The 87761-nt window shown below is 36.8% G+C and carries 86 protein-coding genes and 6 tRNA genes (1 of these 92 cut by a window edge); 23 read left to right on the top strand and 69 right to left on the bottom strand.

From position 1 onward, the window contains the following. Positions 1-906, bottom strand: the 5' portion of a protein-coding gene (galU, locus tag GWI59_RS14610) for a UTP--glucose-1-phosphate uridylyltransferase GalU (protein ID WP_006536427.1). Its footprint begins 3 nt before the window's first position; the window shows 906 of its 909 coding nt (coding positions 1-906); it begins with the start codon at positions 904-906; its stop codon lies beyond the left edge, outside the window. Between the two features lie 180 nt (positions 907-1086). Further along, positions 1087-2106 (bottom strand): two-component system response regulator RssB, encoded by a 1020-nt coding sequence (gene rssB / locus GWI59_RS14615; RefSeq protein ID WP_161724992.1) that lies wholly within the window; start codon positions 2104-2106, stop codon positions 1087-1089. Between the two features lie 149 nt (positions 2107-2255). Here rssB and GWI59_RS14620 point away from each other — a divergent pair, with 149 nt between their 5' ends. The 3 genes from GWI59_RS14620 (at position 2256) to GWI59_RS14630 (ending at position 3952) form a co-directional block, all read left to right on the top strand. After that, positions 2256-2729: a YchJ family protein gene (locus tag GWI59_RS14620; RefSeq protein WP_109400570.1), complete on the top strand. Its 474-nt coding sequence runs from the start codon at positions 2256-2258 to the stop codon at positions 2727-2729. Between the two features lie 38 nt (positions 2730-2767). Then, on the top strand, positions 2768-3616 hold the full coding sequence (gene purU / locus GWI59_RS14625) for a formyltetrahydrofolate deformylase (RefSeq protein ID WP_072064098.1): 849 nt from the start codon (positions 2768-2770) through the stop codon (positions 3614-3616). 251 nt (positions 3617-3867) lie between these two features. Then, positions 3868-3952, top strand: a tRNA-Tyr gene (locus GWI59_RS14630). Between the two features lie 31 nt (positions 3953-3983). Here the strand turns inward: GWI59_RS14630 and GWI59_RS14635 are convergent. Continuing rightward, positions 3984-4847, bottom strand: coding sequence for a helix-turn-helix domain-containing protein (locus GWI59_RS14635; RefSeq protein ID WP_072064099.1), 864 nt, complete (start codon positions 4845-4847; stop codon positions 3984-3986). Between the two features lie 436 nt (positions 4848-5283). Here GWI59_RS14635 and xthA point away from each other — a divergent pair, with 436 nt between their 5' ends. Next, on the top strand, positions 5284-6090 hold the full coding sequence (gene xthA, locus GWI59_RS14640; RefSeq protein ID WP_109400572.1) for an exodeoxyribonuclease III: 807 nt from the start codon (positions 5284-5286) through the stop codon (positions 6088-6090). A gap of 66 nt (positions 6091-6156) precedes the next feature. Here xthA and GWI59_RS14645 read toward each other — a convergent pair whose 3' ends face one another. From GWI59_RS14645 to GWI59_RS14655, 3 genes are read right to left on the bottom strand one after another with little or no spacing between them, the layout of a single operon-like run. Further along, positions 6157-8118: a DNA topoisomerase III gene (locus GWI59_RS14645; RefSeq protein ID WP_109847350.1), complete on the bottom strand. Its 1962-nt coding sequence runs from the start codon at positions 8116-8118 to the stop codon at positions 6157-6159. A gap of 4 nt (positions 8119-8122) precedes the next feature. Then, on the bottom strand, positions 8123-9166 hold the full coding sequence (gene selD, locus GWI59_RS14650) for a selenide, water dikinase SelD (protein WP_109847349.1): 1044 nt from the start codon (positions 9164-9166) through the stop codon (positions 8123-8125). A gap of 16 nt (positions 9167-9182) precedes the next feature. After that, on the bottom strand, positions 9183-9734 hold the full coding sequence (locus GWI59_RS14655) for an NAD(P)H nitroreductase (protein WP_006536414.1): 552 nt from the start codon (positions 9732-9734) through the stop codon (positions 9183-9185). 533 nt (positions 9735-10267) lie between these two features. On the opposite strand from GWI59_RS14655, the gene sppA reads away from it, so the two are divergent. The 3 genes from sppA to pncA all read left to right on the top strand — a co-directional run bounded on the left by sppA (position 10268) and on the right by pncA (position 14058). Further along, positions 10268-12124 (top strand): signal peptide peptidase SppA, encoded by a 1857-nt coding sequence (gene sppA, locus GWI59_RS14660; RefSeq protein ID WP_109847348.1) that lies wholly within the window; start codon positions 10268-10270, stop codon positions 12122-12124. A gap of 244 nt (positions 12125-12368) precedes the next feature. Then, positions 12369-13391 carry an asparaginase gene (gene ansA, locus GWI59_RS14665; RefSeq protein ID WP_072064105.1) on the top strand — a complete coding sequence of 341 codons (1023 nt, stop codon included), beginning with the start codon at positions 12369-12371 and terminating at the stop codon, positions 13389-13391. A 22-nt stretch (positions 13392-13413) separates the two neighbouring features. Continuing rightward, positions 13414-14058: a bifunctional nicotinamidase/pyrazinamidase gene (pncA, locus tag GWI59_RS14670; protein WP_006536409.1), complete on the top strand. Its 645-nt coding sequence runs from the start codon at positions 13414-13416 to the stop codon at positions 14056-14058. A 120-nt stretch (positions 14059-14178) separates the two neighbouring features. On the opposite strand, the gene GWI59_RS14675 is transcribed toward pncA, so the two are convergent. Together GWI59_RS14675 and msrB are read right to left on the bottom strand one after the other, a co-directional pair. After that, a complete protein-coding gene (locus GWI59_RS14675; protein WP_072064107.1) occupies positions 14179-14460 on the bottom strand; it encodes a YeaC family protein in 282 nt (93 codons plus the stop codon). 80 nt (positions 14461-14540) lie between these two features. Beyond that, on the bottom strand, positions 14541-14978 hold the full coding sequence (msrB, locus tag GWI59_RS14680; protein ID WP_109847346.1) for a peptide-methionine (R)-S-oxide reductase MsrB: 438 nt from the start codon (positions 14976-14978) through the stop codon (positions 14541-14543). Between the two features lie 343 nt (positions 14979-15321). On the opposite strand from msrB, the gene gapA reads away from it, so the two are divergent. Further along, complete coding sequence (gapA, locus tag GWI59_RS14685) at positions 15322-16317, top strand: glyceraldehyde-3-phosphate dehydrogenase (protein WP_109400579.1); 996 nt, start codon at positions 15322-15324, stop codon at positions 16315-16317. Between the two features lie 113 nt (positions 16318-16430). Beyond that, entirely contained in the window at positions 16431-17315 is an 885-nt protein-coding gene (locus tag GWI59_RS14690) for a D-hexose-6-phosphate mutarotase (protein ID WP_109847345.1), read from the top strand. 87 nt (positions 17316-17402) lie between these two features. Here GWI59_RS14690 and GWI59_RS14695 read toward each other — a convergent pair whose 3' ends face one another. From GWI59_RS14695 to fadR, 5 genes are all read right to left on the bottom strand, one after another. After that, positions 17403-18155, bottom strand: coding sequence for a MipA/OmpV family protein (locus GWI59_RS14695; protein ID WP_109400581.1), 753 nt, complete (start codon positions 18153-18155; stop codon positions 17403-17405). A gap of 94 nt (positions 18156-18249) precedes the next feature. Beyond that, positions 18250-20553: a carbamoyltransferase HypF gene (gene hypF / locus GWI59_RS14700; protein ID WP_161671615.1), complete on the bottom strand. Its 2304-nt coding sequence runs from the start codon at positions 20551-20553 to the stop codon at positions 18250-18252. 49 nt (positions 20554-20602) lie between these two features. After that, entirely contained in the window at positions 20603-21715 is a 1113-nt protein-coding gene (alr, locus tag GWI59_RS14705; RefSeq protein WP_161671616.1) for an alanine racemase, read from the bottom strand. A 13-nt stretch (positions 21716-21728) separates the two neighbouring features. Continuing rightward, positions 21729-23033 (bottom strand): D-amino acid dehydrogenase, encoded by a 1305-nt coding sequence (locus GWI59_RS14710; RefSeq protein ID WP_072064115.1) that lies wholly within the window; start codon positions 23031-23033, stop codon positions 21729-21731. A 475-nt stretch (positions 23034-23508) separates the two neighbouring features. Beyond that, positions 23509-24228: a fatty acid metabolism transcriptional regulator FadR gene (fadR, locus tag GWI59_RS14715; protein WP_072064116.1), complete on the bottom strand. Its 720-nt coding sequence runs from the start codon at positions 24226-24228 to the stop codon at positions 23509-23511. 233 nt (positions 24229-24461) lie between these two features. Here fadR and nhaB point away from each other — a divergent pair, with 233 nt between their 5' ends. Further along, positions 24462-26006: a sodium/proton antiporter NhaB gene (gene nhaB / locus GWI59_RS14720; protein WP_072064117.1), complete on the top strand. Its 1545-nt coding sequence runs from the start codon at positions 24462-24464 to the stop codon at positions 26004-26006. Positions 26007-26184: 178 nt separating this feature from the next. Continuing rightward, a complete protein-coding gene (gene dsbB, locus GWI59_RS14725) occupies positions 26185-26709 on the top strand; it encodes a disulfide bond formation protein DsbB (protein WP_072064118.1) in 525 nt (174 codons plus the stop codon). An 84-nt stretch (positions 26710-26793) separates the two neighbouring features. Here dsbB and GWI59_RS14730 read toward each other — a convergent pair whose 3' ends face one another. The 4 genes from GWI59_RS14730 to GWI59_RS14745 form a co-directional block, all read right to left on the bottom strand. Beyond that, positions 26794-27066 carry a putative hemolysin gene (locus GWI59_RS14730; protein ID WP_373273828.1) on the bottom strand — a complete coding sequence of 91 codons (273 nt, stop codon included), beginning with the start codon at positions 27064-27066 and terminating at the stop codon, positions 26794-26796. 69 nt (positions 27067-27135) lie between these two features. Further along, positions 27136-27468, bottom strand: a complete 333-nt coding sequence (locus GWI59_RS14735; RefSeq protein ID WP_006532970.1) for an SMR family transporter — start codon at positions 27466-27468, stop codon at positions 27136-27138. Positions 27469-27610: 142 nt separating this feature from the next. Further along, complete coding sequence (locus GWI59_RS14740; protein ID WP_109847339.1) at positions 27611-28840, bottom strand: sugar transporter; 1230 nt, start codon at positions 28838-28840, stop codon at positions 27611-27613. Between the two features lie 459 nt (positions 28841-29299). Next, positions 29300-29719: a hypothetical protein gene (locus tag GWI59_RS14745; RefSeq protein ID WP_006532973.1), complete on the bottom strand. Its 420-nt coding sequence runs from the start codon at positions 29717-29719 to the stop codon at positions 29300-29302. A gap of 890 nt (positions 29720-30609) precedes the next feature. Between GWI59_RS14745 and GWI59_RS14750 the strand changes: the two genes are divergently transcribed. Beyond that, the gene (locus GWI59_RS14750; RefSeq protein WP_115065409.1) at positions 30610-31641 is read left to right on the top strand and encodes a glycosyltransferase family 9 protein; all 1032 of its coding nucleotides are present in this window, start codon (positions 30610-30612) and stop codon (positions 31639-31641) included. A gap of 118 nt (positions 31642-31759) precedes the next feature. Here the strand turns inward: GWI59_RS14750 and GWI59_RS14755 are convergent. The 10 genes from GWI59_RS14755 to GWI59_RS14800 all read right to left on the bottom strand — a co-directional run bounded on the left by GWI59_RS14755 (position 31760) and on the right by GWI59_RS14800 (position 39411). Then, positions 31760-31846, bottom strand: a tRNA-Leu gene (locus GWI59_RS14755). Positions 31847-32015: 169 nt separating this feature from the next. Next, positions 32016-32102: transfer RNA gene (locus tag GWI59_RS14760), tRNA-Leu, on the bottom strand. Between the two features lie 125 nt (positions 32103-32227). Then, positions 32228-32314 (bottom strand) — tRNA-Leu (locus GWI59_RS14765). A 5-nt stretch (positions 32315-32319) separates the two neighbouring features. Then, positions 32320-32393, bottom strand: a tRNA-Cys gene (locus tag GWI59_RS14770). Positions 32394-32418: 25 nt separating this feature from the next. Beyond that, a tRNA-Gly gene (locus GWI59_RS14775) sits at positions 32419-32494 on the bottom strand. A 141-nt stretch (positions 32495-32635) separates the two neighbouring features. Beyond that, positions 32636-33184 carry a CDP-diacylglycerol--glycerol-3-phosphate 3-phosphatidyltransferase gene (gene pgsA / locus GWI59_RS14780; RefSeq protein WP_006532975.1) on the bottom strand — a complete coding sequence of 183 codons (549 nt, stop codon included), beginning with the start codon at positions 33182-33184 and terminating at the stop codon, positions 32636-32638. 55 nt (positions 33185-33239) lie between these two features. Further along, the gene (gene uvrC / locus GWI59_RS14785; protein ID WP_109400589.1) at positions 33240-35072 is read right to left on the bottom strand and encodes an excinuclease ABC subunit UvrC; all 1833 of its coding nucleotides are present in this window, start codon (positions 35070-35072) and stop codon (positions 33240-33242) included. Then, positions 35056-35619 carry a LuxR C-terminal-related transcriptional regulator gene (locus GWI59_RS14790; RefSeq protein WP_237584733.1) on the bottom strand — a complete coding sequence of 188 codons (564 nt, stop codon included), beginning with the start codon at positions 35617-35619 and terminating at the stop codon, positions 35056-35058. Before GWI59_RS14790 ends, uvrC begins: the two co-directional genes overlap by 17 nt. 243 nt (positions 35620-35862) lie before the next feature. Next, a complete protein-coding gene (locus GWI59_RS14795; RefSeq protein WP_072064125.1) occupies positions 35863-36264 on the bottom strand; it encodes a GFA family protein in 402 nt (133 codons plus the stop codon). A 96-nt stretch (positions 36265-36360) separates the two neighbouring features. Beyond that, a complete protein-coding gene (locus tag GWI59_RS14800) occupies positions 36361-39411 on the bottom strand; it encodes a DUF2339 domain-containing protein (protein WP_161671617.1) in 3051 nt (1016 codons plus the stop codon). A gap of 206 nt (positions 39412-39617) precedes the next feature. Between GWI59_RS14800 and glpX the strand changes: the two genes are divergently transcribed. After that, entirely contained in the window at positions 39618-40598 is a 981-nt protein-coding gene (gene glpX, locus GWI59_RS14805; RefSeq protein ID WP_006532981.1) for a class II fructose-bisphosphatase, read from the top strand. A 109-nt stretch (positions 40599-40707) separates the two neighbouring features. On the opposite strand, the gene GWI59_RS14810 is transcribed toward glpX, so the two are convergent. The 4 genes from GWI59_RS14810 to GWI59_RS14825 form a co-directional block, all read right to left on the bottom strand. Continuing rightward, positions 40708-41739 carry a methylphosphonate esterase gene (locus tag GWI59_RS14810; protein WP_006532982.1) on the bottom strand — a complete coding sequence of 344 codons (1032 nt, stop codon included), beginning with the start codon at positions 41737-41739 and terminating at the stop codon, positions 40708-40710. A gap of 10 nt (positions 41740-41749) precedes the next feature. Continuing rightward, entirely contained in the window at positions 41750-42706 is a 957-nt protein-coding gene (locus GWI59_RS14815) for a DMT family transporter (RefSeq protein ID WP_115065411.1), read from the bottom strand. 128 nt (positions 42707-42834) lie between these two features. Then, on the bottom strand, positions 42835-43572 hold the full coding sequence (locus GWI59_RS14820; protein ID WP_006532984.1) for a glutamine amidotransferase: 738 nt from the start codon (positions 43570-43572) through the stop codon (positions 42835-42837). Between the two features lie 27 nt (positions 43573-43599). Next, a complete protein-coding gene (locus tag GWI59_RS14825) occupies positions 43600-44820 on the bottom strand; it encodes a PfkB family carbohydrate kinase (RefSeq protein WP_109400596.1) in 1221 nt (406 codons plus the stop codon). 959 nt (positions 44821-45779) lie between these two features. On the opposite strand from GWI59_RS14825, the gene GWI59_RS14830 reads away from it, so the two are divergent. Continuing rightward, a complete protein-coding gene (locus tag GWI59_RS14830) occupies positions 45780-46271 on the top strand; it encodes a DUF4822 domain-containing protein (RefSeq protein ID WP_115065412.1) in 492 nt (163 codons plus the stop codon). Positions 46272-46397: 126 nt separating this feature from the next. Here GWI59_RS14830 and GWI59_RS14835 read toward each other — a convergent pair whose 3' ends face one another. Together GWI59_RS14835 and GWI59_RS14840 are read right to left on the bottom strand one after the other, a co-directional pair. Then, entirely contained in the window at positions 46398-47534 is a 1137-nt protein-coding gene (locus GWI59_RS14835) for an AAA family ATPase (protein WP_109400598.1), read from the bottom strand. Then, entirely contained in the window at positions 47531-48235 is a 705-nt protein-coding gene (locus GWI59_RS14840) for an RNA ligase family protein (RefSeq protein WP_161724996.1), read from the bottom strand. Before GWI59_RS14840 ends, GWI59_RS14835 begins: the two co-directional genes overlap by 4 nt. Positions 48236-48488: 253 nt before the next feature. On the opposite strand from GWI59_RS14840, the gene GWI59_RS14845 reads away from it, so the two are divergent. From GWI59_RS14845 to GWI59_RS14855, 3 genes are all read left to right on the top strand, one after another. Next, positions 48489-49277 carry a glucose 1-dehydrogenase gene (locus GWI59_RS14845; RefSeq protein ID WP_161724998.1) on the top strand — a complete coding sequence of 263 codons (789 nt, stop codon included), beginning with the start codon at positions 48489-48491 and terminating at the stop codon, positions 49275-49277. 599 nt (positions 49278-49876) lie between these two features. Beyond that, the gene (locus GWI59_RS14850; protein WP_006532995.1) at positions 49877-50134 is read left to right on the top strand and encodes a hypothetical protein; all 258 of its coding nucleotides are present in this window, start codon (positions 49877-49879) and stop codon (positions 50132-50134) included. A 110-nt stretch (positions 50135-50244) separates the two neighbouring features. After that, the gene (locus GWI59_RS14855) at positions 50245-50937 is read left to right on the top strand and encodes an XRE family transcriptional regulator (protein ID WP_072064132.1); all 693 of its coding nucleotides are present in this window, start codon (positions 50245-50247) and stop codon (positions 50935-50937) included. Positions 50938-50957: 20 nt separating this feature from the next. Here the strand turns inward: GWI59_RS14855 and GWI59_RS14860 are convergent, their stop codons facing one another. From GWI59_RS14860 to GWI59_RS14875, 4 genes are all read right to left on the bottom strand, one after another. Next, on the bottom strand, positions 50958-51584 hold the full coding sequence (locus GWI59_RS14860) for an ABC transporter ATP-binding protein (RefSeq protein WP_161671622.1): 627 nt from the start codon (positions 51582-51584) through the stop codon (positions 50958-50960). Continuing rightward, entirely contained in the window at positions 51578-52354 is a 777-nt protein-coding gene (locus GWI59_RS14865) for an ABC transporter permease (protein ID WP_072064134.1), read from the bottom strand. The genes GWI59_RS14860 and GWI59_RS14865 overlap by 7 nt, the downstream gene beginning before the upstream one ends. A gap of 100 nt (positions 52355-52454) precedes the next feature. Continuing rightward, positions 52455-53210, bottom strand: a complete 756-nt coding sequence (gene modA, locus GWI59_RS14870) for a molybdate ABC transporter substrate-binding protein (RefSeq protein WP_109400602.1) — start codon at positions 53208-53210, stop codon at positions 52455-52457. A gap of 240 nt (positions 53211-53450) precedes the next feature. After that, positions 53451-54434, bottom strand: a complete 984-nt coding sequence (locus tag GWI59_RS14875) for a sugar-binding transcriptional regulator (protein ID WP_072064136.1) — start codon at positions 54432-54434, stop codon at positions 53451-53453. A 368-nt stretch (positions 54435-54802) separates the two neighbouring features. On the opposite strand from GWI59_RS14875, the gene cutA reads away from it, so the two are divergent. Together cutA and sra are read left to right on the top strand one after the other, a co-directional pair. After that, positions 54803-55111 carry a divalent-cation tolerance protein CutA gene (gene cutA, locus GWI59_RS14880; RefSeq protein ID WP_006533005.1) on the top strand — a complete coding sequence of 103 codons (309 nt, stop codon included), beginning with the start codon at positions 54803-54805 and terminating at the stop codon, positions 55109-55111. A 394-nt stretch (positions 55112-55505) separates the two neighbouring features. Further along, positions 55506-55739, top strand: a complete 234-nt coding sequence (sra, locus tag GWI59_RS14885; protein WP_006533006.1) for a stationary-phase-induced ribosome-associated protein — start codon at positions 55506-55508, stop codon at positions 55737-55739. A 128-nt stretch (positions 55740-55867) separates the two neighbouring features. On the opposite strand, the gene GWI59_RS14890 is transcribed toward sra, so the two are convergent. The 6 genes from GWI59_RS14890 to GWI59_RS14915 form a co-directional block, all read right to left on the bottom strand. After that, complete coding sequence (locus tag GWI59_RS14890) at positions 55868-56920, bottom strand: DNA polymerase beta superfamily protein (protein ID WP_115065414.1); 1053 nt, start codon at positions 56918-56920, stop codon at positions 55868-55870. Next, a complete protein-coding gene (locus GWI59_RS14895; protein ID WP_161671623.1) occupies positions 56904-57683 on the bottom strand; it encodes a nucleotidyltransferase domain-containing protein in 780 nt (259 codons plus the stop codon). The genes GWI59_RS14890 and GWI59_RS14895 overlap by 17 nt, the downstream gene beginning before the upstream one ends. Before the next feature lie 372 nt (positions 57684-58055). After that, the gene (locus GWI59_RS14900) at positions 58056-58550 is read right to left on the bottom strand and encodes a hypothetical protein (RefSeq protein ID WP_161725000.1); all 495 of its coding nucleotides are present in this window, start codon (positions 58548-58550) and stop codon (positions 58056-58058) included. Beyond that, the gene (locus GWI59_RS14905) at positions 58550-58894 is read right to left on the bottom strand and encodes a M15 family metallopeptidase (RefSeq protein ID WP_161725002.1); all 345 of its coding nucleotides are present in this window, start codon (positions 58892-58894) and stop codon (positions 58550-58552) included. Before GWI59_RS14905 ends, GWI59_RS14900 begins: the two co-directional genes overlap by 1 nt. A gap of 2 nt (positions 58895-58896) precedes the next feature. Further along, positions 58897-59169 carry a phage holin family protein gene (locus GWI59_RS14910; protein ID WP_161725004.1) on the bottom strand — a complete coding sequence of 91 codons (273 nt, stop codon included), beginning with the start codon at positions 59167-59169 and terminating at the stop codon, positions 58897-58899. After that, positions 59166-59537: a putative holin gene (locus GWI59_RS14915; RefSeq protein ID WP_161725006.1), complete on the bottom strand. Its 372-nt coding sequence runs from the start codon at positions 59535-59537 to the stop codon at positions 59166-59168. Before GWI59_RS14915 ends, GWI59_RS14910 begins: the two co-directional genes overlap by 4 nt. Before the next feature lie 199 nt (positions 59538-59736). Between GWI59_RS14915 and GWI59_RS14920 the strand changes: the two genes are divergently transcribed. From GWI59_RS14920 to GWI59_RS14930, 3 genes are read left to right on the top strand one after another with little or no spacing between them, the layout of a single operon-like run. Beyond that, on the top strand, positions 59737-60099 hold the full coding sequence (locus tag GWI59_RS14920; protein WP_161725008.1) for a GtrA family protein: 363 nt from the start codon (positions 59737-59739) through the stop codon (positions 60097-60099). Further along, positions 60099-61022, top strand: a complete 924-nt coding sequence (locus GWI59_RS14925; RefSeq protein WP_161725010.1) for a glycosyltransferase family 2 protein — start codon at positions 60099-60101, stop codon at positions 61020-61022. The genes GWI59_RS14920 and GWI59_RS14925 overlap by 1 nt, the downstream gene beginning before the upstream one ends. Continuing rightward, positions 61022-62449, top strand: a complete 1428-nt coding sequence (locus GWI59_RS14930; protein WP_161725011.1) for a glucosyltransferase domain-containing protein — start codon at positions 61022-61024, stop codon at positions 62447-62449. The genes GWI59_RS14925 and GWI59_RS14930 overlap by 1 nt, the downstream gene beginning before the upstream one ends. Positions 62450-62516: 67 nt before the next feature. Here GWI59_RS14930 and GWI59_RS14935 read toward each other — a convergent pair whose 3' ends face one another. Continuing rightward, entirely contained in the window at positions 62517-65264 is a 2748-nt protein-coding gene (locus GWI59_RS14935) for a tail fiber domain-containing protein (RefSeq protein ID WP_161725013.1), read from the bottom strand. Positions 65265-65437: 173 nt separating this feature from the next. Between GWI59_RS14935 and GWI59_RS14940 the strand changes: the two genes are divergently transcribed. After that, positions 65438-65689 carry a hypothetical protein gene (locus tag GWI59_RS14940; protein WP_161725015.1) on the top strand — a complete coding sequence of 84 codons (252 nt, stop codon included), beginning with the start codon at positions 65438-65440 and terminating at the stop codon, positions 65687-65689. Between the two features lie 33 nt (positions 65690-65722). Here GWI59_RS14940 and GWI59_RS14945 read toward each other — a convergent pair whose 3' ends face one another. The 25 genes from GWI59_RS14945 to GWI59_RS15065 form a co-directional block, all read right to left on the bottom strand. Continuing rightward, positions 65723-69106 carry a hypothetical protein gene (locus GWI59_RS14945; RefSeq protein ID WP_161725017.1) on the bottom strand — a complete coding sequence of 1128 codons (3384 nt, stop codon included), beginning with the start codon at positions 69104-69106 and terminating at the stop codon, positions 65723-65725. Continuing rightward, a complete protein-coding gene (locus GWI59_RS14950) occupies positions 69106-71892 on the bottom strand; it encodes a hypothetical protein (protein WP_161725019.1) in 2787 nt (928 codons plus the stop codon). Before GWI59_RS14950 ends, GWI59_RS14945 begins: the two co-directional genes overlap by 1 nt. A 2-nt stretch (positions 71893-71894) precedes the next feature. Continuing rightward, on the bottom strand, positions 71895-72443 hold the full coding sequence (locus tag GWI59_RS14955) for a hypothetical protein (RefSeq protein WP_004250882.1): 549 nt from the start codon (positions 72441-72443) through the stop codon (positions 71895-71897). Then, the gene (locus GWI59_RS14960; RefSeq protein ID WP_237612114.1) at positions 72443-72913 is read right to left on the bottom strand and encodes a hypothetical protein; all 471 of its coding nucleotides are present in this window, start codon (positions 72911-72913) and stop codon (positions 72443-72445) included. The genes GWI59_RS14955 and GWI59_RS14960 overlap by 1 nt, the downstream gene beginning before the upstream one ends. A gap of 1 nt (position 72914) precedes the next feature. Beyond that, positions 72915-75377, bottom strand: coding sequence for a hypothetical protein (locus GWI59_RS14965; RefSeq protein ID WP_161725023.1), 2463 nt, complete (start codon positions 75375-75377; stop codon positions 72915-72917). Continuing rightward, positions 75377-75982: a hypothetical protein gene (locus tag GWI59_RS14970; RefSeq protein ID WP_004243342.1), complete on the bottom strand. Its 606-nt coding sequence runs from the start codon at positions 75980-75982 to the stop codon at positions 75377-75379. The genes GWI59_RS14965 and GWI59_RS14970 overlap by 1 nt, the downstream gene beginning before the upstream one ends. Then, positions 75982-76293 (bottom strand): capsid staple protein, encoded by a 312-nt coding sequence (gene gp10, locus GWI59_RS14975; protein WP_004243343.1) that lies wholly within the window; start codon positions 76291-76293, stop codon positions 75982-75984. The genes GWI59_RS14970 and gp10 overlap by 1 nt, the downstream gene beginning before the upstream one ends. Positions 76294-76356: 63 nt before the next feature. Further along, a complete protein-coding gene (locus GWI59_RS14980) occupies positions 76357-76698 on the bottom strand; it encodes a hypothetical protein (protein WP_020945807.1) in 342 nt (113 codons plus the stop codon). 8 nt (positions 76699-76706) lie between these two features. Further along, on the bottom strand, positions 76707-77138 hold the full coding sequence (locus GWI59_RS14985) for a Bbp16 family capsid cement protein (RefSeq protein ID WP_060555916.1): 432 nt from the start codon (positions 77136-77138) through the stop codon (positions 76707-76709). Between the two features lie 58 nt (positions 77139-77196). Next, positions 77197-78177, bottom strand: coding sequence for a major capsid protein (locus GWI59_RS14990; protein ID WP_004243350.1), 981 nt, complete (start codon positions 78175-78177; stop codon positions 77197-77199). A gap of 15 nt (positions 78178-78192) precedes the next feature. Then, positions 78193-78870, bottom strand: a complete 678-nt coding sequence (locus GWI59_RS14995; protein WP_115370896.1) for a peptidase — start codon at positions 78868-78870, stop codon at positions 78193-78195. Between the two features lie 17 nt (positions 78871-78887). After that, complete coding sequence (locus GWI59_RS15000; protein WP_004243354.1) at positions 78888-79202, bottom strand: Bbp19 family protein; 315 nt, start codon at positions 79200-79202, stop codon at positions 78888-78890. Then, complete coding sequence (locus GWI59_RS15005; RefSeq protein ID WP_161725025.1) at positions 79199-80863, bottom strand: portal protein; 1665 nt, start codon at positions 80861-80863, stop codon at positions 79199-79201. The genes GWI59_RS15000 and GWI59_RS15005 overlap by 4 nt, the downstream gene beginning before the upstream one ends. A 9-nt stretch (positions 80864-80872) precedes the next feature. Next, positions 80873-81082: a hypothetical protein gene (locus tag GWI59_RS15010; protein WP_020945812.1), complete on the bottom strand. Its 210-nt coding sequence runs from the start codon at positions 81080-81082 to the stop codon at positions 80873-80875. A 185-nt stretch (positions 81083-81267) separates the two neighbouring features. Further along, entirely contained in the window at positions 81268-82752 is a 1485-nt protein-coding gene (locus GWI59_RS15015) for a terminase (RefSeq protein ID WP_161725027.1), read from the bottom strand. Further along, positions 82752-83315, bottom strand: a complete 564-nt coding sequence (locus GWI59_RS15020) for a terminase small subunit (protein WP_341868137.1) — start codon at positions 83313-83315, stop codon at positions 82752-82754. Before GWI59_RS15020 ends, GWI59_RS15015 begins: the two co-directional genes overlap by 1 nt. 158 nt (positions 83316-83473) lie before the next feature. Further along, positions 83474-83833: a hypothetical protein gene (locus tag GWI59_RS15025; RefSeq protein WP_161725029.1), complete on the bottom strand. Its 360-nt coding sequence runs from the start codon at positions 83831-83833 to the stop codon at positions 83474-83476. Positions 83834-84010: 177 nt separating this feature from the next. Then, positions 84011-84268: a DUF551 domain-containing protein gene (locus GWI59_RS15030; protein WP_161681215.1), complete on the bottom strand. Its 258-nt coding sequence runs from the start codon at positions 84266-84268 to the stop codon at positions 84011-84013. Then, the gene (locus tag GWI59_RS15035; RefSeq protein ID WP_161725031.1) at positions 84268-84513 is read right to left on the bottom strand and encodes a hypothetical protein; all 246 of its coding nucleotides are present in this window, start codon (positions 84511-84513) and stop codon (positions 84268-84270) included. The genes GWI59_RS15030 and GWI59_RS15035 overlap by 1 nt, the downstream gene beginning before the upstream one ends. Then, positions 84514-84717, bottom strand: coding sequence for a hypothetical protein (locus GWI59_RS15040; RefSeq protein ID WP_161725033.1), 204 nt, complete (start codon positions 84715-84717; stop codon positions 84514-84516). Positions 84718-84741: 24 nt separating this feature from the next. Further along, on the bottom strand, positions 84742-85017 hold the full coding sequence (locus tag GWI59_RS15045) for a hypothetical protein (protein ID WP_161725035.1): 276 nt from the start codon (positions 85015-85017) through the stop codon (positions 84742-84744). Positions 85018-85064: 47 nt separating this feature from the next. Continuing rightward, positions 85065-85460: a RusA family crossover junction endodeoxyribonuclease gene (locus tag GWI59_RS15050; protein ID WP_161725037.1), complete on the bottom strand. Its 396-nt coding sequence runs from the start codon at positions 85458-85460 to the stop codon at positions 85065-85067. Further along, a complete protein-coding gene (locus GWI59_RS15055) occupies positions 85457-85870 on the bottom strand; it encodes a hypothetical protein (protein WP_161725039.1) in 414 nt (137 codons plus the stop codon). Before GWI59_RS15055 ends, GWI59_RS15050 begins: the two co-directional genes overlap by 4 nt. A 222-nt stretch (positions 85871-86092) precedes the next feature. Continuing rightward, positions 86093-86575 (bottom strand): replication protein P, encoded by a 483-nt coding sequence (locus GWI59_RS15060; protein WP_020945819.1) that lies wholly within the window; start codon positions 86573-86575, stop codon positions 86093-86095. Then, on the bottom strand, positions 86544-87497 hold the full coding sequence (locus tag GWI59_RS15065; protein ID WP_161725040.1) for a DnaT-like ssDNA-binding domain-containing protein: 954 nt from the start codon (positions 87495-87497) through the stop codon (positions 86544-86546). Before GWI59_RS15065 ends, GWI59_RS15060 begins: the two co-directional genes overlap by 32 nt. Between the last annotated feature and the right edge of the window lie 264 nt (positions 87498-87761).

An 87761-nucleotide genomic window follows, 5' to 3' on the forward strand; every position in this document is an offset into this window, starting at 1 on the left:
TTGTATTTTTAATGATTTTATCCATTGGGCAAAATCTTCGCCAAACTCTTCGTGCTGTATTCCATACTCTACAAAAGCTTTCATATACCCTAGTTTATTACCACAATCGTGGCTTTTCCCTTGTAGGTGATAAGCTTCAACAGCTTCTTTTTCAATCAGCATTGCAATTGCATCAGTTAACTGAATTTCATCTCCAGCACCTGGTGCAGTTTTCGCTAAGAGTGGCCAAATACTTTCAGATAACACATAACGCCCTACGATAGATAAATTCGAAGGTGCTTCTTCTTTTTTAGGTTTTTCAACAACACGAGTAATTGGTTTGCTATCACCTGGGCATAAGCTTTCGCCCATGCAATCAACAATACCATAATTAGAAACTTCATCTTCAGGAACAGGTTCAACAAGGATTTGGCTTGCGCCGGAATGTTCAAAGTGAGAAAGCATCTCTTTTAAGTTAACTTTGGTTAAATCAGCACTGTATCTATCTAAAATGACATCAGGCAGGATAACAGCGAAAGGTTCATCACCAATTAATGGCTTAGCACATAAAATAGCATGGCCTAATCCTTTTGCTATTCCCTGACGAGTTTGCATAATAGTGACATGGCTTGGACAAATGCTTTGTACTTCTTCTAATAACTGGCGTTTAACTCGTTTTTCTAAAATTGCTTCTAATTCAAAACTGGTATCAAAATGGTTTTCAATTGAATTTTTAGATGAATGTGTGACAAGTACAATTTCATTAATACCTGCTGCAATACACTCATTCACTACATATTGAATAAGAGGCTTATCAACCACTGGCAACATCTCTTTTGGAATTGCCTTGGTTGCAGGTAGCATTCTTGTTCCTAATCCAGCAACAGGGATCACCGCTTTTCTAACTTTACGCACTGCTGATGACATTACATTTCTCCTGCAATTCGTACCGTTCTACTTTCAGATTGTGAATGGGTACAATTAAAAATAATCGCCAGAGTATACCAGCTAATATCTAAGGATAAACAGACTCCTACCCGTTAATTGAGATAGTTCTTCATTTATGTTTAATATATGCACGATATTCTATTTTTATTTAATCTAAACTTAACTTTTATAGATAGGAGAAAACATTAATTTAATCTGATTTGTGTTATCCCAAATTTTACATTGCCAAATTGTTCCCTCACATTTTATTTGATTAATATATAAAAGTTGCAAGGTGCCCAAGGGAACACCACTATTTAATTTGAATTTTTTACTTTCTGTTTTTATTTCAGCTTTTAAGCCTGCTGAGGCTAAAAGGATATTTTTTTTCTGAGTATGATAATAACCAATTGTAATAGGAAATTGTCCTTGCACCCCAATTTCATTAATCATTTTATTTAATTTATTCAACATATTATACATACTTGGCAAAGATCGTACTTTTTCTGATGATTTTAATACATCATTAAAAACAACCCGTAAAAGTAAAGCGACTAAAAGTCCATTTTCATCATCTCTCGATATATCAACACAATAGAAAATAATTTGATCTTCTGATAAAGCTGCAATGTCAAATAATAACCCCATCTTAGCTATATCATTTAATTGACGATAATTAACACAATATCCCGCAACAACCTGCTTAACCTGAGGTTGCATCTGTTTTATGAACGACTGAATATAATGAGTATCTTTTTGTAAGCTATTCCAAAGTGGTTTTAAGTGTATGCCTTCTATTAATACTGATTCAAAAAAACCAGGACATAATACTTCAATGACTTTTTGTTTTAATTTATCAAGATGTATTATTGGTTTAAGGAAAATCTCCTGTGCTCCTAAACGCAACATATCATCTATTTCAGCCATATTATCTGTACATGAAATGGCAATAACAGGAATAGCCAATTTAAGTTGTTCAAGATGATACAAAAAAGTGGGCCCATTCATTATCGGCATACGGATATCACATAAAATAAGATCAGGAAGCAATCCCCCTTCTAATAAAGATAATGCTTGGCTACCGTTATCTGTTGTATAGACACACGCTTTTTCATGTGAGAAATATTCCGTCAACATTGTGCGAAAAACGACCTCATCATCAATTATTAAAATTTTTTTACCCACTAAGGCTTTGTTCATTGGTGACTCCGGTAACTATCGTTTCACATGCTGATAAATTAGCGCTACATTATTAGTTTAGTTCAACATTGACGTTAACTATTCCCAATCGTTACTTTTTTCGCGCTATGGGAAATCGTCATACTGATAACGTGAGTTAGGACATTATTTTGTCGAGTTTATGCCCCTGCAATAGCCAATTATTCTACTCTGATTGTTGCGAGCCTTACCATTTAGGTCAAAAAAACGCCCCAACAGCAGAGGCATTGATGCGTTCGCGTTATAGCGCGTTCGTTAAGCATAATGCTGATTACTTAATAAAAACGTGGCATCCCTCTTGTCGTGTTGCATCCTTACATGATGAATTAGTTTCAGGCTTTCCAAATACACAATGGCTTGGACTCAATGTTATTTCATCGCAAGCGAGCACAAATAAAAATGAGGCATATGTTGAATTCTCAGCTTGCTTTATTGAAAGAAATGCCGATGATAAACAGTACTTACATGAACGCTCTCGTTTTCTAAAAATAGATGACTGTTGGTTTTATATTGACGGTGTGAAACCGAAAGTGGGACGAAACGATCCCTGCCCCTGTGGTTCAGGACGTAAATACAAAAAATGTTGTGAAAATAACATCAAATAACTGCAAACACAGAAGTAAAAGAAAGGATTTATCCATACATGCAACACCAAAATATTCAAAAAAAAATACTACGTACTATTTGCCCTGATGCAAAAGGACTTATCGCTAAAATCACCAATATTTGTTATAAACATCAATTAAATATTGTTCAAAATAGTGAGTTTGTTGATCATCGTACAGGTCGTTTTTTTATGCGTACCGAGCTTGAAGGTATCTTTAATGATGAAACCTTTCTTGCCGATTTAGATGATGCCTTACCACAAGGTTCAAAACGTGAATTAAATACCGCAGGCCGTCGTCGCATCGTCATTATGGTGACAAAAGAAGCACACTGCTTGGGTGACTTATTAATGAAAAGTGCATTCGGTGATTTGGATGTTGAAATTGCCGCCGTTATTGGTAATCATGACACGTTAAAACATTTAGTAGAACAGTTTGGTATTCCTTTCCATCTTGTTAGCCATGAAGGCTTAACCCGTGATCAACATGATGAAAAGTTAATTACACAAATTAATCAATACAAACCTGATTATGTTGTACTCGCAAAATATATGCGTGTATTAACACCTGCATTTGTACAAAACTTCCCAAACCAAATTATTAATATTCACCACTCCTTCTTACCTGCCTTTATTGGTGCACGTCCTTACCATCAAGCTTATGAGCGTGGTGTTAAAATCATAGGGGCAACAGCACACTACGTAAATGATAATTTAGATGAAGGTCCAATCATCACTCAAAATGTGATCAACGTTGACCATACGTTTTCTGCTGAAGATATGATGCGAGCGGGTCGAGATGTTGAAAAGAATGTTCTTAGTCATGCATTATATTGGGTACTTTCACAACGTGTATTCGTTTACGGTAACAGAACAATCATTTTATAAGTTTTCTGCCACTAATAACGCGAGCATGACTATCTAAATGTAAACCGCGATATCAAGCATATCGCGGTTTATTTTTATCTCTTATTAATAGAGATGATATTAATTAAAATCAACACGATAGCGCATAAAGCTTGAACGATACGCACATTTTTACAGCAGTCAGACTCTTTTTAGTAAAATAGCGCTTTACAGATCTCAGGTATTTGGTATTATTGCGCCCGCTGTCACGGACAGCAAAACAATTTAATGTTGGTGGGATACCCAAGCGGCCAAAGGGAGCAGACTGTAAATCTGCCGTCACAGACTTCGAAGGTTCGAATCCTTCTCCCACCACCATCTCCTCTTCGTTTTAGTCTAGAAAAATCCTTTATTCCATTTTATTAATTAAATCTAAAAATCGATTCAATACACTTGAGTGATACTTAGATTTATAGATGTAACAGTTATATCGTATCTTAGGTTGAATTAATGGTATAAAGCATAAGTCTGCTTCATACTCATCTTTCAATGGGTTTTCATCTGTCAATAAAAGAGAATTATGCGTTTGAATAAAACGTAAACAGCAATTAAGATCATCCATTATTCTGACACACACAGTCTTTCCTCTATCCCCCATTTCACTCTCTAATTTTTTTATCTTAGTTGTTTTGTATAATGCCGGATCACATAACCAAATATTTTCACTTAAAAGTCTATCAAGATTATTATTTACACTATTTACAAGTGTTTTTTGACAACAAATACCTAAGTGTTTATTTTCTATTTTATGAAGAAGGCTAAATTTTTCACTAATAATTTTATCAGAACTTAATATTAATGTATTACCATCATAATCAGGTATTTCTTCAAAGCTTTCTCTTGAGAATCGCATTATATTTATATGGGAATAATTTTTATTTGCTGCTTGATAAAGCTGAGTTAAATATTGACTTTTTCCCCAATCATAATAAACATGAATGCTATTATTTATAATACCCGAGATATGTTTTTTAGTTATCTCTTTTTCCTGTAGATAGAGCGATTTCAAATCATTATAAAGCTCAAGCCCTTCTTGGGTTAAACTCATACCAAACTTCTCTCGTTTAAATAAACGCTTTCCTAATACGGCTTCAAAGTCTTTGATAGATTTAGCGACGGGAGGCGTTGTGCGATTCATCACCCGAGCAGCTTTACTTAATGAGCCATTTTCGACTACGGCCATAAAGGCTTCTAATTTACGAGAAAAAAACATAATTCACCATTCCTTAGCTGTGTAGAATAAAATAATTTCATTAATTCATTTGATGTAAATGAAATAGTGATTAATTAATTTAAAAATTAATTTTATATAAAAGCAGTTTTATATAAATATTCTTTTACCTCCTTTTAATGAATACAATTTATAACTACAATATTATTTTTATTATGTCATCATTCTTCACATATAAAGAATAATAATACTTATATTCTTCTATCAAAGATTAGTTTATGTTTCTAGTTTGTTTAATTAATATTTTTTGTTATGTAATTAATTATTTTTATTAAATTGGCGTACTCTATTTAATAATCTTTATTTTATCTCTCTCTTGATAAGCTGTACCATCATTTCAGTGATTTGCTTACATTCATTTTATGATCCTGTTAGTATAAGGCATCCTATTATTCAATATATAAATGGTTACAGTCACATGAAATTTGTCTCTTTCAATATTAATGGTTTACGCGCTCGTCCTCACCAACTTGAAGCTATCATAGAAAAACATCAGCCAGATGTTATTGGACTTCAAGAAACAAAAGTTCATGATGATATGTTTCCATTAGATACAGTGGGTGCCTTGGGTTATCATGTTTTCTATCATGGTCAAAAAGGGCATTATGGAGTTGCCTTACTCACAAAGGAAAAACCCGTCGCAGTACGTAAAGGTTTTCCTAGTGATGACGATGATGCTCAACGCCGCATGATCATGGCTGATATCGAAACACCCGCGGGTTTATTGACAGTGATGAACGGTTATTTCCCTCAAGGTGAAAGCCGTGATCATGAAACTAAATTTCCAGCAAAAGAAAAATTTTATGCTGACCTTCAAAACTACCTAACTGCCAGCTTAAAACCGACCTCTCCAGTACTTATTATGGGTGATTTAAATATTAGCCCAACAGATAAAGATATTGGTATTGGCGAAAATAATATGAAACGCTGGTTAAAAACAGGTAAATGTTCTTTCTTACCAGAAGAGCGGGAATGGCTGGCAACATTGATGGGCTGGGGATTAACAGATACTTTCCGCCAACAACATCCTGAAGCAGATGATAAATTCTCGTGGTTTGATTATCGTTCTAAAGGATTTGATGACAATCGTGGACTACGTATCGATTTACTCTTAGCCAGTCGTTGTTTAGCGGATAATTGTATTTCAACAGGAATTGATTACGATATTCGTGGAATGGAAAAACCATCTGATCATGCCCCTGTATGGGCTGAATTTAAAATCTAATCAAATAAAATTTTAATTCAATAAAAGCACTTCGCTAAATATAGAGAAAGTGCTTTTTATTTGTGCTTAACTCTCAGTCGTTGCGTCTTTACTCTGCGCTTTATTTTTTTTGGCGCTTGCTTTATGACTTCCTTTCGTTGCTGTCTTGCGCTTTTTGTTATGCGCCGGTGCAGGAAGATTTCTAAAAGCTTGAATATTCGGACGACGTTTTGCTTGAGTAATCAACTCTATCAAGGTGTTATTTAATGGCATCATAAAATCTTGATATTTAAATTGCTTTTCACTAATTTGCGTGAGTATCGATTCCCAGTGTGCGGTCATATCCGGTAAGGTTGCCATATCGGGCAATACATGAATTAATGCTCTACCGGCCGGCGTTGAATTAATGGCTCGCCCTTTTTTTTGCAAAAAACCGCGTTTAAATAATAGCTCAATAATCCCCGCCCTTGTCGCTTCAGTACCTAAGCCATCTGTTGCTCTTAGGATTTTCTTAAGTTCTTTATCTTGAACAAAGCGCGCAATTCCGGTCATAGCTGAAAGCAATGTTGCATCAGTAAAAGGCCTTGGGGGCTGCGTTTGCTTTTCAACAATTTCACCCTTTTCACACAGCAACTCATCACCTTTAGCCACTATTGGCAATGCAGAACCATCATTTTCAGCATCTTGCTCTTTCGCACCTAGTAATACTCGCCATCCTGATTGTGCTAAAAAACGTGCTTTAGCAATAAACTTGCCATTCTCAATATCAAGTTCAATAACGCATTTACGATAAACTGCATCAGGCATAAATTGCATTAGATATTGGCGAGCCACGAGATAATAAATATTTTTCTCATTTTCACTTAATGAGATATTACTCGTTTTTGCCGTTGGAATAATCGCATGGTGAGCATCAACTTTTTTATCATCCCAGCAACGATTCTTTTTATCAATATCTAGGGTCGCTTGCGGTAATAGGCTTGGATCATGTGTACTAATCGCATTAATAACAGCATGGCGACCAGCAAAATGTTCATCAGGTAAATAACGACTGTCAGAACGCGGATACGTGATCAGCTTATGTGTTTCATATAGGCGTTGGCATGTATCTAAAACTTGCTGTGCACTTAAACCAAAACGTTTTGCTGCTTCAATTTGTAATGCAGAAAGTGAAAAAGGAAGTGGTGCTATTTCAGATTCTTGCTTATCTTGATAATCCGTTACATACGCAGGTTTGTTTTTAATTCTCTCAACAACATGCTCTGCAAGTTTACGATTTAATAATCGCCCTTCTTCATCTTGCCAAGGTTCACAATGTTCACTTGGCTGCCAAATCGCAGTAAAGCGTTCATCAGCAGGTGTTACAACATGTGCTTTAACTTCAAAGAAATCCTTAGGAACGAAGTTTTCAATTTCTTCATCACGACGAACGACTAAGCCTAATACAGGCGTTTGTACACGCCCTACAGATAATACGCCTTGGTAACCATTGCGCTGGCCTAAGAGTGTATAGGCTCGCGTCATGTTGATACCATAAAGCCAGTCTGCTCTTGCTCGTGCCAAAGCAGATACACATAATGGTACAAATTCATGGTTATACCGTAGCTTATCAATAGCACGTGTCACAGCCGCGGGATTTAAGTCATTAATTAAGCAACGGCGTGCCTGTTTTCTTTGCTCTTCACTGATATTTAAATAGTTAAGCACTTCATCTACTAAAAGCTGACCTTCACGATCGGGGTCTCCCGCGTGGATCACTTCTTGTGCCTGCTTAAGCAGTGTTTTAATGGTTTCCAGCTGTTTCTTAACATCAGCTCGGGGTTTCAGTTGCCATTTTTCAGGAATAATGGGCAAATCATCTAACGACCAGCGGGCGTACCGCGGGTCGTATGCATCCGGCTCAGCTTGTTCAAGTAAGTGACCAACACACCACGTCACATACTGGTTATCACCACAAAGAATAAAGCCATCGCCCCGTTTATGAGGTTTTGGCAATACATCAGCAATAGCTCGAGCAAGGCTGGGTTTTTCTGCAATAAATAATCTCATTACGTTAGTTAATCACTTCAATCAACGCTTTTCCTGCCACTGGCTCAGTTAACTCACCGATAGAGGTTAGTTCAATATCAAAACGAGCCGCGACGTCTTTAACTTGTTCCACAGCTTCAGGTAATACTGCTAATAATAAGCCACCTGATGTTTGTGGATCACAGAGTAATTTGCGTTGCATTTCAGTGATCTCACCAATTAAATGACCATAACTTTCAAAGTTACGACTTGTACCGCCCGGAACACAGCCTTGTTCAATATAAGACTCGACTTCTGGCAATCTTGGTACTTGTGAGAAGTGAATAGTCGCTTGTACACCAGAGCCATCACAGATTTCACTTAAGTGCCCTAATAAACCAAACCCTGTAACATCAGTCATTGCAGTGACACCATCAATATCAGAAAAATCAGAACCGGCTTTATTCATACGACACATAATTTCTGTCGCTAAACCTTGGTGTTCTGGTTTTAATAAACCTTTCTTCTCAGCAGTTGTTAATACACCGATACCCAAAGGTTTAGTTAAAAAAAGCTGACATCCTGCTTTAGCTTCACTGTTTTTCTTCACTTTACTCACAGGCACTACACCCGTTACGGCAAGACCAAAAATAGGTTCTGGCGCATCAATTGAGTGACCACCAGCTAATGAAATTCCTGCTTCTTGACAAGCAGCTCGACCACCTTCAATCACTTCACGTGCAATTTCCGGTGCCAGTTTATTAATTGGCCAACCTAAAATAGCAATCGCCATAATAGGTTTTCCACCCATTGCAAAAATATCGCTGATTGCATTTGTTGCAGCGATACGCCCAAAGTCATAAGGGTTATCAACAATTGGCATAAAAAAATCAGTGGTGCTGATAATACCTGTACCATTTCCTAAATCATAAACAGCGGCATCATCTTTAGTTTCATTACCAACAAGTAAATGAGGATCATGAAATTTAGCTTGTTCGCTGTGTAAAATGGTTTCTAAAACTTTTGGCGAGATTTTACAACCACAACCTGCACCATGACTGTATTGTGTTAAACGAATTGCTTCAGACATAACATGCCATCCTTTTTTAAAAATAAGTCACAAAATCAGTTAAGTCAGCAGGAGAAACCGTCATTGGTGCTTTTAAAGCTGGTGTACCTAAATAAAGGAAACCAATAATCTGGTCGTGTTCACCACAGCCAAGCCCTTCTCTTACAACTGCGTCATGAGTCCAAGAGCCTGAGCGCCAAATTCCCCCAAATCCTTGTGCAACAGCGGCCATTTGCATTGCTTGTACGCAACAACCTGCTGCAACAACTTGCTCCCATTCAGGCACTTTAGGATGATCTTTCACTTTCGCAATAACTGTGATGATCAATGGGGCACGAAAAGGTGCATTTTTTGCTTTTTCTTCAACCTCAGGGCCTAAATTACTCACAACCGCGGCTTTATGCAGTAATTGGCTAAAACGCTCAATACCTTCCTTTTGCATTACAACAAAATGCCAAGGCTTAAGTGCACCATGATCAGGCGCGCGCATACCAGCTTGTAAAATAGTATTGAGGGCTTCACTATCAGGGGCTGGTGTAGTCAGGCGGGAAGCTGAACGGCGGTTCAAAAGCAGTGTTAATGCATCCATTTTTATTCTCCTGTCAGCATTTTATTTTAGCAAGATCCCATTCTTATGGGGATGGACAGTTCTTATCAATTCGCAGTATAACAAACTGTTATATTACCACCATCCACAGATTTAGGCGGAAATTTTTCTAAAAGTCAGCGATGTGGTTATTTAATCGTAAATTATTGTTCATAAAATGATTAACATCAGCCTACTCCGTTAATTTAAGTCTATTTTTATCTTTAATTCGACGATTCTCATATTAGTTTGATGCCTTTTTGTGTGAATTTATTTAGCTATTTTTACGTAAAATAACTTTTTACTTAATAACATCTTAAGCAAAGAGTTATCATTCGAGGTTTCCTAAAAATCAATGACAGACATTCAATAAGAGCTATATTAGAATATTCCTTCATTGTTATTGCTATTCTCTCTATTGCTAACAACATTCTTTGTTTTAATAGTATGAGATTATGTGGATGTAACCTGCTTACCAATAATTCTAGCATGACTGTTTAGGATTAAATTTTAGCTTTACATGATGTGGAGATAATATGAATAAAATTATGGAGTTAATCGGCGTAATATTAAAATTCAGTTGGCAAGCCATTAACTTTATCAGGAAATTAATCTTAAACGTTATTTTCTTTTTCCTTCTCTTTATGGTTATTGGTATTTTCTTAATTAGTAAGGAAGCACAAAAACCAATGGATTATGAAGGCGCCCTTCTTGTTGACCTTAAAGGTGTCATTGTTGACCAAACTGCAACCCAAAATCCCTTAGGAGAAGTTGGACGTGAGCTTTTAGGCGTTTCTAGTAGTCAGCTTCAAGAAAATTCATTATTTGAAGTTGTCGACACGTTACGTCGAGCAACTCAAGATCCCAAAATTAAAGGTATGGTGCTTAAACTTGATGAATTTGCAGGCGCAGACCAGCCTTCGCTAAATTATATTGGTAAAGCACTTAATGAATTTAAAAAGACAGGCAAACCGATTTTTGCAGTAAGTGGCTATTACAGTCAACCACAGTATTATCTCGCTTCTTATGCAGATAAGATTTACCTCACTTCTCAAGGTGCCGTAGGCATTTATGGTTTTGGCTTTCAAAACCTCTATTACAAAACACTGTTAGAAAATTTAAAAGTTAGTACTCATATTTTCCGCGTAGGAACGTATAAATCCGCGGTTGAGCCATTAATGCGTAATGACATGTCTGCAGAATCACGGGAAGCTTCATTACGTTTAGTTAATTCACTATGGTCTACTTATTTAACCCAAGTTGCAGAAAACCGTAGCATTACCAAAGAAGATGTTTTCCCTGGTGCAAAAGAGATGATTGCACAGCTACGCAATGCAGATGGCGATAACGCAACTTATGCGCTAAATCGTAAATTAGTGGATTCTGTAAGCTCATACGCTCAATTTGAAGCAGATATGACAGAGACCTTCCAGTGGGATAAAGAAAACCAACAATTTAACAATATCAGCATTTATGATTATGCCGATACATTAACTTCATCATTACCTGCAAATGATGAAGGGAATATTGCCGTCGTCGTTGTTCAAGGAGCCATTATTGATGGTGAAAGTATCCCGGGTTCTGCAGGAGGGACAACTATTGCTAATCAAATTCGCCAAGCACGTTTAGATCCGAATATTAAGGCACTTGTATTACGTGTAAATAGCCCTGGAGGTAGTGTTTCTGCATCAGAGCAAATACGTAGTGAAGTTGCCGCCTTTAAACAACAGAAAAAACATGTGGTTGTTTCAATGGGAGGTTTAGCCGCATCAGGTGGATATTGGATCTCAACCCCTGCAAATAAGATTATTGCTAGCCCATCGACATTAACAGGCTCAATTGGCATCTTTGGCGTTATTAATACCTTTGAAAACAGCTTAGAGTCTATTGGTGTTTATACTGATGGCGTCACAACTTCACCCTTAGCCGGATTATCTGTCACAAATAAACTACCTGAAGAGTTTGCAGAACTTTTACAGTTAAATATCGAAAGTGGTTATAAAACGTTTATTCATTTAGTCGCAGAATCTCGTAAAAAAACGCCAGCTCAAATTGACCGTATTGCTCAAGGTCGAGTGTGGGTAGGAATAGATGCAAAGAATGTGGGTTTAGTTGATGAGTTTGGTGATTTTGATGATGCTATTGATGCTGCGGCTAAAATGGCAAAAATTGACCAGCCTGTTGTTGATTGGATGAAACCTGAATTAAGCCTGTCAGAGCAGATCATAATGAGTTTATCGTCTAATGCAAAAGCGCTCCTTCCTGATCCATTACAAGCGTATATACCTGCACCTGTTTTAAAAGAAGTTAAAACCCAGACAGAGTTTTATCGCAATATGAACGACCCGTTAAATCGCTATGCGTATTGTTTATCTTGTGGGGATATTCAATAATCTTTTCAGTCTCAACACCCACCCTTTCAAGGTGGGTGTTTTCTCTTTTATTTCTGACTTTATTTGGCATAATATGCTGGCGATTATTTTTCACTCATTCTTATCAATGATATTTTTAACGCGATGATTTAAAGCGGATATTCATTAATCTCTATTTTATTTTTTTAGCATCCTTTCCTTTTTTTATTCTGTAAACTCCCTATAATCAGATATTTCTCACAGCTGAATAAGAGTGCTTTGTCTGATGCAAAAAAAATCAATCTACGTTGTTTATACTGGCGGTACTATTGGTATGCAACATTCTGAACATGGCTATATTCCTGTATCAGGGCATTTACAACGCCAATTAGCTAAAATGCCAGAATTCCATCGTGAAGAGATGCCCGATTTTACAATCAAAGAGCACCTTCCTTTAATTGATTCATCAAATATCACCCCAGAAGATTGGCAATCTATCGCTGATGATATAAATGAAAATTATCACAACTATGATGGGTTCGTTATTCTTCATGGTACTGATACCATGGCATTTACCGCATCAGCACTCTCTTTTATGTTTGAGAATCTTAGCAAGCCTATTATCGTTACTGGCTCTCAAATTCCTTTAGAAGCCTTACGGTCTGATGGACAAACAAACCTATTAAATGCACTTTATCTCGCTGCACATCATCCAATTAATGAAGTAGCACTTTTCTTCAATAACACGTTGTATCGAGGAAACCGCACAGTAAAAGCACATGCTGATGGCTTTAATGCCTTCGCGTCACCGAATAGCGCACCATTGTTAGAAGCGGGCATTAATATTAAACAATTTAAAATTAACTCTTTTCCCAAAGGGAAAGGGGAATTTATTGCACATAATATTACGCCCCAGCCTATCGGTGTTGTCACGATTTATCCAGGCCTTTCAGATGTAGTAGTGAAAAATATTCTGATGCAACCGGTGAAAGCCTTAATATTGCGCTCTTATGGTGTCGGTAATGCACCATCACACCCTGCTTTACTTTCTACACTGCGCGAAGCAACAGAGCGTGGCATTGTGGTTATTAATCTTACACAATGTATTTCTGGTCGAGTGAATATGGAAGGTTATGCAACAGGCCAAGCATTAGCGGAAGTCGGTGTTATTAGTGGTTATGATATGACATTTGAGGCGACATTAACTAAACTGCATTATCTCCTTAGCCAACAATATAATTACACTGAAATTTGTCGCTTAATGCAACAAAACCTTCGCGGTGAAATGACATTAAACGATAACGACTAAGCTTAATAAAAGGGCAACTTTAGTGAAAAACTCTGCGCTATTACTGGTTGATATACAAAACGATTTTTGTACAGGGGGGGCTTTAGCTGTTAACGAGAGTGAGAGGGTTATTCAAACAGCCAATCAGCTTATTAATGGTTTCAAGCAAACTAAAAGCCCGATTATTGCAAGTTTAGATTGGCATCCAGCCGATCATCTTAGCTTTGCTGAAAATTCAGGTACTGTTGTGGGAGAAATCGGTACACTTAATGGATTACCACAAGTTTGGTGGCCAGTTCATTGCGTACAACATTCTTATGGTGCTGCATTTCACCCTGAATTAAACCAAGCCTTAATTAATCATATTATTTATAAAGGGCAAAATCCCCTTATTGATAGTTATAGTGCTTTTTTTGATAACGACCATGAATATCAAACCGGCTTACACACACTTTTACAGACGCTCAATATAAAACATCTTTATATTTTAGGAATTGCTACGGATTACTGTGTCAAATTTACAGTGCTAGATGCGCTGTTATTAGGATATCAGGTCTCAGTCATTACAGACGGTTGTCGCGGTGTAAATATTCAAAATGACGATAGCGAAAAAGCACTGGAAGAGATGCGAGTGAAGGGTGCAATACTAATTGATTCAGCTCATTGGCTTAATCGTAATAATCAGTAGTTCAGTAGTTCAGTAGTTTCTTTATTTTTTATCTCATAAAATGAAAAAGGAGATACTATTTACCAACTTGGTTAATAAATATCCCCTTTTTATCTCTGTTCTATTCATTTAACACATTTTTTAGTCATCATCTATTGGCGTTAACGTTGCTAAACGTTCAGATTGAAACTGAGCTTTTAATTCTTGTTTGCTCTTCATGGTAATTTGTCCATTAGTGCCTACTGTCATATGCTCAGGTGTGTGGTTATTTTTCGCCTGCCATAATAAAACAATCTGCATACAATGCTCTTTTTGTTCAGCTGTCAATGCAACGCCATCAGGCCATTTACCTAGTTCAACTGCGGTTGAAATACGCTGATATATTTCGGGTGTTACCATCGAAATAAGTTCATTAACTTCCATTGATTGCTCCATAAGCTAAATAATCACTTGAAATAGCTGAATCGTTTTTTCAGTTGTTGTTATTTTGTTAACTCGCTAAATTAACCAGCTTGTTTTTCGCCTGTTTCACTATTCGTAAATGAAAGAGATGCTGAATTAACACAATAACGCTCCCCTGTTGGGGCAGGACCATCATTAAAAACATGACCTAAATGTGCATCACATTGTTGGCAACGGATCTCCGTTCTTTTCATATTATGAGAAAAATCATCAATATAGCGAATTGCACTATCACTAACAGGTTGATAAAAGCTAGGCCAACCACATCCTGCATCAAATTTGGTATCTGAATAAAACAAGGGAGCAGAACAACATAAACAGTGATAAATTCCTGTTTCGCGATTGTGTAATAATTTACCACTAAATGGGGGCTCTGTACCTTGTTGTTGCGTCACATAACGTTGCATTTCGTTGAGTGTTGATAAATCAAGGTGATTGTTATTACTTGAAATATTCACTTTCTTTTCATTATCTGCCATATAGACCTCTTGCCCAGAAAAATGCTTTTTAAAACAACAGTGAATAATAACAAAGATTTAACAACAAATCTGAAAAATATAGTCTAAAATCACTAAGAGTAATCTTTAGTTTTTGAAATGTGATGAGTTTCACATAACAGAGCAAAGGTAACTTCATTTATCGGCATTGATCCCGATAATACACAGCGTAACATTTGTCTAAAACGACCAATCTTTAAGCGAAAAGTGTTTTTTTAATTGATTTTTTGCAATTATTGACACGATTCCGCTTGACGATTGGCGCGGTTTTGGTAACTTTAGAATCAACTTTTTAATTCACTAAATTAAAGCTGGTGGAATACATATGACTATCAAAGTAGGTATTAATGGTTTTGGTCGTATCGGCCGCATCGTTTTCCGTGCTGCTCAAGAACGTTCAGATATCGAAATCGTAGGTATTAACGATCTGTTAGACGCAGACTACATGGCATACATGCTGAAATACGATTCAACTCATGGCCGTTTCAACGGTACTGTTGAAGTAAAAGATGGCCACCTCGTTGTTAATGGTAAAACCATCCGCGTAACTTCAGAAAAAGATCCAGCAAATCTGAAATGGAACGAAGTCGGTGCTGACGTTGTTGCAGAAGCAACAGGTCTGTTCTTAACTGATGAAACTGCTCGTAAACACATCCAAGCTGGTGCGAAAAAAGTTGTTCTGACTGGTCCATCAAAAGACAGCACTCCAATGTTCGTTATGGGCGTAAACCATAAATCATACGCAGGCCAAGACATCGTTTCTAACGCATCTTGTACTACTAACTGCTTAGCGCCTTTAGCTAAAGTTATCAACGACAACTTCGGTATCGTTGAAGGTCTGATGACTACTGTTCACGCAACAACTGCAACTCAACGTACTGTTGATGGTCCATCTTCAAAAGACTGGCGTGGTGGTCGTGGTGCTTCTCAAAACATCATCCCATCATCAACTGGTGCAGCTAAAGCTGTAGGTAAAGTTATTCCTGAGCTGAACGGCAAATTGACTGGTATGTCTTTCCGTGTTCCTACTCCTAACGTTTCTGTTGTTGACCTGACTGCACGTCTGGAAAAACCAGCAACTTACGCTCAAATCTGTGACGCTATCAAAGCAGCAGCTGAAGGCGAACTGAAAGGCGTTCTGGGTTACACTGAAGATGCAGTTGTTTCAACTGACTTCAATGGTGAAGTTCTGACTTCAGTATTTGATGCTAAAGCAGGTATCGCTCTGAACGATAACTTTGTTAAATTAGTTGCTTGGTACGATAACGAAGTTGGTTATTCAAACAAAGTTCTGGATCTGATTTCTCACATCTCTAAATAATTAGAGTTTAGAAAGTCACGATTTCTTTTAGAGCCACCTTTCGGTGGCTCTTTTATTTTCTAGCCAGTCAGTTTATTGTATTGAAATAGTCAGTGACATAAGGTCATAAGATAATGAATGAGAAAATTTTTTCTTTGCCGATTATTGAACAAATATCACCTTACTTAAGTCGTCGGCAATTAGGCGAGCTTTCTATCCTTGTTATTTCACACCCTAAAGTACGCGCAGCTATCAGTCTTCAAGGCGCGCATTTAATTGCTTGGCAACCCGCACAAGAACATCCTGTATTTTGGGTAAGCGAAGCTTCTCTCTTCACTCCTGGTGTTGCCATTCGTGGCGGTATTCCTATTTGCTGGCCTTGGTTTGCTTCAGCAGGTACACCAAGTCATGGATTTGCGCGAATTATTCCTTGGGAATTTAGTGCCCATACAGAACAAGATGATGGTGTTCTCATCACTATGACATTAAAAGAGAGCCAGCAGACACAAAAATATTGGCCTCATCCCTTTACTGTTATTGCTCGTTTTAAATTAGGAGCAACCTGTGAGGTTGAATTAGAATCTTATGGTGATTATGAAGCGACAGCTGCCCTTCACTCTTATTTTAATGTGAGTGACATTGATAATGTATCTGTAACCGGCCTAGGAAGCCACTACATTGACACAGTGGCAGATAAAGAGGTTTACACTGATGAAACCTCATTGCGCTTTAATGGGCGCACTGACAGGCTTTATACCGAGCCTGAGGATTTTAACCTTATACATGATGATGGTTGGGATCGCACAATTGAAGTTCATCATTATCATCATAGTGATGTGGTTTGTTGGAACCCCGGCGCAGAGCTTGCAAGTTCAATGAAAGATATGAGTGCAGGTGGCTATCGTAAAATGGCTTGTGTAGAAACTGCTCGTATTCACCAACCATTAAAACCAGATAACGTTCATCCTGGTCGTTTATCTCTAGTAGTTCGTGTTCGTAAAGATATAGCCGAAAAATAAATTATTACTGGTATATTACACAATAAAAAAGCTTCGAGTTTAATCGAAGCTTTTTTATCATTGCAAATCTTACTAAATTTTAGTGAGTTAGAATGTGTAAGTCACACCAGTCCACATAATTGCAGTCACAGATTTATTCACCATAGGACTGTCTTTCACTTCACTTGGTAAATGGTCAATACGTCCCATCGCAAAGAAATTCCATTTTTCTGCAAATTTATAGTTAGCAGAGATTTCAAAATAAGGTCTCCAACTATCATTTGGCGTATATTCTGCTAAACCACTGCGTTGTGATTCTGCGTGGCTAATTCCATAAGCATAACGGTTTTGCTTTTTGTTTTCCCAGACAACACCTGCACCTGGTTGTAAAGACCAGTTACCAAATTTGAAAGGATATAAATAAGCAGCGTCAGCAATAATACCGTTACTTTTACCTAGCATATCACCCGATACAATTGCTCTTAAGCTACCCCATGATTCATGATGTTTATAAGTAAAGCCACCCATCATTGTGTCACGACGACGATTCAATTTTTTCATTTGCTCGTCGTCACTATCGCTTGGTTTATAAGCTTGAGGGTAATAGTGTAAATCAACAGAAAGTTGATCTTTAGGGGTGTTCCACAAGTAATACCCTGCGGCTAATGTCGCAAAATAGAAATTTTCTGATTGGTAGTTAACTTGTGGCACGGGTAATAAATAATCTTTTGATTTAGCCCCTTTATAAGGCGTGACTTGCGCTAAGACCGAGCCACCAATTGACCATTCTCCAGCAAATGCTGCTGGTGCGCTAAGTCCTGCAATAACGGCTAAAGAAATGATAATCTTCTTATTACTCACGATGATTTTCCATATTGTCATTAATAAAGTAGCAACCAAAAACCAATTTCAGTCACAATTAACTAAAACCGATATTATTTTACCTATAATTATTTTAGTTTTGCACTAGATGTGTAGCAATCAGTGCTTGCCCTAATGCAATACCACCGTCTCCAACGGGTAACATCATAGGGGTTAGTACTTTTTTATTGTTTAATTTTTTCTTAAACATATGTTTGAGTAATGTGTTATTTAACACACCACCCGTAAGTACAACAGTATCAATCTGATGTTCATCGGCATATTGCAATGCGATATTGCCTAAACTTTCAGCTAATAAATAATGAAATAGCCATGCCTTTTCACTAACATTAAGCTTTATACTTTCCCATTGCGACCAAAAAACGCCCAAATCAAGCACACTATTTTTTACAGGCATCAAATGCCCATATCGCTCAATTATTTCTGACTGTTTTTCTTTATGACATGCTAATGCAGCAGTTTGTAGATAACAGGCTGCTTCACCTTCCCAGCTTATTTCTTTAGGAGCTAATCCTAATGATGCCGAAACTGCATCAAAAAAACGGCCACAAGAAGAAGCTTTAGGTGAGTTTAAGCCACGTTCTAATGCCTTATTTAATATATGTAAATCATGGTTAGGCATCATTTGGGTGATAACACTACCTTGCCAATTCTTAGAAAAAGTAGCTAAATGTGCGAACCAGTTTCGCCAAGGTTGAATAGAGGCAAGATTACCTCCGGGCATCGCAACAGCAGGAAGTCCACCAATCCGCTCTGATCTTTTATAGTCCACCAGCAGACATTCTCCTCCCCATAACGTACCATCTTGCCCAAAACCTAATCCATCAAGAGCAATACCAATGACCGCACCTTGTCGCTGGGTATGACCATGTTCAGCAAGGCAAGAAACAATATGTGCATGATGATGAGAGACTTCAATAACAGGAATATTTTGCTCTTGAGCAAACTGCTTACCCAACTGATGGCTGATGTAGTTAGGATGTGCATCTATTGCAATAGCTTTAGGTGTAAACCGATAAATCTGTTGGAAAAGAGTCAACGATTTTACCAACTGTTGTCTCACGCTTAAATCATCAAGATCTCCTAAATGAGGCCCCATAATCGCTTGATGTTGGCGTAATAAACAAAATACATTTTTGAGATCGCCCCCCATGGCAAGCACTGAGGGTTGTGGTTCAAAATCGTCAGGTAATGAAATAGCATCAGGAACATAACCACGAGAGCGTCTGATCATAACGCTCTGTTTACCCTCAATGCGAACTAATGAATCATCAGCCCTTTGTATGATTTCTCTGTTATGCATTAAGAATAAGTCTGCAATGTCTTTCAATTGCGTTAAGGCCTCTTCGTTACTTAATGCCGGTGTATGACCAGAAGCATTTCCTGATGTCATAACAAGAGGAATATTCGTACCACGCGCTAATAAATGTTGTAAAGGATTGGCTGGCAACATTACCCCTATTTCAGTTAATCCTGGCGCAATAAGATCTGCAAGTTTAGGGGTAACAGTTTTAGGAACTAATACAATTGGGGCAGCAGTGCTTTGTAATGTTTGAATAGCTGTTGGAAGAAAATCTGGATCTTGCTTATTTGCTTTGATTTGATCAATACCTGTGATCATCACAGCTAATGGCTTCGCAGGTCGGTATTTGCGTTCACGCAATAATGCAACACTCTCATTATTACGTGCATCACACACTAAATGAAAACCACCAATACCTTTAACTGCAATAATCTTTCCAGCAAGTAACGCTTCACAGGCTTGAGTTAATGCATGCTCTTTTGTCGCTAATTCTTTACCCTGATTATCTGCAAGCCAGATATGGGGGCCGCATACAGGACATGCATTAGGCTGAGCATGAAACCGTCTATCGGCAGGATCTTCATATTCGCGTTTACATTCAGGACAGAATGGAAATTCAGCCATTGAAGTAAAAGGCCTGTCATAAGGCATTTTTTTTATGATAGTAAAACGAGGACCGCAATGTGTGCAGTTAATAAATGGATAATGATAACGACGATTTTGTGGATCAAACAATTCATCAATACAAGCTTGGCAAGTCGTTGCATCTGGAACAACTTGTGTATCCATTTCGCCACCACCGCTTTTTACAATAATAAACTCAGTAGGTAGCTGCTCCCATTGATAGGGTGATTCTTCTATACGTTCAATGTGTGCTAATGGTGGGCACTCTGCTTTTAATGCTTCTATAAAGAGTGAATTTTTAGGGGAAAGCGTTAAATGTACTAATACACCCAAACTATCATTGCTTACTTGCCCTAATAAACCAAAACGATGGGCTAATTGCCAAACAAATGGGCGGAACCCAACGCCTTGAACCTTTCCTTTCACACGCAATGTAATGCCGTTACTCATAGGATCACCAAATCAAAATAAATTTAAGCTTATTCTAGTTTAGTGATTATCAACAACTTTCATTTAGATCAGAAAAAGTGGAATTAGGTAAATTTATCATCACTTCGACAGTTACTCTTGGTGCTATTGCACACAGTAATTCATAACCAATAGTGCCACATGCTGTTGCAACATCATCAACAGGAAGTTCTTCCCCCCATAATTCAACAGGGCTACCGCAATTGACATCAGGAAAATCCGTAACATCAATGGTTAGCATATCCATAGAAATACGCCCTACCAATTGTGTTTTATGTCCATTAACAATAACTGGTGTGCCATCTGGTGCATGTCTTGGATAACCATCAGCATAACCACAGGCAACAACACCAATCCGCATATCACGCTCAGCGGTATATCGGCTACCATAACCTATCTGCTCACCTTTTTTGACTTGTTGAATAGCTAATATTTCACTGTTAAATGTCATTACGGGTTGTAAATCGAAATCAGCAATATCTTGCCAAACACCGGAAGGCGAAACACCATATAAAATAATGCCCGGGCGCACCCAATCTTGATAAGTTTCAGGATCAAATAACGTTGCAGCTGAATTTGCCAAACATCGAGGTAATTCATTTACCATTGCCTGATTAATGGTGGTCTTTTGTGCATCCATGTTCAAGCCAGTATCTGCATTAGCAAAATGCGACATTTGGATGATAGAGCCAATATTTTTAATACTTTTTGCACGATCAATTGCTTGTTTATAGGTGTCTGGTCGGTAACCCAACCGATTCATTCCACTATTTAGTTTAAGATAGATGTTAATCGGTTTTTCTAATTGTGCATTTTCTATAGCATCAAATTGCCAATCAGAATGTACTGTTGTTGTCAGAGAATAACGTTCTAATAAATAAACATCTTCTGGCCTAAAAAAACCTTCCAGCAAAAGGATAGGTCCTACCCATCCTTGCTCTCTTAACATGACAGCTTTGTCTAACTCAATTAATGCAAAACCATCAGTATGACTTAATGCAGGCCAAACATAGGATAAGCCATGCCCATAAGCATCTGCTTTCACAACAGACCACACTTTGCTGCCTTTAGTTCTCTCTTTAATGACAGACAGATTATGGCTTAATGCATCGAGGTTAATGGTTACTTTTGTGGGTCTGGACATGGTTTTTCCTCAATTAATAAGCCGCATCAAGTTTTTGCCCTGGTAAGAGCAATTTAGTATTAAAGCCATCGATATACCGAAACACAGATAAATCATCAGCAGCAATAGCAGGTTTATTCCCTGAAATTAAATCAGCCAATAATTGCCCGGAGCCACATGCCATTGTCCAACCTAATGTGCCATGCCCTGTATTTAATGATAAATTGCGATAAGCCGTAGGTCCTACAATAGGTGTACCATCAGGTGTCATAGGCCTTAAACCTGTCCAAAATGTAGCTTTCTCAATATCACCACCACCTTGATAAAGATCTTGTACAACCATTTTTAATGTTTCACAGCGTGATTTTAAAATATTCAGATTAAAACCAACGACCTCGGCCATTCCGCCGACACGAATTCGCTCATCAAAACGTGTTACCGCAATTTTGTAAGTTTCATCTAAAATAGTGGATGTTGGCGCTCGTGAAGCATCAATAATCGGCATCGTAAGCGAATAACCTTTAAGGGGATAAACTGGAATGGCGACTTTGTTTTTCAAAAACTCTGTTGAATAAGAGCCCATAGCCACAACATAATGATCAGCAGTTAATAATCCATCATGACATTGAACGCCCGCTACTTTATCACCATCAAATAACAAATGTTTGATTTCTTTGTTAAACAAGAATGTAACACCAGCATTTTCTGCCATTTTAGCGAGTTTTTTCGTAAAAATTTGGCAATCACCCGTTTCATCATTGGGTAAACGTAAACCACCTGTCAATTTGTGACTAACATGCTCGAGTGCGGGTTCTGCTAATTTTAGTTGATCGGCTGTTAACAATTCATAAGCAACGCCCTCTTGCTTTAATACAGCAATATCATTTGCTGCATTATCAAATTGCTTTTGATCACGGAACAGTTGCAGAGTACCACCTTGACGACCTTCGTATTCAATGCCTGTATCTTGGCGTAATTGACGAATGCAATCACGACTATATTCGGCAATACGCACCATACGACTTTTATTCATGGTGTAATGTGACGCATCACAATTACGTAACATTTGCCACATCCAACGCAATTGGAAAAGTGAGCCATCAGGTTTAATCGCTAATGGTGCGTGTTTTTGGAACATCCATTTTACTGCTTTTAATGGGATACCTGGTGCTCCCCAAGGCGTTGCATATCCTGGGGATATTTGACCTGCATTACCAGCACTAGTCTCTTCTGCTGCACTATTTTGTCTATCAACAACAATGACTTCATGGCCTTGTTGCACAAGATACCACGCACTTGTTACACCAATAACGCCGCCACCTAAGATGATCACTTTCATGGCAAGACTCCAATAATTTACATTGATATAACATAAGAATAATATTCCATACACAAAAAGCCAATATAGAATAATCATCTAGACCAATAAAAAGACAGATTTTAGAGTTAAGTCACACTTGATTGTTATTCGATAAGTAATTTTCAAAAAAAAATATTGAATTAACACGTAAAATCAACAAGATATAATTTTTACTATAACTTATAAAAATATTGCTTAATAAATTATTTTGAATTGAAGAAAGTTTTATGTGTAGGGAAAGGAAATAAGGGTTTTATTAAAATCTAAGATTGAACAATATTTTAGATTTTAATTCTTAAATTGGCTCGATTTGGTTATTCTTTTTACTAAAAATAACCTATTTAAAGCATTGCCTAAAAAAATGACCTGTTGGACTTTTTTAAATGCATAAAAAAACCAGTATCTCAAATTATGTAAATACTGGTTTTTTATTGTGATAACACAACAAACTTAATTAGCGTTTTACTTCTTCTAGGTCACTCGGTAATGGTGACTGTAAACTTTGCCAGATAATACCACTGTCTTTACCATATTGGCGGACACATTCCATGACATGCTCGACATCTTTTTGCTCACATAATACAGCCAGTTTTTTATAAAATGCTAACGCGAGTTCTTTGGCTTGAATATTTGAGAAATAATAACGGCCTACACGTGTATAAAGCCCTTTTAAGCCGTTTAAGATAAGACCATAAATTGGGTTACCTGATGCAAACGCCAATCCACGAAAAATGTTGTAATCCAGTTCACTAAACTCATCAGCACTATTTTCAGTAGTAAGTTCATGATTTAAAACTTCAATACATTTTTCAGGGCTATTTCTAAATGCTGTACGTATAAAAATAGCAGAGATATTGGTTCTGACAGCCAATAAGTTATCTATTAATTGTGGTACTCGATCATGATCAAGGCGAGCGACTGTTTCAAGGATATTAAGGCCTGATGTTTCCCAGAAATTGTTTACCTTCGTTGGCTTTCCGTGCTGAATAGTTAACCAACCATCACGAGCAAGGCGTTGTAACACTTCTCTTAATGTAGTTCTTGTAACGCCAATTAATTCAGACAGCTCACGTTCCGCTGGAAGAATAGATCCAGGAGGAAAACGATTATTCCAAATGCTTTCAACAATATACTCTTCCGCAAAACCTGCGGGGCTTTGAGCCTTAATAACCATATTTTTATTTCTTCCGAAGCGACTTTTCTGCTAATAATGGAAAATATAATATCAGAATGCGTAATTTTGATATAGCTCAACCATCATTAAATAGTGAATGGCATCATAAAACTTGATGTCGTTTTACTAATTAATTATGACTAATGAGCTTAATTTCACAGCGATTAGCGCGTACTATGGTTAGATTGCATAATATTGCGCTAAAAATCTCTTTTTGGAGGATGAGAAACCTAATGGATATGAGTATAAGACAAGCACTACTAAAGAACTTTATGGGGAACTCCCCAGATTGGTATAAGCTTGCTATTCTTACTTTTTTAATTATCAACCCACTGATTTTTTTCTTTGTTGACCCTTTTGTTGCCGGCTGGCTATTAGTTGTAGAATTTATTTTTACACTGTCCATGGCACTAAAGTGTTATCCATTACAACCCGGAGGATTACTTGCTATTGAGGCCGTCATCATTGGTATGACTAGCCCAAAACAGATTGGTCATGAAATTGCCAACAACCTTGAAGTGATTTTGCTTCTTGTTTTTATGGTTGCTGGTATCTATTTTATGAAGCAATTATTACTGTTTGCTTTTACTAAACTACTGTTATCTATTCGTTCTAAACGACTGTTATCTATTGCTTTTTGCTTTGCAAGTGCATTTTTATCTGCCTTTTTAGATGCTTTAACCGTTATCGCGGTTGTAATCAGTGTCTCTCTCGGTTTCTACTCTATTTATCATAATTTTGCGTCTAATCAATCAGGTACAGAATTAAGTAATGATGGGTTTATTGATACCGCAGAAAAAAAACAAACTTTAGAACAATTCCGTGCCTTTTTACGCAGCTTAATGATGCATGCCGGTGTCGGTACTGCGTTAGGTGGCGTAATGACCATGGTGGGTGAACCACAAAACCTGATTATTGCAAAACATTTAGAATGGGATTTCGTGACTTTCTTTATCAGAATGTCACCTGTAACTATTCCAGTCTTCTTTGCTGGTCTTGCGGTGTGCTACTTTGTAGAACGCTTTAAGCTCTTTGGTTATGGCGCTGAATTACCTGATTTGGTTCGTAAAGTTCTAACTGAATACGACAAGAAAAACAGTGAAAAACGCACTTCTCAAGAAAAAGCACAACTAATAATCCAAGCATTAATTGGTATTTGGTTGGTTGTTGCTTTAGCGCTCCATTTAGCAGAAGTCGGTATTATCGGTTTATCTGTTATTATTCTCACCACTGCATTTTGTGGGATCACAGAAGAACATGCGCTTGGTAAAGCATTTGAAGAGGCCTTGCCTTTCACTGCATTATTAACCGTTTTTTTCTCTATTGTTGCTGTTATTATTGATCAACAATTATTTGGCCCTATTATTCAGTTTGTTCTTCAAGCTTCAGAATCCTCACAACTGTCTCTTTTTTACCTCTTCAATGGCCTATTATCTGCTATTTCAGATAACGTGTTTGTGGGTACTGTTTATATCAGTGAAGCTTTAACAGCATTGCAAGATGGGTTAATTAGCCAATCACAATATGAGCATATTGGTGTTGCTATTAATACAGGTACAAACTTACCTTCTGTTGCGACTCCAAATGGTCAAGCCGCATTCCTGTTCTTATTAACATCAGCACTATCACCACTCATCCGCTTATCATATGGCCGTATGGTGATAATGGCACTGCCATATACTATTGTGATGACATTATTTGGTTTACTGGCGGTTGAATTCTGGCTTGTTCCTGCAACACATTGGTTCTATGACATTGGTTTAGTTGCTATTCCATAACAATTGCTCCACAGTTACACCACATAAATAGGACTTTTATTCGATAAAAGTCCTATTTTCTTCATAAAAACAAGCTTCAATGTAAATATTTGTGAAATAACGGATTTTAACTTTTTTTGCGCTTGATTTTTGGGCAAAATAGACACTTATTTTATTTAATATTTAAATGGATATTATTATGCTGACATCTCTTCGTCACTGGTCCCAAAGCCGTTTTTCATGGCTGTTGCTTGCATTAACTGCAATAGGTCTTGAAGGTGCTGCATTGTATTTTCAGTACGGAATGGAATTAATGCCTTGTGTAATGTGCGTCTATCAACGCATCGCGGTATTAGGGATCTTAGTTGCGGCATTGATTGGGGCATCCGCACCTAAAATGACACTTATGCGTATGGCCGGTAGTTTTTTATGGATTTATTCCGCATACCGAGGAATTGAACTCTCTTGGGAGCATACACAACTTATTCTGAATCCCTCACCTTTTGCAACCTGTGACTTTTTTGTCACATTACCTTCTTGGTTTGCCTTGCAAGATTGGTTCCCTGCTGTATTCCAAGCAACCGGTGATTGTTCTGTCAGCCAATGGCAATTCTTAACTTTAGAAATGCCACAATGGATGCTTATTATTTTCTCTGCTTATTTTGTTGTAGGTTTATTAGTATTAGTGAGCCAAATAACAAGTTCTTTTAAAACAAAAGAATAAAAAAGAAAATAGCCTTTAGCGATAAACTAAGGGCTATTTTTATAATAGAAAAATAGCGATTAAATATTCAACCAAAGACAAACTTTAACCTGGAATACAAGCCCCTTCTATTAAAGCTTGTTCACTACAACGCTTACCATTAGCGAACTGACACACGGGTGTCTGACCGCCATGCAATTCATAGTTTAAAGACGGCACACCACCTGAAAAGACACAGGTAGCCTTGGCTGATTCTTCTAAGGGAATATCAGGACTAGTTATCAGTATTGTCCGACTCTTACTCACTATTTGTGTAGATGGGTGTTGTGTCTGCTCTGAATTACTGCATCCTGCAATAAAAGCAAAGCTAGTTAGCATAGATAGATAACAAGCTATTTTAAATTTCTTTTGCATTAAAGAGACCCTAATTTCTTCCAGTTATTCCTATTAATGTGAAGCACTTTTTGAAAGTAGATTTATAACTAAAACACCAGCAATAATTAAAGTCATACCAACAATGGCAGGTAAATCGAGCTTTTGTTGATAGAGAAACACCGCTGCAACAGAAACTAAAACTATTCCTAATCCACTCCATATTGCATAAGCAATGCCTAATGGCATAACTTTTACCACTTGAGAAAGTGCCCAAAAAGAAAAACAGTAACCAATGACGACTACAATAGACGGATATAATCGGCTAAAACCATCAGAAGCTTTCAGCATTGTTGTCGCAATGACTTCAGATATAATTGCCAACATTAGGTAAGTTAATCCATTCATTTTTTCGTCTTAATCCTATACAAAGTCAATTTTGTGAATTCTATCACAAGCAAGATTAAGGATATTCATCTACAACAAATAAAAAAGGCACTCTTTCTATTGAATAAGTGCCTTTATATTATGGAAGTTTGGGAGTACTTATTTAGTGTTGATGGAGTTGATTTTTTTGACGGGGTTCCCCGCCCATAGAAACACGATAGCGATTAAAGATAAAACCACACCAAACCACTGCAATAATACTTAATATTGTTCCTGCATAACCAATATTTGTCATACCGGCATGTAAAATAACCTGATTACCAATCAATGCCCCAGCACCAATACCAATATTAAAAATACCAGAATAGATAGACATAGCGATATCAGTTGCATCAGGGGCTAAATCAATCACTTTAACTTGCATTCCTAGCCCAATACACATAAATCCAATCCCCCAAAATATAATCAGTACAATAAATGCTGTTAGATTCTGGCTACTGATCATTAATAAGCCTAAACAAAAAGTAAGCAATATTAAGGCTGAAAATAAGAATGATGTTGGCATTTTGGCACTATAACGACTAAATAACACGCTACCAATGATACCGGCTCCACCAAAAATCAATAAAACTAACGTAGCAAAATTCTGATCCAGACCCGCAATATCAACGACAAAAGGCTCGATATAACTATACGCTGTAAAATGCGCTGTTACGGCAATAACCGTTAATAGAAAGATCCCCATAAGCGGGCCACGCTTTAATAACATTGGCACACTTTTTAGTGACCCTGAATGCTCACTTGGTAATAAAGGTAAATAGCGCATTAATGCAAACAGGGTAATTAAGGCTAATATCCCAATACCCATAAATGTTGCACGCCATCCTAACCACTGCCCAACAACACGACCAATAGGTAAACCTAATACTGTTGCAAGTGCTGTTCCTGTTGCTAATAAGCCTAATGCCTGGGCGCGTTTACCAGCAGGCGCCACTCTAATGGCCAGTGACGCGGTAATAGACCAAAATACAGCATGAGAAAAAGCGACACCAATACGCCCTACTATCAGTGATTTAAAATCCCACGCGACGCTAGATAAAATATGACTTAAAATAAAAAGTATAAATAAAATAATAAGTAACTTACGTCGCTCAACTTTACTTGTCATTATCATTAAAGGCAGAGACATTAAAGCAACAACCCAAGCATATATCGTGATCATTAAACCTGTTTGAGCAGGGAGCATACCGAAGCTTTCAGAAATATCACTTAACAGAGCAACAGGAACAAATTCTGTTGTATTAAAAACGAAAGCCGCGAATGATAATATTATTACTCTGATCCATGCTGTTTGACGACTAACTTCATTTACGTTTGATGTTGCGATATTCATAGTTAATAGATACTTTCTTAAATTATATTGATATATATACCATATTTTTTTGTAGAAGTTTTGTCTGATTTTCTTTTCTTACTTGAGATAAAATGGATTAATTACATTGAAAATAAAAAAAAGCATAAAGATAAAAATGCATTTTATTAGAAACAAAAAATAAACCAAATTATCACTAAACTTCATTGCTAAAGCGAATCAGCTATTAATTTTAGCATATTCACATCGCAACTTTAAATCCCTTTAGCAACTTCTTTTTAACGTTAACATAATCTACTAATAGTAAAACTGTAGATATAAATGACCGGTTATTACTTTATATTGGAAAGTAGAAATTTACTCTTTTTAAGAAAAATATATCGTGTATTCATTGAATTAAGTTAAGATATATTAATTTAATAACCGAAAATAATCTTATTTTTGGATAAAAGATAAATAAAAATAGAAAGGATATTGAGATTACTGACTTAATTCATTAATAACTTGAAGTGCTTGTTCGCAAGCAATGTTTTTCGTAGGTGATGTTGAACCATTAAAAGCATTTTTGATAGTCGAAATTTGTTCTTTTGCTGGTCGTGGTAGCACTAAATTTCCATTAGAAAGCGCTTTTTCAACATCGTTTAGTTTTTCAGCTAACTGCTGGCAACTTCCATTATTATCTTTAGATTGATAAAGAGCCATCAGCGTATCGTGTTTTGCTTCTACGGTAGAAAAAGTTTCACGTAATGTTGATGACGAATTCTCAATCACTTCGTGGCTTTCACTCCAAAACTCATCTGTATTTTCTTTAATCACAGACTCTATTAAAATAGCAACAAGAATAGCTAGCATAATAGTCAGCGATAACACTCCTCCTGTAATAATAAGTATCTGTTTCATATAAAACTCCACATATAAACCATATTTTTTTAATATTTCTTTTTAAGATATATAGTTTAAATAAACCAGGTTCAATCTGAATTACGATTCTTTTTATTTTTTACATTTTATTACGGAGATATACAGTTCTATTTATTTTCACTTCTGAGAAATCAACAAATAATAAATCGATAAGACTGTGATTTATTAAATACTACCTATCATATTTTTCATTTTTACTTTCTAAAATTCTTATTAAAAAATTAATTATCAAAAATTTATTTCATACATTATGATATTTTAACTACTACAATATTAATTAATTTATACCGTATGGAGCCTATCTGAAGAGATTAAAAAAATAATATTATTAACTCAAAACCAGTAATTCGATTTTTGTTACTACAATCCGACAACTATTTATTTTGGAAAGAATTCTCTTGCTAAATTAAATGATGAATTACCGCATTATGGCGAAACAGTTATGTTGAAGTATAGCCGTATCATATCATTAGAAACCTTAGGAGCAACAAGAGAGATGCTACCAAGTATTGCTCAATCCACAACAATTATTGATAAAGGCTATAGGAAATTAACAACAAAAAATGTCCTGAATATTTTAGACGCTTGTTTTTAACGATGATTTTAAAAAATTACTATTGTGTAAGTTGTTAAAAACAAGTTACATATCAAAATGTATCATAAGTAAGGTGATTATTTATAGATAATCACCTTACTTTCTACAAGTCAGCATAATGATTACTCATTTCCAATCCAAAAAAGTAATTAATTTTTTGATAGTAATGCCTAAACATATCGAATAGCTTATAATCATAAACATACATTATGATTAACGCTTAAGTTATTACTTACAGTGTTATTTTTTCATTCGAGTATGAATAAATCTAATTATGACCAAAATATTAATAATACAAAGAGATAACATTGGTGATTTAATACTTACAACACCATTAATTGATGCTCTTGCCCACGAATACAATACAAAAATTGATCTTCTCGTAAATTCTTACAATCAAGCAATCTTAGAAGGTAACCCTTCTGTCGGAAATGTACATATTTACAGTAAGTTACATCATAAAAAATCAGGACAATCGTCCTTAAAGCTCATTCTAAGTCGCTTAAAAATTATTTTTGATATGCGTCGTCAGCATTATGATATTGCAATTGTTGCTCGCGATCATTGGGCCAAAAGAGCATTACAATGGGCCAAATTATCAGGTGCTAAACGGATTATCGCTATTGGCGATGACGCGCCATCAGCAGTGACAGATCCCATTCCAACACCGTCTAACAAAGGTCATATCGCTGAGTTATTCTGTCAACTAGCTCGTCCTCTTGGAATAGAGAAAAAAGCCGGCCCTTTGAAGTTGTATGTTAAAGACGAAGAGATCTCTACAATTCGGCAACGCATTAAAATAACTGAAAATGTTCCTGTTTACGGCTTACAAATCAGCTCACGTAAACCACAACAACGTTGGCAAGCAGAAAAATTTATCGCGTTAGCACACCAATTAACGCAACGCGAAAAATGCCATGTTCTTCTCTTTTGGTCGCCAGGAAGCAATGATAATAAGCAGCATCCTGGTGATGATGAAAAAGCACAATTTATACTCGAACAATGTAAAGATATCCCTATTACGCCAGTGCCTACGCAAAATCTTCGAGAATTAATGGCGGGTATGTCTTTATGTGATCAGATGCTAACCAGCGATGGTGGTGCATTACATATTTCAGTCGGTGTTGGTGTGCCAACAGTAGCAATGTTTGGTAATAGTGATGCTGATTTTTGGGGACCATGGCATATTACCAGTGAAGTACTGAAAGCACCTGAAGATACTGTAGGGCTTCTTACGGTAGACGATGTATTGACTCGTTTTATTGCACTAAGAAATCGAGTTACTATTTTAGATACAAATAACTAATCGACTATTACTAAAAAAACAATAATTAACTGAAAATCACCTTATTACTACAACTGATAAGGTGATTTTTATTTTTTATGATCAAAAAAAAGACCTCAATGAGGTCCGTTTTTTTATATGGTGCCCAGGGCGGGACTTGAACCCGCACAGCCTTACAGCCGAGGGATTTTAAATCCCTTGTGTCTACCGATTTCACCACCTGGGCTAAATTGTATTTACTTGTTACGCATAATACTTACTTATCATACAATTTAAATAACAAATAAATTTAAAACGTTATGTCTAAAATAACTAACTTCAGTTTTTTGATTTTTCTCTCTAACTTATCGCTAGAGGAAGAAAAAACGGACCTAAGTTAAGGTCCGCTATTTATATGGTGCCCAGGGCGGGACTTGAACCCGCACAGCCTTACAGCCGAGGGATTTTAAATCCCTTGTGTCTACCGATTTCACCACCTGGGCTAAATTCTGTGGTGCGCCCGTAAATTCTTATTACTAAGAAAGATACTGGTATGGACGACTTATTTATTCTTCACTGCCATTTATAATGGACTTTCTTTTTGCACCTAACTCTTTATCTAAAGAGATGGTGCCCAGGGCGGGACTTGAACCCGCACAGCCTTACAGCCGAGGGATTTTAAATCCCTTGTGTCTACCGATTTCACCACCTGGGCATTAATGGAGGCGCGTCCCGGAATCGAACCGAGGTACACGGATTTGCAATCCGCTGCATGACCACTCTGCCAACGCGCCTCAACTACTCAATCTCATAAGAGATTGGAGCGGGAAACGAGACTCGAACTCGCGACCCCAACCTTGGCAAGGTTGTGCTCTACCAACTGAGCTATTCCCGCTTTACCGAACTTGCTGATTTACTTATTTATTTCCGTAAACCGTTGTGCCTTTCGATGCGTTGCATTCTACTGATTTCCTGAATCTAGTCAACACTATATTTGCATCTTTTTGACTGTTCGGTGAATTTTCAGTCATTTCGATCAACCTTCACGCAAATCTGACCACGCAGCGCTCAAATATTGAAACATTGACCAGAAAGTCAACACTGTTGCGATATATAATAAAGCGAATCCAAACCACTCTGCTTCAATAGTAGGACGCCATAATAACACAACCAACGATCCCATTTGTGCGGTCGTCTTCACTTTTCCTATCCAAGAAACAGCAACACTGTTACGTTTTCCTAATTCAGCCATCCATTCCCTTAATGAAGAGATAATAATTTCACGAGCAATCATTGTTGCTGCTGGTAAAGTTATCCACCACTCATGATAGTATTCAGTAATTAAAACAAGTGCTGTTGCAACCATTACTTTATCCGCTACTGGATCGAGAAAAGCGCCAAAGCGGGTAGTTTGTTTCCATCTACGTGCTAAAAAGCCATCAAACCAGTCTGTTGCAGCTGCTACCATAAAAATAATAGCGCAGACTAATGGAGCATCTTTGAATGGTAAATAAAACACCAAAACAAAGAATGGAATTAGAGCGACACGAAATAGAGTTAGCCAAGTTGGGATATTTAGTTGCATAGCGTTCTACACGACCTAGAAAAGTGAGAGTTATTAATATGGTGCATCAATACACTTAGTGTTTCAACGCATTAAAAATTTTTTCTGCTAATGCAGTCGAAATTGTCGGAACTTTCGCAATTTCTTCAACACTTGCATCTCGTAAAGCTTGTAGCCCCCCCATATATTTCAACAACATTTGACGACGCTTAGGTCCGACACCTTCAATAGACTCCAATGAACTGGTATTTTTTACTTTGGCTCTACGTTGACGATGTCCAGTTATCGCATGACGATGCGATTCATCACGAATATGTTGAATCAAATGTAACGCAGGTGAATCGGAAGGCAACGCCATTCCTTCCCCCTCCGGCACAAAAAACAAGGTTTCAAGCCCTGCCTTACGGTCACTCCCTTTTGCAACACCAATTAATTTCGGGTGTGATTTGTCCCAATCAACATTAAGAGAATCAAATACCTCTATTGCTTGTGCTAATTGCCCTTTACCACCATCAATAAAGATAATATCTGGAACCTTGCTGTCTTCTAATGGTTTACCATAACGTCGAGTGAGCACTTGATTCATTGCCGCATAATCATCACCAGGAGTAATACCACTGATATTATAGCGCCTATATTCCGATTTTAATGGGCCATTCATGTCAAATACTACACATGAAGCCACAGTTTGCTCTCCCATAGTGTGACTAATATCAAAACATTCCATTCGTTTTATCTCTTTCATATCAAGAAGAGACATCAAAGAGGTATAACGTTGTGAAATTGTCGATTGCTCGACTTGTTTTGAAGCCAATGCCGTAGCTGCGTTTGTTCTAGCTAATTTCAAATAGCGCGCCCTATCGCCACGCGGTTTGGTTTGAATTTGAATCTTTCGCCCTGCAATTGAAGATATAGATTCAGAAAGAATAACTTTATCTTCTAAATTAAAATCAAGCAAAATTTCAGTGGGTAAAGTACGAATTGCACTGCCTTGTAAATAAAATTGACCAATAAAAGTCTGAACAACCTCATCAATTGAGGTATTCGCAGGAACTTTAGGAAAATAACTCCGACTTCCTAACACTTTACCTTGACGGAAAAAGAGAACATAAACACAAGCAATCGCACCATTAAAAGCAACACTTATCACATCAAGATCATCACCAATATTGGCAACAAATTGTTTTTCAGTCACTTGCCTTACTGCTTGGATTTGATCTCGGATGCGAGCAGCCTCTTCAAAACGTAATTCTTGGCTTGCTTCTTCCATACGTTTAACCAATCCGTCAATAACTTGCGTATCATCACCTGAAAGGAAAAGTCGCACATAATTAACTTGTTGGGCATATTCTTCATCAGAAACATAGCCTTTTACACAAGGAGCAAGACAACGACCAATTTGATATTGCAAACAAGGTCTTGAACGATTGCGATAAACACTATCTTCGCATTGACGAATAGGAAACAATTTTTGCATTAATGCCAGTGTTTCTCTTACTGCAAAAGAGTTAGGGAAAGGTCCAAAATATTCCCCTTTGGCATGTTTGGCTCCTCGATAACTAGCAATTCTGGGATGTTTATCACCACTTAAATAGATATAAGGATAAGATTTATCATCTCGTAGCAACACATTATAGCGAGGTTGATAACGTTGGATGTAGCTGTGCTCAAGCAATAAAGCTTCCGTTTCTGTATGGGTGATCGTGACATCAATATTTGCGATACACTTCACTAAAGCTTCGGTCTTACGGCTATTTACCTGTGTGCGAAAATAGCTAGAAAGCCTTTTTTTCAGATCCTTAGCTTTACCTACATAGATTACTGTGTCTGTCGCATCATACATCCGATACACACCCGGTTTATCTGTGATTCGGCTTAAGAATGCTTTGGCGTCAAATTTGTCTTCCACTTTGTAAATGACTCTCTATCTCAATTAACCCATAACGTATTGCTATATGTGTTAATTCTACATCACCTGAGATTTTAAGTTTACTAAACATTCGGTAACGATAGCTATTTACTGTTTTTGTATTAATATTCAACTCACTTGCGATTTGTGTGATTTTTTTCCCTCTGATGATCATCGACATAATCTGCAATTCTCTTTCAGACAAATGATGTAAAGGATTTAATTCTTGCTGTAATTTTGTTAGCGCGATTTCCATTGCTAACTCTTGGCTTATATACCGCTGACCGATACAAACCTGTCGAATAGCTTGCAGAATATTTTCACAAGAAGTATCAACAATAATAAAGCCTTCAATACCCAATTGAAGAAGTGTTATTGATAATATAGAGTCTGTTTTTGGTGAAATAACAATTATTTTAATTGATAAAGATGAACGCTTTATTCTTTTTATAGAATCAATTAATGAAAGTGAAGGTGCTGAGTAAAAAATAATAAGATTAACCGAAAATTGTCGGCAATAGCGGAATGCATCACTTTCATCATTCATTACCTTTCGAACATTAATTTTTTTAATCTGACTAAGAAGTGTTTTTATTCCCAAGCTAAATATTTCAACTCGACTTATTATCAATGTATTTATCAATAACTCTTTCCTTTTAAATTAAAATATAACAAAGAATGTTAAATCAACTTTCCATAAATTTTAACATGATTATTATACTATAATAAAAAAGGCTCATATAGAAAAGAGCCTTTAAAAAATATAAAAAAATCAATAAATAAAATATTATTAATTGAACATATTCATAATATCTTGTTCTGTTAGCATTGGTGTTTTTTCTACAAAATTATAATAGTGGGGTTTGCTATCTATATAAATTTGCATTGTCAGTTTGCTTTCTTTCGCATCAGGAAATAATCCTGCTGACACATAGTAAGTATGAGTTTCTTTTAGAAGGTAAAAAAGATGAGAGCCACAATGCTTACAAAATGCTCGCTCACCCCATGAAGATGAATCATAGCGTGTTATATATTCTTCACCTTCAATCTTCAAATCTGATTTGCAATCAATTGAAAAACCAGGCCCCCCATTCCAACGTAAACACATACTGCAATGACAAACGCTGAGCGCAGAGATATCTTGTGTTGTTGATAATTTAACTTTACCGCATAAACATTGACCTTGATGCATTATAGTTCTCCTTTCCATTAAATCATGCATTAATCATTTAAGATTATATGCATGATTTAATTTATAAAATAAACACAATGCAAGCATAAATATTGCTTACACGCCTGTATTGTTACTTTGCCTTTTCGGTGGTAACGGTGAAAAATACCCGATTAATAAAATCAGTATTGCAACACCAATAAAGGCCAATGCTCTGAGTAATCCACTACTTAATGATGTGTCAATTAGGAAAAGTTTAGCGATAACCACCGCCAACAGTACACCACCAATAAACCATTGTGAACGTGACTTCTTACGTGTCGCCATCACCATAGTTACTAATGCAGTAATTGCCCAAATAATTGCTAATACTGTTTGGATCACTTTGGAATTAATTATTGCATAACTCGACCAATCAACATCTGTTGCAAAGACTAATCCTCTTAATAGAACACCATTTGCCCACCAGAAAATCATAGCCGGAATAATGTAATTAAATATAGGTAAGCTATTTTTCAATAATGCTTGATATTTAGGTGATTGTTTTATTACTGAAATAAATTGATAACCAATCCATATTCCAATAATACCCATTAGATCCATCAAATTAAATAATGGAATAAATTTAATTCCACTTTCAGTGCCATCATTAAAGTTTGCAAAGATTAAAGAGAGTGCTAGTAAACCTAAAATAGGTAAAGTGACTATCCAATAAGCATCTTGGTACTCTTTTGTCCAATTCACTTTCATTGCGAATATATAGCTTATTGCAATAAATAAACTGATAACAAAAATTACACTTGCAAAATGTAAGCTCACATAAAGATACGTAACATCCATTAACCAAATAATTTCAGTAAATAAGAATAGGCCAATAAAGATAAGATGCATACTGTGGATCAATGCTTTATTTATCCTTTGTTTCGGCAATAATGTATTTACTTTAAGTAAATAGAAACCACTAGCAAAAATTGCGAACCAGATAATCGCACTTAACCAATTATCAATTAACGAACCTGCAAGATAGATATATACCAACATAATAAGTGCTGACATCGGCCATAATAAAATAGAGCAACTTGCCAACTCAAAAAATTGGGATTTCTTCCCAGCAAAGAACATGCCCCAACAGCTGATAAGAATAAAAGCAAAAGTAATGGATTTTACTTCTGGAGAGAACCAATGTTCACCATATTCTTGTAAAAGTAAAACACTATATCCCCAGCTTACAGCAGAAATAAACAGTGTGACATATCCAATAGCTCGATTATCAATATTAGTAAATTGCGCTCGATACCACAGTACTGCGACAGCAAATACAACGATTACTTGTGTTACCAGCATTAGCCAATCACCCAACGAGATAACGGGCATGTTAAATAATAAAACAAAAGAAACTGCAACTAAAATAGTCCCTGCAATAGCGGGTTTCTTTTGCTGCTGTAAAACAGAAAAAGCAAGGATCATCATCCCTTCAATTGCCCATACAATCGATGTCCATTCAGCAGAGAATGCAAATGGTACGGCTAAAGTGGCAAAGGTGGCAGAGAGCATAAAGAAGGCAATTGCCAGCAATTTACCCTCTTTACGATAACGCTTAAGTGCAAACCAACTTAGTATAAAATAAGCTAATCCATAAAGAGATGAAGCAATAGCAACTCCATATGGCCATTCTGAGGCTAATCGATATTGGAAAATAAAACCAATTAATGGTGTGCCAAACAGTAATGTGGCATCAAAAGGAATATTAAGTTTCAGTTTATTTTTTAGTGTTGAAAGTTCCGTTGCAACACCAAAAATCAACCAATTCGCAATTAGAAATAACTGACAAGGTAAATAATCGGCATGAGTATAATTTGGTATCGCCCATATAAAACCAATACCAAAAGTAAAAGCAAAACCAATAAGATTTAATAAACGCCAAACTTGCCAATGGCTGATAATAAGAATGCCAATTGAAAGAATAAGATAATAACTAAACAAAGCAATATAATTGCCACTTCCTGTGGACAATAATACAGGCGCTAAATATCCTCCTAATGAAGCTAATACAGCTAAACTAATTGCTCGATGAAGAACTGCTAAAATAACACTGACAATACAAATAAAGACCATAATGGCTAAAGCAATGCCAATAGGAACAAAATCATAAATTTTAGTCGCAGCAAAAATAGTGATGTAGACCCCACCAATGCCGCCACCTTGTAAAATTAATGCATATATCAGGTTTTTCTTTCTAAGCCACCAGCCAATACCTAATAAGGCCAAACATCCTGTTCCCGCCATCATTAAACGTGTTGATGCTGAGACAAGTTCATTCTCAATACTGTATTTAAGTAAATAAGACAGACCAAAGAAGAGCAATAGCATCCCTATTTTAGCCAGCGGATTTCCTGTTACTACCCAATTCCAAATAAGTCCCAAAATCGATTTCTGTTGACGTTTTGGGTGAGGATTTAAATTAGGTCTATATTGCGATGCTGGTCGATTTACTTGAGGTGTAACATTTCCTAAATGACCCGTTTCAGATACCGCAAGACTTGTACTTGTTACACCAGCACTATTCTCCACAAGCAGATCTGCTGCTGATCCAACATAGGTTTGTTTTACCTCTTTTTGGTAATGATGAGCAAAACGGCTTGTTGCTACCTTCGGCCGATATGGTTCAGGCTCTTTAGGTATAGGGGCCGTTGATATTTCTGGCTTATTAGGTTGTTTGTTTTCAAGGTTAATATCATTAACCATAGAAGCTTGGACTGATGGATTTTCTTCATTAGGAAAAGCTTTATTAAATACCTTTTCTTGTGATGCTTGTGCATGTTGATATACAGGCGTACTTTTATTCTCCGCCTTATTTTGCACCTGTTCTATTGTGTCAGTAGATTCAACTGTTTTAGGTTGATAAGTTGAACCCGTTGGTTGAGGCTCTTTTTTTATATCGCGAGATAAATCCTTAACTTCACTTTTCTGAGTATCAAGCTCTGTGCGAATATCCACAGCGTTATCTTTATTTAATAACTTAAATAATTTCTCTTGTTGCTCAGTAAACTTTTCTTCAAGCTGTTTAATTCGATGTAACAATGAGTTGCTATTTATATAAGCGTGATATTGCCAATACAAAGATACCACGACAAATATTGTAACAATGAGCGTCAAAAAGTCGTCCATAAACCTAATCCTTTTGCGTTAAGCATCACATAGTTTTAATCTCTTCCCCTTAGTTATACTTTAATTTTCACAGATTTATCTTAGTTTATTCCTAAATAATCTATTTCGAGAACTCTTGATTTAAACCTAGCACACAATTTCGAAAAAAAGGTATGATCGGCAACCTAACTTAATCTTCCATTTATATCGCAAAACACACTCATAATATGAAATTAAATGACGAATTAACTAATGCTATCGCTTCTGTAACAGAAGCCGCAGCTATTGCAGCAATGCCTTGGATTGGAAAACAAAATAAAAATGCAGCAGATGATGCTGCTGTCAGTGCCATGCGTGAACGTTTAAATAATCTAAATATCAATGGTGAAATTGTCATTGGTGAAGGTGAAATAGATGAAGCGCCTATGCTCTATATTGGCGAAAAAGTAGGAAATGGGAAAGGCGATAAAATAGAAATTGCAGTTGACCCCATTGACGGTACACGCATGGTCGCTATGGGTGAAAATAATTCCCTAGCTATTTTAGCCGCTGGCTTTGAAGGCAGTTTTTTACAAGCTCCTGACATGTATATGGAGAAATTAATTGTTGGTAAACAAGCTGCTGGTGTGATTGATCTTAACCATTGCCTTGAATATAACCTTGATGCTATTGCACAAACATTAAATAAACCTATTGAACAGCTAACGCTTGCTATTTTAGATAAACCACGTCACCACGATATTATTAAAGATCTGCGCGCGAAAGGTATTAATATTATTACACTACCTGATGGTGATGTTTTAGCTTCTTTATATGCCACAATGCCTAATAACAGTATTGATGTTATGTATGGTATTGGCGGAGCACCTGAGGGCGTAATTAGTGCGGCTATCGCTAAGGCATTAGGCGGTGATATGCAAGCACGTTTGATTACTCGAGATATTGCAAAAGGAAATAGTGCGGAAAATAGAGAATATGCCGTTTCTGAAATTGCTCGTTGCCACAAAATGGGTACCGATGTAAATATTAAATTGTCATTAGACACATTAGTACGTAACCAAGATGTTATGTTTGCAGCAACAGCAATTACCAAAGGTGATTTTTTATCTGGTGTTAATCAACAAGCTCAATACTTACAAACACACTCTTTAGTCATTAATGGTTCAACGCATTCATTGCGTTATATTGAAAATTTCCATTTACGTTAATGCTTCATTTTGTCTTCTTTTCCTTGAAACATAAAAAAGCGGCACTTTATTAAGATGCCGCTAAATTTACTTCAAGGGGTATATTTATTGTTATTTACTCACTTCAGATTTAAGCCAATAAATTAGCTGGATTATCTACACATAATTTTTTAATAATAGATTTATCAATGCCACGTTGAGCCAATAATGAAAGGAATACATTAGGAACAAATCCCCAACCATTTCCTCCATTTTTCGCCCACATCTGTTTTAAGAACACATCATGGCTTAATACAATTTGGCTGCCATAACCTCTTTCAATTAAGGTTGCGACGGCTTCTACGGTATCCATAACACTTGGTGCTGCCCCTTCTTTAGGGAAAGAGATATCCAGACCAATCATATCAAACTCAAGCCAAACACCGCGATCTAACATTTTGCATTGATAATCAATATCTTTACCTGATGGGTCCGAATGTGCCAATGAAATCTTAGCGGGGTTACATCCCATTTCTGTTAATAGAATATCTAAAACTTCATCGCCACGACGTTGCCAACCCGGCATATGAATATTCATTGAAACATGAGGATTACCATTTTGCGCAATGGCAGCAGCACGTAAGCTATTTTTTTCACCATCAGTAAAGAATGGAGAAACGCCAATTTCGCCAATCATGCCAGCACAAATATCAGTACCATCAATACCTACATTCAATTCATCATCAATGATTTTTGCCATTGCATCAATATCATCAGCCAAACGCTTCCCTTCAAACTTTTCAATATAAAGTCCTGAAGAAGCAACAACGTTAATACCAGTGATTTCTGCAACTTGTCTTAATTTTCTAATATCACGTCCAATTGATGAAGATCCTGTTGCATCAACAATTGTTCTGCCTCCTAACTCTTTGAAGTTATTTAATTCAAAAATAACATCTTCGATAGGCTTTTTATCCATATTATCGCAACAGCAATATGGATCGTATTTAAGTCCCCACTGAATATCTGCACTCACCTTCTTATCAACTAACACATGCGAGAATTCATAAAAAGGTTCATCAACAACACCTGAGAGATCATTAAAAAGGTGTTCATGAGGCAATGTTAGCCCCATATCTTCTTTTTTCACGGGGCCAGTTACGGTTTGAATATAACCTTTCATTACGATACTCCTACGCTTTTGCTGACTTAGTCGCTCTGAATTCAGGAATTGTAGTTACAATCGCACCCACTAACGCAAATAATGTTCCAATGATTGTCACTAAATAAACGGTATTGCCTAATGACGGTAATAATAAGTCAATTAATACAGAACCTAACAACTGACCCGCTGTTGAAGCAACACCTAACATGAGTAAGCCTAAACCACGTACTAAAATAGCCATTAATGCGATAGACATAAGTCCTAAAGGACCACCTAAATACATCCACCAAGTACCTGGTAATTCAAGAGTGATATGACCAAATGCCATGCGAACAATGAGAGCAATCGTTAAAACAGTGAAGCCGACAATAAAGTTCCAAGTGATAGACACCATCATAGAACCTGTTGCTTCAGCAACTTTAGCGTTACCTGCTGGCTGCCAACCGGCTAATAAACCAGCCAGAAAAGGTAAAATTGCTAAATAAATAAATGAGGTTGAGTGCCATTGTGGAGAAACTACAAATAAAGTTGCAACAACAGCTAATATTGCACCTAATACACGATATGGTGTGAAATATTTTTTCTCATCAACACCGACACCAAAGCGGTCACATAATAAACCTGATAATAAGAGTGCTGAAATTAATGCTGTTTGGAATGTTGCAATTCCTAACGCGCTCGCAGAAGCTCCTTCAGAGAAAACAACCATTGCACCACAAAGACCCGCAAACCAGTTCCATAATGGGATTTTACGCGTTTTAATTAAACTTGGAATTGAAGCAAATTGTTGGCGATACTGTTTTTTCGACATAATGATAAAAAACATCACCACTAAACCACTGGCAAAAGAGATAACTGCACTGGCGTTACCATCTTTTAAAACATGCCCTAACTGCCCATTCACCGCAGACTGCATTGGTGATAGCATACCTGCTAACACAGTTGCTAACATCAGCAATGGTGTTGATAAATTTTTTGTACTCATAAGATGTTCCTTTTGGATTATTGGCTATGAGTGATTTCTTTTTTTATTTTTCAAGTAATCGGTTTTATTAGCGCAGAGCGGCAACTCTGCGCTTTTTTACTTTTTATTACAGTTATTCTTAATTCAAATTAACGGGCAATTTGTTTAAGAATGTTAACCCACATATCTGCATAATGAGGCCATGCTAAAAACTCTTTGCTACCCCAATGAGGAGAACAATCACTCATAAAGCAGCCTGTTTTTCCTTTTTCGAACTGACCAAATACCAGCAATGGATCTTCGCCAATATTTAAAACGGTTTCTGTATTCTCTTTAGCTGAAACTTTGTTATAGCCAAGGAACATAGGCCATTCACCAAAGCCTTTTACTGATGCATGCTCAGCGTTTACAGCACTTGCAAATACACCTTCAGGCGCTTCTACACGATCGTCGCCATCCAGCATTTCAACAGGCAGAACTTCTGCAAGTAATGTATTTTTGTAGTTTGCTTTAGCCTCAATACCCATAAATGACAGGTAACCACCAATCATTAATAAGCCACCGCCATTAACTACAAACTCTTTAATTAACCCTAATGCGTTAGGAATGACTTTCATGTTATAGAACGTATCGTTTTGCAGAAGGAACGTATTTGCACCAATATCACTAATAACAATGACATCGTATTTAGCCAATGCTTCAGCCGTTTGTGGAAATGCAACCTGAACGGTATGGGCAGGCATATAATCAACTTCAACACCTTTTTCTCTTAAGCAACTTAATAAGAACGTAGAACCTTCTTCATATTTGCTGGAAGTGAAACTGTCGTAGCCTTTAGAGTGGATCATATGAATGTGCCATGACTCACCAATAAATAAGATTTTCATTTTTATTCCTCTTTCAAAAAAGATTATTTATTCAGGGGATTGGGTGACAATCTGTGAATATGTTGTTTGATTGATGCGATGCATGACATTAATATCTTCAGGCATTTCTGAAGCATTACTCGTCTCAACAGCTAATGATGAAAAAGCTGATGCATAGCGTAACGCATAAGAAAACTGCTTTCCTTTTGCCAACGAGGCAGCGAGCGCTCCATTAAAAGCATCACCTGCCCCTGCTGTATTTTTTACAACTGCCGGATATGCCGGCGAATAAATATACTTATATCCGTCATAAGCTAACGAACCTTTACTACCCAGCGTAATAACCACTTTATTTACGCCTTGTTGATAAATAGAAACTGCAGCATTTTTTGCAGATTCTAAATCGAGTACTTCTATTCCAGATAATAAACTGGCTTCCGTTTCATTAGGTGTTAATACATCTATCATTGGAAGTAATTCATTAACTATTTTATTATAAGGTGCTGGATTAAGAATAATAGGTATATTATTTTCGTTTCCAATAGCAATAATTTCTTTTAATGCCTCAATATTTGTTTCTAATTGAAGTAAAATTATATCCGCATCAATAATTTTATCTTTTTGTATTTTTACTTCATCAGCAGTAATATCCATATTAGAGCCAGAATAAATAGAAATAATATTTTCCCCACTCTCTTCAGAAACAAAAATAGATGCAGTTCCTGTTTGATAATTTTCAGTTTGATATATCGTTGATGTTTTTATTCTTGATGATGATATAAAATTAACTGCATAATCACTAAATTGATCAGTACCTATCTTCGTTATAAAATGCACCTGTGCATCAGCATAACTCGCCGCCAATGCTTGATTACAACCTTTACCTCCTGGTGAGAAGATAAACTTATTCGATAATAAGGATTCCCCGGCTTCTGGCAATCTAGGAAGATAACTAATCATATCAACATTAAATGAACCTAGTACGCACACCTTATTTATTGCTGTTTTGTTTGCTAAATCGTTTTTATCAATTTGATCATTACATTCTAGAAATTGTATAATTTCTTTTTTTGCAACTTTATCTAAAGTTTCAAATTCTATAAAAGCACCACCATGGCACCTTTTTATAATTCCTTTTTCTGCGAGTGTATTTAAATCTGATCGTATTGTTTCTTTGGTAACATCAAGTTCTTTAGCCAAAACAGAAACTTTTACTGCACCATTACCTTTAATCAGATTAATTATTTTTTTATGACGTTCTGCTTTCATTTAATGTTACCTCTATGGCAACAACTTTAGTTTATTAGTTGTTATGGGATTGTGATTACAATCATATGTTATTTATTAAAAGCAAAAAAAAGCAGAAATACAAAAATAAAAAACAAAAAGAAACAGAAATAAACAATGACAATAGTAAGATAATTTAATAAATGAATTTTTAACTTATACTTTTTTTAGAAAAAAATGAGTAAATTTACAATGTCGTCTTACCTTATTAATATAAATAAATTTAATATTGCTTTTTTATTTTTATACGGAAAATAATATTATTGATTTACATATAAAAATAAAATTTATTTTTATATGTAAGATCTTACAAAAGAAATCATTTTATATCACTATAAACTATCCGTAATAATGCTTAAATAAAATACAATCTAATTGAATCGTGCAATGCATTAATTATTTTTATCATCTCTGATTTTTAAAACACATTTACCATAAAGACATTTTAATCATTAAACACCAAAGAAAATGTTATCTTTTCACCAGAGAACGTAAATTACTTAAGTAATGCAAAAGCAATGCTTAAAACACACTCAGTTTTCATCTTTCATTTTTGTGACCTAAGTAACATTTAGTTAGATAAAAACGTCATCATCTTTGTCTATTTAATTCACCAATGAGTCAATCTTTGAATTCATATTGTAAATCAAGAAAGATTTTTATCTATTTTTTGTGCTATCTATAAATATGATTTGTTTTTTTTAATTACGCCACCTATAGCAATTAAATCTATAATAAGAATAAATGGAGATAATAATGCTAATAAATATAGTGTATTGAATATTTCTAACCAGTAAGATTTGTCAAAAATTCTTTTTTTAGAAACATTTAGACATAATTATTTCCTCGCACTTCACTCATTTTATACTAAAATTTATCCATACCGTCAGACATAACATAAATTACTGACAAAAAGCACAACGTAAAATAAGGATATATCAATGAAAATAAAATCACTTATCGCAATCTCATTATTAAGCGCTAGTTTTTCTCTTTTTGCTGCAGAAAGTTCATCAACTGCTACTAACATTCAAACTCAAGATGTTATTCAGGCTCAAAAAGAACTTAACGATTATGAGAAAATCATGATAGAAAAAGTTTGGATAACAACTGACGCTATCGATGAAAAAGGAAATAAAACAACTCCAGATAATGCTCAAGTTAGCAACTATTTTGGGCTTGCAGAATACTACCCTAATGGCACATTTATTATGTTTACGCCAGAAGGTAAACAAAAAATGCAAGGTGACTGGTCAATGTCAGACGATGGCAAAATACGCACCTTAGTTGCCAAAGATACTGAAGGTAAAACACTATTCACCCGTGATGTAGAAAATATCACAGTTAAAGATGATGAGTACACCTATCGTATTTATCCAAATGCTGATGATCGTAATGTCTATTTCGATATTATCCATCACGTTAAAAAGTAAATTGAGTACGTTGTTTTACTTGTGAATTAATCCTACTCAATAAGTAAAAAAGGGTTACTTATTTTTATAAGTAACCCTCATTTATTTTATAACCGACTTAACATTTCACCGAGATTAATCAATTAATTAAAATATGGTCTGAGATTGACCTTCAATCCAATAAATCACTTTGTGTGCCTCTTCTGGTGTTGGTACTTCCAATTTATTCAACATACGTTCCATTACTTTAGCTGGCACTGCTTCGTTTCTTGCATTATTTTGCCTCTGCCATTGCGCATAAGGGACTTCAATATATACCAACGTAATCTTTGCATTGTAACGATAAAACAAAGAGATAAGTTGATCTCGCATTTTTCTTGTAATATTGGTGGCATTCCAAACAAAAGGTTTATGCTCTCGTAAATATATACGAGCTTGTTCTTTTGCTTGCTGTGCTATCCAGCCATTAGCATCTCTGTTATCAGGTTTAATATTATGTTGGCGACGGAGATCATCTAAACTCACAATCGGAAGATCTGCACAATGTTGGCGAATAAAGGTATCTTTTCCCATACCAGGTAATCCACATAACACTGTCACTTCACTTCCTTTTTCAGGATAAGGCTCGTAATTACAATCCGTACTACTGTCTGTATAAAAATAGTGAAAACGAGCATCATTTGAAGGAAATGGAGCAGCTCTACGCCAACAATTTAACTCTTCACAATAAAGTGTAAATAACGCAATTTTATCAAAAAGAGCTGGTTTATCTTCACAGTCTCGCCCTAAAACATCAGCTTTAGCTAATAATGCTAATAAATAGCAATCTACTCTCTGTGATGCAGCAAGCAGAGCTTTTTTAGGATCAGGTTTATCCATCACCCACAACGGTAAACCGTGAAAGCGAACTAAAGCAGCGATCTGCTCTCTATCAGCAAAGCTCAAAGGTACTTTTTTATATAGAAAAAGACGTGTTGTTAGCTCACCTTTACGTGCATGACCCGGTGAAACAATACGTCCCTCTTCTTCCCGGGTTGTAGAGCGTTTTTCTACATCATGAAATAGTGCTGAGATCCATAAAATTTGCTGTTCTCTTTCAGTTAGCCTCGTATATTCTGGCAATGATTTCACTGAATTGATTACTCTTTGTGTATGTATCGCCACATCGCCTTCTGCATGATGAATAGGATCTTGTATAACACCAGCCATATCATTTATTTCATCATACAGTTCACAAAGGTGTTCCCATGACATTTCAGTGTGTAGTTTTTTATGAAGCATCATTGAGACTCCTGTGTTTTTTCCCAGATTAAAGGGGCTCGCCGCCAATTTTTTTTCCAATGAACATCTGTTTTAACATGGTCTTTTCTAACATATTTAAAAACACGATGAGAAAAATCATTTAAAGAAAATGACTGTGCATCTCGTGTAACAATACCTTCCATTGGACTTGGTTTTTGAGTTAAAACATCTTGAGATTGAAAAAAACTTGCCTGTTTGGCTTGTGAAACAATCATATTTTCAAACTCTGTTTTATCCTGACATTCAGGCAATTTAATTTCTGGCACAGTAGGAAGATCAAACAAAGAAGCATAAAACTGCACTTCTTCCCAACCTAGCCATTTATCTTTATAACGAACCGCAAACACATAAAAATATTCTTCTAAGTGTGCATATTCAATAGAATGAATGGCATATAAATTTTCACCGAAAATATCTAATTCACCTAAATCATTTTTCATCATTTGCCAACGTTGACACAATTGAGATGTCCACGCTGATTGCGTTGGAGTTGCATGCGAACGCGCAAAAACCCCCATTTTATTTAGGCAATTATTTTCTCCATCTAGTTTTTCTGTATGGATAAGTTGTTTTATTTGACAAATATCCTGCCACCATTGCGCATTTATACGATCGTCGTTTGTTGTGCCTGGTGAAAAAGGATAGTGATAGGTTCTATCATATTTTTGTGATTGATTATTCATTATTTAATACTCATTAAGTAACAGAAGCTCTACCAAATTTTTAAAATAAATTTGGTAAGTTAATTTTTCTGTATTTGCACGATTCTTTCAGTGCCTTAATGCGTATTACATAATAACAACCTACAATAAAGAGAAGTGAAAAATAAATAAGTGGCTATATTAACCATAAGCTTAGTAGAGTGCTAGATAAATAATCTTATTTATCTCTTATATTACTTTTTGCTTAATTTTCAAATCGAATATCGGAGGAAGTATGTACAACGATCTTAAAGGAAAAGTCGCTGTCGTTACGGGGTCATCAAGAGGAATTGGTGCTGCTATTGTGTCACGATTAGTCGCTGAAGGAATGAATGTCGTGATTAACTATCATTCTGACGAAAAAGAGGCTCAATGCCTTGCCGATGATTTAAATAAATTAAATTTAGGTAAAGCCATTATTTTTGGGGGTGATATTAGCAACGAAGATGTTGCCCATAATTTTATTTATTGTGCCATCAATCATTTTGGCAAGCTTGATCTTCTTATTAATAATGCTGGTATTGAAACACAAACACCTTCCCATGCTGTTGATTTAGCTGATTGGCGTAAAATTATAGATGTGAATTTAACGAGTTACTTTCTTACCGCCCGCTCTGCGCTAAGATATTTTGTAGAAAATAAAATTCAAGGCAATATCATTAATATATCTTCAGTTCATGAAATTATCCCTTGGCCCACTTTTGCAAGTTATGCAGCAAGTAAAGGTGGGGTAAGAATGCTAACTCAATCTCTCGCTCTTGAATATGCAAGTCAGGGTATTAAAATTAATTCAATTGGCCCTGGAGCAATAAATACCCCCATCAACCAAGAAAAAATGCAAGATGATACGCTTCGTGAAGAATTAGAAGAGATGATCCCCATGAGATATGCTGCTGAGCCAGAAGTCGTTGCTAATGTAGCCGCTTGGTTAGCATCTGAACAATCAACCTATATCACAGGACAGACTATTTTTATTGACGGAGGGATGACACTTTATTCCTCTTTTCAATCTGGTAAAGGTTAATCGACAATAAAGTTCCCACTTTCTATATTACTAGAAAGTGGGATGTATTATTAATTACTCTCGTTCTAAATAAAGCACAATATTTTCAGAGTTAATCAAGTTATTTGAAAATAATAAGCTCTCTATCTGAAACAAATGGTATATCTAATTTTCGAGTTCTCTTGGAATAGGCCCCTTCTCTGTTAGCCATGCCATAACGGCGTGTTCTGTCCAATAAACACTTAGTCTTGAGTAAATACTAGATATCTGTTTTTTAACTGAATTTATATAATTAATAAACATTATTTAAATTAGTATTTTATGGGGGATATTAATTTAGATAATGCAAATAACAATATTACAACAAGTAAGTAGACTGAAAAACAATTCTATTTGTTTTCACAATATATCAATAGCGTATTATTCTCTGATGATTAGGTTATTCGCCTATAATACATTACAAAAAAATACAAACAAACACTAGAAAAATTGTGATCAAATACACTTTTTTGCATCATTAATGCTATTTAAGACAAATAGAAACTGCTTTTTTATCAACAAATAGGTAATCTAGCGGTCTGATTTTGATGACCAAACATGAATAGTTAAAAGGATATTTTATGTTTACTTCACAGCTCATGCTGGTCGGTTATGTATTGTTGGTAAGTCCTTGTGGAAATGATTCTTGTGATGCTGTTCCTGTTACAGAAACAATTTATACTAAAGATGAATGCACAACGCGACTTAACTACTTAAAACAAAAAAGACCTGACCTTATTATTTTCTGTGGAGAAGTCTTGAGAGATCCTGAAGTCACTGATGAAAATCCTTATCTCACCCCACCAGATAGTGCAGATGACGTTTTCAAAATTAAGTAATTAATCTATTCTTAATTTTATTCTTAAGGTAAAATACAATTTAATTTGTTTTCTTTTTACGATATACTCTTTGTACTTGAATATGTAAGGACACGTATTAGGAGTCACTAATGTCTATTGCGAAACGTACCAAAGATAAACGCATTGCGTTAGGTTTAACACAATCAGAACTTGCCACTTTAGCAAGTACGACACAGCAATCCATAGAACAACTAGAAAGCGGTAAAACTAAACGTCCCCGTTTTTTACCTGAATTAGCAAAAGCGTTAAATTGTGATTTGGCTTGGCTACTTGGAGGTGAAGAACAAACCAATGCAACTTCTGAAATTCCACCAGAGAATGAATGGCAACCTGTAAGTGAATGGGACAGTAATACTCCTTTAGGTGATGATGAAGTAGAAATACCCTATTTTAAAAGTATCGAGCTCGCAGCAGGTGACGGTTGTTGTACTAACGAAGATCATAATGGATATAAATTGAGATTTTCAAAAAGCACATTACGCCGTTATGGCGCATCATCTCAGAACGTGATCTGCTTTTCTGTTTATGGCGACAGTATGTCACCCGTTATTCCAAATGGCTCAACAGTTACTGTCGATACAGGCAATACTCGTATTGTTGATGGTGGTATTTATGCTATCGAACAAGATGCTTTGTTTAGAATAAAACTACTCTATCGTCAACCTGGCGGTAAATTAATTATACGTAGTTATAATAAAGACGAATTTCCTGATGAATCAGCGGAAACAAGTTCTGTAAAAATTATGGGGCGTATTATCCATTGGTCAGTAATGGCTTGGTGATCAATAAGCAATCAATAACTTCATAGTATAGAATTTTCAGTAACAACTTGTCCTTTAGACAATAAAACCGTTTTATCTGCTAGCGCTTTTATTTCACGAGGCTCATGAGTAACCATGATCATCGTTATCTCCTTAGATTTTAAGGAACTCATTAAATCCCAAAGTTGATAACGTGTTTCCCAATCCAAACTCGAAAAAGGTTCATCCAGTAGTAAAAGTTTGGGTTGGCTAATAAGAGCTCTTGCCAATGCAACACGTTGTTGCTCACCTCCTGATATTTGATAAGGATAACGTTCAGCAAGATGTGCAATTCCCATTTGCTCTAATATCGCCTTTTCTCTCACCTTACTTCTTTTCTGTTTTGCACCATATTGTGCTAGCCATAAATTTTGTGTCACCGTCATAAACGGAAATAAATAAAGCCGTTGATTTAAATATCGGCAAGAACGCAACCACACTGGCTGTTCATTTATATTTTTATTTGCAAGATAGATATCTCCAGAGTACGAAGTATATCCAGCAATCGCATTTAAAAGTGTAGTTTTACCGCTTCCTGATGTACCACTTATTCCTAAGCAAGTTCCTTTCTCTACCTTTAACGAGACATCTTTTAATATGCCCGATGTTAATGAACGAATTTCTAACATGATGCCTTCCTTTCTCGCTGTAAACGATGCAACGCAAATAATAAAGTAATCGCGATAGCGATAAGAACGAGCGCACAACCTATTGCCAAGGTGAAATCTCCACTGGCGATATTTAGATAAATTGCCATAGGCAACGTTTCGGTTTTTAACCTTGTTGCACCAGCTAACATTAACGTAGCGCCAAATTCACCTAAGGCTCTAGAAAATGCGATAATACTTCCACTCATTAGAGCTGACCAGCAAAGTGGTATTTCAATTAAGAAAAATGTTTTTGTTGGTGTTAATCCTAAATTTTGTGCTGTTTGAATATAAGCAGGATCAACCGACTTAAAAGCAGAAAGGCTGTTTCTCATAATAATCGCGCTAGCAACATAAGTTTGAGCAATAATAATACCCAATGGTGAAAAAAGAGAGCGAGATAACTCAGGGAAAATACCTGTTAAAGGCCCCTGATTTCCTAATAACAATAATAATCCGATACCGATAACTAATGGAGGAGTCACCAAAGGTAAATCTAATAACGCATCAATGAAACGATGCCCTTTAAAAGGAATTCTTGCCATTGCCCATGCGGCGGGTACACCTAAGATAATTGCTAAACATAAAGAAGTTAGCGCTGTACTGAGTGACATACCAATAGCAAAATGAAATTCAGGATCAATAATAACTTGCCTCAATTCAACATAAGAAAGTTGACATATCAGCGCAATTAGCGATCCTAAGATCAGAAATAACAATAAAAAGAGTGGAATTAATGCCCATCGAAACACGTTATTTCCTTTTTTAAGATAAATATTTATTTTATTGTGATAATGAAAAAAGCCACCAGTGAGTTGGTGGCAAAAAAACACAATTTATGTGAGAAAAAATTTATGGTTTCGAAATTACAGGAAGAAAACCATAATCAGTAAAAGCCTTGATCCCTTCAGAGCGAGTAAAATAATCAGCAAGTAATTGTGCTTCTTCTGGATTTGCTGATGTTTTTAAAACAGCAAGTGTTGCCACTTCTTCTGGACTACCTTCAGGAACTGGAAGTAAAACAAGTTTATCTTGATTTTTCATTGCATCTGCATATCCAATAATGGCAGCATCCACTTCCCCATTTAATAAATACATAAGCAATTGTTTAATTGTTGCAGTGCGAACCACAACTTTATCGCGTAATTTATCGCCTTGTCCTGATGCATCAATAAGTTGTTCGCCACTTTTTCCTAATGCGATAGCTTTAGCATCACCCATACCTAGTTTTAATGAACTATTCGCAAGATCTTCTAGGGTTTTAATATCCCCCACTTTATCTTTACGCACAGCAATAACTGGAATATGGCGAATAATAGAATACTGATTAACCACTTGCCCTTCTTTATCTAACTTTTCAACATAGTCTTGTGACCCAGGAAAGAATAAATCTCCCTGCTTAGTTAGATTAAAGCGTGTTAATATTTGGCCTGAACCACCATATTCAATAGTGACTTTATTTCCTGTCTCTTTTTCAAACACACTCACAACCTGCTCTACGGGTTGTTTTAATCCAGCCCCTGCATAAAGATGAAGCTCAGCTGCAAATGTATTATGACAAATTAATCCTAATGCTAATCCTAAACTAGCAAGCAATTGGCGTTTCATAAATATGGTAATCCCAATCATCGTTATATAATTTTTTATATAATGAATGATATAAGCATTTAAGGCAAGAGACTCATATTAAAAAAAGATAAAAATGTTAACAACTTATCATTTTTATCTTTTTCTTTATGTATAAGATTTACAGAAAAGGCCTTTCAAAATAAATGCTTATTATCAGAGATAAGTAGATCTTAAATAGTCATTTGCCAAAAAATCCTCGCTTTCACGAGGATTTTATTACTAATTATCTAACTCTAATAATGCCAACGCTGTGACTTCATCAATCACAATATCAGTGGCATAACCTCCTTTTATCGCCCCTATTGTTGCTTGAATATTTTCCACACCACCAGCAATAAAAAGTCGTTGTGTTATTTGTCTTAACTGAGCAAGACTTATTCCCATTATCCTAAGGTCAATATCAGAAACTAAAGGATTACCTTGCGCATCATAAAAACGTCCACAAATTACACCGACAGCGCCTAAATCACGATATTGAGCCATCTCACTACTCGTTAAAACCCCCGTTGTTACCAAAGGATTGTCATCAAATGTATTACCCACAACAAAAAGGGCTTTATTACACTGATTTAGCGCCGAAAAACTGCGCCTAATAATAGGCTCAGCTTGAAGTTCCATTGCTAGGCGCGCACTAGAAACTACCGCAGGTACATGCAAATTAATACTGCACCCTGACAACTTGTTTGCAATTAACGCGGCTGCTTCTGTTGTTTTAAAATCAGGCTGTGGCGCTACGGCGCCTATCATTTGTAGTACTGTGATATTTTTTAATGACTTGGGTGAAAGATAATTACCCAATTTATAAATTGTTCGTCCCCAAGCAACACCTAAAATATCATCGTCATTAATTATCTGAGAAAGATACATTGCTCCTGCTTTCGCTAACCTTTCTCTGTTCATATTTAAAGTATGTTGTGATTTATTCTTTTCTTCATCAGGTAAAATAAGCACATTATTAAGATCGAATTTTGCTTTTATTCTGAGGGCATAATCAATCGTAGAAAATACTGATGAATCCAAGTTAATATTTACGAATCCTTTTTCTCTAGCTAAATGCAAATATTTCACGACAGTAACACGAGAAACACCCATAATATTTGCAACTTCACTTTGGCTGAGTCCGTCCTGATAGTAAAGCCACGCTGCATAGAGAACGGGATCATTATCAAATAAACTCGCGTTTTTTAGCGAATTATTATCCATTTTAAACCCCACAAATTTTTATAAATCTTATGACTAATTAGTTTATTTTATATTAGAGATATTATTGAAAATAAAATGCCTTTAGCCAAATTAAGCCTATAACACAAATAGATACATTTCATTAATCTACCAATAATATCGGCACTCTTATATTTTTCTTTACTACAAGAACCTTATAATACGTAAAATGCCCTTAATAATGCCGTAAACAGCTCATATCGAGAAAGTTTTTTTTGAAAATACTGTTTTATTTCGCTAAAAATAAAAATATTAGATTTAAGTTTTAAAAAGTTTTATTTTGATAAAATTAAAATCATCAAGCCTGATTACTGCTATGAAAAATCAAATTAATTTTAAAAGGACAAACAATGATAATTGCATACTCTACAGCACCAAATGAAAAAATCGCTAATGAAATTGCGCATTACCTCATCAATACAAAACTTGCTGCTTGTGTAAACTTAATACCTCAAGTTAAATCTATTTATCATTGGGATAATAAAATTATTGAAGATAATGAAATACTTATGATGATAAAATCTGAAAAAAGTAAACAGCAAAACTTAATTGATGCTCTTGTCGAAATACATCCCTATGATACTCCCGAAGTGATTATAATACCGATTGAAAATGGTTTTAAAGGTTATCTTAATTGGATCCATACTTCCTTGGGCTAAAATAACGTTAAATTTTTATTGAGATCTCTTTTCTAATATCTTTTTTCAAAAAGATGATAATTATTTGTAATTTAAAACATCTTATATCATTATCATCTAAATTATAAGACAAGTAACCAATTGTTAATATTAAACTAAATTTATTGTTTTTTAATAATAACAGTATTTAAATACTCTTTATAAGAATAAATATTCTAATTTAAAGTAACGACAATCTAGTTAGTTAATTAAATTTCGATTAGAAAAACATTTTTTATTAACCTAAATATGTTTTAAAAATTATAGAAAAATAGCCTTTAATGCTAAATTAATAAGGTTATCAACACCTTATTCTTTTTATTTTCTGTTATAATAAAAGGGCTTTCTCTAAATTACATGTAAAAAGGAGTGAGTTGTGAAAACAAACAGAGTCGCAAGACGAATTTTAGGTTTACCTTATAATTTAAGTCGGTCTAAAAAGAAAGTGCGTTTTTCCATTATTGCCTCTACAAACGCTGAAAATGTACCTGCTGAGTTAAAAAATGCAGCTAAAATCTGTTTAAAACAGGATTTCAGAAAGAAAGCAACGCACAAGCGTATCTATATGAAGTTAACAGATGCTTATCCTGAGTATCTTGCAACTAATTAATATTTTCATACGCAAACGCTATTTAATAAATATTTTCGTATTTAGTTTGTATACTTAAAATATTAAAAATAGCATATCCCTTACATTATGTAAGGGATATTAGTTTTCTAGGCTAGTTCATTTTTCTACTATTTATAGAGCGCTTTTCTTATATTTATAAGAGCAACTTCTGCAATTGAAGGCTCAATTTCATCAGGCAATAGACTTAGTTGAAATGCATTATTAATGGTCTTAATAAGAATTTCACTACGCTCTAATAATTCATCATAACTAAATTGTCCTGCTTTAATTGCTAATAATTCATCTCTATTATCACACCAAACCTTCACTTTCCCTTCTTGTGCTATCCCTAGTGCGATATAAAGTAATCTAAAAGTATGCATCATATTCTTACTATCGTAATTTCTTCCATGATCGATGTTTTGTTGGTAACGAACATCATTACGTTGCTCAACCCATTGCCAATATTCATGATATTGCTTGCGATATGCACTATAACCTTCTTTATTAAAGCTAAGATAACCTTCTGGTTTTGCTGTTTTAGAAATACTACTTAGCAATACATCATTAGCATTTTCTTTTTTTATTATTCCTTGATAAGACACTTTATCATCATAATAAATTGCATAAATATCTTGTGTGTGGGTAAGTTTTGTTAACCCAATATGTTCTTGTTTCCAATGCCGATTTTTTAGCCACGTATTGATTAATATTGTTTTTCCATCTTCAATGACATAACAAAAATCGAGAATGGTTTTTAATTTTTTTTCAACTGGATTTACTATTTTTTTGTTTAGCCCTTGAGCCTTCTTAACCTGCCTTTGTGCATAATGTACAAATGTTTGAACACAAGTTTTAGACAAAAACCATTCTGGCTTTATTAATGACATTAAAGGGTGTCGATAAATAACCATATGTTCAGGTGAATTAAGTAGCTCTAAAATATTAGGATTAGATGCACATAATAGTTCTATAAATCTCCCAAGCTCATAATAGACTATATCATTGCTTTCATTACTTACTTGTGGTGTGTATTCCAACCCATAAAAAAGATCTTTAGGGAGGTAAAAGACTCCTTTAATATCTGTATCTGATTTTTCTGTCGCAAGATTATGTGAACGACTTCCAGCGATACTTTCAAATAAAAGGTAAGGTTTTATATCTTCAATAGTCAGTTTCATCTAATTTTTTCCTAAACCAATTATTTAAAATATCATTATCAGGTACTATTCTTTTGGTTAATTGGACATTTGTCTCTTTCCATAAAAAAGTCACTAGATATTGCATCGTATGTGTTGGAACCCAAGTAAAATATTCATTTTTATCTGATTTAAATTCTACTAATTCTTTGATGATTTTTTGTTCTTCAACAGTTAAAATTTTTATCAGTTTATCCAATTCCATAGGTGGAATTTCACCCGTTTTCACCGTCCAATAGGCAGATAAAAGAGAACGTAACATATAGAACCATTTTTTTAATTTTATTGGCTCTGCACTAATCTCATTTTTAGAGTTATTTTCAGGAGAATATCTACTCACAACTTTAGCAATTCCTCTGTAATGATGAACAATTACTTTTGGTTGATAATAGAGTTTTGCCAGTTCAAATAACTCTTTTTGAACATTAGAATATTGTTGATAAATTATTGGCGATTGGAGCCATTCTAATAATATGCAATTCGATTTACGTAATAAGTGCAGCGCTTTTGTAATATCCCAAGCACCAACATCAAACCAACTATTTTCTATCCACTCGAAGGTTTCTTTAGGTTTATCAATAGAAAGATAAGCATTGCGTGGACGTATAAAAATACCTCTCACATCATAATCACTATCTGTTGAAGCAAACCCCCAAGCTCGGCTACCACTTTCTGCAACATAAAGTAATTTAACTTGATACTCTTGCTCTATTTGCGGCAACTTTTTTAATATCTCATTATGCATGATTTCCTTATCTCCTATTTTCTTAATTTGCAAGATCTCTTGGCACGAATAATAAAGGCGCTATTAATTACGATAGAAAAACTTATTCTAAATTACCGTTAAGTGAGTAAATATCAATCCAAAACTTTATTGAGTTTATTATTTATAAAAATAAGCCTATCACTAATAAATAGAAACATACAAAAAAGCCACCAGTAACTTACTGATGGCTCTTAGTTTTTTAACCTTTATCAACTATTGCTGATAAACGGTATTTTATTCCCACTCAATTATATTCTAATATCTTAACTAATTGATAAATATAAATTATAGTTAAATTAGATATCACTAACACCGTCACCGATACCGTCATTATGAAATCTGTCTACTTTTTCATCGGTAAGAATTGAGGAGTTTTTCCTTTGCTTCCAGCTCTGAAATACAAAGGTTGAGTGTTCTGGTATTTTCATCTGCGCGCTGAGCTTCACGCCCATATCGTTCAAGTGTTTCTCGTAGTTGTCTAGAAAGTTCACTGGCTTTGGCTTTCTCAACTCGGCAGGTATTGGTGTTATCGGTACTTGCAACTTCTGTTTTCGTGGTACTGGTTGAGAACTGCACCCTGTCAAAGTGATTAAGAACACGATCAAGCAAAGCATCTGTGCGTATCGTATCATGCTGTTGTGCGTCATGATATATCTCCAACCTATTCTGCTGTTCATTGTCTGCTTGTTTACGCAGATCAATATTTGTGGCCACATCCTTTTCATCTAGTTGATTACCTGCAATCTGTTTATTCATTGCTTGGTTATCAAAATAAATACCGCCAGCAACAAAGCCAGCGGTAAAGGAAACAGCCAAAGCAATTAACGCGATGACGGTTTTATTCATTAGCGAACCCCGTTGTGCTCTAATGAAAAATGATTGCCGTCAGGACGAGTTTTAAAACGCCCGCCCCAGCTTCCACCCAATGACTCCCAATACTCACCCAGTTCTTTATAGTCGCTGGTGGCTGTAAGGTATTTACCGTTAGCATCAAATAGATTGAAATCGACTGCTAAACGTTGAGTGTGAAGACTGTTACTAATACCCGATCCTTTCTTTGCATTAAGTTGTGCTTGTTCTGGTGTTCGATAAGCTTCACCAAATGTCAGCTTATATTCCTTCTGCTGAGCAAAGGTGATTAGCTTTGCAACCATACCTGTAAATATATTCTGTTTATCAACTAATGACATATTCAACCCTTTATAAACTTGATGACATTGCCTTTATTGACCAGCAACGTTGTGCAGATCAGGAAATTGGCAAAGATGTTGTCGATATCAGCGTGATAATTAGGATCGAAGTAAGCGCGAATAGGTACGCTTGAAGAGTAAGAAAGAATAAGGAAAGCTAGCCATCCACCTTTTTTACAGTGTTGTCTGCCGTCACGTTTAAAATAGAACACACGTAGAAATGTGACGGTACAGATGATGGCATTAACAATAGTAAGCAATGTTTCGCATTTCATTGTTGCCCCCCTTGTTTCGGTATATCAGCCCTTCTGTATGCTTTTACGCTTAACTTAACCACAAGCAAAGCGGAAACAAAAGCACCGACGGCATCGATATGTTCGATTTCGTATTGCTCCGGTTTCACACCGAAAAGACCAGTAACAGAAATAAAGATAGTTGCTGCGGGGCTAAAGAATATAAGGCCACAAACGAAGCTGAGAAAAGCCAATAGCGATCTACGTTTAAAGCTATATTCAGTAGCGGCAGTAGTAAAGAAGATGGCTCCCAACAGTGAACCCATAATAACTTCTGCTGGAAGCCCTGCGAAGTAACCAAGAAAAGCAGTAGCGCCGATCCCTGCTTTTGTATAGACATCTTCTTGCATAAGTGTAGTACCAGTGATTAATGAATAACCATGATACTACACAACCGACAAAATAAACAAAAATGCAAATAAGAATAAATAAGCATTATTATGCTATTAGTAATAAAAACTATTTTATAAAACAAACATATAGAATGCTGACCTAAATTTACATTAGTGATAAACTCTCACATCAATTTTTATTATAGATAATGTAATTATGCTCCAGCTATTTGCACGGTACTTCTCTGTCGGTGTTATTAACACACTCTTGCATTGGGTGGTGTTCGGTATTTTGGTTTATTTAGTTTCCACAACTCAGGCCACTGCGAACCTAATCGCATTCATCATTGCTGTCACCTTCTCCTTCTTTGCTAATGCTAAGTTTACATTTAAAAAGAAAGCAACCGGTGGCCGATATATTGCATTCACAGTATTTATGTGTGTACTAAGTTACTTGACTGGATTTATAGCCGATAAACTCGATGCGATGCCAATAATTACTCTAGTTGCGTTTTCAGCAATTAGCCTTGTTCTTGGTTTTTTCTACTCAAAATTATTTGTCTTTAAAGGAATAGAGTAATGAAAATTTCTTTAGTTGTTCCTGTTTTAAACGAAGAAGAAGCGATACCTATTTTTTATAAAATGGTTCGTGAAAATGAAGAACTAAAAAAATATGATGTTGAAATTATTTTTATTAATGATGGTAGTAAAGATTCAACTGAAAATATCATCAATGCGTTGTCATTAGCTGATAAGCAAGTAGTCGCACTGAGCTTTACTAGAAACTTTGGTAAAGAACCTGCACTTTTTGCTGGATTAGACCATGCAACGGGTGAAGCTATAATCCCTATTGATGTTGACCTGCAAGATCCAATAGAAGTTATCCCACAATTAATAGAGAAATGGAAACAAGGTGCCGATGTTGTTTTAGCAAAAAGAACTGACCGATCTACTGATGGCTGGTTAAAGCGCAAAACAGCAGAATGGTTCTATAAACTGCATAATAAAATCAGCACACCAAAGATTGAGGAAAACGTGGGTGACTTCCGTTTAATGTCTCGTGAGACTGTTGAGAATATTAAGTTGCTTCCTGAGCGCAATCTATTTATGAAAGGCGTTCTATCTTGGGTTGGTGGGAAAGTAGATATTGTCGAATATTCTCGTGCTGAGCGTTCCGCTGGTGAGTCCAAATTTAACGGATGGAAGCTTTGGAATCTTGCATTAGAAGGGATCACCAGTTTTTCAACCTTCCCACTCCGTATGTGGACTTATATTGGTTTATTTGTTGGTGCCATTTCATTTGTTTATGGTTGCTGGATGATTATAGATAAGCTTATTTGGGGAAACCCGGTACCTGGCTATCCATCACTATTAGTTTCTATTTTATTCCTTGGCGGAATCCAACTTATTGGTATCGGTGTTCTTGGTGAGTATATCGGAAGAATATATGTTGAAAGCAAGAAAAGACCTAAGTATCTACTTAAAAACAAAGGAAAAAAATAATGGAATCTAAAAACTATTATAAACTAATAAGCATTATTATTTCAATTCTTTATATTTCTCCATTATTATTTAGTGGTTACCTTTATAGTGATGATATAATAAGAATGCCATATCCTTATGGATGGGATCATAATGGTAGATACTTTGCAACAATAATTTCATTATTATTTGGAAATGGTTCTATATTAAACATCTTCCCTTCATCTACTATTTTATCTGTAGTGATATTATGTTACTCCGCATTTTTATTTGTTGATAGATATATACAAGACTCAACCTTGTATTTAAAAGTTTTGTGCTCTATTTCAATAGTAATATCTCCTTTTTATTTAGATAACCTATCTTATCAATTTGACAATCTGCAAATGTCAATAGCTCTATCTCTTTCAATTATATCAGCTTTATTTTGTGTTGAATCATCAATTAAAAATAAAATACTATCATTAATAATGATGGTTATTTCTATTTCCATCTATCAAGCATCAATTAATTCATTTATTTCAATGGTGTTACTTTGTTTTGTTGCAGAAATAATAAACAAAAATAAAAGTTTACTTTATTTGTTCAAATCAGGACTATCCTGTATTTTTGTTCTAATTTCATCTTTTGCTATCTATAAAATCTTTATATATAATCATGATAATATATCTGAATATACAAAAATGAGGTCGGAAATATTACCATTGTCAGTTGAATCAATTAGTTTGATATCATTAAATACAGAAAAATATATTAAATACATTTCATTGCTATTTAGTGGTATGATTGGTTTTTTGTTGGCTTTTTTTTATGCAATGCCTATTATTGTATCATGCTATTTAAGCATAATTAAAAAAATTAGCTATAATAGATTATTTTCATTATTAATAATATATTTTTTAATATTTTTATTATCATTCGGTAGCTTATTGATACTTAAAAATCCACCAGTATCAGGAAGGGCTTTACTTTCTTTCCCATTGTTAACTATGTGTAGTGTTTTATTTATTAATAAATTTAAGTTTATTATCTTTCAAAAATTATTATGTGTTGTTACTGTAGTTATTTCATTTATATACATGTCATCATTTTATGAAATGACAAAAATTTCAAATGAAACATATACATCTAAATTGAATGTTGTTTCATCAATTATTAATAATAATAACACTTCTAACTTTAAAAAAGTTTATCTCTATTCTGTAGATAATTTAAAAGGAATATCTGGATATAAGAAATCATTTCCATTAATAAATACCTATATATACAATTACTTGTTATCAGATTGGTATCTTAATTATTATTCAATAAATAAGATAAATTATAAAATATACTACTGCGATAATAATTGTAAAAACAAAGTATTAAAAAATGGGCAGTTATTAATCTCAGGTATAAATTATAATACTTATCATTTTGATAAAAATCTATTTGTGATAGAAAAATAAAAATAATATAGACACATGTATTTTTATATACATGTGTCTAATAAAAATTATTTTATAACGAAATTAATTATAATGATGAAATAATAAAACACATTAATTCATCATATCTAACAGCATAAGAATTTTTTAACTTCCCTTCTTCTTCCCATTCATCATAACATATAATGCCATAATCAAGCGCATCAAGTCCGTTTTTGCTAAAAACTTCAATAATGTCCTGAGCTATTACCCCAAAGTGCCAACGAGCGTTTTCTTTTTTTTCTGAAACAGCATCTTTCATTTTATATTTCTTAATTAAGGATTTAAGCATTCTTGCAGTATTTTCTTCGATTGATTCAATGGGTTGAATTTTTGTTTTTCTCCTTGAATCTGATGTTATAATTGCACTGTTAGTTGCGTATATGTCTTTCCATTTATTACTAGCAGATCCAAGTGAAATATCACTATCAACACCTGGTGTAATACTAGAGTATTGTATACTGAATGACATCCTGCTGTTTACATCCGAATATGATTTAGAAACTTCAAAGAATATACGATTTGGCGAGTGATAATCAGAGTCACCTGCCCCTTCATACTTATGAGAGTCACCTATTGTAACAGTTCTATTAGAACTGGTGATGTTACTAGATAGAACGCCCATATCACCTAGGTTATCGCTAGTAGATGTTATTGTTCCTGCTTGAGTTAATTTCAAACCATGGGAAATGGTTGGTATTCTTTGTAGAGACCAATTTTTAACAGTACCATAAATATAAAAACTCGTTAAAGTAGTCAGTGATGATTTAACACTTAAAAGAAATCTTGATCCTGCATTTAAAGATTCAATTTCCACTTTAGCAGTCGTATTTAATAAATTCTTAAGTAGTCTTATGTTTTCAAATAATTCCATTTCATTTTTCAATTGAAAGGAGATCTTTGGTATATCTAAAAACACCATAGAATCTAAAACATCATTGATATTTGCAAAAGGGAGATGTGTGATAGGATTTAATGTTCTCCCACTTGCACCGACCAATCCGTCATAATTCAAGCCTCTAAATATACCATGCTTAGACGCATGTTTGACCAGTGATAATTGGTCTTTCGAATTTTTATCAAACTCTTTAATAATTAAGTATTCAGCGTTTTTAATGTCAGTAGTTGTATTGTATACAGCACAAGACATTACACCATCATTTGTCACTGCAACACCTTCCATTTCTAGCTTTCCGCCAGATAATAGTGGTGTGCCTATTTCTTTTATCAAACCATCTACTTTTACAACTGAACTACGACATAACTCACCGTGGGTATTTACTTCAAAAACTCCAATATCATGATAAGTATCATCAGGGTTTCCATTGGAAGGATGATCTTTTTGATAGACACCGCCAACACTGAATACAAATGTATTTTTTAAATGATTGTACGCAAAATCTTGTATTTTCCATGTATTCTTATAAATTTCAGAAACACTATATTGCACATTATCCACCCATGCTGTCTGAGTATCATACGCAATCATCGTTTTCGGAATGAAAAACTCAGCGATGATTCTTTGCTTATCAATATCAAATACTGATACTCTGCAAAATGTAGCCGCTGCCAAAGCCTTGCGGGTAATAACTGATATTACATAGTTATCTTTTATGTCGAATAATTGACCAACTGGAAAATTAGTAATTGTAGCATTTGATATATCTAACACTTCATCTTTTATTGGTAAACTGCTTATTTCCCAGTAAATCAAAGAGCTTACACCATAATTAGTATCCAAAGAATTTAAAGATCTTCCAAATATTTTCCAACCTTTAGATAGCGAACCATCAACTCTAAAACTCAATGTTGACGTTAAAGGAGGCATCCAGAAATACGTCAGTGTTTCTCCTTTTTTCGAATAAACTATTACTAACGAGCTGGCTGATTTCATATTACTAATAGATGTCGGGCAAGATATGAAATAGTTTCCATCTTCATCTATACTCATTCCGTCAGGATTAATAGATCCTTTCCCGTCTGTTTCACTTTTTATCTTATTTAGAGCATCATCGTACCCATTAAAATACATTGGTAATCTACATTTTACGGATTTTATATAATTAGATTCTGGTTCAGAAAAAACCTCTTGTACAGTTTTACCGGATTCAGTACCTACTAAACTAGCACCTATAGGCTTACCCAATTCAATCAACACATCAGAAGCTGAACCACTCTCAGGCAAAACAGTAATTGGCTGACCATTATCATCAAACGCTAAAATTTTATTGGCGCGTTGTTCAGTATTTGGTAACGCATTAATCGGCTTATCTTTCACTCGCAACGTCTTGCTATCAATGTCCTTGATACTGTTATCAACGTAGTCTTTATTAGCACTATCACTACCGAACTTAGGTGGTGCCAAATTAGCAATACGATTGCCCTTGGCATCATAGTAATTTGATAGATAGGTAGGCTTGCGTAAGCTTAAAGAGAAAGTACCCAATGCTTTTTGAATTAACATTGTTAGGTAATCAAAAGCATCTTCATGTACTTCAGCAAAGAATTTCCCCTGATTACGTAAGTCAGTTTCTTGTACAACAGGTAAATCGCGTTCTAATAATATCTTCCAGCCTTGAGCTAATGGTTTATTTAAAACCACCTTACCGCCATGATAAGAACCAGCTCCCACAATAGTGTAATCAGTACCATTCTTTAATGTTGTTTCATTGCCTTCGCTGTCAGCAACCACAACAATCAAATGTTTGCTTTCAAAGATACGGAAGCGGAAATCAAAATCCGTTGTTACGCCATTACCTACATACTCTTCATGGCTTAGTTCAGTAGATACCGTCATTGCTCATCTCCTCTGGTGTTAATGAGGATATGATACGTTTAACTATAAAATATATCCATATTCGGAATAATGGTTATCATATAGAAAACTAAATTAACCGTTTAGATGAACATTTTTATGCATTTACATTATTATAGTTTGCGTAATTATTTTCATTAGTGAGGACTTTAGCCATGGAAAAGAAGTATAAATACCCTGCACCAGCTAACTATCCAGATGTAGTGAATACCGATGAAGGGATTGAAAAGTTAATTACCAAATCAAGTCTTGAAGCGCTTTTAACAAAAATGGAAGATGATGGCCATGATGTATCTGCTCCACTTGTAGAGCTTATCGCAATGAGAAATTTTATAGTCCAGAAGATGAGAGGCAATAAAAATATAATACCGTTAGTGGAATGTATTTTAGCTGAATTGAGAAAGTGAAAAATTAAAGCACCGCTCAAGCGGTGCTATTTGTTACTTCATCTGTTCTTCAACCTGATTCAATAATGGTGACAAATAAAACAAGTTTTGGAAAGGTAATAGTTTGCGTACAGATCGCACTTCTCTATCATCAAACTCACCGTTTAATACACCTGATGTGATGTTTTTAATATCACCACCGAGATCAAATGTAGGACCCAATAATGCACCAATCCCATTACGACTTTGATAACGTGATGCTGGTGGCCCACCAAACATGGCACTCATACCATAAGTACCACCGCTAAGGTTTTCTAATACATTGTTAGGTTCACCCAGCCAGCCCATCATTCCTGACCAGTCTAAACCCTCTTTTACTAAGTTAGCCGGTTCGGTATTAATATCACGCCCCGCCATTTTAGCCTTGAGAACATAGACTAGGGATCCAAGTGCAACCTGAAGCAATGCACCATAATAGAATGATGCATCACCCGATTGTATGCCTGAGACCAACGCTCTATTGTGAGTAGCAAAGAAGAAGGTTTTAAACTGCATAACTATCTTACCTAGTTCGCTACTCATCATTAATGGTGTATCACCAATACCTGGTGTTATAACTGTAGTTCTTACATCTTTTAATACTGCCGCTTGGAAAGTTTCACGCACAACACGATCATCCCACAAATGGCTATGCCCTGTTAACATACCGTCTAAGTCTTCACCATGTCGCTTAAACTGATCTGCTATACGCTTTAGCATTGATTCATCGATACCAATATGAGCCAGTTTCTTTATTTCTTGTTTACTTAGCGTACCACCAGCATCTAAAGTATTTGCCGCTCTCAGTACCTTAGATTGAGTAATAACACCAGACCACATTTTCATAGTATCGGTGTACTGATTCATCAACGTAAGGTTGCCAAATTTCTGTGATGACCACTGTAAACCACGTTCTAAATAGCTGCGTCTGCTGTATGGATCGTTAAGGTCAGCAATCACCTTAGAACGACTTGATAATACATATTCAAGACCAATACCCATTTCGCGTAAATCAGCTTTAGCAATGCGCATAGCGCCGATATCAGTTAGCATCTTACCCAATGGTTTTAACGCACTACGTAAACCGTGTTGCATAATCGGGCGAGCCATATCAGGCAACGATGATATTGTCATGCCACCTAATAACCGTAAGAAGTTAACGTGACGAGCCACACGACCAGCACGAACAAAAAAACTAGAGGGATCTTTAGGTGCTCCATAAGTACCTAATAAACGGTCACGCATCGCGCGAATATCACGTAAATCCGCCTCTCTTCGTGCTTCTAATCGACTGCGTTCTTTAGGCGTGGTTGCATCAGCAATAAGTTGGTTGTATTCCTCTGTAATCGCTTTGATTTGATTATCCATATCAACACGGCCAAATTTAGCCGTGAGTTCAATTTCAGGCGCAACTTGGCGAATATAGTTTTCCATCACATAGTTAACATCTGATTCGAGATAGTCTTTAATGCGTTCATCAGGAATGTTTAGGGTTCTATCTTTTGTAAAACCAGCGCGTTTAACTAACCCATCAGGGATTAGCTCACTGGGTACAATGCCAGACGGGGCACCAATAATTTTATTAACAATATCATCTGCTGCCGCATCTAACTCTTCGCGCTCTAAAGGTGTCATGCGATTTAATGCTGATTGCCTAATTCTGTCATGGCGAGTTAATGAATTCGCTGTTCGTGTTAAACGACGATGTTCATTTCTAAACTTGCGAGGGTTATCAAGAATATCAACACTACGTTGTAACGCAGGTAATTTATTCTCAGCATCATTAATACGCTGTAATTTCCTTTGTAATGTTGCCTGTCTTCTTGTTTGTGTTTTATTTAACTTAGCAAGGTTAGATAGTGAATTTAGCTCAACTTCTACCGCACTCTTTTCATTAATGATTTTTTGATATTTATTAATATCGTCCATCAACAGAGATTTTTTACCTGACCAACTCTCAGCTTCTTTAATTTCAAGCCCCAAACGTTCAGCTTGTGGTGATGCATTGCGCGCTTTATTAATTCCGATTTCAGCACGATCAAGGCTACCTTTGGCTTTATTTATTGAGGTTTGATTAATCTCTTCTAACCAGTCAGCAATGATTTTCCTAAACTCAGTACGATCATTTAAAATTTTGTCGAATTTATAAATACGAGGAAAGTAGCTTTGTGCAGTTGTTACCTTTACACCTTCACGCAAGATCCCTAATTCAACCATTCTATCTTTGGTTGCTTCAACAATGGGTCTAATAGAACGTGCCGCCTCTGCAATTTGTGGTATCGCATGAGTATCACCATTACGCATAGCATCACCAACAGCTTCACTAAATTGGTAATAGCTCATATCACGGCCACCAGATTGACGATATTGTTTAAAGTGGTCTTTGGTTGATTCTACTTGCTTATAAACAAGTGTTTCATAACCTCTCACTTTTGTTTCAACAGCGGTAAATGTCGCAATGCCTTCTTCATTTTTAGCAAAGGTAAAGTTATTTTCTGTGAGTTGTTGGTTAATTTGGCGCGCTGTTTTAGAGGGTGATTGAGCAACACGGCCAACAGGGCTAACATTCATCGTACGATTAATAAATGATGGCCCTTTTAAGGTTTCTTGTTCTAATGTGGTGTTAGGTACTTCCATTGCACCAACACTAGAATTATCAGGAATATTATTTGGAATATTTTGTTGCCCTGATTGTTGTTCTCCAATTAAATCGTTTCTTACTTTTGTTACCAATTCACCACGGTTTTTTACTAACTGTGCGGCTGAACCTAAGGTTCCACCAATCATGGCATCAAGCGTAACGTTAATCGCACTCTCAGTTAATGTTCGTGTTTCTTGGGTGCTATGTAATGCCATTTCAGAAGCTACGCCACCAGCGGTATTTGCTAGCGCAAACTTACCTGCTGTTGCACCAACACTACCGCCTTTTACTATTGCACCACCTGGTATCATCATTGCAGCAACATTAATTGGATCAATAACCCCCATTGCTATACTACTCACAATACCGGCACCGCCTGAATCCATTAATTGTTGTCTGTCGTTCTTCTCACGATCAATGCGTTGTTTTATTGCGGCGGTTTCTTGAGGAGAGTTTGAATGAATAAAGGCATCGGCATAATCTTCATAACCTGAAAGCGTTAATTCATCTTCAAATGGGTTATAGCCTTCTACATCTTCAAATTGATTAAAAGGTGCAGTAGCAATCAAACTACCCACTGAGTTATCGATACGAAACGCCGCATCACGTAATTCTTTAGTTTGCCTTCTATCATCAAGCGGATTAATAGGGTCATACCAAGACGGTGAAACATTATCACCGTAAGTAGGTTCAGTTTGCTGAACAGCATTAATATCCGCAGATAAAATATCATCAGGTTGTTGTTCGTAAATAGGCATCAGTTTTTATCCCAAGAAAAATAATTATTGAATTTATTTACTCGCTCATTGTGAGCTTCTTTATATTGCTCACGGATACTTTGACGACGTTCATCAAATTCTGAGCGCGATTTATCCAATGCTTCTTCTCGTTCCCTTTTATCCTGTGCTTCCTTAACGCTTTGCTGACGTTTTTCCATTACCTCTTTGTACATTGGTGATGATGACTGTTCTGGTTTAAAGCGAATAGGCAAGCCGTTATCTCCCGTGTATGGACGATAGATAGGGATATCATCACTACCGGTTTGTTTTATCATTATGCCGTAGCTGTAATCTCTTGGTGTCACTGCATCAGAGACAATAACGATTTCAGTGCCAGAAGAAGCACCACCAAATGACTTAGACATTAATTGCTTTTTCTCTTCCTCCCATTGGCCAGCGATCCAGTTTCCAGCACCTGATTCATTAATACCGTATACGGCTTCTGGTGCATAACGCATAACTTCTTCACTGCCATTGATATTAGATACCGCCCACGTTCTTTTAATTTGAGCGTTAGTCATTTTCTTGGCGAGTTCTGCGTCACCGCCTGTTTCAGCAAAGTTAGCGTCATACAGCGTTTGATAGTCACGTAAGTAAGCACCATTTTGAGTACCAGGCTTACTAACGCTTGGTGAAGAAAATGGTTTATACCAAGGGTAAAAATCATTGATATTAGATTGCGCCGCTTTATCTCTATCCTTGATATATCCTTTATCCCTGATTTGAGAAGCGATCATTTGCTTAGTACGTTCATCTTGTTCAAATGTCGTCTTAAATGCAGTTTCTACCGCTTTCTCATCATGCATACCAGCTCGACTTAAACTATATACTTTTGAGTAATACGCCATTGTGCTTGATGGAATATCAGTTGCTGATGCCGGATTATTATCAAATATCTGCCCATACATTTTCGCGATAGGAAGAACAACTTCAGGATCTTTAGATGTTGCCCCCATATTCAATACAGACTTAACTTGTGATGGGATAATCCCTGTTCTTGCAGTAAGTTCAGCAACGGCATTTAAGCTATTATCATCACGTAAATTAAAGCTCTGCTGAATATGTTGTTCAAAGTAATCATCTGCTGCCTGCTGATTATTCTTATCATTAGGATCAAGCGGAAAGTTATTTTGAATGGAAAGCTGTAATCGGTTAGCAGCAAACTGTTTATCTTGTTCCTTGATATTGCCTTCAACGAACTTACCAAATTTCTCCCAACGTTGAATTTTGCTTTCGTAGTTTGCTTCACCCGTTTGAGGTCTAATTTGTGATAACAAAGCTTGCTGTGCTTGTGGAGACATCTCTTTAGCTGCTGACATAAAACCAGCATAACGCTTAGCTTCTTGCATATCGGCAGACATAGCAGAACCTTTGTCATAGCCAAACACAGAGATTAATTCATCATGAGTAGGCGCATTAGGTGCTTCAAGTCCTCTTTCCCATGCTGCGTAAGAGTCAGCGACACGAGTACCGAATTGTTGCTGTAACTCACCTTGCTTTTGCTTACGTAGCTGTTCTGCTTGTCGTAAATATTTTGCTTGGTCAGCTTCATCTAAAGCATCGAAAGCGGCAGATCCAGTTAATAGTTTTGGTGCTTCAGATGTCGCTTGCAATTCAACAAAACCAAGTGCTGACTGTATGCCTGTTGCTATCTGCTCATCAGTGTAATTAACACGGTTACGCCCATTCTCTTTATACATTATCGCTGTCGATAAATGCGTTAAGGTATCGAGATTCGTTAAATCTAATGGTTGATTAGGTGCAACACCAAGGTAATCAGATACATACTCAATGTATGCCTGAGTATCATTATTATCTTCTGGTGGCGCCCAACGATTAATGATCTGCTCTGGTGTAACAAACCCTTGTCGAGCATAAGAAAGTAGATTTTTACCTAATGCTCTAATACCGTGCTCAGGTGTGGCAAACTTAGCAAATGCACCATCATCACCGGTTTGCCCTACCCATTTATTACTAGATATACGAATATTACCAGGATTGTTGTTTCTAACCCCTCTTACTCCATCATTTGGTACATTATTAGTTGGCGCTCTGCTTACCGTACCGAGGCTTGAAGGTTCTCCATTTTGTTCTAAGAACCCCATATAATCAGCACCGAGTTGGTTTTCAATCGCTTTACGTGCAGTCGCTACTTTGAATTCTTGTTTCTTGGCGAGGATCTGCTCTTCACCCCAACCGTGTGATAATCCAAACTCTTCTATTTGCTGAAACACTTGTTTATGTGCAGAAATATAAGCCTGATTATCACCGTACATTGATGCGGCAGACTCTGCATTTAATGTTAACGTTGATTGAAACTGATCTTGTTCATAAGCTTTGATTTGCCCCATCTCATGACGATTCGCTTGTGATGCAAACTGAACACTCATTTCTTGCGCTTGTTGCATAAAGCTTTGTCGCACAATATCGTCAGGTAATGTTGATGATATTTCACCAGCATAATCACGAAATGACTGCTCATACTCAGACGCTTTGCCAATCGCATTTTTACCTTGCTGAGAAAGTAATCCATTTTGTGGATCGGTCATCAGTTCGTTGGCTTTTTGTCGTAGCTGTAATGCGGCATCTTGCGCTAGTGCAACATTAGCTCTTTGTTTTGCTTCTGCAAATAAACCGACATATTGCTCACCAACACGACCAAAGCCAGCGCCAAAAGCATCAGGTGATGATTGAACAGAAAACCCATTATTCGGTAACTGCTCAGGCATAACCGTTCTATTATCGTATGTAGGTACCTTTGGCATAATTAAAATCCTTTTGGTGCTTTAGCAAATGTCTTACCCGCTTTCGCAGCACCTGAGCCACCACCACCGAATGGACTCCATGTACCACCAGCCAGCTGATACGCGCCATAAGCTTGAATAGGTGCTGTTAATAACGTTGTCATTGCCCCCATATTGCCTGAGCGTCTTGCCATCTTTGCATTAAGGCGATCATTCTCAGCTTGCATACGATAGCCATACGCTTCACGAGAAGCGTTATTAACCATAGTTAACGCATCAAGCTCACCCATCGCGGCAGTATCCCCCAAAACATCTAAAGCCCCTGCCGTGCTTAAATCAATGCCACTGGCTGACATTGTTGCCGCCTGTGTGCCGGCTAATTGGCGAGTACGTCTACGCTGTTCTTGTGCCTGAGCGTTGCCTTTATTGATCGCATCAAGTGCAGCATCTTCATTAATTTTGGCATTTTGATTAGCCACTGATGCTTGAAATTTACCATCGGTATATTGTCCGTATGCTTGCAATGCAGAAGTACCAATTACTGCAGCCGCTAATGTTGTTGGTTCACACATTATTTAGCCCTCAAAGTAAAACGATGGAAAGGTAACTGAAGTAAACCTGCTGGCTTTGCTTCCTCAATATGAAACCCCAACCAATGGAGCCAAGCCTTAGCAATATGATTACGTTCATCGACATAATTCATCAGTGTTGGATATTGCCCTAACATCTGTTTTAAGATGGGTTTACAGCGCCGTAGAAAGGTTTTCTGGTGTTGCTCTAATAAATCAGTCCCCACTAGCCAAGGGATACCTAAACCAGTAAGTAATGAGCCAGAAGCAACACCAAAAATAGTCACGACTTCATCATTAATAATGCCGGCATAGGCTTTAGTAGAAACAGATAAGCCATGCCGTAATACCTGCTCAGGTGTTTGCATTGACATAGCGTAGAACTCATCAACATCAGCTTGTCTTACATGTGGTAATAAACGAACAATATGTTCATGAGTAGCAGGAATAATTTGTACATGATGTTTTTTCATATTAGAAACCACCAGCATCAATACGCGGAATAACAGAGAGCACCGCTAACGGTAACGGGTCAACCTGTCTAATAAAGACACGTCCATTTTTACTCCAATCTGCATCTAAATTAATTTCAACAATGCCTGTGGCATCATCAACAGGATTGTCGTAAAACTCGAATTGACGTTGAGGATACTCATATAACCGTTCTTTTTCAGTACCAGCCCAAATACCCCGACTACTATTTACAATTAAGCTGGCAACCTTAATAAGTTTCTTCTTATCAAGTAATGTTTCTTGCCCATTAATATGGATATCAAGTGTTTCTAATTCACTGGTAATAGGTAATCCGATATGCACTACGGCTGATGGCGTATCAATTTCCACTGCACCATTGGTGACAATAGCCTGAGGTGAAACATTAGCATCAGAGAGAATATTAACTGTCTTACCTTCAAGATGATTTAAGCCAGCAAAGCGATAGCGGGCAATGCTCCATTCAGTAGTGGGTGTATTTTGTAATGCTGGTGGAATATTGCGATTAGCAGAAATAACCACTTGATTTGCAGATATATATTGAACAATCTTACAGCGAAGCTCTTTATGTTCATTATCTTCAAAATAAGGAATATTGACGGCACTACCAATATCAGAAGCACTAAAAACTGGATCGCCTGAAATCACTAATGGATAGTTTTCTTGATAGTTCCACTCACCCGCTCCACCAGTGATAGTTGCTGTTTGTGATATATCAGTATTTCTACCGTCATAACTTAAGCCAGAATCCACAAAGAAAGCATCTTCTGTGCGAGTAAATAAACGGCTAGCCAAGCGCTCTACATACCGAACCTGTTTACCGTTTACTGTGCGTTGAACAATAAAATAGGCTGAATCTTCATTGCCTTCACTGATCGAACACGTTGACTCAAATTTCCCTTCTGTCGATTGTGGCGCCCATGCAAAAACTTGCTGTTCTCTTAAATAGGTTAAAGCCAGCATTAACCCATCGTCACGAATGCACCATGCAATAGAATATGGAACCGTAGTAAATGACCAATCAACAATGCGGTGACGTTGAAATAGGTGATTTGCCAACATAGTTAAGTCAGTGCCTTGATACCCATCGACATCAAAGGAATACGATAAATCACGCACAGCACTACCTTTCTCTTGTATATAAAGCGCAATGTTCGCAACAGAGATTGGCGGTAAATCACTTGAACCGTTAGCACCTTGTGATGACATTGAAAAACTGGAAGGTGTAAGCACTTTGTTCTGATCGCCTGTGATTTGATATTCACCACCAGAGGTCAATGCCACCAGCGAACCGACATCAATCAAATGGCGAATTTCATTAACTTGACGACCTGCATACGTGTAGATAATGCGATCATCATCTTGAATAGGATTGTTGCGCCCAAAGTCTTTATAGTCACCGCTACGACTGGCCCATATCGTTTGCGGGTAGGCACGAGAGCTAGCAAAGAATAAACGTTGTTGATAATAAACAACGGTGCTTGGATAACCATCGACATCATTCCACACTGCACGCGCCCATTTATGGCTTGCATTATCTTCACCAACGGCATTGGATGGAATATAAGAGATCACCTTTCCTGTGGCTGTTTTACCATCTTCACTTACAGTTTCAATTTTTACGATACCAAAACCACTATGCAGATATTCCCACTGGATCCCTGTATCACCACCCCAACCATCCCAGCTCATTCCTTCCGTGTGAGACGGCCTTAGTGTTCCTGTTTTACCGCCACTATTGGCACGATAGTAGTTACTGTCAGCACGACGTTGATCATTGAGGTTGGTTGTTTTATCTGTTTCCCAGACAGGAACCGCATCAATATCACGTTGCTCTAAATAGAACTGTTTACCTATTTGCTCGGTACCAAAAATATCATGCGTAGAGGTTAACGTAATTTGCCCCGTGCTTGCACTGGCATAAACTTTCATTGCCTTATCGGTATTGATATCTTCAAAGGGGCCGTTCTTGGTTTCAACGGAGACTAATTTCCAATCATCATGATCGTAACGCTGTAACTCCATTGGTGGATAATCAGTATGAACAATCGTCATAACATCGGCTGATTGCGTATACTTCAAATCAAACAAATCAGCTTCTTTATAAGGTGTAGATAATTCAAACACTTCGCCTTTATGTTCACCATCAGCATAGAGAACCTGCCCACCATCTTTAAATACGCGAATATAACGATCACCAAACTCTAACGCGTAGGTTTGTACGGTGCTGAATTGGAAAGGAATAAGGCGAGACTTCTTATTTTGATACTTTGTTTCAGCAATAAATCGTGTGCCTGGTCTATTCTCAACGCCACCATATTGACGAACAATAAAGTTATGGCACTTGCGCAGTGCAGTTGAATACTTCGCAAGGTCAACACGACCATATAGGCTTGGTGCAATTTCACCGCCTGAAAAACTAGGTTGAATAAGACTAAATGGCATTATGACAACCTCGCTTGTGTGAATTCATCCATATAATCAGTTGGCTCTGCTGACTCACTTAATGAATGTGCGGCCGCACTTTTAATAACACCTTGGTAAATTTGTAATGCCTCACCACCAATACCCGCATTTGATGCCAATGGACGAGCTAATTCAGCCGCTAAACGCCATGCAAGCGCATCTTTAAATAACGCATCAAACATATTGACGTCAGTAATACGTGCAACATACTCAAGCCATGCGCTAGGGTGATCAGTAAAAATTAATCGACCAGTACCGTTTTCATCTGAACCAACATGAAAATGGATTGCTGTATCTGGTCTACGGTACTTTTGATGAGGTTCGACAATACCAATGGCTTTTAGGCAATCATTAGGATAGCGATAGGCATACGCCCAATTAGGTGGGGGATTATTTGTATTGGCTAATGCCACCTTTTTAGTCGCAAAGTTCCAAGGAAAATCGGCAAGCACACTATCACGGCATTGCGCATAATGAAGGTTACATTGAACGGCTTCTTTGCTGGCTTCAGTCATGCTATTAATTGAACGACTATTACCAATGCGACTTAATGCAATATTGCAAATTTCAATTTCTGAGGCCATTACTCACCCCCATCAAAAAGAACATCTGCCGTTGATTTTGTGTCGCCTGCACCTAGAGCCAGATCGGTTATTTGTAACTCTACATATACTGACTTCTTACCTTCACGTTCATTAATGGATTTAGACAGTATTTTGGCAACAGCAGACAGCTCAATACTTTCACCAACATCAGGAATAGAAACACCTAATTTTTCTATTGTGTCGTTTTCAAGTGAAATACGTAGCCCGTATGGATATTCTTCACGAGTTTCTTTTTCACCTTTGGCATTTTCATACGTTTCTGTGCTGGTTTTTAGATTGATTAGTTTCATTGGATATCTCTCGGCTCAGGTAGAAAATAAAAAAGGGGCTTTCGCCCCCTTTATCATCGGGGGTTAAACCCCAAGTTCTTTCCGCTTTTCATCTATTGCGGTGCGCATTTTATCTGCGCCCATATTGTGATGAGGTGCTTTACCAAATAGCTGGGTATATTGCTCACGAAGCGCATCAAGGCTTGAATCAATTGCCACACCTGAACCGCTAACAGCAATATTACTTATTCCTTCACCAGTATTATCACCAGCTCCATCAGCCACACTATGAGTATTAAGTCGAGCATCAGCGCCACCAATTAACGCTAAGTTATCACCAGCTATACCGTCGTACTCAACCTCTTCACCGATTTCAAGTAGACGCCCAGCGATAAATGATTTTTTTAAAACCTTATATCGTGACATGTCACACCTTATTGAGTTACAGCATCGTAAATAGGATGAGCATCAACAGTTAGGTTAATGCCCGCGGTGAACTTACCCGCCGTTAATGGCCCTTCTGCAACAACATATTGCAGGCGCAGGTACTTCAGAACGCCTTGAGGTACTTTCGCCACAATACGTTTACCTGCATTTAAATCAGCAATTGGTATTGCCACAGATTCAAAGATAGATTTAGCATCAGAGAATTTATCGTCTGTCGCGGTTTCTAACTTAATTTGAACAGTCGCTTCACCTGCTGCTTTAGCCTGTTCAGTCACTTGTGCAAACAGCTCTAATGGCTCACCAATACCGATATCACGAAATGCACCATGCACTGGCGTTAAGTCGATAATTTGCTTACTTACAGCAGATGCAGTAACAGCCTGATCCAGTGAAAAAAGCGTTTCTTTATCTAAAATCATTTTGACTATCTCCAAATAAATGAAAGTTAGCGGAGCCGTTAAACGACACCGCAATAACTTATTTCACCTGATCTTCAGTCGTTAAGATGGCATCAACACGGCGAACAGGAATTTCATCGAATGAAACAACTTTCTTACCGGCAACTTCTGCCATAGAAATATTGACGTTTTTACTGTTTTTAATTTGGCGACGCATCCAGCTACGGATTTGCTGGTTACAATAAAAAACAGGACGCCCCATAGAGAGGTTGGGGATCTTCTCAATTGCTTGAATAAACAAGTCTGGTAAATCGAGTGTGTCCGCTTTTTCTGGATCTTTACCAATTTTGGATAAATCAATATTGGCGATACGGACAACATAACGCCAGTCACGAACTGAGATACCATTTTTCCATTGGAAATGAGTACGAAAGCCTTGGTATTTACCTTTGTTCTCATCTTCTAAAGTAACTTCACCTAAATGGTTTTGCTCTAAACCTGCTTTAGAACCTTTAGGGAAAATACCGTGGACAGTGTTTTCACCCCATACCACTAACCACACAGAAGTTAAGTTACTTCCAGTACCACCAGCATCAATGATATTGACTGCATTCTTTGCTTTCATATCGTTAAAGCGTGCAGCTAATCCCGTAAAGCGCTGAGGATGAACCGTAGCATCACCATAAATAACTGTTTCAGCCATTTGCTGGTTCATTGACTCTAAGAATGCAATTGATTCAGACAATAGAAATTCATTCTTTTGCCCGTTCAAGTTAGCAAGATCTTTATCAACTTCAGAATAGGTTTCAAGCATACCAATCGCATCAGTAACCTGTGCTGTGGTTGATTTGCTTGGCGGTACACCATAATTAAGCAAACGCCATGTTGCAGATGGTAAACCAGTACGAACGGTTGTACGGTGACCCGTTGGTAAATTACCTTCAACGAAAACCATATCATCAAGAATTTCATTAGACTGATTCAGCAATTCGACGATCTTCGCTTGCTTGCTGTCAGGGCCTTGTCGTTTAGCCCAATCAACGAGAGTTAAAGCAGGCATGTTATTTCCTCTTTGTTATCCAAATAAAACATCAGCAGCACTTTTACTGCCGTTACTGTTGCCAGTGACAAGACCGTCCTCTGACATTGCTTTGCCTATCTTGGCAAAAGCCCGAATAATCTCTGGGTGATTACCTAACCCTGTTTCTGTTAAATACAATTTCAAATCATCAGAACCATAGGTATCTAATGCCTTTTGTGCTGCACCAATAGACTCATTTGATCCTAATTCTTCATCTGCTTTAACAGTTTTAGCCCATTGCTCAGTCTGCTTTTGCCAACCATCATTGATTTGTTTCTGAATAGCAGGCATGATTTTAGAGCCATAAACATCAACCAGTTTTTGCGCTTGTTCGTTGTTTAAATTCAGCTCACGAGCAATCGGCTCAAAGACTTCTAATGCACCTTTATCAAGCTCTTGCCCTTCTTCTGGTGCTTTAAATTCATACTTTTCAGGCGCACCTACATCTGATTTATTGGCATCATTTTTCTTATCAGCCGGCTTGCCCTGCTCTCCACCATTCTCTTTTTCAGTGCTTTTAGTAGGATCATCACTATTTGCTGGTGGCTCATTTTTATCTGTTGCTGATGTTTCTTGAGTAGGTTCCGTTGCTGTACCGCCACCGCCTTCACCTCCCTCGCTGTGTTGCTCGTTATACAAACGACGCATAATTAATTTCTGCCATAAGTTCATGACTGTTTCTCCCCTTGTTAAACGCTTGGTGTAGTTGCTTCATTTGCCATTTGCGCATAAAGCTCAGGGCAAACTTGGTGTAATTGATTGAAAACTTTTAATCCATAGTTACGCTCGCCCTCTCTAAATGCCATTGCATAGGGATCATTAGAAAAAGAGCTACGAAATACGCCAGAGTCAGAAATCAAACGCCAAATAACAGCACGCCCCGCTTCTGTGGACATAACCTCTTTTAGCTGTTGTTCTTCTTTCTCTTGCCTATTTTTTTGTTGAATATCGTATTCAGTGCGAGCAATTCTCTCGTCTTCATACGCATCGAATGGATGTGTCATTGAGCACCTCCACCAGCCATAGCGGACAAGGCACTATCATTATCAAGATTGGTATCACTGAGCGTTTTAGCACCATCAATAGCAGACTGCGCCATTTGCATCTGAGCCATTTGTTGTTGCTGTGCTTGTCTTTGTTGACGTATGGCTTGTACTTGCTCATTGGTTGCAACGATAGTTGGAGAGACACCAATAGCAGACGCATAATTATCAATGGCATCATCAGCATTAAGCTTATCAAGGGCTTCAGGCTTAACTTTTGCCAGATTGCCAACAAAGCCAGCAAAGCGTTCGATACTGCCAACGCCAATCGATTTCTGTGCCTGAGCCATTACAGAAATGTACTCAACCTTTAGATCCATTCCCTGCATTTCATCAGGCGCAATGGGAAGTAAATTTTTGTTTACCAAGATTGAGAAAGTGCGATTAATCAGTTTGTCGAGTAACTCAGAATCAAGGCGTTGCAGAACAGGCCCTAATTGCAATAGCTTCTCTTCACGCATTTCAACAACGGCTTCAATCGGCATAGAGCGCGTATTCACCATTTGCATCATGCGGAATAAATCAACAAAGTAAGCGGTATCAATCAGTTGACGAGTATCTTGAACATCTTCAAGTAATGCTTTCAATGCTACAGGTTGAACATCAAAAATCGTTTGAATTTTATTAGTAGGATTTGCCTCATCAAGATAGTTAATGCCACCGGGTATAGTATTTACCCGTTGGTTTTTTAATGAGGCTGGCACTTGTAAAGGTGGATTGGTCAGCTTATCAATCATCTGCGCTTTACGCTTTTGCATTAACTGAAGTGCTTTAGTACCACCTAACGCCAACATGCCAGGGCAAGATGAACCGTAAACATCTTCACCATTCACTTCCCAGCGTGGCGCCATAATAGGAAATTCATCATAACCAGATTCACGTAACACTTTCTCGTTATCGCCAGCCACTTCAAGATAAACGGATTTAAAAGGCTTATGCTTCGCCTCTAACTTTCCTGTTTGTCGTTCAAGGTTTGGATATACAGCATGAACCACTTCAACCCATTGGCTGTACTGGCTTGAATTCCACATTGATTTAACAGTATCGCTGACGCTATCAATCCCGAATTCCATCACCAACTGGCGAACGGTCATCGTAAATTTGCGATAACAAACATCAACACTCAGGCTTGGGCTATTCGCAATGTAATAACTGCCAAGGGGGAAATGAACGGTACGAATAATACGCTGACTATCTTCAACAACCGCCATTGCAGCAGTGCCGAAAGTACCTAAATCACCATACATCAACGGTAATGACTGATAGAGATTAGAACGATTGAACACTTCGTTCATGCGTTGTTCTGTGGTTTCTAGCCAAAGTTTTACAGGGCCATAATCCATTAAATCAGGATCAGGTGTCGCTAAACGAAACCAAGGACGAGCAGGACTTGTAATGCCTGACATCATGCCACTTGAAAGCACCGATGAAGCTAAAGACGCCGTAGGGTCAATGATCTTACTATTACGGCGATCACCTCGATTAACCTCAGATGCAGTAAAGCGCGTACTACGAGGACGAGTGAAATCTGACAATTCACGCCAATGCGGTTCAAATGAGCTACGCTCTGTTTCCAACTGATTAAGTTGTTGCAGTAGCTGTTGTTTCAATGGCGTTGACATAGTCACCCCTTATTGACCAAGTAAGGTTTTACCGCTAGTGGATGCTGAACTTGTCGCACCTTGCGCACCTGTTAGTAACGTAGACTTACGACCTGCGGCTGCACGGCGACGACGCATTTCATCATCACGACTACCCGTTACTGCCGCATCTTGTTCTTGAGGTGCTGCCTGAACTGGTGGAGGAGTAGTAATTTTTGGAGTTGAGCCTAATCCGCACATAATTCACCCATAGATTAAATTAACCAATATTGCATATTAAATTAATAATACATGCTATTTGACAATATTGAAAATTATAACTACCATTTTGGTTATGCGATGCCACTGCATTTTTCTCGGTATTGTTACCACGACAGCGTGCTTTACCTTAGGACTGTTTGCCCTCTACTCCAGAGGGCTTTTTTTTATGCAAATGGATCGTAATCTGAATTGCTGACATTAACGCCAGAATGAGGTGAAGAGTAATTTCTATCTATTTTGGTGACTGGATAGGCGAATGTCAGTGCAAGCGCATCACCTTTACCGGGTGAACGACCAAGACGCTTTTTAATTTCTGTTTTATCTTCTAGTACAATCTTGCTATCGATAACACGAACTTTGTATTCACCACATGACAAATCATCTGCGGTTTCCTGATCATCAATAGCCCCACCAATTTTTAGCCATGTCTTAACGCTGTTATACATTTCACCGCGTTTGTTTAGCATTTGTGGATCTGTTGATGCACCACCAAACTTAACTAAACGCCATACGCGCCCCCAACTTGTTCCAATAGAGTGAATACCAGTACCATATCCAAAGTCGATATGCACAGCGTCAGCCTTGTATTGATCTTCAAAGTCAGCAATACGCTTTGCCATAACAACATCATCAGTTGTTTTAAAGCCCGTCCACAAGCACTTACTGAATAAACCTTGGCGTAAATAAATGACTGCATCATCAATACCTGAATAGGCGGGGTCAACACCAATAATTACTGGAGCATGAGCAACTTCTGCCTGTGTGATAATGCGCTTCATGGCTTCATCCGTTAATCCTGTTGGAATAAACTGCAACTCTGATGCTGACGGGAATACACCACGAACACGGACTTTAAAGAAGTCGCTATCTTCGCCGTAGTCCTCTTCCCAGTTTTTAATCTGCTCTTTGTTGCTACCTTCAACGGTACGGCTATCAATCTGCTTGGTGTTCCAACGATGTTTAAACTTACGAAAGCACTCACGAAAACGCCCTGTGTTACGGGTTGGGTTACCAAATGCTATCCAAATAATTTCTGTTCCTTCATCCGTTAACGCCCCTTCTGCGACTTCCCATACCAGATCGGCAATGTTAGACGCTTCATCAAACACTAAAATAATACGCTTGCCTTTGTTGTGAAGCCCTGCGAATGCCTCTGTATTGTTCTCTGACCAAGGTACCGCATCAGCACGCCAAGCATTAGCATGATTAGGATCGTTTGAGTAGATAGCTGTCTTAGTGCAAGTAAACCAATTATTAGTCAGTGATAGGCGTTGCCACTTCGCTATTTCTGGCCACGTTTTAGTACGTAGCTGATTTTCGGTATTAGCCGTGACGACAACCTTACAATCTTCGCAGGTATCCATACCCCACTTGATGATCATTGAAATAAAGGCAGATTTGCCGATACCATGCCCAGAAGCACGAGCAAGTAACAATGGCTGGTGGCGTGTCTTTGGATTGCGTAGATGTTCACCGATTTCATTTAATGCTTCGGCTTGCCACTGACGAGGACCATTATATTCTTCAAGCTCTCCACCAGCTTCCCCCCACGGAAACGCGTAATACGCATAACCTAATGGATCATGCGTAAATGATGCGATATCTTCAATGAGTTGCTCTTCTGGTGACTTCTGCAAAGCTTCTGACATTACTCAACGCCCCCTTGCTGAGCTCGTTTACGAGCAGATGCCAACTTATCAGCCAATGATACGTTTACATCAACCTGTACTCTGTCTCTAAAGGCATTGATATCAACGTGCTTACCAATCAACTCAAGCACCTTGATTTTATCCAGCAACTTCACTTTTTTAATGCGTGTATCACCGTCAATATCAATGATATCGAATGCAGCAACACTTTTACGCCAAATAGGTGACCATTCAGATATTGGTTTAATATCGCCTTTCTCATTGAGAATATCAGCAATATCTGCATCAAGCATATCAACCAAACGCTTAAGTACATTGTCTGCACTCATCTTGGTGCGTTTATTACGCTGTTGCATAAGTTGTGCGATACGCTCTTGAATACGGGGATCAGCCATTAGCTGTGATGCGCGTTTGCAAGCACTGCCAGATGCATATCCAGCAGAGATTGCAGCATCAGTTTGATTATCGGGTGATTTGATATATTCCTGACAGAAACGTTCCATCTTGTCGTTGATAGGCGTTGGCTGTCGTGCAGGTTTCTTTCTTGGTCTTTTGATAGTCATAATCATCACCTCTTTGGTTATTATGGCCATTCAAAATATAACATTCAAATCTAATTAGGTATTAATGCACCAATTTAAAACCCCAGTATTCGAGGGAATTAAAATAGAAAGGAACACCCGACGGCTATCTGGTTGACAAAATCGCGTCAACCAAATTTCTATTTTGCTATCGTTTTGTCAACCAAGTTAAGCTGTAATTCGCGATATCCACAAGTTACCCAACACTTAGCATCACCAGATAAACAGCATTGCTGAACGGGTAACTGTTCGCCACAACGCTCACACTTGCGCTTAGATAGTTCCTCTGCTTGTCGCTTATACTCCGCATCATCTTTGCGAATAAGCATCTGCAAGTATTCAACAATATCATACGGTTCACGACCAGGCATACGCAGAACACAATTACGCTGTAACATCTCCAACTCTTGATTATCCGCCAGCAATTCAATCTTTGTTACGCCAAGTTCCTTTTGGCGCTTACGTTGAGATGCTTTACGTTCAGCGGGTGATTTAGCCATTTAATAGCTCCTTCATCTCTGAAACTTTACGGCAACGACGACACTTTAACTTATCACTCACTGTTAGCTCTCCTGTTCCATGCTGCTACAACTCCCACCATTGGTATTTTCGCTTAGCTTGTAAAATTAGCTCTTGCCAAATTTTCACAGCCTCAAGTCTTAATTTGCGCTCGTTCATCATTCACCCTCTGGCATTGGTGGGCTAAGCATTGGTTGCCAATGAGTTATCATTGAATAGTCATCATCCTCTATGAAATCCTCACCGCAACTTATGTAATTATCGAATGATATTGACCATGTCCAACCTTCTCCGCATGTATCAGAACGCATAAAAACGTGGTATACAAACTCTTCACCTCTGAACCACCCAGCAATTACTGGCGTGTCCATTTCAGGTAATCTCTCACTCACCTTAACCCAATTAGTTCCCTGCATTAGATGCCTCCTTTGATATCAATATTTTTCATACAAAATTTAAACGCCCACCTGATTAGATAGGTCATCACTAATGCCTGAATAATCACTATTGGTAATGCACCTAGATAAACATGAAGATTAAACTCGCCTAATTTATCTATCGCGATTAAAAGCGATACTGAACACCAAGCAATGAGTTGAAATAGAAATGTAAGAATGTTGCTACTAAATACCCTGACGAGTGCCTTCTGATGCCATTTCATCTAATAACCTCGCTTACTAAAATATTCGATTCGCTCTAAATTGTCGTATGCTTTCCCTCTTGGATAACAACTGCGAATTTTACGAGCAAGGCGTTTTTCCCCTGACATTGAAATGGATCTGCGCTTGCTATCCATTAGCAATCCATGAGCTGTAATCTGTGGAGTTTGTAGCCAGTTTCTATTTTTGTGAAAAATTATGCTCATCTAAAAATCCTCTTGCGTGACATGTCACGATTGTTTGTTTATTTGAATTAACGGAATATCGAAACCTATGTGATTACCTGCAGTTAACTGTTCAAACTCTTTCTTGACTGCACTAATTACTTCACCTTCGCTATCCATAAATGCCACAGGGTTTTGTTGAGTAAATGTGAGATTTTCACGTACTACCTCATCGAGATATGTACAAATGGCATATACCTCTTCTGATGAGATATTTTCTGGCGATACAGAACCATCAAGAATGTCGTAACAAAGCCTAATAGCATCAATTTCTTGGCTCATAATTTCTTCCCAAACTCATTCAACGATTAATTAACTCAGTCACGAACTTAACGAATGGTAATAAGTTCATGATTTTCTGTATTTTCAGGTAACGTTACCCCTATCTTTCCCTGTTCACCCCAAAGCTTTGACGCGCTGATATTCCACACCCTGCAATCTTCATCAAAGATAGCGTCCATAACGGCTTTAATCAGGTTATCGGCATCAGGACGTTGCTGGTGGGGTTTACCATTCATCTCAATGCGTTTCTTCTTGCTCCATGATTTAGGCATAGGGATAACAAACGTTAGGTGAGCACCGCTTTCCGGTAACGTAAAACGGTTAGCCCTCATCTCGTCACAAAAAGCGTGGTACTTAACGACAACGGGTCTTTTCTTCCATGCGTCACGCTGTGTCATACGTGGCTTTGGTACAGGATTGATATAATAAATTTGCTGTTTCATGCGCGTACCGCCATCAGCATTGCGTTCATACGGTTATGAATATCAGCAATCTTTCCATGCTGTAACGGTGGTAAGCTCTTTCTGACGTAGGTTAGTGAGCCTTTCTGACAGATAACATGCTTATCCGTAGGTTTTGCTGGCTTCTTGGTCATCAGTGATGCTTCTTTTTTGATATCTAAATCACGTAGACGCTCCATGTAATCAGGTGCTAGCGTGTATATATAACCAATGCCGACTACCGCTTTGCGCTCAACAACCGCGCATTCAACCAACTTGATCAACGCATAATTGGTCGTTGAGCGATTTTTCTTACCATCAAGCTCTGAGGCAATCTCGGTTATTTCGTTAACTGATAACGGTTTTTTCTTGTCATGTAATATTTCAACAACAAAATCCTGCATAAATTTCATATACGATAACCCTTAAGAGATTAATCATTATGGTTAATATATCCAATTTGGTTATGTTTTCAAGTATAAAAAAACAGAGTTTTTAATTAAACTCATACCCACTTAAAACACTCTCAAATCGTCTATACGCTGTTTTCACTACTCAGACACCCAATCGCATACCTACAACAAATAAAACTCACCAGTGTTTATTACGCTAAGGATTTTGATATCCAATAAACCTTATGCCGATTTATGTTTACGTTTATCAGCATTTTCTAATAAATCCATCCATGCAGGTCTTGGTCTGGTTTTATCTTCAAGTCTTAACGTGGGTTTAGGTATGACCTCTCCTCGTTGTACTCGCTCAGACCACATACGGATCATTTTATTTAAACGCTTCTCAACCTCCGCTTCTGTCAGCCTAAGGTCATATACCTTTTGCCTAAGGTCAGTGAAGATCCAATACTGCACAGGATGCCTAAAGGGGTACATCTCAGCACTATGATAATTACACCGTCTGGCTAGGTATTTATTGAAATCTCTCAGCATTTCATCAAATGGAATTCCAAAAGCATTAGCATCAACCAACTTGTCAGAAAGCATTGAAATGACATCAGATAACTCTGGTGGCCACGGATTACCATTGCTACAACGCTCAATGCAGAATTTAAATATCAAATCGAATTGATCGCTATTCAATCCGCTGAGTGCTCGTTTCCACATCAATGATGGTTCCGTCCCGTTCTTCTTGCTCCACTTGTCCCCATACAGCTCGATCATTTTCCACCAAAGCGGTAACAGCATCGGGTCCGTATTTATCGTTGACGTGCTGTAAGAATTCTTGCATTGGTTTTGATTTTCCAGCGAATTGGTTACTGGTTTTATTGCTCTGACTTGTCCCATTTCTCACCTCGTTATTTTTTGAGCGTTGAAATTTAATACTTTTTGCTAATGCCATTTCCCATTGTTCATGTGTTTTTGCTTTTCCCTCTGAACTCCAGTACGTAACGAATTCTGCTAACTCATGCGGTTTCATTGGTGTAATCAGCCTTACCCCCCAGTACGCTGCTTTTTTCGTAAAGCCCCCATCTGGCTCCCATCCATGAAACATGACAAATTTTTCAGCTACGCCAAATCCTCCCGATGGAACTCGGTTATTCAAAATAGCGTTATTCGCATTATGGTTTGGCTGATAATTTTCATCGTTCCCCTTAGAGAGAGGATCTTTATAAACTTCTTCCTCTTCCTCTTCCTCTGGTAACGGTTTTTGTAACGGTGACTGCGTTACTTTCTTTTTCTTTTTTTCTCGATGTTCTGCCACTCTCCTATTAGTAAGTGCCCGTTTTTTCGATGATTCTCCGTTATGCCTATCAAAATTAGGTAAGACTAACTTACCATTATCATTTTTCATCCAACCTACGGTTATCAGTGCATCAGCAAAGCCGGAAATGAAAGTGATCCTATCTATTACGCTTTTTGTAACGCTTCCTGCGTTACCATCTAAGGTTTGTAAATCAGCCCAAGACCAAACTCTAATTAGCTTTCCTAACACAGCATCAGGGTCTATGTTTAATATCTCTGCTATTTGATAAATCTCTGGTTTATCTGGTGTTATAACTTCAACTTTGATCCAGCTACTAGCCATTTGACACCCCCTAGCAACGGGCGCTTTCAATCAATTGTTTTAATGCTGTTCTATACCCAATTGAGTTTTCATAATTACATGTAACGCAAACACCGTTACAAACGTAACGTTCAGCAACATGACCGTTCTTGCATTTTTTACCTGTGAAAAATTTCCCAAGCCCTTTTGACGCAGCTTCTTTTCGACTAATAATCTCCATTTCAACCTCATTTAATTATGTGTATGTGCAAATACTATCCATTATTTTAAAATAGATCAACCTAA

The organism is Proteus sp. G2673, from assembly GCF_009915125.1.
Lineage (GTDB): Bacteria > Pseudomonadota > Gammaproteobacteria > Enterobacterales > Enterobacteriaceae > Proteus > Proteus penneri.

What these genes read in the sequence shown, in the direction of transcription:
- GWI59_RS14995 (WP_115370896.1), bottom strand. Translation starts at nt 78,870, where the DNA reads ATGAACTTATGGCAGAAATTAATTATGCGTCGTTTGTATAACGAGCAA.
- hypF (WP_161671615.1), bottom strand. Translation starts at nt 20,553, where the DNA reads ATGAGTAACGGCATTACATTGCGTGTGAAAGGAAAGGTTCAAGGCGTT.
- GWI59_RS14820 (WP_006532984.1), bottom strand. Translation starts at nt 43,572, where the DNA reads ATGAAAATCTTATTTATTGGTGAGTCATGGCACATTCATATGATCCAC.
- GWI59_RS14810 (WP_006532982.1), bottom strand. Translation starts at nt 41,739, where the DNA reads ATGAAAGGTTATATTCAAACCGTAACTGGCCCCGTGAAAAAAGAAGAT.
- modA (WP_109400602.1), bottom strand. Translation starts at nt 53,210, where the DNA reads ATGAAACGCCAATTGCTTGCTAGTTTAGGATTAGCATTAGGATTAATT.
- GWI59_RS15000 (WP_004243354.1), bottom strand. Translation starts at nt 79,202, where the DNA reads ATGACACATCCATTCGATGCGTATGAAGACGAGAGAATTGCTCGCACT.
- GWI59_RS14945 (WP_161725017.1), bottom strand. Translation starts at nt 69,106, where the DNA reads ATGCCTATTTACGAACAACAACCTGATGATATTTTATCTGCGGATATT.
- GWI59_RS15020 (WP_341868137.1), bottom strand. Translation starts at nt 83,315, where the DNA reads ATGACTATCAAAAGACCAAGAAAGAAACCTGCACGACAGCCAACGCCT.
- GWI59_RS14840 (WP_161724996.1), bottom strand. Translation starts at nt 48,235, where the DNA reads ATGAATAATCAATCACAAAAATATGATAGAACCTATCACTATCCTTTT.
- GWI59_RS14960 (WP_237612114.1), bottom strand. Translation starts at nt 72,913, where the DNA reads ATGAAAAAACATCATGTACAAATTATTCCTGCTACTCATGAACATATT.
- GWI59_RS14795 (WP_072064125.1), bottom strand. Translation starts at nt 36,264, where the DNA reads ATGCATCAAGGTCAATGTTTATGCGGTAAAGTTAAATTATCAACAACA.
- GWI59_RS15030 (WP_161681215.1), bottom strand. Translation starts at nt 84,268, where the DNA reads ATGCAGGGAACTAATTGGGTTAAGGTGAGTGAGAGATTACCTGAAATG.
- GWI59_RS14815 (WP_115065411.1), bottom strand. Translation starts at nt 42,706, where the DNA reads ATGAGTACAAAAAATTTATCAACACCATTGCTGATGTTAGCAACTGTG.
- GWI59_RS14750 (WP_115065409.1), top strand. Translation starts at nt 30,610, where the DNA reads ATGACCAAAATATTAATAATACAAAGAGATAACATTGGTGATTTAATA.
- GWI59_RS15005 (WP_161725025.1), bottom strand. Translation starts at nt 80,863, where the DNA reads ATGTCAACGCCATTGAAACAACAGCTACTGCAACAACTTAATCAGTTG.
- gapA (WP_109400579.1), top strand. Translation starts at nt 15,322, where the DNA reads ATGACTATCAAAGTAGGTATTAATGGTTTTGGTCGTATCGGCCGCATC.
- GWI59_RS14900 (WP_161725000.1), bottom strand. Translation starts at nt 58,550, where the DNA reads ATGAATAAAACCGTCATCGCGTTAATTGCTTTGGCTGTTTCCTTTACC.
- GWI59_RS15055 (WP_161725039.1), bottom strand. Translation starts at nt 85,870, where the DNA reads ATGAAATTTATGCAGGATTTTGTTGTTGAAATATTACATGACAAGAAA.
- GWI59_RS14645 (WP_109847350.1), bottom strand. Translation starts at nt 8,118, where the DNA reads ATGAGATTATTTATTGCAGAAAAACCCAGCCTTGCTCGAGCTATTGCT.
- GWI59_RS14895 (WP_161671623.1), bottom strand. Translation starts at nt 57,683, where the DNA reads ATGCATAATGAGATATTAAAAAAGTTGCCGCAAATAGAGCAAGAGTAT.
- GWI59_RS14835 (WP_109400598.1), bottom strand. Translation starts at nt 47,534, where the DNA reads ATGATGCTTCATAAAAAACTACACACTGAAATGTCATGGGAACACCTT.
- GWI59_RS14940 (WP_161725015.1), top strand. Translation starts at nt 65,438, where the DNA reads ATGGAAAAGAAGTATAAATACCCTGCACCAGCTAACTATCCAGATGTA.
- GWI59_RS14985 (WP_060555916.1), bottom strand. Translation starts at nt 77,138, where the DNA reads ATGATTTTAGATAAAGAAACGCTTTTTTCACTGGATCAGGCTGTTACT.
- cutA (WP_006533005.1), top strand. Translation starts at nt 54,803, where the DNA reads ATGATAATTGCATACTCTACAGCACCAAATGAAAAAATCGCTAATGAA.
- fadR (WP_072064116.1), bottom strand. Translation starts at nt 24,228, where the DNA reads ATGGTTATTAAGGCTCAAAGCCCCGCAGGTTTTGCGGAAGAGTATATT.
- GWI59_RS14935 (WP_161725013.1), bottom strand. Translation starts at nt 65,264, where the DNA reads ATGACGGTATCTACTGAACTAAGCCATGAAGAGTATGTAGGTAATGGC.
- GWI59_RS14925 (WP_161725010.1), top strand. Translation starts at nt 60,099, where the DNA reads ATGAAAATTTCTTTAGTTGTTCCTGTTTTAAACGAAGAAGAAGCGATA.
- GWI59_RS14675 (WP_072064107.1), bottom strand. Translation starts at nt 14,460, where the DNA reads ATGGAAGTTAATGAACTTATTTCGATGGTAACACCCGAAATATATCAG.
- GWI59_RS14950 (WP_161725019.1), bottom strand. Translation starts at nt 71,892, where the DNA reads ATGCCAAAGGTACCTACATACGATAATAGAACGGTTATGCCTGAGCAG.
- GWI59_RS15060 (WP_020945819.1), bottom strand. Translation starts at nt 86,575, where the DNA reads ATGTGGAAACGAGCACTCAGCGGATTGAATAGCGATCAATTCGATTTG.
- GWI59_RS15050 (WP_161725037.1), bottom strand. Translation starts at nt 85,460, where the DNA reads ATGAAACAGCAAATTTATTATATCAATCCTGTACCAAAGCCACGTATG.
- gp10 (WP_004243343.1), bottom strand. Translation starts at nt 76,293, where the DNA reads ATGAAACTAATCAATCTAAAAACCAGCACAGAAACGTATGAAAATGCC.
- alr (WP_161671616.1), bottom strand. Translation starts at nt 21,715, where the DNA reads ATGTCCAGACCCACAAAAGTAACCATTAACCTCGATGCATTAAGCCAT.
- nhaB (WP_072064117.1), top strand. Translation starts at nt 24,462, where the DNA reads ATGGATATGAGTATAAGACAAGCACTACTAAAGAACTTTATGGGGAAC.
- GWI59_RS14735 (WP_006532970.1), bottom strand. Translation starts at nt 27,468, where the DNA reads ATGAATGGATTAACTTACCTAATGTTGGCAATTATATCTGAAGTCATT.
- GWI59_RS14635 (WP_072064099.1), bottom strand. Translation starts at nt 4,847, where the DNA reads ATGTTTTTTTCTCGTAAATTAGAAGCCTTTATGGCCGTAGTCGAAAAT.
- GWI59_RS14890 (WP_115065414.1), bottom strand. Translation starts at nt 56,920, where the DNA reads ATGAAACTGACTATTGAAGATATAAAACCTTACCTTTTATTTGAAAGT.
- GWI59_RS14730 (WP_373273828.1), bottom strand. Translation starts at nt 27,066, where the DNA reads ATGCTAACTAGCTTTGCTTTTATTGCAGGATGCAGTAATTCAGAGCAG.
- GWI59_RS14710 (WP_072064115.1), bottom strand. Translation starts at nt 23,033, where the DNA reads ATGAAAGTGATCATCTTAGGTGGCGGCGTTATTGGTGTAACAAGTGCG.
- GWI59_RS14745 (WP_006532973.1), bottom strand. Translation starts at nt 29,719, where the DNA reads ATGAAACAGATACTTATTATTACAGGAGGAGTGTTATCGCTGACTATT.
- GWI59_RS14800 (WP_161671617.1), bottom strand. Translation starts at nt 39,411, where the DNA reads ATGGACGACTTTTTGACGCTCATTGTTACAATATTTGTCGTGGTATCT.
- GWI59_RS14850 (WP_006532995.1), top strand. Translation starts at nt 49,877, where the DNA reads ATGTTTACTTCACAGCTCATGCTGGTCGGTTATGTATTGTTGGTAAGT.
- xthA (WP_109400572.1), top strand. Translation starts at nt 5,284, where the DNA reads ATGAAATTTGTCTCTTTCAATATTAATGGTTTACGCGCTCGTCCTCAC.
- GWI59_RS15040 (WP_161725033.1), bottom strand. Translation starts at nt 84,717, where the DNA reads ATGAGCATAATTTTTCACAAAAATAGAAACTGGCTACAAACTCCACAG.
- dsbB (WP_072064118.1), top strand. Translation starts at nt 26,185, where the DNA reads ATGCTGACATCTCTTCGTCACTGGTCCCAAAGCCGTTTTTCATGGCTG.
- GWI59_RS15010 (WP_020945812.1), bottom strand. Translation starts at nt 81,082, where the DNA reads ATGTGCGGATTAGGCTCAACTCCAAAAATTACTACTCCTCCACCAGTT.
- selD (WP_109847349.1), bottom strand. Translation starts at nt 9,166, where the DNA reads ATGTCTGAAGCAATTCGTTTAACACAATACAGTCATGGTGCAGGTTGT.
- glpX (WP_006532981.1), top strand. Translation starts at nt 39,618, where the DNA reads ATGAAATTAAATGACGAATTAACTAATGCTATCGCTTCTGTAACAGAA.
- GWI59_RS14980 (WP_020945807.1), bottom strand. Translation starts at nt 76,698, where the DNA reads ATGTCACGATATAAGGTTTTAAAAAAATCATTTATCGCTGGGCGTCTA.
- GWI59_RS14860 (WP_161671622.1), bottom strand. Translation starts at nt 51,584, where the DNA reads ATGTTAGAAATTCGTTCATTAACATCGGGCATATTAAAAGATGTCTCG.
- GWI59_RS14955 (WP_004250882.1), bottom strand. Translation starts at nt 72,443, where the DNA reads ATGTGTGAACCAACAACATTAGCGGCTGCAGTAATTGGTACTTCTGCA.
- GWI59_RS14790 (WP_237584733.1), bottom strand. Translation starts at nt 35,619, where the DNA reads ATGAATGATGAAAGTGATGCATTCCGCTATTGCCGACAATTTTCGGTT.
- purU (WP_072064098.1), top strand. Translation starts at nt 2,768, where the DNA reads ATGCAACACCAAAATATTCAAAAAAAAATACTACGTACTATTTGCCCT.
- pgsA (WP_006532975.1), bottom strand. Translation starts at nt 33,184, where the DNA reads ATGCAACTAAATATCCCAACTTGGCTAACTCTATTTCGTGTCGCTCTA.
- GWI59_RS14905 (WP_161725002.1), bottom strand. Translation starts at nt 58,894, where the DNA reads ATGTCATTAGTTGATAAACAGAATATATTTACAGGTATGGTTGCAAAG.
- GWI59_RS14970 (WP_004243342.1), bottom strand. Translation starts at nt 75,982, where the DNA reads ATGGCCTCAGAAATTGAAATTTGCAATATTGCATTAAGTCGCATTGGT.
- GWI59_RS14990 (WP_004243350.1), bottom strand. Translation starts at nt 78,177, where the DNA reads ATGCCTGCTTTAACTCTCGTTGATTGGGCTAAACGACAAGGCCCTGAC.
- GWI59_RS15035 (WP_161725031.1), bottom strand. Translation starts at nt 84,513, where the DNA reads ATGAAATGGCATCAGAAGGCACTCGTCAGGGTATTTAGTAGCAACATT.
- msrB (WP_109847346.1), bottom strand. Translation starts at nt 14,978, where the DNA reads ATGGCAGATAATGAAAAGAAAGTGAATATTTCAAGTAATAACAATCAC.
- GWI59_RS15025 (WP_161725029.1), bottom strand. Translation starts at nt 83,833, where the DNA reads ATGGCTAAATCACCCGCTGAACGTAAAGCATCTCAACGTAAGCGCCAA.
- GWI59_RS14690 (WP_109847345.1), top strand. Translation starts at nt 16,431, where the DNA reads ATGAATGAGAAAATTTTTTCTTTGCCGATTATTGAACAAATATCACCT.
- GWI59_RS14875 (WP_072064136.1), bottom strand. Translation starts at nt 54,434, where the DNA reads ATGGATAATAATTCGCTAAAAAACGCGAGTTTATTTGATAATGATCCC.
- GWI59_RS14830 (WP_115065412.1), top strand. Translation starts at nt 45,780, where the DNA reads ATGAAAATAAAATCACTTATCGCAATCTCATTATTAAGCGCTAGTTTT.
- GWI59_RS14825 (WP_109400596.1), bottom strand. Translation starts at nt 44,820, where the DNA reads ATGAAAGCAGAACGTCATAAAAAAATAATTAATCTGATTAAAGGTAAT.
- ansA (WP_072064105.1), top strand. Translation starts at nt 12,369, where the DNA reads ATGCAAAAAAAATCAATCTACGTTGTTTATACTGGCGGTACTATTGGT.
- sppA (WP_109847348.1), top strand. Translation starts at nt 10,268, where the DNA reads ATGAATAAAATTATGGAGTTAATCGGCGTAATATTAAAATTCAGTTGG.
- GWI59_RS15045 (WP_161725035.1), bottom strand. Translation starts at nt 85,017, where the DNA reads ATGAGCCAAGAAATTGATGCTATTAGGCTTTGTTACGACATTCTTGAT.
- GWI59_RS14930 (WP_161725011.1), top strand. Translation starts at nt 61,022, where the DNA reads ATGGAATCTAAAAACTATTATAAACTAATAAGCATTATTATTTCAATT.
- GWI59_RS14740 (WP_109847339.1), bottom strand. Translation starts at nt 28,840, where the DNA reads ATGAATATCGCAACATCAAACGTAAATGAAGTTAGTCGTCAAACAGCA.
- GWI59_RS14855 (WP_072064132.1), top strand. Translation starts at nt 50,245, where the DNA reads ATGTCTATTGCGAAACGTACCAAAGATAAACGCATTGCGTTAGGTTTA.
- GWI59_RS14655 (WP_006536414.1), bottom strand. Translation starts at nt 9,734, where the DNA reads ATGGATGCATTAACACTGCTTTTGAACCGCCGTTCAGCTTCCCGCCTG.
- GWI59_RS15015 (WP_161725027.1), bottom strand. Translation starts at nt 82,752, where the DNA reads ATGTCAGAAGCTTTGCAGAAGTCACCAGAAGAGCAACTCATTGAAGAT.
- GWI59_RS14965 (WP_161725023.1), bottom strand. Translation starts at nt 75,377, where the DNA reads ATGCCATTTAGTCTTATTCAACCTAGTTTTTCAGGCGGTGAAATTGCA.
- GWI59_RS14920 (WP_161725008.1), top strand. Translation starts at nt 59,737, where the DNA reads ATGCTCCAGCTATTTGCACGGTACTTCTCTGTCGGTGTTATTAACACA.
- GWI59_RS14910 (WP_161725004.1), bottom strand. Translation starts at nt 59,169, where the DNA reads ATGAAATGCGAAACATTGCTTACTATTGTTAATGCCATCATCTGTACC.
- GWI59_RS14845 (WP_161724998.1), top strand. Translation starts at nt 48,489, where the DNA reads ATGTACAACGATCTTAAAGGAAAAGTCGCTGTCGTTACGGGGTCATCA.
- GWI59_RS15065 (WP_161725040.1), bottom strand. Translation starts at nt 87,497, where the DNA reads ATGGCTAGTAGCTGGATCAAAGTTGAAGTTATAACACCAGATAAACCA.
- rssB (WP_161724992.1), bottom strand. Translation starts at nt 2,106, where the DNA reads ATGAACAAAGCCTTAGTGGGTAAAAAAATTTTAATAATTGATGATGAG.
- GWI59_RS14915 (WP_161725006.1), bottom strand. Translation starts at nt 59,537, where the DNA reads ATGCAAGAAGATGTCTATACAAAAGCAGGGATCGGCGCTACTGCTTTT.